The following is a 107,065-nucleotide window of genomic DNA, read 5'->3' as shown; positions in this document are numbered from 1 at the left end:
AAGAGAAAATAAGGCTACGCGTACAGAATGCCCGTGACAGAATTATGATGGTCGCTTGTGGTTTACACAACCTGCGAACCTCCTTTAGGAAAATCAATAACAATTAATCAGAATACACTTTAATGCGAACCTGAAATTTTTATCAAACCGTTTGCGGCTTTAATTTAATGCCATAGTAAAAAAGTAACAGTTGTGTATGTTAACAGTTTATATCTGAGATTGGGGCTTCTATAGCATTAGTCATAGACTCTGTCTCGGATTCATAGCCCTTCAGAGTTCGCCCATTCGGAAGTTTCCATTCGATTAGTCCGTTCGCGTTTCTCCCCATGACCACCGCTGCTGCGGTAGAGGGGCTTCCGAAGATGTAATCGTCATTGAGCATTAGGATTTCACCATTTTGGCTGATGATACCTTTTTCAAGCAGATCTTGCCGCAGCCTATTCAGCGACGGAGAGAATGAAGCAACGGTCGTGCTGGCTAGTGCCGATCCTCTGAAAACTACAAAACCCTCCGATGTTGGCTCACCGTAAGCTTTGGCCCCGCGCGGCGCGATGATGCTGAAGTACTCCTCCCTTTGCTTAGCCTTCGATTTAAATTCCCTTTTTTCTTCAAATACCTTATGGCCAAGCGTATTCACCAGCAGCTTGATGTTTTCGAGAAACTCTTCCATCTCGGCACGATCTGGTTCTGAAATAGAGGATAGTGTCGGAGTGACACTGTTTTCTATCTTATACCTATTCGAAGTTTTGGCCAATTCGTACAGTCGATTCTCCAGATACTTAATATGAGCTTTGTTCAGGTTCTCGTCCTTGCTAACGAAAACAACTGCCTCATTCCAGAAATCCTTCTGTGTTAAGTGCTGACCAAGCCGTTTTAAAATGGTCTCTGCCTCTCCAATGTATACCTGCTCTTGGCCTTCAGCATCTCTTCCCAAAAGAAGATATACGCCTGTGTTGAGCAGGTCGGCCCGATCTGAGCATTCTTTAACTTTGATGCGTGGGATCTTGTAAGCTTTTCCAGTCCAGTTCGACAACTCACATGTCATACGCCCATTTGGGTCACCATCGATCAGGAAGATCTTAATTGTTTTTCCAAATTTCATCTACGGTAGGGGAGTAGGTTAATATCGCAAGTAAATATATTTATTTATATCAGCAGCATTAATATATTTTTTCAGTGCTTTTAAAGCTTGAGCATTTATCTTCTTAAATATCAATCTAACCGATTGTTGATCCTGATTTTAAGGTATACCTATTATTGTGCATCATATCACCTTTGGAAAGTGTTCGATTTGATTTACAAAATTAACTATACCTTGTATTAGTGGGATAGGTATTCTACCACCCTAAAAATATGAAACGCTCCTGCAAGGAGGATCTGCTGGCAACAATAAAGCCATCAAAGGGGTAGAGAAAAAGCCAAATTTGATTCTTATGGAATTCTTATAACATTAGATAAAATAAAATATTTAAATTATCTTATATCATGTTTTAACTTTATTAGCTAGCCTGTGGCCTCTATTGCTCCTGAAGAATTCTTTAAACAGAAAAGAAATACCTCTGAAATAAAATCTGAGGTTATGAATAAGTATTTTAATGCTTGGTGCGGAATCCTGCTACACGGGCAAAAGTTCAAGAAGATCAACACCGTCTTGTACATAGATTTGTTCTCAGGCCCAGGATATTATAAAGATGGAGAGCCTTCGACTCCAATTAAAATTTTAAAAAGCATCCACGACAGCACGGGCAGAACCATTGACTTGAACAAATGTGTCAAAACGTTCTTCAATGATTCAACCAAATCAGTAGTTGAATCATTGAGAAATAATATAAATAACCTGCCTTATTACGATGATCTATATCACGTACCATTAGTTCTCAATGAAAAAGCTAACCAGCGACTATTGGAGAACCTGATGAATGACCATTGTCCCTCTTTAACATTTATAGATCCTTTCGGCTATAGCTTTTCCCAACAGATGCTCCTGCATTCAGTAAAAAATTGGGGTTCAGATTTGTTCATGCTTTTTAATGTCAATAGAATACGGTCGGCGGTACTAAATGACAACGTCAATAAATTGATGGAAGAGATATTTGGTCACCGTATTAATCTCATCAGGGAATATTATGCTCGGGAGAAAAGACCTAAAAAGAGGGAAGACTTTATAATAGAGACTTTTGAAAACGTTTTCAAGGAAAGAAAGTATCTAACGTTTAAGTTTAGGATTAATTTTCCGAACAAGAACCAGACCAGTCATTATCTATTCTTTGTATCTAAAGCTCGAATCGCATATACTAGAATCAAAGAGATCATGGCCAAGTATAGTGATTTTCAAGAAGACGGAGTCCCCTTGTTCGGTGCTAACCTAAGGCAGCTGCGCATTTTAGTACCAGAATATCACAGGTATCTTGATTACTCTATTATTAAATTAACGGAAATAATCTACAAGAACAAAAATTTGTTTGAAGGAAAATCCATACATCAAATTTTTGAAAGCCATCACATTGGCACAAACTACATCAGGGAAAATTATAAAGCAGCCATTGAAAACTTACGTGAGCAAGGCTTGGTCATTCTTGTCGATGCTAAAAGTGGTAAATCCATTAACAAAATCACATATACATCAATAGCAAAATTTTCTTGATGCTACAAATATTAGCATAAACTAATAGTATTAGCGTATAATAAAGTATCTTTATGGGAACTAGTCAGAATAAGTTCGGCGGGGTTTGGACGCAGAGAAAGATCGAGATCTTTATGGAATATGTGAACGCATATCTTACCATTATGAATAAGTATAGTTTTAAATTAATTTATTTTGATGGGTTTGCGGGATGTGGCACGATAGATATTTCACAGGCAGAGAAACCTAAGCTTGACCTAGGAAATTCCAATACCCTAATTGAAGGAGTGGCGACAAAAGTCATAGGAAGTGAACATCTAAAACAGTTCGATATATATTATTTGGTTGAACTCGATGAAGTTAAATGCCAGGTCCTAGCTTCTTCATTGAAGGCAAAATTCCCAACCAAAAGAATTCACTGTGTCTTCGATGACTGTAACGAAAAGTTAAAATCATTATCTTTTTTCTTGGGGCGTAGTGCAGACTATAGAGCATTGGCTTTCATTGATCCGTTCGGGATGAGTCTAGACTGGGAGTCTTTGAAGGCATGCGAAGGACAGGGAATAGACCTTTGGGTATTATTACCCTCTGGTGTCGCTGCCAATAGGTTACTCACAAAAGATGGTATTATTTCAGATGCTTGGATGGGTAGGTTGGAGCGGTTTTTAGGTTTAGATGAGGTTGAAATCAGGAGGCTATTCTATAAGACCTCTACCACNGTTACTCACAAAAGATGGTATTATTTCAGATGCTTGGATGGGTAGGTTGGAGCGGTTTTTAGGTTTAGATGAGGTTGAAATCAGGAGGCTATTCTATAAGACCTCTACCACCATGACTCTGTTCGGTGATGAGGTTTCGGAGTTAAAGAAGCAGAACGATAGCATAAACAGGTTAGCTGAGCTATATTCGCAGCAGCTTGGCAAGATATGGAGCCATGTAAGCAAACCTTACATAATGAGGGGCAGCAACAGGAACACACTATACCACTTCATCTGCGCGAGCAACAATAAAGCTGGCTTACGCATCTCCAATGACATAATACGGAAGTATTCAATTAGATAGCAGAAATAACTTATGGCAGGATCAAGCATTGAATGGACGGAGGTCACATGGAACCCGACTACGGGCTGCACCAAGATATCTCAGGGATGCAAATTCTGCTATGCCGAGGTCATGACCAAAAGGTTGCAGGCTATGGGGGTGGATAAATACAGCGGCGGCTTCAAGAAAGTAGCAGTACATCCAGAGGTGTTAGATCATCCTCGCAAATGGCGACCGTCAGTGATTTTTGTTAATAGCATGAGCGACCTGTTCCACGAGGACGTACCGTTAGATTTTATACAGCGTGTGTTTAAAGTAATGAACGAGTGTCCGCAGCACCAGTTTCAAGTACTCACTAAGAGAGCGGAGCGATTGGAAGAACTGGCCCCATTCCTCAACTGGTCATCTAACATCTGGATGGGTGTCTCAGTTGAGAACGAGGAGGTAGCCTTCCGTATAGGCCACCTGCGCAGAACGGCTGCCTTTATAAAATTCCTTTCCCTTGAACCTTTGATTGGCCCATTAGCTAACCTAAATCTCCAGAATATAGATTGGGTGATCGTAGGAGGGGAATCAGGTCGGTCACCGCGGCCAATGTTGATTAATTGGGTACTGGATATTCAAGTGCAGTGCGAAAACGCTAAGGTTGCTTTTTTCTTTAAGCAATGGGGAGGAAAAAATAAGAAGGTAGCAGGAAGGCTTCTCAACGGAAAGACGTATGATGCTATGCCTAATAAACTTATTAACTATAAATAGATCATTCTTGCTCAGCAAGACACTCCTTCACCTTGCTGATTGTAGACATACCACACCTGCAAAGTCTTTTAACCTCTGAATAGGACATTCACTGGGCTAGGTACTTCTGGATATCCTTATGCTTAGAAAGAAATCTCTCCCTGCTTTCCGTAGAGCCATCCAACCTGCCAGTGTGTAATCCTTTACGCTTTCTTTCTTGAATTCCACTTTTGATTCGTGCGGAAAGCTGCTCAGACTCAAGCCGTGCCAAATCCGATACGATTGTAACTATGAGGCGAGAAAAGATATCATCCTTCGGATTACCCGCATTCAGGGTGATGTTCAGGTTGTGAATGTAGAGCTGAGTGCCTTTCTCTTCCAGCCGCTTCAGCAAGGTCAGCGTCTCATGCGTATTTCTGCCAAGGCGGGAGATTTCATGCACCATAATTGCATCAATACCATTTTCCTCTACATACCTCAACATTGCCTGTAGCTGCTTCCGCTCTTCCATCTTCTTGGAGAAACCAGATATTTTTTCAGAAAAAGCCTTGATCACAGTAAATCCTTCCACCTTTTTTAGATCGTTCATCTGTCGATTAACGAATTGTGTTTCCGTGCTTACTCTAAGATAAATTACCGCTGTAGTCATTTTAAATTTGCTCCTGATATAGCATATGCTAAAACAGGAAAAAATATACCTATACATTATCACACTAAAAACTAATATATAGGAGTGATGTCTTTTCAGGAGTAGAAACATTGTTATCCTTGATCAACCGTGACGTATATCAAGGACTACGATGCTCCTAACCTATGCTTAAAGACAAATTATTTAAGTTGTCCCTCTTGCGAAAGCTGCTGGACAAAGGATCTAAAATCTTGTATCCGTTGCTGCTGCTCGTCTACTTTTTGTAAAAAGGGAACTGGTTGTTTATCAAAAATTATATCCACAGTTAAATCTACTGGCTTATAAGTGCTAGACTCTGAAGAATAGGTAATGTATAGAACACGGACCTGACGATCCTGCTGGTTTAGTATAGGAATATGATCTCGTAGCTTTTTTTCGAAATCCTCCACCGTCGCAAAGAAGGTGTACTCCAAATCAATTATTTTCGTAGGTTCTATCTTAACATTGTAGTTTCCGTTGGGTGCGAACGTGATGAGGGGCAATTCATTTCCGTCTGCTGTAATAGCTAAACTTTTAAATGTGATAATAACCTCTGCATCCTCATAATACTCAGCACCTTCCTGATCCGTAAATAGTATTTTAATAAAGTAATCATAATCAGTAGCATCTTCACGTTCGGCTATGTGCTGATTAATCTTATGCTCTAATTCGTGCTCTGGCGTAGTATATTCTATTATTCTATTATCTATTTTCGGTAATATATTTACCTTAACATTGTAATGGCGTTCTAAAGTATGGTTTAAATATTCGTTATGCATTTCCGATCCTCCCATCATTGAGCTTTTTATAAAGGTTAAGCAGAGCATAACTTAAAACCTCATTTTTCTTCATGTTCAATTTTCGTTGTAATAGCGCAAGCCTAATCTCTTCTAATTGCAGGTAACTGGCATAATCTATCTTAACGCTTTTGTATTGGTTCTTCATTTTAAGGAAATATATTTAACCTATATATATATAAAGTAGCCGTTTCCCTTTTGTCACCTACATTTTTATACCTAAAAATTCTACCTTATTAGCTATAACGCATGCTTCATACTACAACTGGTTTGGAAAACATACAACTCAATCCGTAAATATATAAGCTACCACACCCTAATTTCATCTTATGAAAATAATTGTTTTAGCTTAATGAACAGTTTTTGGCTCAATAAGTATGTTTCAAATCAGTAGACATTCCATTATAATAAATAAATTATATTGTCGTATGTCATGCGAGTTTGGGATAAGAACATTATTATGACCAATAGTAACACACATACAACATGCACTAATCCAGAAACAGAATCTGACATATCATCTCCAAGAATGAATTAAAATTAAATTATAAGCAGATATTCATTTCTATAAAAAACAACACATTGCAGCGGGATACTGTGCGATGTAGAATCATGGTTTTATTTGTAACCATGATTCTACATCGGCACAACCATTTATTTATGGAAGTTGAAATCGTTGTACTGGTCGTGTCGTGTGTCTGGAAAGAGACGTACTCCTGCTGTACTATGATAGTTGTGGTGGCAGAGCAATTCAAGATTAAATTATTGAAAACTGAATCAGAAAACCCAATGATGTCTCTTTTAGACCAAATAGTTTATAAATTCAACAGAGGGTAGACTAGATCATGACGAACATTAATAACCACTACAATGGCAGCGAAAGTTAAGTACGATAGAGAAGAAGTGCTACAGCATATCTTTAAACAAGAGTGGCAGCATCTTATTGAATTGCTTAAAAGCAATGAAGTAGTTGAAGGTATCTCAAATGATAATATAGCCTCCACAATTGTATCTGAAAACTTTATTAACGAGTTACTTAATGGAAGCTCGTTTGTAGAAGATAGTGACTATCCCTTTTTTTTAAGTCAATTTTACAATCTACATAGTGGTCAAAAGTTCAAGTTTTCTCTTGATGATAAGGACTATGTTAGGCTCGTTATTAAACTTGTGTCAGTATATTCAGTGCAGGGGGACTTAGACGCTGCTTATGGTTACGCTCAGTTGCTGCCTAATGAGGAAACCTGCAAAAAGATAATCTTAAAGTTTGAGAAGCACATTACACATGAAACCGAGCATGCGCAGTCAGATAACATTATCTTAAGGGAAAACAAAGAAATCTCAACAGTTGATCTCACAATCAGCTTATTTAAATCATCACAAGAACTCACATTCTTTCAAGCGGTAAGAACCGCTTATCAAACATATATGGTGTACCCCAATGTTGCACTAAGCGCAGTGATTAGTTGGGACGCGATTGCTGATTCTTTAACAAAAACAGAAAGGGATTACTTTTTTAAAGCACTGATAGATTGTGTTGTAATTGATCAGGCTCTAAATTATAAGCCAATAAAGTTCATTGAACTAGACAGCGTGTACCATGACTCAAAAGATCAGCAGCACAAGGATTTGATGAAAGATAGTATCATCGCCAAAGCGGGCCATAAACTGTTTCGAATCCGACCTCGCTACCAAGCCGCTTCTGAGTTAGAGTTTCTGCAGTTAATTCGGGAAAAAATAACGACAACTAATTAATGATATCTATATGATTCATTCAGAGAGCGATCTGGAGAAAATAGGTGTTTTCCCTTGGGAATGGGTCGCAGATAGCTTTGACGATGCCGATCTATTTCTTGGCAATGGCTTCTCTATTAATTTATGCCAAAGGCTTAATTACAATTCACTTTTCAAAAGATATATGGAGGGCTTGTCACCCGAGTCACAGACGATCTTTCAAGCATTTGGCACCACTAACTTTGAGCTAATCATACAGATTCTGAACAATGCGGAAACGGTAAATAAGCTAATAAATCATCCAACAAATAAAATAGATCCCCTGAAGGATGAGCTGAAAAGCGGGTTGGTAAGGGCTATAAAAGATAATCATCCTGAACACAACGAGCTATATGTTCCGCAATTGTCAAAATTAGCCAATGACCTTGAAGAGTTTAAGGACATTTATACAACAAACTATGATATTTTCCTTTACAAAATCATCCTTCAAACCATCTCAAAATATAGGGAGGAAAAGCTGCCAGATCCTTATGAAGATTATTTTTATGAGAAAATCTCACCGACAGAACTTGGCTTCAATAACATAAAGGTTAACGATGAAGCACGAGGGGTGTACTATCTTCATGGTGCTTTGTTTCTATATCCTACGTTTAACCGCGCAAATGTATGGAAGCTACGAAAGCTTGAAACATCGCCCATAGAATATATCGCTTTGATTAGAAGGCAAATTGATAATGACAGTTTCCCTGTCTTTGTTGCGGAGGGGGATTTTCAGGACAAAAAAGCTGCGATTGCCCGTAATCCGTATCTCACTTTTTGCCAGAATCGTTTGTTACAGGCACGTAGAAATCTTCTGGTATATGGCTTCTCATTTGGAGATTCAGATAGACATATTGCAGATGTAATCTCACGGAATAAATCAAAAAAGATTGCTGTGTCGATTTACAAAGGCAGTAATTCACTTGATCAGTTAGATAAGGAGGCATCAAGATTACGAGCGGTCTTTTCCAACAAAGAGGTTGTGGTCATAGATTCAGAAACTGTTCTTACAAACCTGCAACCTTAGCACCGACTGTTTCTGTACATCAATGCAAATTAAGATCAGGGTAACGCGAAAGCATTCACGTACAATGGCTTCTTCTTACCTGTTTCTTAACATAGTGCCTATGTAGTAGGTTATAATTAGTATCACACACAACCTACTACACAAAATCTATGATTACATCCTATAACCCCAATTTGTAGTAATGTAGTAAGTAGTAAGTATAGTTTTAACAGTTAAATAATGTATAGGTAAATAACAGGTAGATATATTGTATTCTGTTTGAAAACGTACCTACTACACTACTACCTACTACACTACTACCTTTTTATCACAAACCTTCTCTATAACGTGTAAATCAGCTTTCTGATGTAGCAGGCCGATCAGAAAGCTGCTACACCTGTGTTGATTCTCCTACAGAAAAAATAGTACCCTATATTTTAAAACTTTTCTGAAAACCAGCATAGAATATATGCAAGGGAGAAAATTCTCTCTGATATATACTATAAAAAACTACTGAAAATGGGGAAAGCGATGAAGAGCATAAAACATAGCGATAGCAAATATTTTACGCTGAAAATGAATAGGTCGAGCTTTTATGAATTCGAACGACTGCGCACGGAGCTGAGTGAGCAGAACAACAAAATAGTAACCAAGGTGGATATGTTAGACTACCTGCTGGAAATAGCCAAAAACAAAGCCGCAGCGTCATGATGCTATTCGTGAATGATGCTCTGAGGCATGCAACGAGCCAAGAAGAGCAGCAGGTGTTGGATCTGGATATAATGAAGCAACAGGTATCCATATGGAAGCCTACAGCGGTAGGTTCAGGCTTTTACTTTGCTAAGAACATCAGGTTCTCGGATATGGTAAAGCACATTGCGAAACCACACTTGTTGGATGTCAGGTTACAAGAAACAGTAGCGAAGGTGATTAGCGGCGAAGCAGCCAAGAAAGAACTTTTTGGCTACTGTGTAGCAACCTTTAAGCCAGACGAATGCAGCAAAGTGAGAAGGCTGAAACACAATTACAGCACCTACACCAAGCTGGTACAACTAGATCTGGATCTTAAAAACGAGCCAAACTGTACCACGGAATATGTAGAGACCATAATCAAAGACATATTTGAACTCACCGACCTGGGCAAGCATATCCTCTTGTGCGGCAAATCCATTAGCGGGAAAGGCATTTACCTTTACCTGCAATGTGACACGGATAATACGGAAGTGCTGGAAGTCGTCATCACTAGAGTTTATGAGCTACTACAGAAGGTATTCCAGTTTCAAAACCCAGCTAAGACGCTAGATACATCTGTCAGTGACGTTATTAACCGACTACGATATTATGCTCCAGATCCAGATCTGATAATTAACCCCTTTGTAGAACAGTTAAATACGGCAGGGATAAAGGCTAAAAAGAAGGCTTGCACCAGCAGCTATGTATCACAAGCAGGCAATACTTTCCGAGAACATGAAATCATTCGAGGCTTTGAAAACAGGCATCTGCTGGAGTACCACCAGGCAAATTACATTTCTGGTTTCCATAACGCTTTCCTGAAGTTCTCCAACGCCTGCATTGGAAAAGGTGTAAGTCGGGCTACATTGGAAAGGTACACGCAGCAGCGGTACGGCCAACTATACAACAGGGAAAAAAGAATGAGTTATTTGCCTGAGCTGATGCGAATTATAGACTGCGCAGAAAAAAATATACTCCGAAAATAAAACTTTTCTAAAATCAAATCTACAATGTAAAGAAAGAGAAGGTTCTCTTTCGCTCATGTAAAATATAAAAATAAATAATTACAAATGCTCACGAAGAATAACAACCACGCAAATGAATTGAGAAGCAACTTCAAGAACTATAATGGAGCAGGCTCCATTTTGAATCTAACTAAAGCAACTAGGAAAGCAGAGGAAAAAATTTACCAAGGTAACTTATCAACTCTATTGCATGAAGAAGAAAAAGAGGAAGACTTGAACCCTAACAAACCAGAATCTGAAATAGATGTGGTGAAAGAGTACATCCGCAGTAGCTACGACACTATCAGAAGAAATAAACTTACTAAAAGGATTGAGCTAAACCTGATGGGTGAAAAACAAGATCTTGACGATAGAACCGTAAACGGTTGGCTCGACCACCTTTGGAATTATAAAACGTATTCCCATACTGATGGGAGAAATGGAAAGGAGGTAATAAGGAAAGTCACTTTGGATAAGAACAAGCTATACACGCTGATCGACAACGAGAGCTTTTCCCCAAGTTACGATCCAATTGCCGAGTACTTTCAGAGAGTAGCTCCAATGGCAGCAGGTACTTCTGTAACACCAGAAATTGACAAGTTTATAGGGTGTTTTACCTGTGAAAACGATAACGAAGTAGTAGAACAATATTTCAAGGCTTGGCTGGCAGGGGTGTTTATCAACTATTACACCTCAGACAAGTTCGACGGTATCCTGATCCTGCAGTCTAACCAAGGTACAGGGAAGACTACAGCTATAGAGCATCACCTGCTGAAACCATTCGTGGACTATGTGACCAAGAACTTTGTATGGAGTACAAGCAGTAAAGACGAAATGATAAAGCTGGCTACATCTTTATTCATTTTCGATGATGAACTTTCAGCTACTAGGAAATCTGAGGTAGAGGAGCTGAAAAAGATTACCTCCCTCACCGTGATCAACAATGTCAGGCCGCCCTATGGCAGAACAGCAGAGAACTATATTAGGAGAACCTCTTTCATCGGCGCAACCAACAACACAAGTATAATTAATGATGTGACAGGCTCCCGTAGGTTTCTTGTATTGGGTGTTCAGGCGATTGATTTAGCTGCTGTGTCTAGAATAGATTACGACCTGCTATGGAGCGAGGCATACAACTACTTTCATGTACAAGGCAACAAAATCAGGATCGATTTTAAGGTAATAGAGGAGAACAACGAAAAGTACAAAAACATAGGTGCAGAGGACGAGTACCTTGATCGGCATTTTGACTTTACAAAGGAGGGTAACACCTGGTTGAGCGCGACAGAGGTTTTAGATTTTCTAAAGGAGCAGGAGCCAAACCTGTACACAGACCACTATAAAATCGGTAAAGCACTCAAGGCAAAGGGCAAGGAAGCACAAAGCAGACGGTTGAATGGAGGCGGCCCTACTAAACGTTACCACCTGCATCAACTAACGGGCACAACTAGCCAAAGGCCATTTACGTTATCCCACGGCGGGAACAGCGATGCCGCAACAGAATCTGATTATGATGCATTCTTTTTGTAAAAAATGTCTTCTCATTTTAAAACTTAATTTAAATACAGCATATAATAGGTAAGCGTTTGTAATTATTTAATTTATATGTTGATCGGTGAAAGACCTGCTGGTAATCTGGTAGGTCTTTTTATTTTTCAAAAGTGTAAGGCAACTACAAAAAACATTATGCTGTATTTTATTTGTCTATGTTATATTGCACTACAGTATATAATTATTAATTACAATTTCTGAATTAGAATCCCCCTTTGATGGAACAGGAAAACGATAAAATTTTATCGAGGCTTTCGGTACGTATCAAAAATCCAAATACGTCGCAGGTAATTGGGAGCGGGACAATCTATCATTCCAAGCATCTTCATAATAAAGTATATATCATTACTGCCGCCCATTGTCTGTATGCTGATGGCAATTCATTCCAGCAGCCGTTTGATAGCGTTGATTTAGATATCTATAACCCTTTAACCAATTCTTATCTCACAATAAACCAAGCCGTTGATCTTAACACTGTTAATCCAGAGGAGGAAAAAGATCTAGCGGTGCTGGTAACAGATCTTGAAAAGACAGAGGTAATCACTGGTTTGCTTCCCCAAATCATCTCAGTAAGGGAAAGGCGATCTGCCTCCCAGTTCGCTATCAAAGGCTTTCCCTCCGCCACGAATGGCGAAGAGTTGGACAGCATATATCCAGTATGGAAGCAGGAGATGACTGGATCTAAACGCTTTCAGTTGCAACTTCTAGAGGATTATAAAGGTTGGGCTACTAATGGTTTCTCAGGTAGCGGTATTTTCCTGCACACGAATAATATACTGTACCTGTTCGGTGTCTTTACGAGGTATAGGGAGGAAAGCAGGGGCAAAGTGATCTACTGCCAATTTATTGAAACAGTCAATGAGCTGTTGGAGAAGTGCTTCCTGCCAACTATACCATTCTCCTTTTTAGGTGAGCACGGACTTACACCAGAATTCTTCGATAACCATATCGCGGCAGCGGTTATGAACCTTGGCCCACGGTTCAACGAGAATCTGAACTTCCGCCTCTCCGTCGCCAAGCGTTTCAATGATATTGCGAAGGACGGCGTCTTCAAGGATAGCCTTATTAAATGTTTTGATAAATGGCTGGTAGCCGACCGCCCATATAACCAATCTACAGAGAAGGATCTCTTGTTTGATATTGAATCAGAAAACCATATCCTACGGCAATGGGCAATTGAGTCTATACCATTCCTCGGTTGGGCCGCAGATCAAAGAATAGAATTAGCACCACTTTTAGACCGTATTGAACAACTTGATGTTTCCATAAGGGAGAGGAGTGCTGAGCTTCAGGAAAAACAAAGGCAGGCACAACAACAACAAGAGGAGGAAAATAAGAGGGAGGAGGCAATGCGGTATAGTTACCACCCTCCGTTTGAGCGAGAGTTGGCTAGGCTGAGGGAGATCTATGACACGCACCGTCAGTTCCGCAATGGTTTGGATCAGTTCGACATCAATCTTGCCAACAACCCATATTTATTGATTGATGGTGAAGCAGGTAGTGGCAAATCCCATCTTTTGGGAGACATGGCGACTGAAAGAAATAGGCAAGGCCAACCTACCCTCCTTCTCCTTGGACAACTCTTTAGTAGCGGCCAGTCCGTGTGGCAGAATGTTCTGTCTCAGCTAAGACTCTCATGTTCGCCTGCTGATTTGCTTACATCCCTAAACAACATCGGAAAGCAGGTAGGCTCACGCGCACTGATCTTAATAGATGCAATGAACGAAGGCGCGGGCAAGGGGCTATGGCATGGTGAGCTTGCTGGTTTCATCTGTGAAGTTTCCAGATACCCGTATATAGGACTAGTTCTAACAGTACGGAGTACCTACTGGAATGCGATAGTGCCTAAGACACTTCAACGTGACCTGTATGTCACAAGGTTAACACATCAGGGATTTAAAGGGAACGAATATGCCGCCTTGCATTTATTTTGCGACTCCTATGACCTTCAGCAGCCAAATTTCCCAATTCTTACTCCTGAATTTACTAACCCGCTCTTTCTACTACTTATCTGCGAAGGTGTAAAGGCATCTGGTCGCCAAACCTTCCCACAAGGCTTCCAGGGGATCTTTGCCATCTTCCAATTTTATGTTGGGGCGATAAGCGAAAAGTTGGCTGACCAAAGAGATGAATACTTACGTCGACCAAAATTGGTGGAACAAGCCATCAGGGAGTTTGCTCAGGTTAGCTTCGCCCAAAGTAGAACGAGGATAGTTCCGCTGGAGAAAGCGGTTGACCTTTTTGACGAGAAATTCAACAGGCATCCATACCTGCTTGATGACCTGATCCGCGAAGGCGTTTTCATACAGAACAGCTTTACAGACTACAGTTCAGATAACGAATATGAAGGCATTTATTTTGCATATGAGCGGTTTGGGGATTATATAATTGCCCAACAGCTACTGCAGGATTTCACTAAACCAGATGAAGCGAAAACCGCGTTCAAAGAGGGAAACACTTTAGGAGCACTTATTGAGGAAGGCATTTGGAACAATGGCGGCATCTTGGAGGCGATGGCGGTGATCCTTCCAGAGAAGTGGGACCTTGAATTATTTGAAGCCTATAATTGGGTATATGCAATTGAAGATGAAACACTGCACGATAATATAAAACAGCAGTTATCACTTTACGTGCTGGGAAGTTTGAAGTGGCGCACTATCCAAAGCGTCAATGAACCCAAACTGAGCGAGTGGCTCAGAAGCGATGTGAGTGATATAGATGATGACTCTTACTTTCTTCTCCTTACGGAGCTAGCGACCATAAACGGGCACCCATTCAACGGAGATCGCCTCCACCAAATTCTTAAGAGTGCTCCCATGCCTGAACGAGATTCCTTTTGGCAGCAGCATTTGTTCTACTACAATGGAGAGAACGACAATGGTGATGGCTATCCCATTAGACGTCTCCTTGACTGGGCTTGGCAACCACTGGTCTCCCAAAGAATAGATTCTGAGACTGCCCGATTAACAGGTCAGACACTAGCGTGGGTATTGGCTTCTACCAACCGCACACTCCGTGACCAGGCCACAAAGGCAATGGTGAACCTATTGGAGGAACAGCTAGAAGCACTTGAATCTATACTCTCTACTTTCAGAGACATCGATGACATGTACATTGCTGAGCGTCTGTATGCTGTGGCGTATGGCTGTGCTTTACGTACATCCAACAATGCTTCTCTTGCAAAACTTGCTCAACATGTTTATGATTTAGTATTTAAGGAAGGCACCCCTCTAAATCATATCCTTTTGCGGGATTATGCCAGAAACACGGTGGAGTACGCTTTGTATAAGCAAGTGCCACTACAAGTAGATACTGCATTGATTTTACCGCCATATCATAGCAGAATGCCTGAAGAGATGCCGTCTGACGAGGAAGTGGAGAGACATAGGCCTGATCGAGATTCCCCTGATTACAGAGAAAAATACGCCAGTGCGGTAGATGATATTCATCACTCAGTATTGACATGGGATTTTAGCAGATATGTAATCGATCCAGCTCTGTCCCATTTCTCACCCATCAGCTTTACCGTTGAGCAGGAGTATAAGTCATTCCTAAAGTCATTGCCACCTACGAAGAGGGACATGGTAAAGTCATTCGCAGAGCTTTATGAATGGCAGGACTTTTCATCGAGTGAAATTACTAAATACACCTATGATTTAGAAGAGAATACATTTGTGTACACCCCCAAAAAAAATAGTGGGATCTTTATTGAAGCAGAAGATTTTTTCAGAAATAATTTAACAGAAAAACAGCAAGGTTTAATTTATAAAAAAATTGTACCTCACCTTGAAAGCATAAAATGCTCCAAGGATCGGAGCCAAAACTCTGTGGAAACTTATCCATTGAAGCGTTGGATCTTTAAGCGGGTGATGGAATTGGGTTATGACCCTGAGTTACACGGCTATTTTGACTCCAAACGTAGTAGCCATTATGATCGATTTAATAACAGGATCGAACGTATCGGTAAGAAGTATCAATGGATCGCCTTCTACGAAATCATGGCAATAGTATCAGATAATCACAAGATACGTGAAAGATGGTCCTCTAAAAACAAACTTAAATATTATAATGGCCCGTGGGAGCTTTTGCTTCGCGATATAGATCCTGTTTTTACCTCTAGATCGAAAAAAACGGAGGAAGATCCTGACAAGTTAGATACTTCAACCACTCCCCCAAATTGGTGGCTAGATAGCCAATACACTTACTGGAACGAACCTGCGTCTAAATGGGCAACTACTACAGAAGACCTTCCTGACCCCAAAAATATAATACTGAGGACAGACGAGACTAATCAAGAATGGTTATACCTAAAGGTAAATGTGAACTGGCAAGAACCCAAACCACTTGGTTTTGACAAATATAAGATCAATAGAAAAGAAATTTGGTACCTGTTACAAGGATATCTAGTAAGAAGAAAGAACAAGGCAAAGGTTGTCGAATGGCTTCAGGAACAGGAGTTTAGAGGCCACTGGTTGCCAGAGAGCAGTACTGAGACCGAGTTACTTAATCGTGAGAACTATTGGTCTCCGTTCTCAAAAGCACTACAAAAAGAACAAAACGTTTGGGTGCCGTTAGGAGAATCGAAACATAAAGTAATCATAACCACATCTGAGGCCGTAGGCGAAATGAGCCAGGATAAGTCAGGTGCGCATTTCTACTATAGTATGCCATGTCGACCTATCTTCGAAGGCATGGGGCTACAGTATGCCCCTATTGACGGAGAGTTCAAAAACGATTTAGGTGAAATAGTCGCTACCAACATCAACCCTAATGGTGTGCTTATCCGCAAAACTGATTTGATCAATTTCTTGAACGAGAATGACCTTGATATCGTCTGGTGTCTACTGGGAAAAAAGCGATCGTATGCAGGAGACGATCGTTCTAACAATTATTTCAGCACCTTAAGTGGTGTGTATTATCTTGAGGAAAGCAAGGTTACAGGAGGCTTTACTCTGACAGAAGATGAATAATACTTATAGATTAATACTGTAGTCTATGGACATATACTTCTATCAAGCTGAGTGCGGCGACGCTGCACGCATAAGGTATGTTGGCAATGACGGCAAACCCCATAATATCCTTATTGACTCGGGGTACGAAAGAACCTTTGATCATGTGTTGGCTGACGAGATCCAAAAAGTCAGACAGGCAGGTGAGCGTATTGACCTGTGGGTTGTGTCCCATATTCACGACGATCATATAGGTGGTGCTTTGGAATATAAAAATACGATCATCTACGGGGGGCAAGAAGACATAGTAGACAACTGGTATTACAACCCACCGCGCTCAACTGCCAAAGAGTTAGTTGAGGTGCAATCCGATCTCATCAGTTCGGCTAAGAGCATCAAGCAGGGGGATGGGTTGACAGAATTCCTTGTAGCTAGCGGTAAACTGCCTAAAGCGGATATCACCTCAGAACTTCCACCACTTGATCTTCACGGATTGAAGATGACTATTCTAACTCCTGCCTCAAACGAACTAAATAGGCTTAGGGAAAAATACCCTGTAACTGATTTAAGGATGCTGGAGCGAGAGGAACTAGATGTAGTGAGCGAGGCTAAGGCCGCAAAAGGGAACGATTACCATATTCAGATAGGTGACTTCGATCTGGATCATTGGTCAGAGGACAATTCCGTGGAAAACGGAAGCAGCATCTCCATACTTACCGAATTTAACGGAAAAAGAACCCTCTGGCTAGCGGACTCTCACCCCACCGATATCGCTATATCATTAAAAGCCCTAGGTTACACTAATTCCGCTCCCATTGTCTGCGACTATGTTAAGGTAAGTCACCACGGTAGCAAGGGGAATAACAGCGACAACTTATATAACCTGATACGATGCAACCACTACATTATGAGCGTAGACGGGGAAAACAAACATAACCTTCCCAATAAGGAGTGTATAGCCCGTATTCTTCGCAATCAGAATAGACCATCTGAATCACATTATCACTTCTATTTTACCTATGATAACCAAACCCTCAGGAATATTTTTGAAAAGGATGGTGAGGATGTGTATGAAAAATGGAATTTCACAAATCATTTCGTGAGTGATAAGAAATGGGTCGAGATCAATTATTGACTATTGTTACACTATAACCTAGTGTAACGAACATGAGAAAAATATTCACATAAAGTTTCACGTGTACAAAAAAAAGCCTCTCAGATTTCTCTGAGAGGCTTTTTATGTTGTCCGACCAGGTTTCGAACCTGGACTCTTCTGAACCAAAATCAGACGTGTTGCCAGTTACACCATCGGACAAGTTACCGCCCAACTTAGAGTGGAAGCCCCGTCGTTGTTTGGTGATGCAAAGATAGGCAGACGATTTTAAACTGCAAACATTTGCTCAAAAATATTTTAAAAAGTTTCTTCTAAAATCTGCTTCAGCGCCGTGTGGTAGTGCTTTTTGGTAATTACTATACCATGCGGAGAAGCTCTGGTGATGTCGTTTTTATGCGCAGATGCGGTGCATAAATTCATGAAAATCACGTCGTTATTTTGAAGCGTTTTCTCAGAAATGGCTCGCAGCTTTGGTGCCATCATTACCAATATGCGGCTCTGGGCGTCGGCCAATAAAAAAATAATATTGCCTGAATTATTTTTTCAGAAGCCCATTCAAGGTTGATTTAATTGCCTTCTCAGAGTAGAGCAGTGCCGCCACATCATCCATTTAATAGGCCACTTGGTGCGTCCGTCTTAAGAGGGCGTGAGCGGTTACTCCTAATATTTGCTTTGGCGCCACGCATTTGGGTTTATCTAAAAGTGAGGTGCAAGAGCAGATACTAACATTTTTATGACCCACTCCACCGCATGTACTTGTTAAAAGCGTGATAGCAAAGGCAGAAGAGCCATTGAGGTGGGAGCAAAGAGCGGCCTGAAGTGCGGGTGCAAATAAATATGTTGGCAAATGCTGAATTTATTAACGCAACCTGTCACCTCCCTGAATTTTTCCCGTAAAGATATCTGCTATATCTAATGATCTATATGTATCCAACTACAACTAACACCGACATTGTTACCACTACCTGTGGCCGCCAGCTCGATCTGAGCAAAACCGAACTTGTAATAGAAAAGGCCAACAGCCTGTTCAGCTACAACGTGCACAAGCTTAGTACTGGCGAATATGTGATCGCCGAAAAATTTTACGCTAACCCGTTTAACAACAGGTATATTCTGCTCAACGACGATCAGATAGAGCTCCTGAAGAACCTTTAGTTGGCTCGATAGGCACTTTTCTAATTAATAATTGGAGGTCGCTAATTCAGTAGGCCAAGGGCATAAACTTTGAGTTATACCTCCGAGAGGCCATTTTGATTAGCAGAATTTAGTTGCGCACATTAGGTTGCTGATTGAATGTCTTAAAAGTTGTTCATAATCTCCAGGATTTTCTTCCTGCACTTCCCTTATAACGCCCAACTTATGTAGTAGGTCGAGAGTCTATTGTATTACATTTATTTTTTACCTCCGAAAGGACTATTCTATTAGCAGGATTTACAGGCTTGTACCCGCTATCTGTTTGTGCTGGCTATAGACTGGCTTGTGCACTTTCGCATAAATTAAATGATTAAAAGCCCGTGTTTTGCTGAGAACACGCAAAAAGAAGCAAGGCGGCAGCATATTTCCCCGGTATTCGCCATCATGTTTAGTAATTAAGCATCAAAGAGTTAATTTTTTTGTGTTGTTGCGTGGATTTGATAGATTTATGGGTTAGTTTTGCACCCTGAATTAACTCCATTAACAATAGCTAATCATTTATAAAAAGTCAAATGGCGAATATTGGCAGAATTACCCAGGTTATCGGTCCGGTGGTGGACGTTAGCTTTGCGGGTGAAAGTATTAAACTACCAAATATTTTGGATGCCCTCGAAGTGACGAAAGACAATGGCCAGAGAATCGTTCTGGAATGTCAGCAGCACCTTGGTGAGGACCGTGTACGTACCATAGCAATGGACTCTACGGAAGGTCTTTCTCGTGGCACTGAAGTAGTTGACCTGGGTGGTCCTATCAAAATGCCTACAGGCGAAGGCATTAAAGGGCGTCTGTTTAACGTAATCGGCGAAGCCATCGACGGTATTCCGCAGCCAGTTAGCACAGGCGGTCTTCCTATTCACAGACCTTCTCCACGTTTCGAAGATCTTGCTACTTCTTCTGAAGTACTTTATACAGGTATCAAAGTAATCGACTTGATCGAGCCCTATTCTAAAGGTGGTAAAATTGGTTTGTTCGGTGGTGCTGGTGTGGGTAAAACCGTACTGATCCAGGAACTGATCAACAACATTGCCAAGGCACACGGTGGTCTTTCTGTATTTGCCGGTGTAGGTGAGCGTACCCGCGAAGGAAATGACTTGCTTCGTGAAATGATTGAGTCTGGCATTGTGAAGTATGGCGATGCCTTTATGGAATCGTTAGAGCACGGTGGCTGGGATCTTTCTAAAGTAGATATCGAAGAACTGAAAGAGTCTAAGGCTACTTTCGTGTTCGGTCAGATGAACGAGCCACCAGGGGCACGTGCCCGTGTGGCGCTTTCTGGTCTTACAATGGCGGAGTACTACCGCGATGGCGAGCCAGGTTCAAGCGATGCCGGTCGTGACATCCTGTTCTTCGTAGACAATATCTTCCGCTTTACTCAGGCAGGTTCTGAAGTATCGGCTCTTCTTGGTCGTATGCCATCTGCGGTAGGTTACCAGCCAACGCTGGCCACAGAAATGGGTGCCATGCAAGAGCGTATTACCTCTACTAAGCGTGGTTCTATTACATCGGTACAGGCTGTTTACGTACCTGCGGATGACTTAACTGACCCTGCTCCAGCCACAACCTTTGCCCACTTAGATGCTACAACGGTACTTTCCCGTAAAATATCGGAGCTTGGTATCTACCCGGCAGTAGACCCTCTTGACTCTACTTCCAGAATCCTGACTGCCGATGTAGTTGGTGCAGACCATTATAACACTGCCCAGCGCGTTAAAGAAATCCTGCAGCGTTACAAAGAACTTCAAGACATCATCGCCATTCTTGGTATGGACGAGCTTTCTGAAGAAGACAGATTGGTAGTACACAGAGCACGTCGTGTACAGCGTTTCCTGTCGCAGCCATTCCACGTAGCAGAGCAGTTTACCGGCCTGAAAGGTGTATTGGTTGATATCAAAGACACTATCAGAGGCTTCAACGAGATTATGGACGGTCTGCATGACAACCTTCCGGAAGCTGCCTTCAACCTTGTAGGTACTATCGAAGATGCAGTTGCCAAAGGTCAGAAAATGATGGCCGAAGCCCGTTAATATAAGTTAAAGGTTAAGAGTTAAGAGTCAGAATTGGTACAGCCAATTCTGACTCTTAACTCTTAACTGTAAACTCATAACTACAAAAGAATGTATTTAGAGATAATCACACCAGATAAAAAGGTATTTGCCGGTGAGGTAGATGCTGCGCAGTTCCCCGGAACCAATGGTTCTTTCGAGGTGCTGGATATGCACGCTCCTCTAATCAGCACCCTGGAAAGAGGCAGAGTACGTGTCACCACCAAGCAAGGACAAGAGTTCTTTACCGTGGAAGGCGGTGTGGTAGAAGTGCTGAACAATAAAATTATTGTACTTGCCGAATCTGTTATTGGGTAAGTCTTTTTAGCTTAAACAAAAACGCCTTCTGTTCTTCTGGAGCAGGAGGCGTTTTTGCTTATTACCGTTGCTAATTGCCTACTATGTAAAGACTGCGCTGGTAAGGCGGCAGCGATTAAGGTTAGCTTACTGAGGCGGTCCATTTTGTTTCTTTTTTGTTTCTCTTATTACGGCATCTAACTCATGGCTGCTCTTGCTGAGCATTTGGCAAATATTTCGGGTATTCTGGTCGATGTCCATTTTTTCCAGAATTCTAATTAGGCCAATGATATTAGCCAGAGGCTTTCGGATAACATGCGATTGGTACCAGCCTAATTCCTTTGGTAAGCCCTCTGTATGGTTCAGGAGTTCTCTGGTGTCTTCTAACAGCTCCTTCTGCTCCACAAATTCTGTGATGTTATAGCCAATGCAAAAAATGCCGGTTGGCTCTAACTGCTCGTTAAACATAGCCTTGTACTCCCACTGCGTTATAATGTAACTGCCATGGCCATCGTGTTTGCGAAGGGTGGCCGGAAATAACCGCTCGGGATGGGCAAAGCATTTAGCGGCTACCTCTTTACACACTTCAACATCGTCTGGGTGCATGGTTACTCTGTAGGGCTGCCCTATAATAACACCATGAATGTGGTTGAACGCTCCGGCATAGTTGGTATTAACATAGGTATAGAAGCCCTCCATGTTAATAGTGGTGACATAATAAAAGGAAGAGTTTTCCAGTAAGGCTTTTGTTTCTTCAAAAGTGGTCATAGATTGATTGGGTTGCAATTAGGTCTACGAATAAAGTAAATAATTGCCGCTTTTATTTATGTTGTAAAGGTGCCTATATAAAACTACGCAGGCGCGGCAACAACGGCTATCATGTTTTATTGTTTATATTGTTGATTATTAAGTATTTGAACTTGGTGTGAAGTGCGATGATGCTTTGTTAATTTAATGTGATATCAGAGGGAGTGGTAACAAATGCATGAAAATGATAATAGGTGTAAAGTGCAGATAGTTGTGAAGCAAATACTGCACAGGCACTTTAGTTACCCTATTGGAGCTCTCTCCGGTTAAATTTTTAATTTAATGAGAGCAAATTATTCTAATAAAAAAGGCCTTCCAGAGGTATTTTCAGCGAAAAAGCAAGAGGACTATCATAGAGCAGATATGAGTTGTTTCGCTGATTCTGCAAGAATTCGGCTTAACTTTTTAATTCATTCTAAAAGGTCCTTAACTTAAGGCCAAATTAGATTAGCCATGACACAGTTTCATCCGAAAATAACACCGATCTATCAAACCTCTGTTTTTACATTTGAGGACCTTAACGAGCTGGAAAATTACTTTGAGCAACCCGGCAACCAGTACATGTACTCCAGGTTTGGGAACCCGAACACCGATGAGCTGGCTGCTGAAGTAAATAAGCATGAAGGAGGGGCAGGGGCTGTGGTGACATCTTCGGGTATGTCGGCCATTTTGGTTGCGGTGCTCACTTACTGCCAGGCTGGTGACCATGTGCTTTGTGCCGAAGAGATATACGGTGGTTCTGCTACGCTGCTGTCGCAGGAGCTGACACGGATCGGCATAGCGGTTACGTTTGTGCCTGCCGAAGAACTCTATAGCTTGGCTAACCACGTGCAGCCAAACACCAAAATGCTGCTGGCCGAAACCATCAGCAACCCACTGCTGCAGGTGCTGGATATTAAACGGCTGGCGGAGCAGACAAAGCAATCGGGCATAAAACTGGTAATTGACAATACGTTTGCCTCGCCAGTTATTACAAGGCCTTTTGAGTTTGGTGCCGATATGGTGATGCACAGCGTTACCAAATACCTCTCAGGACACAGCGATGTAACAGCCGGTGTGGTGGTTTGCCAGGAGCAGGACCTGAAGCGGGCCAAGCAGGTGGTGATGACCTTTGGTGTTAACTTAAGTCCCTTTGAAAGCTGGCTCGCCGCTCGCGGCCTGAAAACCTTGAAACTGCGCATTCGGCAGCACTCTCACAATGCCCTGGCTATAGCACAATTTCTGCAGCAGCACCCCAAGGTGGAGCAGGTGTGGTACCCCGGCCTGGAGCAGCATCCGCAACACCAGCTAGCTACAGAGCAAGGAAAAGGAATGTATGGTGGTATGCTGTCTTTCAGAATCGCAGACGAACTGGGAACGGTAAACAGCTTTATGCAGGCCCTGCAGCACATGCCGTTTGCCCCTTCGCTGGCTGGCGTCAGCACATCTATTTCTCACCCGCTGCGCACCTCTCACCGCTCCTTTACCCCCAACAGGCTAACCAAATTAGGTATCACACTCGGCGTAATCAGGCTATCGGTTGGAATAGAAGATGCAGAAGAACTAATTGCTGACTTGGAGCAGGCGTTGGAGAAAATATAGTAAGTGGAGCAGTAAAGTTCTGTTTATTTAGATGATGGCTCATGCATAAAAATGAAAATTGTCACTTGGAATTGCAATGGAGCTTTAAGAAACAAGTTTCAATTTCTCTTAGAACTCGAAGCTGACATTTTTATAATTCAGGAGTGTGAAGACCCAGAGCAAACACCACATATACAATATAAAGAGTGGGCTAAAAACCATCTTTGGATCGGAAGCAACAAGAACAAAGGCCTTGGGATATTTGCTGCAGAAGGCTTTAAGATGGAAATGTTAACATGGAGCAATGTCTTTTCAGATCATGTTGTGAAGCATTTTCTTCCTTGTTTAATAAATAATGACTTTCAACTTGTGGGGGTGTGGGCGCACCAGAATAACTCTCCTAATTTTGGCTACATTGGGCAAGTTTGGAAATACCTTCAACTAAATAAGCAGAAGTTAGGAAAGGTAATAATTGCAGGAGATTTAAACAGTAATACTATCTGGGACCAGTGGGATAGATGGTGGAATCATTCTGATGTGGTAAGAGATCTGCAAGAGCTTGGAATCATAAGTATATATCACAAGTTTTATAATGAAAATCAAGGAGAAGAATCTAAACCTACATTCTTTTTAAACAGAAAGCTTTCAAAACCATATCACATAGACTATGTTTTTCGAAGCCAAGAGTTTGAAGCTGGCATATTAAACGTAGATATCGGTGACACAGAGCAGTGGTTGAGAGTTAGCCACCATTTACCACTAATTTGTAATTTCGAAGGAGGTAGAAAATAGTTGAATGACCAAGATTGTAATAAGCAGATTATACTCCCAGCTCCGCCTTCAGTACTTTCACCACTTTCTCCAGGTCTTCTTCTGTCAGGCTGCTGCTGGAGGGGAGGCAGAGTCCTTTTTCAAAGAGTGCCATACTCAAATTTTCTCCGTAATACGGAGCGTCTTTGAACAGGGGCTGCAGGTGCATAGGTTTCCAGAGCAGGCGTGTTTCTATATTATAAGCTTCCAGGGCAAGGCGAACTTCTTCGGGTGTTTTGTTTAGTTCTGGCTGTAATAAAATAGTGGTGAGCCAGCGATTAGAAAAACAGTTTTTCGGCTCCGGCAAAAAAGAAATCAGCTCGCTCTCCAATTGCTCCCGGTAAAAGCCGAAAATTTCGCGTCGCTGTTTCACTCGTTTCTCCAGCACCTCCAGTTGCCCCCGCCCAATACCGGCTGCAATATTGCTCATGCGGTAGTTGTAGCCCATCTGCGTGTGCTCGTAGTAGGAGTTACTTTCCTTAGCCTGCGTCGACAAAAATCTGGCCTGTTCGGCAAGTTGTTCATTGGCCGTTACAAGTGCTCCTCCACCCGAAGTGGTAATAATTTTATTTCCATTAAATGAGAAGATCCCGAGTTCGCCAAAAGTACCTGTTTGGTGGCCACCATACCGGGAGCCCAACGATTCTGCTGCGTCCTCTATAAGCGGAATTTCATAATGGTGGGCAATATCGAGCAGCTCTTTCATCATGGCGGGCATACCGTAAAGGTGTACCAGCAGGATGCAGGCAGGCTTTTTCCCAAGCTTTAACCGTGCTTCTATTGTTTGGGTGAGCGTAGTGGGGCACATGTTCCAGGTAGATGCCTCGCTTTCCACAAAAACGGGCGTGGCACCCATATAAAGAATTGGGTTGGCAGTAGCTACGAACGTAAAAGTAGAGCAAAGCACTTCGTCGCCAGGTTGTACCCCCAGTACGCGGAGGGCCAGGTGAATAGCGGCCGTTCCGGAATTAAGCGCTACCGCAAAGCGAGCATTGGTATGCTGGCAAATGTCGTGCTCTAAACCTGGTATATTGGGGCCGGCTGTGGTTACCCAATTGTCTTCGAGAGCCTTCTGAACATAGTTCTGCTCATGCCCCCCCAGGTGCGGTACCGACAGGAAAATACGTCCGGGCCTATAGTTCATTTGATTTGATAATTTTTGCAGGTACACCCACTGCTGTACACCGGGCAGGTAGGCTTTTAGTTACAACGGCACCGGCACCTATAGTGGTATTCTCTCCAACCATAATGCCTTGCAAAAGAGCGGCATTGGTGCCTACATATACGGCTTCTTGTAAAGTGACAGCACCCGATACCTTTACTCCAGGCATAAGCGATACAAAATCATTCAATACAACATCGTGGCCGATTGTGCAACATAGATTGATGAATACGTGCTTCCCCAGGTTGATGTTGGAGGTTAATATCACTCCCTGCGAAATAATGGTGCCAGGTCCAAACGAAATATATTGGTAAGGCTTAACAGAAACCGAAGGGTGCAGTAGCACCGGAAAATAAAGATTGGAAAACTTCTGCAGGCGCTGTACCACTTGCCTTTTTACCTGTGGAGAGCCGATGCCTAACACCACAGCAAGCTCTTGCTGTACCAGTTCCAGGTCGTTTAGAGTTCCCAGGTAAGGCACTTGGTCTATAAACAAGCCAGAGAGGGAGGTATTGTCGTCGTAAAAACCAAGTATATTCCAGGTAGCAGACACTTCGTTGATCTGGTGAAGCAAAACAAGCAGCTCACGACCAAGGCCGCCAGCACCTACAAGGGCAATGTCTTTCATGTGGTGGGTATTTCGCCTTTAAAGCGCGGCGCTGTGGCATAACCTGGGGCATGTATGTCGGCGCTTTTTACAACTTGTTTCACCGTTTTCAGCAGAATATAGAGGTCTGTTTTAAAACTTTGGTGCTCTACATACCACAGGTCAAGTTTAAATTTCTGTTCCCATAAAATGGCATTACGCCCATGAATCTGAGCCCAGCCTGTAATGCCTGGCATTACTTCGTGCCTCCTTGCCTGCTCCTGGTTGTAAAGTGGCAGGTAATCCATGAGCAAGGGGCGTGGACCTACCAGGCTCAGGTCGCCACGGAGCACATTAAAGAGTTGAGGCAGTTCATCAAGCGATGTTTTCCGGACCCAGGTACCAATAGCAGTGAGGCGCTTCTCGTCTGGCAATAACTCCCCGTGTTGGTCATAGGCATCGACCATGGTTTTAAACTTGTACAGAAAAAATGGCTTGGCCTTATAACCTGGCCTCTGCTGCCTGAAAAGCACCTGGCCGTTTTGCTTAGCCGCCAGGCATAACCCAACCAGTAGAAACAGCGGGAAGCTAAGAAACAGGGCCACAGTGGCTAGCACAAGATCTAATATGCGTTTAAAATACTTCTGGTACATGTTTAAACTTACGGCTAAGCGCTACGTCTCAGTTTTCTGCTAAAGCACTTTTTACGAAAATACAAATTATTTTATTTGCAATAGTAATTGGTTCAGCTTAATTCAAGGCCGGAACGGGAGCAAAGCTGTATGGGTGCTATTAATTTTTTACCTTGCGGCAAATAGTCGGCAGGAGCCAAAACAAAGCGGGTTCAGACTTGGCTTAGCCTACTTTACCCTAAGTGACTTTGAGCCTAAAATGCCTCCTGAAGGCTTTTTTTATTAGTAGAATTTAAAACTTAAGGCGTAACATGCTTGATTTTCCAAATGCAAAACTGAACCTGGGGCTGTTGGTTACCTCTAAACGGCCCGATGGTTTTCATAATTTGCAATCTTGTTTTTACCCGGTTAAGTGGTGCGATGCGTTAGAGGTGCTGCCAGCCTCCGAGGAGACGTTTACTATGAGCGGTCTGCCTGTGCCTGGTAACCCCAACTCTAATCTTATTCTTAAAGCCTATAAGCTGCTGCAGCAGGATTATAAGCTACCGCCCGTGCACTTGCACCTGCACAAGGTTATACCTATGGGGGCCGGTTTGGGAGGAGGCTCTGCCGATGCGGCCTTTACGCTTAAGTTGCTGAATGTACTCTTTGAGCTTAGTCTGAACGAGGATGCCTTAGAGGATTATGCGCGTAAATTAGGAAGCGACTGTGCCTTTTTTATCCGAAACAAACCAGTGCTGGCCGTAGAAAAAGGAGATGTTTTCAAGCCAATAGAGCTCGATCTCACGGGCTATAGCTGTGTGGTAGTTTACCCGGGAATTCACATCACCACGGCAGAGGCTTATGGTAATATCAACCCAAAAGAGCCCGAAATAGGCCTTGATGAGCTGATACAGCAGGATGTGTCTACCTGGCGCAACACCTTGAAAAACGATTTTGAGGATGCGCTCTTCCCTAAATACCCGGCTTTAGCAGTATTAAAAGAAAATTTATATGAAGCCGGGGCAGTGTATGCCTCCATGACAGGCTCTGGCTCGGCAGTGTATGGCTTGTTTAAGGGAGAAGTGCCGGTAAACTTAATCTTTCCCGATAATTATCTCGTCTGGAAGGGTTTGCTTTAGCTTTTTGCGGCGCACCACAAAGGCGTCCAGCACCGGGTAAATAAACACACTTAGCAGAATGATAGCGGCTCCGAGGTAGAAACCGGTAGAAACCTGTTTATGCTCGTTAAAAATAATCCAAGCCAACACAATGCCATAAACAGGCTCCAGATTTACGGTAAGGTTCATGGTGTAGGCGGTAATGCGCTGCATCAGCCGAACACCGGCCGTGTAAGCGTATACGGTGCAGGCTAGCGAGAGTATAAGCAGGTACACCCAGTCCATAGCAGTTAGGGCAAAATTTAGCGCGCCTCCCTCAGCAAAAAAGTAAGTGTAAACCGGGAAAAAGAGCACAGTGCCCAGGCAGGCTCCGGCCATTTCGTAGCAGGTGATGGTGGTAGCAGGTATTTTTTTTGCCAGGCCTGCATTGATGATGGTAAAAATAGAGGCCAGCAGGGCAGAGGTAACCGCCATTAAAATTCCCACTATGTTGTTAAACTCGGTCTCGTGCTGAAAAATAACATAGAGCCCCAGTATGATGACAAGTCCCAGCAGAATTTCGTGTGCCTTTATGCGGCTTTTGGTAAAGAGTGGTTCCAGAAAGGCCGTCCAGAGACTGCAGGTAGCCATACCCACCAGGCAAATCGAAACCGATGAAATTCGGGCGGAGGCAAAGAAAAGCATCCAATGTGCCGCTATCAGAAATCCAACACTGAATACTACAAGCCCCTGGCGGCTACCGAGCCAGAATTTGGTGCCTTTTTTATAGATGATAAGGCCAAGGGCTAAGGCTGTAAGCAGCGTCCGTAATGCTACCAGCTCTACCGCCGGAATGGTGATAAGCTTGCCCAGAATGGCTGTAAAGCCCCACAGGAAGATGATGAAGTGCAGCTCAAAAAAATCTCGCAGACGTGGCATTAGCGTGGTATGTAGCGGTATAGCACAAAGCCGATACCTGTAAAAATAATGGTCGGAATCCAGGCAGCAATAAAAGGATCCATGTTGCCCACCTGAGCGAGGCTACGGCTGGCAATTACAAAAATGATAAAGATGAAGGCCAGTACGAAGCCAAGTGCAATCTGGACTCCCACACCTCCTCTGGCTTTTCGGGCACTCATAATAACGCCGATAATGGTCAGGATTATGATCGCAAAGGGATAGGTAAACCGCTCATACTTTTCTACCAGGTAAAGTTCTATGTCGTCGGCACCACGTTCTTTTTTCTGCGCAATAAAAGCGTTTAGCTCCGGCAGGGTCATGGTTTGCTCCAACTTGTAAGTGCTCTCAAAGTCTTTCGGCCGCATATTTAGGGTGGTATCGAGCTGTCCGCCTTTGAAAATGGTTTCTTTCTCACCATCGAAGGTGCGCAGGGTGTAGCTGTCCATGTGCCACTTTTCTTTTTCGGCGTTCCAGGAAATGTAATTGGTGGTGAGCTTTTCTGACAGGTTAATGCCCGTAATGCGCTCAAGGGCGAAGTTATAGCCTATATGGGAATTGTTGTTGTAGTTCTCCATGTAGGCATAGGTGTCTGGCGCAATTTTCATGTGAATGTTACGGCCATCATATGTAAAAGGGCTCTTTACATACTTTACCTGAAAGGCCACCGTCTTTTTATTTGAGTTTGGAATAACCCAGCCAATTAGGCCAAAGGTCATGGCGGCAATAAGCGCAGCTCCCATGGTGTAAGGCAGCAGCAACCGTCTGAAGCTTACGCCACTGCTGAGGATGGCGATGATTTCGGTATGCGAGGCAAGCTTGGCCGTTACAAAAACAGTGGCAATAAACACCGTAATGGGGCTCAGCATGTTGGCATAGTACGGTATCAGGTTTACATAGTACACCAGAATTTCTGATACCGGCAGCTTGTGCTTAATAAAGTCGTCGTTTTTCTCTGTAAAATCAATTACACAGATAATGGCCACTAAAATGAGCACCACAAAGAAAAATGTGGTCAGAAATTTCTTCAGTATATAACTATCGAGGAGCTTCACCTTTTAAAAAGTTAAGAGTTAAAAGTTATGAGTTAAGAGTGTAAAAGAATTTTAACATATATGTACATGCCTTATTCTGTTTGGGAAAATATTTATAGGTTTTAACTCTTAACTTTTAACTGGCTCGCTAGAGCCTGGTCATTAGTTTCTTTACCATCAGGTCTTTCCAGTCGCGGAAAGTTCCCTTTAGAATTTGTTCACGAGCCTGCTTTACCAGCCACAAGTAAAAAGTGAGGTTATGCACGCTCGATATCTGGGCGCCCAGCATCTCGGTAGAGTGCACCAAGTGGCGCAAATATGCTTTGCTGTAAAACGTGCTCACATAGCCACCTAGTTCCGCATCTATCGGGCTAAAGTCGTCGGCCCATTTTTTATTGCGGATGTTCACGATGCCTTGTGTGGTAAACAACATGCCATTGCGGGCGTTTCGTGTGGGCAGTACACAATCGAACATGTCTACACCGAGGGCAATGTTTTCGAGAATGTTGGCTGGTGTGCCTACACCCATCAGGTAACGAGGCTTGTCGGTGGGCAGTATGTCGCACACCAGCTCCGTCATTTCATACATCATTTCGGCTGGCTCACCTACCGATAAACCACCTATAGCGTTGCCTTCGCGGCCAAAAGAAGCAATGGTCTCGGCCGACTTTACGCGAAGGTCTTTGTAGGTGCTGCCCTGCACAATAGGGAAAAGCGTCTGGTTATAACCGTACTTCGGTTCGGTGCTGTCGAAACGATCTACACAGCGCTGCAGCCAGCGGTGCGTGCGGTCCATCGAGTTTTTGGCATAGGTGTAGTCGCAGGGATAAGGCGTGCATTCATCAAAAGCCATGATAATGTCGGCCCCGATAGTACGCTGTGTATCCATTACGTTCTCCGGAGTAAAGTTAAGGGTAGATCCATCTATGTGCGACTTAAACTTTACACCTTCTTCCTTTATTTTGCGTGTGCCTGCCAGCGAAAATACTTGGTAGCCGCCACTATCGGTCAGGATTGGGCCGTTCCAGCCATTAAATTTATGAAGGCCACCCGCTTTCTCCAGTACCTCCAGGCCGGGGCGCAGGTAGAGGTGATAGGTATTGCCTAGAATGATCTCTGCTTTTATATCGTCGGTTAGTTCGCGCTGGTGCACAGCTTTTACGGTGCCAGCTGTACCAACGGGCATAAATATAGGCGTTTCTATGGTGCCGTGGTCGGTTTGAACCACGCCGGCCCGCGCTTTTGACTGGGTATCGTTTGCTACTAAAGTAAATTGCATAAAATGTAGAAGATAGGCCAATGGTTACAAAAACAAGGCCAGATAGCAGCAAAAGCAAAAAGCTTCTGCTTTGTTTTATCTAAAAATTTAGAACCCGCAAAGATACGAACTGGTAAAGGAGACACAAGGCATAAGATGCAAGTTATGAGACTTTTTTAAGTGCCTTTCTTTTCTGTTTCGGAGCATGTAGCCAAAGCAGGAGCAGGCTCGGAGCTAAATTCAACTAAAGTTTTCTGACGCTTCGGAAATGGCAGCAGATTAATTACTTTTGAGAAGGCAATATTGAACCGTTAAATGACTGTATGATTAAATGGCTAATTCATTTAGAATTTTAAGCATATATGCAGAGCCGACAATTCAGCCATGAAGCAATTTGCCTGTTTCACAATTCGACAAAGTAACCATTTAACACCTGATTGATTTGGTCCCACTTATACTGCTGGCTGTTCTTGCTTTCTGCGTGCTGGTTCAGCTATACTATGCTTATTTCTATTTCCTGCCACTCACCCGGTATCAAGACCCTGAATCGAACACCAAAATACCGGTTACTGTAATTGTAGCGGCGCATAATGAACTCGAGAACCTGATAGAACTGTTGCCGATGCTGCTCGACCAGGAATACCCTGAGTTTGAGGTGCTGGTGGTTAACGACCGCTCCGAAGACGATACCGAGTTTTACCTTTACGAACTGGAAAAGCAATTTCCGCATTTCAGGGTCGTTACTATCAAGAAGACACCCGAATACCTTAATTCCAAGAAATACGCGCTGGCCCTGGGCATCAGGGCTGCTAAGTACGAGCACATGCTTTTTACAGATGCCGACTGCCGGCCCTCCGGCCTGAACTGGATCGAAAAAATGCAAAGTGCCTATGCCTCAGGGGCTGATGTAGTAGTGGGATATTCCCCTTATTTAAAAATTAAAGGATTTTTAAATCATCTTATCCGATATGAAACCTTACTGACCGGAATTCAGTATCTGTCTCATGCAAACAAGGGATACGCATACATGGGCGTAGGGCGAAATTTGTCTTATACCAAGGCGTGTTTTTTTAGAAATAAAGGTTTTGCATCACATATCAGAACGGTGGGCGGTGATGACGATCTCTTTGTTCGGGATGCCGTCAGAAACAGTAATGTAAGCCTGGTAATAGACAAAGAGGCACATACAGAGAGTATTCCCAAAAAGACGTTTCGGGAGTGGCTAACGCAAAAAAGAAGGCACATGGCAGCAGGCAGGCAGTATACGGCCGGTGCTAAAAGAAGAATTGGATCTTTTTTAGCTGCTAACATCCTTTTTTACGTACTCACTATTATTGTACTTGTTTTCAACAGTCAATTGGCTATATTGGGTGCTGTTGTTGGCCTGCGGTACGCCCTTGTTTTTCCGGTTTACATGCTTTCTGCACGTAGGCTCCAAGAAAAAATTTCATTGCCACTGTTGCCTGTTTTGGACTTAGTCTATTTTTTCAACTATCTGCTCCTTGGGGTATCTGTATTAATGTATAAAAAAATCAGATGGAAGTAAATAAACAATTCTCTGCAAAAGCTAAACACGATTTCAAGCTGATTCAGGCAGCTGTAGAAGAAAACGATGAGAAAGCGTATGCCGAGTTGATGAGTATCTATAAAAAGCCTGTATACCACGTTGTGCTAAAGATGGTGCGCAATGCAGACGATGCCGAAGACCTGACCATAGAAGCCTTTGCCAAAGCGTTCAGAAACCTGCATAAGTTTAACCCGGAGTATGCCTTCAGTACCTGGCTTTTCCGGATCGCCACCAACAACTGCATCGACTTTATCCGGAAGAACAGGATAAAAACCATGAGCATCGACTCTGCAATAAAAATAGACAACGGCGACGAAATTACGATCGACTTCAAAGACAAGAACCTTAACCCGCAGGAAGAGGCTATTAAAAACCAAAAGATCGAGATTATGCAATATGTGGTAGCCAAATTGCCGGAGAAATACCAGCGACTGGTTACACTGCGATATTTTAATGAGCTGAGCTACGAAGAAATAGCCACCGAGCTAAATGCACCGCTTGGTACCGTAAAAGCCCAGTTGCACCGTGCCCGCGAATTGCTCTACGACATGGTGAAAAACAAAAAGCATTTGATATAAGGCTACGCCATAATTTATAAGTAGCCATTGAAGGAAAGTAAACTTTACAGTTTACAATAACCTAAAATGGCTCTGAACAGTAAACGAAAGAAACAGGAAAAGAGGCAGATGATCTCTCCTCTTGCTTTAAGATTTTGGATTAAGGTTGATTATTGGTTAGAAGCCCCTGCTGCACTTGTTGTAGTGGGGGCTTTGCCTTTTACCCCTTGTCTAAAAAAAAGCTCCTTTGCCTCCGGAAGGGCAATTTCATTAGGATAATTTACCTGAGCCTGCTGCTAGGGTAATGGCACATACACCACCTTTTTTGTCTCAAAGAAATCTTCGTTAAAATAATCCTTCAGGTCATACACCTCTGTAATCAGCCCGGACTCTGCTATCTCTTCTGCCAGATCGCCGCCTTTAAGATAATACAGGCCTTTGGTGGGCAGTTCGGTTCGTTTAAAGCTGTTGGCTACCCAGGGATAGAAATTGGCCAGGCGCGTTACGGCACGGCTTACTACAAAGTCGAATTTTTCGCGTACCTGCTCGGCCCTGGTGTGGGCAGCGGTTACGTTCTGCAGGTGTAGTTCGCGGGCAATCTCCTGCACTACATGTATTTTTTTGCCAATAGAATCTACCAGGTGGAACCGTACTTCCGGAAACATAATGGCCAAAGGAAGGCCAGGTAAGCCTCCACCGGTTCCTACATCTAAGACATGGGCATGCGCCGGAAACTGTACCACCTTGGCTATGCCCATCGAATGCAGAATATGGTGCACCCCCAGCTGTTCCATGTCTTTGCGCGAGATTACATTTATTTTTTCATTCCACTCGCGGTAGAGCTCTCCCATGTGCTCAAATTTTGCCAGCTGATCTTCTGTCAGCTCCGGGAAGTAACCTGAAAGCAATGTACGGATGGCGGTAGTGTGGGGCATCTTATCTGTATTTAGCGGTTTAACCTTGTGCTGCAAAAGTAATAATAGTTCCTGATTGATCGTACGCAGTCCGGATCATAAACTCTACATCAGCGCCAGCCTTGTGCTAATTATTCTAATGAAAACAGCCTTCCGGAGCCAGTTAAGATCATAACTAACAAGGCTTAATTCGCAGCGTTATCCAGTTCGTGCGGGTTGCCAATTTTGAAGTATGCACCTTTAGCCAGTTAAAAATGGCAGGACTTGTTAATCAAAGCCCTCCTCGAGCAAAAACTGAACAGCCCTTATTTCGGAATAGTATACATTTTGGCGAAAGTCTATAGCAAAACCGACGTGCCCGCCTTCTGCTGGTGCCTCCAGAAAAAAATTGGGGTTATGCTCTGCTTCCTTCACCGGAAAACAGCTGTTCGATAGAAATGGGTCGTTTTTGGCGTTAACGAGCAGCGTTGGAATCCGAATGTTTTTAATAAACTGTTTGGAGCTGGAGCGCGTGTAGTAATCGTCGGCACTTGCAAAACCATGCAGTGGTGCCGTAAATCGTTCATCAAACTCCGGAAAAGACCATAAAGGGTTGTAGCCGCTCAGGTCCACCTTGTCTGGGAACAGCTCCCGCTTTTGTGCCAGCTTAATTTCGAGCGACTTCAGAAACCTGCGGCTATAGATTTTAGAGATTCGTTGGGCAGAACTTTTCAGATCGACAGGGGCCGAAAACACAATGGCTCTTTTTACCTCCTGAGGAACCTGCTCCGGTGCCTCGCCCAGGTACTTCAGGCTAATGTTGCCCCCTGCGCTAAAACCGATCAGAAATACTGTTTGATAGTTGCCCACCTGCAGTGCATGCCGCAGCACGAAATCCAGGTCGTCGGAAGCACCCAGGTGGTAGGAGCGGAGCAGCTTGTTAGGCTCTCCGCTGCAGCTGCGGTAGTTCCAGGCCAGCGCATCTATGCCATGCGCATTAAAAGTTTTTACCATCCCCTTTATATACGACCGCTCCGAATCACCCTCCAGCCCATGCGAAAGTATAACAACGGTGTCGGAGCCTACCCGCGACCAGTCAATATCTATAAAATCTTGGTCGGGGGTAGGGAGTCGCTCCCGCTCATACTGCACACCTGGCACCTTCCGGAACAAACCTGGCACGATTGTTTGGAGATGACCATTAAGCAGATAGAAAGGAGGCTTATAAGCAGAGGCAACAACAGGCATAAGAAATAATCAAATAAATCTAAAATTGTAATTTTTTATGAATGTGATCTATTTTAACTCAATTCAGATAATAAGTATATCAATATTCTGTTCTAATCGTATTTAAAACCACACCTAAAATTACTTGAACTTATGAAAATAGAATCGATATTTAAAACTATATTTTTTGCATTTGCCCTGGGTGCCTTTATGTTTGCCTGTGAGCAAGAGACGAGTAGCCAAACCTCAACGGAGGCAGAAGTAGTGGAGGTGGAGACCGACACGCAAGCCTCACCTAGCGAGGTGGAAGCTAAGAGAGAGTATAACGATTTTTCTGCCTGGGTAAACGAACGATCGGCCAGAGTGGAGTCGGCCACTGAAGCAGAGTGGAAAGAAATGAAACAGGAATACAAAGACAAAGAAGCCGAGTTGGAAACAAAAAGCGCCTCCTGGGACGACAAAACCAAAGAGGAGTGGAAAGAGCTGAAAGCCAGCTGGAAAAGCACAGAAGACAAAGCAGAAGCCCGATTTAAGGGTAATCGCTAGTAAGCAAGTTTTTGATTTAAAAAACAGAGCTGCTGTGGCCTTGGAGCTGTAGCAGCTCTGTTTTGTTTAAGATGCTTGATTTTGCCAAAACAACTTGCTTACTTTGCGCCAGCAAAAGGCAAAGGTTATAATAATTTTATCTGGCAATTGCTTTGGATATTAATTATTATCATGATACCTTTGCAAACTCATTTACGGATAGGAACAAAGAATTTAATTTTATATTTGAAATAATATGGCTAACCATAAGTCGGCATTAAAAAGAATCAGAGCGAACAACGCTAAACGTCTTCGTAACAGATACCAAGCGAAAACTACTCGTACTTTTATCAAAAGGTTGAAAAATACAACTGACCAAGCCGAGGCGCAGGAACTTTACAAGACAGTTGTTTCTATGATTGACCGTCTTGCCAAGAAAAACATCATCCACAAAAATAAAGCTTCTAACAACAAGTCTAAGTTAGCGAAATTCGTTAGCAGCTTAGCCGCAGCTTAATTTTTGTAGGTTCCAGTCTGAAAGCCTTGCGCTACCCGTGCAAGGCTTTTTGTGTTTTTACTACTTTCCCTGCTGCAACAGATTGGCTATTGAAAGACTACCTTTCTAAATTTGTAGCTGGCTATACGATCTGCATCTTTATAACCAGATCTTACTGTACAAACTGAGGCATGAGAGTCTCTCTGCCTTGCCTATCAGCCTCCTCTGCATTACTCAAACTATAGAACCTTACAAAAGCAAAAGCCTGAGACCTATTTGAGATCTCAGGCTTTTGCTTTTGTAAAGCAGTTCAGAACTAGGCTACGCTCAACTTAATCATGTTGGTGCGTCGCTCCTGGTTCATAGGCATGCTGGCTGTGTTCACAAACACATCGCCAGCCTCCAGGAACCCCCCGTCTAAGAGCGTTTGCTTAATATCAGCAATGGTGGTGTCTGTAGATTCGAAGGTTTCGTAGTAGAAGCCTCTGATGCCCCAAACAAGATTCAGGGTATTTAATAACTTTTTGTTTTCAGTAAACACAAAAATGTCAGATTTCGGACGGTGCCTAGCCAGGCGTAAGGCGGTGTAGCCAGATCTGGTGATACCGATAATGGCACGGGCATTGGTGTCGCGGGCAAGGCCACAGGCGTTTGCCACGAGGCTATCGCTCAGGAAAGTAGGAGAGTCTGGGCGCAGGCCATAAGTTTTGTCAAACACCTTGGCGTTGCGCTCTACGTTCAGGATGGTAGATACCATGCTGCGGATAGTCTCGAGAGGGTAAGCTCCTACAGCTGTTTCAGCGCTCAGCATCAGCGTGTCGGCACCATCTATCACAGCGTTTGCTACGTCGTTGGTTTCTGCACGGGTAGGACGTGGGTTTACAATCATGCTCTCGAGCATTTGCGTGGCTACAATTACCGGCTTGGCGGCCTTATTGCACTTTTCGATCAGCATCTTCTGGATCATTGGCACTTCTTCCATGCCCACTTCCACACCAAGGTCGCCACGGGCTACCATAACGGCATCGGTCGCTTCAATAATTTCGTCGATGTTACGAATAGCTTCCGGTTTTTCTATTTTAGCAATTACACGGGTGTCTTTGCCGCGCTCCTGAATAATGCGCTTAATTTCATGAATGTCTTCTACACGGCGCACAAACGAAAGAGCCACCCACTCAACATCATGGTCAAGGCCGAAATGCAGGTCCTTTAAGTCTTTCTCAGTTAAGCAGGGAGCCGAAACAGAGGAATCGGGCAGGTTAATGCCTTTGCGAGGCTTCACGATGCCACCATATACTACCTCCGCCTCAACCTCCAGGTTGTTATCTGTAGATATTACCTTTAGTTCCAGCTTGCCATCGTCTAGCAGAATAGCATCGCCAGGTTTGACGTCTTTGGCCAGCTCTGTGTAAATTGTAGACAGTCTGCCTGGAATTGTAAGAGAGCCATCGCAAACAAGTTTAATAATCTGGCCTTCTTCTATTTCAATACCGCCGTTCTCTACATCGCCCAATCTGATTTTTGGCCCCTGTAAGTCCTGCACAAGGCTCACATTGGTGTTTAGCTCACGGTTAACTTCACGCACAAAGTTTATAACCTCAAGGTGCTCTTCGTGGGCGCCATGAGAAAAGTTAAGACGGAAGGCATCAACTCCTTCTTTTACCAATGCCTGAAGACGGTCGTAGCTATTGCTAGCTGGGCCAACGGTGGCCAATACTTTTGTTTTGTTAAAGAATTCCATATTAGAAGATCAGATTTTCTTAAATTTAATTTATGAGGGTCAATTTTTTTGAAAAAAGATTTTGGGGCTTGCAAAGCAGTTTTGAAGCAAACTCAGGTGAGTTCCAGTGCTTGGCGTTTTAGGGTGACTGTTGAGCATCATCATACGCATTAAGGTTAGGGAGCAGGCAGGTTTTAAAAATAATTTAGTTGCCCGCTGTTTTACTACCTGGTTTTAGTCTGGAGCCGTACGTTTTGTATTGCTCGTTCTTACTAGTCAGCTGTTTACCTTTGGCCCTGCCATATAAGATAAGGTCCATTTGCATCAGCAGTGGCCACTAGGCTATCTGCTGGAGTGCCAGGGCAAGATAATATTGCTTATTCGATAAAGCTACTCCTGAAGACGAAAATTTGCCACCATACTTATACGATAAGCGCCTTTTTTTCATGCAATTTCGAAACAACTCCAAAAATAAGATTCTTAGTTCGTAAATCTGCATATAAGGTGTAAAACTTTTCAAAAGACATGAATGGCGTAATTTTTTTTGATATTGTCTGCCGAAATATATTTCTTTGCACTGTGTTTTAATTAACTATAAGAAAAAATGTCGGAAATCGCAGAAAAAGTAAAGGCTATCATCATTGATAAGCTTGGTGTTGAAGAGTCAGAGGTAACCCCGGAAGCAAGCTTCACTAACGATCTTGGCGCTGATTCATTAGATACTGTTGAGCTTATCATGGAATTTGAGAAAGAGTTCAACGTATCTATTCCAGATGATCAGGCTGAAAATATTGCAACTGTAGGTCAAGCTGTAAGCTACCTGGAAGAACACGCAAAATAGTGCCCCAATCATCACTTTATTATTAGTTAAAAATTTCTACTATCTATCCTCTACTAACAGCTTATGGAGCTTAAGAGAGTTGTAGTTACTGGGCTAGGCGCACTCACGCCAATTGGTAACACCGTTGCAGAATACTGGAATGGGTTGTCCAATGGCGTGAGTGGAGCTGCGCTTACTACACGTTTCGATGCCAGTAAATTCAAAACGCAGTTCGCGTGCGAAGTGAAAGGATACGTGCCAGAAAACTACTTCGACCGTAAAGAGGCCCGCAAAATGGACCTTTTTTCGCAATTCGCAATGGTTGTGGCTGATGAAGCTGTGAAAGATGCCAACTTAGTTGAAGGCACTTACGACCCGGGAAGGGTAGGCGTAATCTGGGGCTCCGGTATTGGCGGTCTGCGCACTTTTCAGGAAGAATGCGTGAATTTTGCCAATGGCGATGGTACCCCTCGCTTTAACCCGTTCTTCATCCCTAAAATGATCATCGATATTAGCGCCGGCCATATTTCTATTAAATATGGGTTCCGCGGTCCTAACTTCTCTACAGTCTCTGCGTGTGCCTCTGCCACCAACGCCCTGATCGACTCCTTTAACTATATCCGACTGGGTATGGCCGATGTGATCGTGAGCGGAGGTTCTGAGGCAGCTGTTACAGAAGCTGGAATAGGTGGATTTAACGCTTTGAAAGCCCTTTCGGAGCGCAACGATTCTCCAGAAACTGCTTCGCGCCCCTTCGACAAAGACCGCGATGGTTTTGTGTTGGGTGAGGGTGCCGGAGCTTTGATTCTGGAAGAGTATGAGCATGCTAAAAAACGTGGCGCTAAAATCTATGCCGAAATCATCGGTGGCGGCATGTCGGCAGATGCCTATCACATTACAGCCCCACACCCTGATGGTTTAGGAGCTCTTAATGTGATGCAGAACGTGTTGCGTGATGCCAACATAAAGCCAGAAGATGTAGATTATATTAACGTGCACGGCACATCTACTCCTCTTGGCGATGTTAGCGAGGTAAAAGCGATCCAGACAGTATTTGGGGAACATGCCTATAAGCTCAACATAAGCTCAACCAAATCGATGACAGGTCACTTACTAGGTGCAGCCGGCGCTATTGAGGCTATTGCTTCTATTCTGGCCATTCAGCACCAGGAGGTACCACCTACCATCAACCACTTTACAGACGACGAAAGCTTCGATCCAGGACTGAACTTTACCTTTAATAAGGCTCAGAAACGCGAAGTGAAGGTTGCGCTAAGCAACACTTTTGGATTTGGTGGCCACAATACTTCTGTTTTATTCCGTCAACTGAACGATTAGTGTTTGGTCCTATTAAACCGGTAAAGCGCTTTTATCAACGTATTTTTACTAAGGATAAAGAATTAGTGCGCGCTGTTGCCGGCATAATAGGAGAAACGCCGGACAACATTCGCCTGTATAAGCTTGCCCTTACCCATACCTCGTTTGCCCGCCAGGCTTCTGGAAGTAAACACGATACAAACGAGCGACTGGAGTTTTTGGGCGATGCTATATTGGGCGCAGTGGTGGCAGAACTGCTGTTTAAAAAATTTCCTTACGAAGACGAAGGCTTCCTGACAGAGATCCGCTCACGTATCGTGAACCGCGAATCGCTGAATCATATAGCTCTGAAGATCGGGCTCAACCTACTGGTAAAAGTAGATGCTGCAGGTCAGGGGCCTCGTCATAAATCGGTGAACGGCAACGCGCTTGAAGCACTGGTGGGCGCCATTTACCTGGACAAAGGGTACGACCGAACCCGCAGGTTTATTTTAGGTAAACTCATCAAACCGCATGTAGATCTTCACCAGCTGGTGAACACAGTTTCTAACTTTAAGAGCAAGCTCATAGAGTGGGCTCAAAGTCAGAACATGGAAATCCGGTTCGAGATTGTGAACCGCAAGCAGCAAGGAAATACCACCGAGTTTACCTGCGAAGTGTACATCGACGGAAAACCTGTAGCCATAGGAGTGGGCCTTTCCAAGAAAAAAGCCGACCAGGCAGCAGCCGAGAAATCGCTCGGTCTGCTCAATATTAAGTAGGTTTTTACCTGTCTATTCTGGCTCCGTACCGTCTGCCGCAGGAGCAAGCTTGCTTATTCAATTCAGTTGTTTAGCAAAAATTCTTTTTTGCCACATCTGTTTTTCCCCTCTTCTGAAAAAACAAGGCTAAATCAACTTAATGCTCTTATCGCCTCCTGCCTTCAAAAAGTCTTTTTCCTGGATTATTCTAACGATTTTGCCCTTCCGGAGCCTTTTTCGGAAGTTTAGGGCTATGGGTAAAGGCTGACTTGAACCAGCATAAATTCTCGGCAAGGTGAGATTCCTAATTATTATACGCTGTTGATGTATATGGGCAGGAGAAGGTAAGGGTATTTTATTCTCACATTTTTCATCTGTATTTCTCCTTTCACTTTTGCCGCAGCAGTGCCTGCTTTAAGGTTATTTCCTGCTCGCAACAGCAGGGCTTTAAGTTTTTAAAATATAAGTACAGCCCATTAAATCGGTTGCGGACTGCTGTTTTTTTAAGCACATCGCTTAACTTGCTTAGGCGTAGTTGCGTTAGAAAACCCCATATGGAAGATACAAAACTTATACTGGCAGGTGCCGCACTGAACCAGACACCTTTAGATTGGGAGTCGAATCTCCTGAATATAAAAAATGCCATCGACGAGGCAAGGTCTCATAAAGTTGACATCCTGCTTTTACCGGAACTCTGCATTACCGGCTACGGCTGCGAAGACCTTTTTCTGAGCCCCTGGTTGGCCGATAAGACTTTTGAGAAACTGCTGGAAGTAAAGGAGTGGTGTGAGGGCCTTACGGTATGCCTGGGGGTGCACCTTATCCACCAGCGCGATGTGTATAATACAGCCTGCGTTATCAAGAATAAAGAAATAGTTGGCTTTACGGCAAAGCAGTTCCTGGCCCGCGACGGCGTGCATTATGAGCCACGCTGGTTCACACCCTGGCCAGCCAACAGAATAGAAGAGTTCGAGATGCTGGGCCAGCTTTACCCCATTGGCGATATTATTTACGAGGAACAGGGGGTGAAGTATGCTTTCGAGATCTGTGAAGATGCCTGGCGACCCGACCGTCCGGCGGAGCGGCATATGCCTAAGGGAGTACAGCTCATTCTGAACCCTAGCGCCAGTCACTTTGCCATGAGCAAGACAGACCTGCGGCACCGGTTGGTGGTAGAAGCCTCTAAAACATACCAGTGTGCTTATCTGTATGCGAACCTGCTGGGCAATGAAGCTGGCCGGATGATTTACGACGGAGAGGTACTCATAGCCCAAAATGGCAAGTTGATTCGGCGCAATGAGTTGCTTTGCTTTAAAGATGTAGACCTGGAGTTTGCCGAAGTCTGCTTTGGTAGCGACCCCGATATTACCGATACCATTGAGTATCTTCCTCCAATAGATGAGAATAAAGAAGTAATTGCTGCCTTGTCGCTAGGTTTGTTCGACTACATGCGCAAGAGTTACAGCCGTGGGTTTGTGCTTTCGCTGAGTGGTGGAGCCGATTCATCGCTGTGTGCCGTGGCCGTGGCTGAAATGGTGCGCCGGGGCATTGAGAGTTTAGGCGTGCTGGTGTTTGTAGCTAAAACCCGCATGTTCGGCATGCCAGAGCTGGCGCACTTCGAATCAATTCCGGTGGAGCAGGCGCGGAAAGAGCTGGTAGGCCATATGCTTACCTGCGCCTACCAGGGTACTGTAAACTCCTCCGACGATACCTACACTTCTGCTAAAGAACTGGCCGCCTCTATTGGTGCTAAATTTTATAAATGGACCATTGATGAAGAAGTTACCAGCTATGCCGGCAAAATAGAGCAAGCTATAGAACGGCCGCTAACCTGGGAGCAGGATGATATTACACTGCAGAATATACAGGCCCGTGTGCGTGCTCCTGCTATATGGATGCTGGCCAATATAAATAACGCCCTGCTGATGGCAACATCCAATAGGAGTGAAGCTGCTGTAGGCTACGCCACTATGGACGGTGACACGGCAGGTAGCATCTCGCCTATTGCAGGCATTGATAAGGCTTTTCTGCGCCAGGTGCTCATCTGGATGCAGACCGAATTGGGCTACGAAGGATTGCAATATGTAAACAAACTGCAGCCTACTGCCGAACTACGGCCTGCCAGCGAAGCGCAAACCGATGAGAAGGACCTGATGCCATATGAAATTCTGAATCAGATTGAGCGGCTTGCCTTCTACGACCGGGTATCGCCACAGCAGGTGCTGGATAGGCTAGTATCCGATGGCCTTGCAGCTGAAACCGCGCAAGAGTATATTCAGAAGTTTTTCAGGCTCTGGACCCGCAACCAGTGGAAACGTGAACGCTATGCACCAGCTTTCCACCTCGACGACTACAACCTGGACCCACGCAGCTGGCTCCGCTTCCCGATCTTAAGCGGTGGCTACCGCGATGAACTTCAAAATCTGAGAGTGTAGCCTGATGGAGTAGAGGGCACAAAGCCGTGTGTGGAGAAAGAGCATCAGCAAGAGATAAAACTCCTAAGCTATTTAGCATTGAAGCCCTGGTGCTTCAATTAGCTGAAAAGGCTCTGGAAGGCCGAAATCATTAGCAGAATTAGTCATTTTGTTTCGTGAGCTAAAAACGCGTCATTTTCTGTACTAAGGCAGCAAGTGGCGCGTTTGTTTTTAATCCGAGTGGCTTATGGTACTAGTATTTTTACAAATTTTTTCCCTTTCCGATTTATTGTAACTTTGGCAAGTCTATCTTCAGCCTTATGAGTATACTGAACTATATTACCTGGAACGTTGATCCAGAGATTTTTTCCATTGGTCCGCTTTCCATTCGTTGGTACGGCTTACTTTTCGCCCTCGGCTTTGTGATCGGGCAGCGCATCCTCACCAAAATTTATGTTGCCGAAGGTCGCACCGAAGGCGATGTGGATGTTATTACGCTTTACATGATTATAGGAACCGTAATTGGAGCGAGGTTAGGCCACACGCTCTTCTACGACCCTGCCTATTACCTGAGCAACCCGATCAAAATTCTAATGATCTGGGAAGGCGGATTGGCTAGCCACGGTGCCACCATTGGTATTTTGCTGGCGCTCTGGTTTTTCAGCCGCAAGCAAAAGCTTGACTATATGTGGGTGCTCGACCGAATTGTAATTGTAGTAGCCTTGGGTGGAGCCCTGATCCGGCTTGGTAACCTGATGAATTCAGAAATTATAGGTCGGCCAACTGATGTGCCTTGGGCGTTTTTGTTTGAGCGCAACAACGAGGTAATTAATGGCGTGCGTGCTTCGGCAGACCCTCGGCACCCAACGCAGCTCTACGAGTCGTTGTCGGTGTTCTTGCTGTTTGTGCTGTTGTACTGGCTCTGGAGCAAATACAAAGCCCGCCTCCCAAAAGGATTATTGTTCGGAATTTTTGTTACCGCCTTGTTTAGCTTCCGTTTCCTGGTGGAGTTCCTGAAAGAAAACCAAGTAGATTTTGAGGATACCCTGGCCCTGAACATGGGGCAGCTCCTGAGTATTCCGCTCATACTGGCTGGTATCATCATTCTCATACGCGTGTGGCAAAAGCCAACGCCTGTGCTCCCCGATGGCAGGAAGCTGGAACCTCAGACAGTAACGAAGTAAAAGGCTAGCATCCAAATAGAATAAAGTAGCTCTGAAAGGCCATTTTCATTAGAATAATTAGCCAGCAAGAGTTAGAGCCAGTCAAGATTTATGTTTTATAAGCAGCAAAGGCCGGCAAAATTTGCCGGCCTTTGCTGCTTATATAGATGCTGCCAAAAGATGTGCTGAGGCCTTAATTCAAAGAATACTTGTAAAGGTTGCCACCTTCGCTGGTAATTACCAGGTTATTGGCTGTCTCAAATGCCACTGCCTCTGTTTGTCCGGCACCCTGCAAGTCTACCTCTTGGTACTTACCTTCATAAAACTTTTCGGGGTTCGTTACCTGCCTGAAAATGTGCAACTTCTCTTTGCTAACCAGCACCACTTCTTTTCCGTTGGGGCTAATGGCTGCTCCTGTAATGGCGGCAGGTATTTTATGGCTGCCAATAAGCTTTGCCTCCTGCTGCCCTTTCTTGTCTGAAAGTCGGTATACATTGGCTGTGGCTTTCTGGCCCCTGTCTTTGGTAATAAGGTAAAGGTTGCCGCCATGCCAGAAAATGGCCTCACAATCGAAGTTCATGTCTTTTTTGGCCGGAGGAAAATCTTTTTGGTCTTCGTAGCTGAACCGGATAGCCTCCAGATTGTTAAAGTCCTTGGCGTTTACCTTATAAATAGCCAGTTCTTTACGTTTGTTATTGTTATTGCCAGTATCGGCTATGTAAATGTTTCCTTTGCTGTCTAAGGCAAGATCTTCCCAGTCTACATTAGGCAGTTTAAGTTTGATCGTTTTTACGAGCTTTCCTTTTTTATCGATCTGGTAGAGGTAAGGCTTATTGCCGGAGTCGTTGTGTGTAATATAGCCTGACCCGTCTGGCAATACCTCAATCCCGGAGCTCTCAGAGATTTCGGAAGGTAGCGCAGCCACTTTTTCAAAAGAGGCTGGGGAACTGTTTTTATCGAGCAATGGGTCGCGTAGAAAATAGAAGCTGATGGCGAGAATAGTAGCAAAAGCAAAAAATATCTTAATCATAAGTTTCATAGTATAGCTTATAACATGGCCGTTTTTGTAACGGCTACTGTAGTACGCACAGCACCATCAGAAAGGCTGTGTTTTTTTCAAAATGCGTCAATATTGTTCTTCCTATTTATAAAGTTGGCCTCTAATTGGTATTGCCATGGATATTCTGAAAATAAAGGAAACCTGCCTCTACGTGTCGGACCTGGAGCAATCAAAGGCTTTCTATAACCAGCAGCTGGGTTTTGAGGTGATAGGGGAGGTAAAAGGTCGACATGTGTTTTTTAGGGCGGGCGCCTCGGTGTTGTTGTGCTTTATTGCAGCAGCCTCGAAAGAAGGCGGCACGCTTCCTCCGCATTTCGGCGCAGGCCAACTACACCTGGCATTTGAGGTGGAGAAGGAGCAGTACGAAACCTGGAAGCAGAAGGTAAAAAGCCAGGGTATTGCAGTAGAGCAGGAGTATGACTGGGGCCGTGGCTACCTCTCCTTTTATTTCCGCGACCCAGACCAGCACCTGCTCGAAGTAGTAATGGCAGGTATGTGGGAGAAGTAATGAATGGAGAATTTTGAATGAGTGGAAGAGTGATTAGTTGGCTTGGAAATTTGGAGATCACAGACTGATAAGCACTTATTCACGCTTCCATCAACACCAGGTAGTGATACAGATCTAGGATGCCTTATTTCACTACAAATATCTATTCACTCAATCACTCACCCATTCATTCAAAGTTAGCTATTTAGCAGGCTTTCTTTCGTGAACTGCAGGGGCAAGAGGTCCTGCACTGATCTGCAGCGGTAAAACTTGCCATCGGGCCCGTGCAGGAGCACCGGAATAGCCTCCTGCTGCTTAAACTCGTACTCAGCCATAACCTGGCGGCAGGCACCGCAGGGGGTAACAGGCAGGTAACGGGCTTCGCTTTGCCGGCGGGCGGCAACTGCTATTAACTTTATCTTTTGTTTCGGGTAATGGGCACTCATGGCAAACAAGGCAGTTCGCTCGGCACAGAGGCCCGAAGGGTAAGCGGCATTTTCCTGGTTGCTTCCTTTAAACAAGGTGCCGTTTTCCAAAAGAAGCGCAGCTCCTACATAAAAATTGGAGTAGGGCGCATAGGCGTCGTTTGCAGCTTCTTCGGCCAATAGCATTGCCTGCTGTTCCTGTTCCGATAGTTCATTAATTGAATCCAGCACATCGATGTGGATTTTAATAGTAAGGGCACTTGCCATTTTTTTAATATAAATTAGAAAAGGGCTATAAATATAAGGCAATATCTGCTGATTAACTAACCATCAGGTTTGTATTTGCCGCTAACAGGATTATCGCCTTCTAATCGATCTGAGATATGACAAAAAAGATTTTGTTGCTGGGCGCAGGAAGATCTGCCGCTGTATTAATAAACTACCTGCTGGAGCAGGCCGCCAAAGAAGGTTGGGAAATAACCATTGGCGACACTTCTGTACACCATCTGCAAACAGTGCTGGCGGAGAAGCCCTTTGCCAGTGCGATTGTTTTTGATGTGCAGCAGGCAAATCAGTTAGCCACCGAGGTAGCCAAAGCAGATGTCGTGATCTCATTGCTGCCGGCCCTGTTTCATGAATTGGTAGCGCAGGTTTGTCTGCAGCAGAGGAAGCACCTCCTCACGGCTTCTTATGTTAGCCCGGCCATGCAGCGTTTGCATGAGGAGGCGCTGCAGAAGGGTGTACTGATTCTGATGGAATCAGGTCTGGACCCAGGCATCGACCATATGTCGGCTATGGCAGCCTTAGAAAAGATCAGGCAGCAGGGGGGGCGGCTGCTTTCTTTTAAATCTTTTACGGGAGGTTTAGTTGCTCCTGAAAGCGATACAAACCCCTGGCACTATATGTTTACCTGGAATCCGCGCAATGTGGTGCTGGCGGGACAGGGAACGGCGCGGTACATACAAGACGGTAACTATAAATACATTCCGTACCACCAACTGTTTCTTCGTACCGAAAAAGTAAAAGTGGCAGGCTACGGTACTTTTGAGAGCTATGCCAACCGCGACTCCCTGAGCTACCGGAAACACTATAACCTGCAGGATATCCCGACGATGCTCCGGGGCACATTGCGAAAGGAAGGATACAGCGCAGCCTGGCACGCTTTCGTGCAGCTCGGCCTAACCGACGATACCTATGTGCTGGATAATGCCGAGAAGCTAACGAAGCGCAGCTTTTTGGAATCATTTCTGCCTCCCCCGGCAGGCGAAGAAACCAGCCTGGAACAGCGCTTGTGTGCTTATCTGGCCATACCAGAGCAGGGCGAGGTAATACAAAAGCTGGCATGGCTGGGATTGTTATCTGATGAACCTATTGACATGCCACATGCCACTCCTGCCCAGGTGCTGGAAAAGATTCTGAAAGAGAAGTGGAGCCTCTCGCCCGGAGACAAAGATATGATCGTAATGCAGCATCAGTTTGTGTACGAACTGGCCGAAAAGCAGTACCAGCTTATCTCTTCTTTAGTAGTGCTAGGCGAAAACGAAGTACAGACAGCCATGGCCAAAACAGTGGGGTTACCGGTAGGTATACTGGCCAAGCTGCTTCTCCAAGGCAAAATATTATACCGGGGTGTGGTGATCCCAATTCACAAAGAGCTATACGAGCCGGTGCTGGAAGAACTGCAGCAATATGGAATTGACTTTGTTGAGCAGGAGCAGGCGCTCTAAGCAAGAAATCTTTTTTAAAAGATAAGGTAAAAGTCCTGCAAAAGCTTGGTAAAAGCTGCTGTATACGTTACTGCATCAGCTTCACGAATATGAATGTTGCTGGGAGTAGGGGCAACTTGCGCCGACCTGGAGTAGGTTAGGATATGACGAATGCATTTGCCGCCAACTCTGGTGAATACCTGCAGCGTGCGCTCCGGGAAAAAGCCAAACCGAGTCGCCAGTTGCTCAAAATGCTGTGCCTCTGCAGGGGGTAATAACAGGTGCAGTTTGCCTTTAGCGGTGAGATGCTCTGAGGCAAAATCCAAAATATCTTCAAATAGTAGTGCTCCTGTATGTTTGGCCGTGTCTTTTGCCTTATCCCCGGATTTGAGCGAGCCCAAAAAAAAGGGCGGGTTCGACAAAATAACATCATAGGTTTGCCTGGAAAGCTTCCCAAACTCCTGCAGGCTGAGCGGGTGCAGGTGCAGCCGGTTGGCCCAGGGGCTAGCAGCGAAATTCTCCGCTGCCTGCTGTTGTGCTTCCGGGCTAATTTCTACCGCATCAATTACTGCTTCAGAGCGTTGTGCCGCCATCAGGGCCAGCAATCCGGTGCCTGTGCCAATATCCAGCACCCGTTGAGCCTGTTCCAGTTCTACCACAGCACCAAACAAGCACGAGTCGGTACATACCTTCATAGCGCATTTTTCCTGCTCCACCCGAAACTGCTTGAACTGGAAATAACTGTTAGGCATTTTCTTAGAATTTTGAATGAAAGATTGTGTGAATTTTGAATGAGTGGATGGATAGATTTTATATAAAATTGCCCTTCTGCACCTGTTGCCCCATCTGCTGCTGATAATAGCACGCAATCAATTTCAATTATTTCCAAATCTTCAAATTCTCAAATCAAACATTTATCCACTCCTTCCTAGTTACTTTGAATTAAATTGGCCTGATTCAAAGCCTTCGTCTATGAGCAGGTTGGGGGAGAGCGCACTGGCAACTGCTAGTTCGTCGCAACGCTCGTTTTCGGGGTGGCCGGCATGGCCTCTTATCCATACAAATTTTACGTTGTGCTTGGCGTATACCCGCAGAAACCTCGCCCACAGATCGCCATTGGCTTTGCCTGCGAACCCTTTTTTCTGCCAGCCAAATACCCAGCGCTTTTCCACAGCATCTACCACGTATTTGGAGTCAGAATAGATCGTAACTGGTATGCCCGGTTTGGTAATCGCTTCGAGGCCCACAATAACGGCAAGCAGTTCCATGCGGTTGTTAGTGGTTTTGCGGTAACCGGCCGTCAGTTCTTTTTCGTGCTGTTTCCAGCGTAAAATCGTACCGTAGCCTCCTGGCCCCGGATTTCCGCGCGAAGCTCCATCGGTAAATAATTCAATCATAGGTTAGAATTTGAATTTTGAACGACTGAATGAGAAAGTTTTGAGTTTTGAATGATTGGATGTGTGAAAGAGAAGTTATGATAAAATAAGGCAAAACCTATTGCTTAAACCACGAGCCGACACTTTAAAAGTTATTCAAACTATCTCCAAATCTTCAAATTCTTAAATCTCCATATCAAAATTCATTCATTCAAAATTAAAGTGGTAGGTTACTTTTAAACAGTTTAATGGCGATGGCTAGCAGTATCACTCCGAACACCTTGCGTAGTACATCGGCTCCGTCTTTTCCCAGTTTGCGCTCAATATAACTTGAAGACTTTAGCACGATGTACACAAAAATCAGGTTCAGGATAACACCAATGAGTACGTTTGGCAGCGAATAGGCAGCCCGCAGCGACAACAAGGTAGTCATGGTGCCGGCTCCAACAATAATGGGGAACGCGAGTGGCACAATGGAGCCGCTTTTTACTTCAGGATCGGTGTGAAAAAAGTTTTTGCCCAGAATCATCTCCAGCCCGATCAGGAAAATGACAATGGCGCCTGCCATCGCAAACGACTGATAATCGATGCCGAACAGCTTCAGGATAGACTGGCCCAGGAACAGAAAGGCAATCATCAGCACACCCGATACAATCGTTGCCTTCTCTGATTCTATGCGCCCTTCGCGTTTGCGCAAGTCAATAATTATAGGAATCGAACCTAAAATATCGATAACTGCAAAAAGCGTGAGAGTAACGGAGGCAATTTCCTTCAGGCTTAACATATGCGATTGTGTTGGTGGAGCAGTACTACAAACTTATAGGCTGTTTTCCCGGATCTGAGTTACCTCAGATCCAAGTATAATTTTGCAGAAAAAACCGTTTCAACTCCTCATACTCCTCGTCTTGTATGGCCGGGAAGTTAGCAATGCGGAACGTATTTCGCTGCCAGGGACCATAGCCGTTGCCTAAACGGATGTCTTGCTGCATGGCTTTTTTCTTTATATCATCTACCAGCCGCTCGTTCGCCTGCAACGTGATAACGGTTTTAGAGCGTACTTCCTCGTTCTCTACCAGCGGCGTAATTTCTGTAAACTGGCTGAAGAAGGCATAGAGGTCGGCTGCGCGGGCAGTGAGGTGTTCGTCGAGAAGCTTTACCACCGGGCGTTCCTCCAGCAGGCGCTTCAGCAGGTAAATGTTGAGCACGTTTGGAGTGTGGGTGGTCTGGTAGTTGAGCATTTTCTCATACATGGCCAGCAGACTGTTGTAATGTGCCCGCTCGGCCTTCTGTTTCGCTCTGAAAATAACGCGTGGCGAACAGGCCATTACCGCCAGGCCCGATGGTAAACCAAAACATTTCTGCACTGAGGCAAACCAGATGTCGGCCTTTATCAGTTTCAGGTTGAGGCCAGCCATAGAAGAGGTGGCATCTACGGCTATAAGCTTATCGCGGTAACGGTTCTGCAGGTTCAGAATAGGAGTAGCTGTAACGTGCGTACCATTGGACGTCTCGCTTTGTGTAAAGCAGATCAGTTCTGTGTCTGAAGATATGTTTAGCTCCTCTACCGGCATCTGCTCATTTAAATCAAAGCGGAAGCTCTCGGCTTTAGGGCGCAGCTTTTTGGCGTAGTTGTACCAGTTCTCTCCAAAAGACCCATTAAAGATATGGGAGCTTTTGTGAACGGTCAGGCTCTGAATCAAAATTTCCCAGCACTCTGTGGCGGAGGAAGCAAAGTAAATATGGTAATCCTGTGGGATGTTTATTTTTTGCTTGAGCAGGCTCACTACCGTCCGGGAAAGCTGCACAAACTGGTCTCCGCGGTGAGGTGTTCCTAAAAAACCTTCGTCATAGGCATCAGTGAGGTATTGGCGCACTTCCGGATACACTTTGGATGGACCAGGATAAAAATTGAGCATAAAATTCTGTTCTGTAATATCGTGTTATGTCTATTTTTAGAGCTTTTCAGACGTAGTTCAGGAGGGTTTGTTACGAACTTTTGGCTCCGAAGCCGATTTGCTTCGGCTTTAAACGCTCAAAATATTGTAAGGCAAGCCGATAACTCTCGAGCCCGAAACCACTGATGCTGCCGATGCAATACGGTGCAATCATGCTCTTATGACGAAACGCTTCGCGGGCAAAAACATTGGATATGTGCACTTCCACCACTGGTGTTTCTATTGCTTTGATAGCGTCGGAAAGGGCCACAGAGGTGTGGGTATAGGCGGCGGCATTCAATACAATACCTTTGTAGCTGAACCCTACTTCGTGTAATTTATCGATCAGTACACCTTCGGTATTCGATTGGAAATACGATAGCTCCAGGCCCGGGAAAGCCTGCTGTAACTCTTCGAAATATAATTCGAAAGACTGGGAGCCGTAAATGCTTTTTTCCCGGACACCCAGCAGGTTCAGGTTGGGGCCGTTCAGGATCAGTATTTTCATATTCTCGTGTTTTTGTGCGTATCAGGCATGAAATACAAAATGCTCTAAGGTGCAAAGGTAAGATTAACTATCTTTGCTTTATCATAATCAAGTCAAAATAATGTGCTTATTGATTAATGCAGTAATTGCCTAATATGCTGATGTATTAACCTGATATTTACTTAAATGGCTGAATTGTTAAATTGTTGATTTGTAGATGAGAAGATTTAAAGATGAATAACCAGAGCAGCCTGATAAAAGTTGATCAGACTATACTCGAAACTTTTAACTACCTAGTGCCCTATTACAGAAAAGAAAGTCTAACATCCAGCGTCTATAATCTAGCATCTTTACATGAACTGGCCCATCTGCATAAAACAATTTGAACAGTACCTGCAGCTAGAGCGCTCGCTCTCCGGCAACTCCGTGGAAGCTTATATCCGCGATATCCGGAAGCTGACGGATTTCATGCAGCTAAAAGCATATCATGAGAGCCCGGAGCAGATGACGCCGGTGATTGTGCGGGAGTTTCTGGAGTGGATAGCAGAACTGGGCATGACCCCGCACTCGCAGGCACGAACTTTATCCGGTATCAGGGCTTTTTACAAGTTCCTGATTATGGAAGACATGCTGGCCCACGACCCCACCGAGACGGTGGAGGCGCCCAAGCTAAACCGAAAACTACCCGATACGCTCGATTTTCATGAAATAGAGCAACTGCTAGCTGCTATCGACTTATCTACGCCGGAAGGTACACGCAACCGGGCCATGCTTGAGACACTTTACAGCTCAGGCCTCCGCGTGTCGGAGCTCCTGGACCTGAAGATGAGCAACCTCTACGAAGACATGGGCTTTTTAAAAGTGGCTGGTAAAGGCGATAAAGAGCGGCTGGTGCCCATTGGCCGCGATGCCCTCAAGCACATTAAGCTCTACCGCGATGGCATCCGTTGCCACCTTACAGTTAAAAAAGGGCATGAAGACATTCTGTTCCTGAACCGACGAGGCGCCAAGCTAACGCGTGTAATGGTGTTTACCATTATTAAAGACCTCACGGCAAGGGCTGGTATACAGAAGCAGGTGAGCCCGCACACGTTCCGCCACTCCTTTGCCACGCACCTGATAGAAGGCGGAGCCGACCTGCGGGCGGTACAGGAGATGCTGGGCCATGAATCCATCACTACCACCGAAATTTACACGCACCTCGACCGCGATTACCTGAAGCAGGTGATCAAAGACTTCCATCCCAGAAGTTAATAAACAAGGTGCAAGGCCTAACGGTGTGGTGAGAATCATATGGATTATGCTAATGAAAATGGCCTTCTGGAGGCTTTTTTAACCTTTCCGGGCCAAGGGTAGCAGAGTGGAGTGCTTATCGCTAGTTCGGGGTTTGGTGCCTTTTGTGCCGCACTTCTTCTAAAATAAATTTATCTTTAGAGCGCTTTAGCCAGTAAAATGGCACAGGCTCAGATCCGATCTTTCCATATAAAAACATCTATACATGAGTAAGCTTACCATCCGTAATTTTGAAGAATTTGCGCAGCACGAAGGCGCAGAACTCGGCGTGTCGGACTTCCACACGATTACACAGGAGCAGATAAACCAGTTTGCCGATGCCACCCTCGACCACCAGTGGATTCACCTCGATGCAGAGCGTGCCAAAACGGAGTCGCCGTTTAAGAGCACCATCGCCCATGGCTACCTCACGGTATCGCTGCTGCCTTACCTGTGGGGTAAAATTATTGCGGTTGAGAACCTGAAGATGCAGGTGAACTACGAGATTGAGAGTCTGCGTTTTAAAGAGCCGGTGCTGGTGGATAACCAGGTTCGTTTAAAAGCCAAACTGCTCTCCCTTAAAAACCTGCGCGGCATCGCCAAAGCGCAGATCGAGGTAACGCTGGAGATAAAAGACAGCAAGAAGCCAGCTTATACTGGTGTAATTACCTTTCTGTATCACTTCAACGATTAGAACTTTACAGAATTATTCTAATGAAAATGGCCTTCAAGAGGCTATTTTCGCTGTTTTATTCTAAGGGGCAGAGGGGCTGTTTTTATTAGGCGTAGTTGAAAACTACGCCTAACTTGTTTTAAAGCGTTCCAGGAGCTACTTGTTCCAGAAAATGCAAGTTTGCAGGTGTTGCATCTGCTGACGCGTTCAGACAAACTGTAAGGATTAATCCTCTTTCAAATTACATTTTGTAAACCAACACACTAATTTATTAGCACATTATACTTCTGCCTTTCTATCTTTGCTGGCACAGAAACCAACCTGCTAGCTGCCGTGTACAAAACCCTGATTCGTCCGCTCCTTTTCAAGATGGACCCCGAAAAAGTCCATTACCTGATTGTAGATCTTTTAAAGTCAGGCTACAAACTGCCGCTTTCTAAATCCATCAGCAACAGCCTTTTTCAGGTGCAGGACCCGCGGCTGGAGCGGGAGCTGTTTGGTATAAAATTTCCGAACCCGGTGGGGCTGGCGGCAGGCTTCGACAAAGATGCCAGGCTGGTAGATGAGTTTGCGAACCTCGGCTTTGGCTTTGTAGAGATAGGTACGCTCACGCCAAAGCCTCAGCCCGGTAACCCCAAGCCACGGCTCTTTCGGCTGCCGCAGGACAGCGCCATCATTAACCGCATGGGTTTCAACAACGGTGGGGTAGACGAGGCTGTAGTTCGTTTGCGTAACCGAAAAAGTAACATTGTGGTGGGCGGCAACATCGGTAAAAACAAAATAACGCCCAACGAAGAGGCCACCTCCGACTACCTCTACTGCTTTAAGGCGCTTTACGATGTGGTCGATTATTTTGCTGTGAACGTAAGCTCGCCTAATACCCCGGACCTGCGGGCGCTGCAGGAAAAAGAGCCGCTTAAGCAACTGCTGCTGGCCCTGCAGGAGCAAAACAGCAAAATGCCCAAAGCAAAGCCAATTCTGCTTAAAATAGCCCCTGACCTGAACGAGGCACAGCTCCACGACATTGTAGAAATAGCCGTAGAAGCCAAGCTGAGTGGGATTATTGCCACCAATACCACCATCAGCCGCGCTGCCCTTACTACGCCAAATGGACAGGTAGAAGCAATGGGAGCAGGAGGTCTCAGCGGAAAGCCACTCACAAAACATTCCACCGAAATTATAAGGTACCTGCGTCAGCAGTTGCCTCCCCACATTAAACTAATTGGCGTTGGCGGCATTATGACTCCCGAAGATGCCCTCGAAAAGCTGGAGGCCGGTGCCGACCTGGTGCAGCTCTACACTGGTTTTATCTACGAAGGGCCTGCGCTTATCAGCCAAATCAACAAGAAACTGCTTGCCCGATAATTTTTGAAATGATGCCCTTTTTGCTGAACGGTTTCAACTGAAAAATTGTAAATTTGAAATCTTAACTTGTAGAGGGTATGGCAAAGAACACTTACAGAAACGATGCAGTTAACGCAGGGCGGGGAAGAAACGAAGTACGAGGACGCAACGAACCACGTAAAGCAAATACACCTATAGGTGCAAAACCGAAGAAGGAAAAGAAGAAGTTTTCGTTTAAGCTGCCTACGATTTCCCTTCCGCGTTTTGAGTTTGCCTTTCTGAAAGACAAGCGGCTGAAGCTCTTTGTGGGGTTCTTTTTTCTGCTTATTTCCGTCTTTTTTACCATTGCCTTTGTTTCTTACCTCTTTACGGGGCAAGCCGACCAGAGTGTGGTAGAGTCGGTAAACGGCACAACCATGAAGGAGTCGGGGCAGGAGGCGGAGAACTGGCTTGGCCTTTTTGGCGCCTACGTCTCGCATCTTTTCATTTATGAATGGCTGGGCATTGGTGCCTTCTTTATCATCCCGATTACATTTTTTACAGGTTGCCGCATTGTATTTAAACAGGTAACCATTTCTTTGTCGCATGTGCTCAATTTCTGCTGCTTCTGCATGTTGTGGCTTAGTCTGGCGCTAGGGTATGGCGTACTTGTAACCGAAAAAGTAGATGTGCTTGGCTTTCTGGCTGGCGGCATAGGCGTAGAAAGTGCCATCTGGCTCACCAGCCTCATTAAGTGGGGAACCGGCCCGCTACTTGCCTTTATGCTGGTGGCCTTCCTTATTTTCTTCTTTAACATCACCAGCATCAACTGGAGCAAGGTGCTGATGTCTGACAACGATAAAGTGGATGTGGACAGAGGTAATGCTTCTTCGCTCAGTTCTGTGCTAAACTCCAAAACACGAGGTGTAAACCAGTATGCCAACCCAACTGCTTCGCTGCATGAGGAGGAAGAAATTGAGGAAGAGGAACTTTTCGAAGAGGAGGAATACCAGGAGGAGGAGTTTGAGGAAGAGGAAGACTTGGATGTGGAGGAAGAAGAAGCCATTAACCGGGCACTGGAGATAGAGCTAAGTACGCTCAAACCAGAACCACGGCCCACTCCTGTTAAACCAAGCGGTCCGCCAACCCTGGAACTTGAAATAAACACGCCACTGCCGGAAGAGCCGCAAGAGCCGGTGGTGCCCTTTGTGAAGCCTGCTGCACCACAACCACAGCCCGTAGACCTGGAGGTAGACGAGGCACCTGAGGAGGTGTTTGGCTCAGAAATGGAGAATTACGACCCAACCCTGGACCTCGCCCGCTACCAATACCCCACCATCGACCTGCTCAACGATTATGGCGCGAATAAAATACAGGTAACTAACGAAGAACTAAAAGCCAACTCCGATAAGATTGTAGAAACGCTCGGCAATTACAATATTGGTATTGCCAGCATCAAGGCCACCATAGGTCCAACGGTTACGCTCTACGAAATTGTGCCGGATGCCGGGGTGCGTATTTCTAAAATCAAGAACCTGGAAGATGATATTGCGCTAAGCCTTGCGGCCCTGGGTATTCGTATTATTGCGCCGATTCCGGGTAAAGGTACTATTGGTATAGAAGTGCCGAACACCAAAAAAGAAATGGTGTCGATCAAGTCTATTCTCTCTACCGAGAAGTTCATGAAGAGCGACATGGACCTGCCGATTGCCTTCGGTAAAACCATCACCAACGAGGTGTTTATTACCGACCTTGCCAAAATGCCTCACTTGCTCATGGCAGGTGCTACAGGTCAGGGTAAATCGGTTGGATTAAATGCCATCCTCACCTCGTTACTTTACAAGCGTCACCCTTCGCAGCTTAAGTTTGTGCTTGTAGACCCTAAAAAGGTGGAGCTCTCGCTGTTTAACAAAATAGAGCGGCATTTCCTGGCTAAACTTCCCGACACCGACGAAGCTATTATTACCGATACTAAAAAGGTGGTAAACACGCTGAACTCACTCTGTATGGAGATGGACCAGCGTTACGACCTGCTCAAAGATGCCGGATGCCGTAACCTGAAAGAGTATAACCGTAAGTTTGTGGAGCGTAAGCTGAACCCGAAAAAAGGGCACAAGTTTATGCCTTTCATTGTGCTTGTAATTGACGAGTTAGCTGACTTAATGATGACGGCCGGTAAAGAGGTAGAAACACCGATAGCCCGCCTCGCACAGCTGGCCCGAGCCATTGGTATTCACCTGGTAGTGGCAACACAGCGACCTTCGGTTAACGTAATTACCGGTATCATTAAGGCCAACTTCCCGGCACGTATCTCTTTTAAAGTAACCTCCAAAATCGACTCCCGCACTATTCTGGATGCCGGTGGAGCCGACCAGTTGATTGGTCAGGGCGACATGCTCTTCTCTATTGGCTCTGATATGGTGCGTATTCAGTGTGCTTTTGTGGATACACCAGAAGTGGATCGTATTTGTGATTTCATAGGAAACCAGCAAGGGTACAACGATGCTTACCTGTTGCCAGAGTTTGTGGGCGATGAGAGTGGCACTGAGAAAACTGATTTCGACCCATCGCAGCGCGATCCGATGTTTGAGGAGGCTGCCCGCATTATTGTGCAGCACCAGCAGGGAAGTACCTCGCTGCTGCAGCGCCGCCTCAAGCTGGGCTACAACCGCGCAGGCCGCCTAATAGATCAATTAGAATCGGCTGGCATAGTGGGACCCTTTGAAGGAAGCAAGGCCCGCGAAGTTTTAATAACCGATGAATACAGTTTGGAACAGTTATTGAATACGATGGTTAAGTAACAAAACCGAAATTACTGACATGAAAAAATTATTATCTGTTCTGCTGATAGTTCTGACATTTGTGAATCTGGCAAGTGCGCAGCAGGACCCGCAGGCGGGCAAGATTCTGAATCAGATGAGCGCGAAGTACAAGAGCATGAAAGCCTTCAAGGCGACTTTTGCTCAGACCCTGGAGAACCCTTCTGCCAAAGTAAAAGAAACCATGCAGGGCGACATCTTAGTAAGTGGGCCAAAATATCACCTCAGTGTAAGCGGTCAGGAGATTATTAACGATGGTAAACTGATGTGGACGTTCCTTCAGGACGTAAATGAAGTAACTATAACAGAAAACGATGCAGAAGCAGAAGCCATGTCGCCGAGCAAGATTTTTGATATGTATAAAAAAGGCTACAAGTACGCTTATGCTGGCACCGAAACAGAGGGTAACATCAACTACGACGTAATTGAGCTGTCGCCGGAAGATCGCAACAACCCGATTTTTAAGGTAAGACTTTATATTAACCAGAAAGATAGCACGCTCAAAAAATGGCAAATGTTCCGTAACAACGGCAACCGCTATACTTATGCCATCACTAATTTTCAGGCTAACCCAGATTTAGCTGCCGATGCTTTTACGTTTAATAAAGCCAAGCACAAAGGCGTTACGGTAGTAGACCTGCGATAAGCTATTGCTAGTTTAAAAAGAGAAAGGCTGCCCCATTTAGGGCAGCCTTTCTCTTTTTGGGCCAATATGTTCTCAGCAGTTTTTCAAGATTTTACCTCCGGAAGGCTATTTTCATTAGAAAAATTTGGTGCTGATTAGTAAATCATTGACCTGAGAGTCTGATTTTTTGTTTCAGATCCAAAGCTTCTCTTCTTAGCTTGAGAGAAGTTTAACATCTTACAGCTCTTAAGGTCCTGAGATTATCCTGCTCAATTCTGCCGCCTTGCTGCCACCACTTCCAGAAATTCAGGTCCGCCCTCAAGTGGGTAACCCGCTACTGGTATTCCTGATATTTCTACTTCTTCGTCGAGGTAAGTATCGAGGTTTAAAGATTCACTCTTAAGTGCGTATAACACGATGCCTTGTTCGGTGGTCAGTATGTGCGTGCCATACTGAAAATAGGAGGCTTGCTGTATTTTTACAAGACCAATTGCATTTACAGTGTTAATAGGAGCCACTTCCTCTTTTGTGCAAGCTATAGCCAGAAGAAGTAATACTGGTATATAGTAAAGTAGCTTTCTCATTTTAAATGGTTTAGTTATTTTGTAATATACCGTTGTTGTAGGTGTCTTGTTTTTTCTATTTGCGCAGTAGATCGTAATTTTTTGTGTAACGTACCTGCACGGCTTTACTAATCAGGCATCAGGTCTTAAAGTGAACAAAAGATGCTTACTCAATAACAATATTTTGATTCTCGTTTGAAAGAATTTAAAGGTGTAGGTAGTTTTTATGGGTTGGATGCTCCATGGTTCATGCTTCGCCTGCATATACCGGATGTAAAGCCACTGTTTAGCACAGCCTCTGAATAAAATGGCTTCGCTTGCTAAAGCTTCTGGAATGAAAACTTTCCGGGCCGCTGCGAAAAATGTAAATTTGTGGCACCTTACCAATTTTGCAGCGCATGACAAGAGTACAGTTATTTGAACAGATCCTTCAGAAGAAGTCGTATTTATGTGTAGGTCTTGATACTGATCCGGAGAAACTGCCGGAGCACCTGCTCGATACCAAAGATCCGGTGTATGAGTTTAACCGACAGATAATAGATGCCACCGCCGATTTGTGCGTAGCCTACAAACCAAACATTGCTTTTTATGAGGCGCAGGGGCCTGCAGGTTGGGTGAGTCTGACCAAAACACTGCAGCATATTCCGCAGCAAATTTTCACGATTGCGGATGCCAAGCGAGGCGATATTGGCAATACCTCAGAATTATACGCCCGTGCTTTCTTCGATAAAATGAACTTCGACTCTATAACGGTAGCGCCGTATATGGGGGCCGACTCGGTAAAACCTTTTCTAGGTAAAGCGGGCAAGTGGGTTATTTTGCTTGCGCTTACCTCTAACCCAGGCAGTCAGGATTTTCAGATGCTGAAGCTGGAGAACGGGGAGTCGGAATATTTATTTGAACAGGTCCTTAAAACCAGTGCCACCTGGGGTACTCCGGACCAGCTGATGTACGTAGTGGGAGCCACACGCGCAGATTATGTAGAGCGTGTGCGTGCTATTGCACCCGATAGTTTCCTGTTGGTACCTGGTGTAGGAGCACAAGGCGGAAGCTTAGAAGAAATTTCGCGATTAGGTATGAACAAAACATGTGGCTTACTGGTAAATTCCACTCGTGCCATTATTTACGCCTCCTCCGGCCGCGACTTCGCCGAAAAAGCCCGCGAAGCTGCCCTGGAAGTGCAACAGGAAATGGCGCAGTACCTGGAAAGGTACCTGTAGCAGAGGCTGGTAAACATTATAATCTATTGGTGACCTGATGAAGTAACATCAGGCCATCAACTCTATTTCTACTTTACCCTCCTTTGCTGTATTTATGTTTACAGTTTCTGCACCCGTTACGGCATGAAAGAAGATTTTTTATCTTACATCTGGCAGTATCAATACTTCGATAAAGTGGCCTTACGCACGGTGGCAGGCGAGCCCCTGCAGGTGCTGCGGGTTGGTTTTATAAATACCGATGCCGGTCCTGATTTTTTGGAAGCAAGGCTTCGTGTAGGCGAGGTAGAATGGTCAGGTAGTGTGGAAATTCATAGTAAGGCTTCTGACTGGCACCGCCACCAGCACCAGCAGGACCCTCGCTACGACCAGGTGGTGCTGCACGTGGTGTGGGAGGCTGATAAACCGGTACATCGGCGCGATGGCTCGCTAGTGCCTGTGCTGGAGCTTCAGAGTAAGGTAAAGCCGGATATGCTACAGGTCTACCAACAGCTGCAGCAATCTGCCAGTAGCATTCCTTGTGCAGCATTTTGGCCTTCTGTGCCGGAAATAACCAAAGCAGCTATGCTGGAGCGCACGTTGGTGGAGCGTTTGGAGCTAAAGGGCGCAGACATTCTGCAAAACCTCACACAAAACGGTAACGACTGGGAGCAGACGGCATACGAGCTGTTATGCAAAGGCTTTGGATTTAAAATAAACCAGGATGCATTGGCCAGACTGGCCCGGGAACTTCCACTAGCCGTGGTCCGGAAGCAACAGACATCGCTCTTTCAGGTAGAGGCGCTGCTGTTTGGGCAGGCAGGGTTTTTGGAACAGCAGGAAGTGGAAGATGTTTATACAAAAGGTCTTGTAAAGGAATTTAATTTTCTGCGCCACAAGTACCAGTTGCAGCCAGGCTTGCAGCGCCAGCACTGGAATTTTCTTCGTTTACGCCCTGCCAACTTTCCTACAGTGCGCCTGGCTCAGCTAGCCGCAGTGCTGGCAGTGCACCAGCACCTGTTCTCGAGGATATTAGAGGCAATAGATGTGAAGGCTTTTGAGACCTTGTTTATGGTGCCGGTTTCAGGCTATTGGCAACAACATTATATGTTCGGACGTGCACTAACCTCCCCACAAACTGGCATTGGAAAGGGAAGCGTCCATAACCTTATCGTCAACGTGGCGGTGCCGCTATTAGCCGCTTATGCGCAGTATACGCAGGAGCGGGCTTATCTCGAAAGAGCGGTAGCGCTACTGGAAAAAGTGAAAGAAGCATCGAACAAAATTACGCGGCAGTATGAGGAGCTGGGCTGGAGGCCCTTATCCGCGGCAGATAATCAGGCGGCTATCGGACTGTTTCAGCGCTACTGTCAGCCAATACACTGTCTCCGCTGTGCTATCGGCCACAAAATTCTAAAACAAAGCCCTGCTACCACGTGAGCCAGCTGCTAATAATCTTAAACTTATTCTTTTTGGCTGGGCTTGTATTTTACCTGCGTAAGAGCTCGTGCTCTTCAGAATTAAAACCTTATTTTTATCCGGCCCTGTTTTTAAAGCTCCTATGTGGGTTATTACTTGGCGTCCTCTATTTTGAATATTACCAGGAAGGCGATACGCTGCAGTATTACCGAAGAGGCCTTTGGGCAACTGACATTATTTCTAAAGAAAGCCCAGCGGCGTATCTAAAGTATTTGATTTTAGATGTGGTACCGGCCTCCAATCCCTTGGCTCCTGTGCAGGTGTCGTACTATAGCAGTGCCTGGAACATGGTAAAGCTGGTAAGCATCCCGCTGGCCCTGACTGGTGGAAATTATTACCTTAGCTCATTATACCTTACTTTATTTAGTTTTGCAGGCTTGTGGTTTTTGGCTACCAAGCTAAGTCAACAATTTCCGGGTACAGCAAAAGCAGCTGTTCTGGCCTTTCTATTGATTCCTTCTATTATGTTTTGGTCTTCGGGGGTAATGAAAGAGAGTTTTATCATGGGTGGCATGGGCTACTGTATAGGTTGGTTGGTAGTCCATAAATCAAAGGGCATAGCTGCTAAAGTGTTTAGTGTATTGTTTGCTATTGCAGGGTTGTGCCTAATCTGGTATGTAAAGTATTTTGTGGCTATAGCCTTAGGTCTGTTTATGATACTTGCCTATATCCTAAAGTATTTAATGAAACCCGAAGAGAAAGAAAAGAGGCGGTTCAATTTTAAGGCGCTTTTTGCAATGTTATTTAGTTTGGGGGCTGTTGTGTTAGCTTCGCAATTGAATTATAACCTGAACTTCGACCAGATGCCGGTCACTATCTACGAAAATTATCTCAAGTACAACCAAATATCGGCAAACAGGCCAAGTATACAGTTGCCTGCGCTGGAGCCTACTTACCTTAGTTTTGCGGCCCATGCACCCGAGGCCCTGATAGGAGTCCTGTTTAGGCCCTTTCTTTGGGAAGTTTATAATCCCATAACACTGGTTGCCGCTATAGAGAATGCCTTTTTGCTGCTACTGGTATTTGTTTTCTTAAAAGATGTCATTCAAGGGAAAGTGCATATAAAAGCACACCGCCACCTGTTGCTGGCAGCTTTGTTGTACATACTGGTTATGGGTGTGTTACTAGCCTTTAGCATGCCCAACTTAGGAACCTTAAATAGGTACCGGATCGTAATTTTGCCTTTTCTGGTTTTTCTCCTTTTGCAAAGCCCGTCCAGCGCTCGCTTATTGTCTAATAGTAAACTAGGTAGATTATGACTAAGCGACTGGTATTACTGTTTGTGGCTTTTCTGATCTCAGTGGCCTCCTGGAAAGTTGGATCTTATTACTTTGAGAACAAGCTATATTTTCATTACCTGTTAGAGGCTTACCTGGAAACCCGCAAGAGTGTTGTAGAAGATGGTTATACCGATAAAACTTCTTACGAGGTAGGAGAGGAGCAACAGGTATACATTAACGCCAAAACTGCTGGCAAAGCTCAACTGAGGTTGTATGACATAAATGGGAAAGTTTTGGATAGTGTGCAGGCAGTGCTGCAACCACAGCAAAAAGGACCAAATCCTAGCGAAGCAGGCTATGGCTATCAGTCTACTTTTGTCTATAAACTGGCAAAGCTGCCAAGCGGCTTATACTTGTGGGAAAAAAAGATTCCTTTTGTACTAAGAGGAGAGCAGGCAGAGGTAGTAGTGGTGTATTCTTCTAATACTGTAAATGCCTATAACATATCGGGTGGCAAAAGTTTATATCGTATCTTCTCCGAAAAAACGCATGTTGTTTCTTTTCAGCGCCCCATGCTACCTGCCATTTCTTTTTTCACGATAGACGGACTCAAGTGGCTTAAAAATTCTCCGTACAAGATTACTTATATAAATGACCAGGATATGGAGCGGCCTGGTATATTAGCCGGAGCCAAAGTTGTACTGATAATAGGCCATAGTGAGTATTGGTCGAGAACCGCTCGCAGGCAGCTAGACGAGTTTATAGATGCAGGAGGAAACTGTATGATATTATCTGGCAACACGATGTGGTGGCACGTGCGGTATAGCGAAGATGGTAGCAAACTGATCTGTTATAAAGAAAAACCTGATCCTATAGCAGTTGATGGTCTGAAGACAACCTTCTGGAACAACCCTGTTTTGGAGTATCCACTCACTCCCAGTATTGGAGCCGATTTTAGTAGAGCTGGTTATGGACGAAAGAGCAATAAGAGTTTTGGAGGATACAAGATCGTGGAGCCAAATTCTCCTGTTTTCGCTGGTGTAAACTTAAAAGCGGGCGATGTACTGCAGGTTTCAACCAAAGAATACGATGGAGCACCGCTGCTCGGACAGGAGCCTGACCTTCAGTTAAACAAGGAAGAACTTGGTTTTTACAAAGCTGAATTACTAGGTTATGATTATGCGGTTGATGCCAAGCCAGGTTTTGCGACTTTTATTCTTTTTCAGAAGACACCAAGTTCAGGAGTTGTATTAAATACAGCCACAACAGACTGGTGCGGACCGCATGGCATGGGTGGTCCTGATTCGGTGTCCATCAGAAAAATTACGGATAATGTTTTAAAAGGCATGTTGCAGAACAAAAACCTGTTCTCTGAAGCACCATAAATCCATTCTTCGTACCTTTGCACATTATTTTAGAAGAGCTATGCAAAATCCTGTAATAATACTTGGTGCCCAGCAGTTAGGTACCGCCGCCCTCGATGTCTTTAACAGCAACAACGTTATCGTGTATTGCTTCCTGGACGATAGCGAAAATCTGCAACAGACCGAGATCAACAATGTATCGGTGATGAGCCGCACCGAAGACAGTGAGTTTCTGAAACTGATCGGCAAAAAATGCGATGTGTTTGTAGCCGTAGAAGATGCTGCTGCCCGGAAAGGCCTTATTAAGATGCTGAAGTCTGAGTATGAGGTGGTGCCGGTTAATGCCATACACAAATTCAGCGCCGTGTCGGAACATGCCTGGTTAGGCCATGGAGTAATGGTGGGCGCTGGTGCCATTATAAACAACAACAGCAAAATAGGAGATAATAGCCTCATTCAATCAAGAGCAGTGGTAGATACCAACGCCGAGATTGGTGCATTTGTGCACATTGGGGCTGGTGCCATTATCAACTCCGAGGTGGTAATAGAAGAGGGAGCCTTTATCGGTTCCGGAGCCGTTATTGTATCGGGCGTGAAAATTGGGAAGAATGCCCGTGTGGGAGCTGGATCGGTGGTAGTAGCCAATGTGCCAGCCAAAGCTACCGTGTTTGGCAACCCAGCTGCGCCAGTAAAATAAACTTTTTGCAGCTGTACTGCTGTTATGAGAGCAAAAATGATGTAAGTTATTTTAAAGTAAAGTAGCTGTTGCTACTTTTGCGCCTCGTTCTTTAAAATAGAATTTTTACCCTTGGCACCCAAACAGGTTTTCTGCTTTGGAAGGTCAAAATCATTAGAATTATTTAGTTGAAGAAGTGGAAGTAAAATTCTACTCACTCAATCACTCATATAAAATTTAACACTTAAAAAAAACACTTAGCTGCAACTAAGCCGTTATGAACAAAGACTATAGCATTCTCCTGTACTATTGCTACACGCGAATAGAAGATCCTGAAAAGTTTAGAGAAGAGCATCACCTGCTTTGCCTGGAGCTGAACCTGCTGGGCCGCATTATTGTATCGGCCGAAGGGCTTAACGGTACCGTATCGGGGCTGGTGGCCGACTGTGAGAAATACATGGCCGCCGTAAAAGCCGACCCTCGTTTTGCCGGAATCGATTTTAAGGTAGACTATTCCGATAAGCATGCATTTGCTAAACTGCACGTGCGTCATAAACGCGAGATTGTACACTCTAGCCTGCTACATATTAAGCCCTACGAAAAAACAGGGCAGCACCTGGAGCCATCCGAATTTAAGCTGATAAAAGACAGCGATGATGTGGTGCTGGTAGATGTACGCTCTGATTATGAGCATTCTGTAGGTCACTTCAAGGGTGCCCTAACCTTCAACATCGAGAACTTCCGTGACTTTCCAGAAAAGGTGGAGGAACTAAAGCAGTTTAAAGACAAAAAAATAGTGACTTACTGCACAGGTGGTGTGAAATGCGAAAAAGCGAGTGCCTTTTTGCTCGAACAAGGTTTTGAGAATGTATACCAGCTGCATGGGGGCATAATTAAATACGGCCTAGAAGAAGGCGGCGAAGACTTTGAAGGGAAGTGCTATGTGTTTGATAACCGCGTGGCCGTAGAGGTAAACAAGGTAAACCCAACCGTGGTTTCTGAGTGCCATGTGTGCGGTACCAAGAGCGACCGTATGGTAAACTGTGCTAACCCGGTATGTAACATACATGTGCCCATTTGTGAGAAATGCGGTTGGGAACTGGAAGGTGCTTGCTCCGATACCTGCAAATCCCACCCTGAGAAGCGCGTGTACAACGGCACCGGTTACTATCAGAAAGAAATGAACGGCTACAATCCTTTAAAAGGTTTCAACCGTCGGAAAGAAAAAGACGTATCCATATAGGCATAATCTTGAAGTAAAAGAAGAGCGTGTGTTTTAACAGACCACGCTTTTTTTTATTTTCTGCAGATTTAGTAGCTTCATATAAGAGGGCACTAACACTGCCTGTTACAGTACTGCCTGGTATGCTACCACAAATGAATAGCTCCGGAAGGCGATTTTTATTAGAATAATTGCTGCCCACGTTTATAAAATGATTGCATGCGCCTCACTAAACTTCCATAACCATAAACTACAACGCTACCACTATGAGTGCTATTCCAGATTCTGAACTCATTCTCAACCCAAACGGCTCCATTTATCACCTCAACCTCCTGCCTGAGCAAATTTCCGACACCATTATAACAGTTGGAGACCCAGACAGAGTAGGGGCAGTAAGTAAATATTTTGATGAAGTAGAGTGCCATATTGTAAAGCGGGAGTTTATAACACAAACCGGTTACTACAAAGGCAAGCGCATAACGGTTATATCTACAGGCATGGGTACCGATAACATCGATATTCTGATGAATGAGCTGGATGCGCTGGTTAATATTGATTTTGTGTCGCGGGAGCCTAATCCAGAGCCGATCTCTCTTAAAATTGTGCGCGTAGGCACCTCCGGATCGCTACAGGAAACAGTGCCGCTGGGGAGCCTAGTGGCTTCGCATTACGCCGTTGGGCTGGATACGCTCATGCAGTTTTACCCGCTGGAGCAAAGCCAGACGGAGCAGGAGCTAACCAAGGCCCTGCAGAAATCCCTTGGCATCGGTTTTCAGCCCTACTGCGTTAATGGGTCGCTGCACCTGATCAATGAGATCGGGTACGATATGATACCGGGGAATACCCTTACCTGCCCTGGATTTTATGCCCCACAGGGGCGTGCGCTGCGGGGTGGCCTGCTGAATCAGCAGCTGCTGGATGTTTATCAGGGTTTCAGCCTTGGGGATTTCCGCTTTACCAACTTCGAGATGGAAACTGCCGGCTATTATAGCCTGGCGCGGCTGCTGGGGCACCAGGTACTTTCTTTAAACGCCATTGTTGCTAATCGCATTACCAAAGAGTTTGCTAAAGATGCCAACGAAATTATAGATGACCTCATTTTGAAAGTGCTGGAAAGGATATAGATATTTAGCAAGGGGCTGGCTAAATTTGGAAGGAGGAGAAGAGTTTTTACTCATCTGAGGGTTTTAATAGCTGCAAACTAGAGTTAGAGTAAAGCTAGCGTCTTATAAGTGCCTGAAAGCCTCTGGAAGGGCAAAATCATTAGCATAATTTGAAAAACTGATCAGTATGATGATTGCCGTTTTTATCTGAAACTACGGCAGCTAAAGCAGAACAGCCAGCAGAAGATTTTATCTTTTGCTGGCTGTTTATGTTTTTACAAGTGTTGAGGTAGGGTAGAGGGTGGAGTTAACAGTTTTCAACTTTTAAAATTGAGTGTAGTGGTAAAAAGGTGCCGGCTTTCAGAAGCACAAACTTATCGTCGCTTGCCCAAACAGTGGTCTCTACCTTCTTTATTTCGCCTTGGTCGGTGCAAAAAGTAATGGCAGCTTTATTTCTAAAGGCATTGCCTAGAATGGTAGCCCTGTTAATATCGTAGTTACGACGGCTGCGAGCCATCGCATCTTTCAGAACATCTTCTTTACTGAAATGTAAGGTGGGTATTCTTTCTTTCTCGATGAGGTTTGCGGTCTTCATGTGATCTGATTTTATTGACTTACTATCGTTTGTTAGTATAACGACCGAATATATTATTTTAGTTCTGAAGTGGCAAATAATTTTTTACAAAATTGTTGAAAAAGTAAAATTGTAAAACTAGTCCTGCTGTTTGTAAGGAAACAAGGTTTGATCTCCTTTAAGCTGCAGCAGGAGCAGCTAGGAGGCAGTAAGAGCAGATTAGAAGTAAAAAAACCTGCTCCCGATCGGGGCAGGTTTTTTGTATTAGAAGTCTGTGGTATTTAAAAAGTACAATTTCAGTTGCAGGTGTTTTGTTGAATCATTAGCTTGATAACCAACACTATATCATTGTATTAGGGTCAAAATTTTCCAGGTAATCGGCTACTCTGCGTACAAACATACCGCCTAATGAGCCGTCCACCACGCGGTGGTCGTAAGAGTGTGATAAGAACATAAAATGGCGGATACCAATCAGGTCGCCTTCCGGAGTTTCTATAACGGCCGGTTTTTTCTTGATGGCTCCCACGGCCATAATGGCTACCTGCGGTTGCATGATAATAGGGGTACCCATTACGTTGCCAAAAGAACCTACGTTGGTGAGCGTGTAGGTGCCACCTGATAGATCGTCTGGCGAAAGTTTATTGGCACGTGCTCTGTTGGCCAGGTCGTTCACTTTTTTAGTCAGGCCGTTCAGGTTCATCTGGTCGGCTTGTTTGATGTTAGGTACAATCAGGTTTCCGCTTGGTAGTGCCACGGCCATACCAATGTTAATGTCTTTGTGGCGGATAATGTTGGTACCGTCAACAGACACATTGATAAGCGGAAAATCTTTGATAGCTTTTACTAGTGCTTCTATGAACAAAGGCGTAAAAGTAAGGTTTTCGCCTTCGCGTTTCTTGTAAGCGTCTTTCCACTTGTTGCGCCAGTTTACCAGGTTGGTTACATCTGCTTCTACAAAGGAGGTAACGTGCGGAGAGATGCGTTTGCTTTCTACCATGCGGTCGGCAATCATGCGGCGCATGCGGTCCATTTCTATTATTTCGGAAGATCCGGAGTAGGAGGCCGCTGGTTTTGCCGCCGCAACAGCGGTTGGCTGTGGTGCAATAGCTTCTGGTTGCGATTTGGCCGGGGCCGGAGCTTCAGCCTTTACTGCAGGCTGTGGTGCAGCTGGTTTGCTTGCTTCCTGGGCCGGGGCTGCGGCAGGTGCGCCTTCCCTGGTTTTCAGGTAGCTCATAATATCTTTTTTAGACACACGACCGTCCAGTCCTGTTCCTGGTATGTACTCCAGTTCCTCCATCGAAATGCCTTCTTCGCGGGCTATGTTTATAACCAGCGGAGAGTAAAAGCGGCCTGGGGCGGGCTTATCCAGCTTTGCGGTTGTAGCGGCAGCTTGCGGTGCTGCGGCAGGTGCATCCTCTTCCTGAGGTGCTGGCTCAGGTTCCGGGGCAGTTATTTCTGTTGCTGCAGATTCGCCTGTTGCCGAATTGGTGGGGGCGGTTTCTTCGCCATTGGTGCTGATAATGGCAATAGGTGCTCCAACAGCTACCACATCGCCTTCCTGCACCAGTATTTCTTTTAGTATACCTGCTTCAACGGCCGGAACTTCGGTGTCCACTTTATCTGTAGCAACTTCCAGCACCGACTCATCTTCTGCAATTGGGTCGCCTACTTTTTTGAGCCATTTCAGAACAGTGCCTTCCATAATGCTCTCACCCATTTTAGGCATTACCATTTCTACAAGTGCCATGCGTCTTCGTTAATTGATCGTTGTTCGTGGATCGTGATTTGAGAATAGATATAGTCTGAAAAGAGAGCCTACACAACTCAGGATTTTAGTAAAACAGGTTTATGCCTGCTCTCTTTCTATATTTACAAGTACATATTGCCTTGCCAGGTACCGCTTTTAGATTTTAATCAGCAGTTACTCATTAGCTAATGACTGGTAGCTTTTTAGAGCAGAGTAAGCCTGACATCAAAGCCAAAAATATAGACAAAGGTAAGTATTTTGAGCTATTCCTCAACGGTTCCTGTTAAACTTTGCCTGATTAGGTTCAGGGCTACCATAGCGGTATACTCAATATTTAGCAACCTGCCTTTGTTGTAACGAAGTTGCTTGGTAACTGTTTTTTCTTTGTCGGAATAGGCTATCCAGATGGTGCCCACTGGCTTATCGGGTGTGCCTCCGCCCGGGCCTGCAATGCCGCTTGTGGCCACCCCTACATTTGTGCCGAATTTCAGGCGCACGTTTTCAGCCATTTCCCGCACCACCTGCTCGCTCACGGCACCGTATTGCGCCAGTATTTCGGGGTTCACCTTGAGCTCCTTTACTTTCACATCGTTGTGGTAGGCTACCACGCTGCCCATAAAATACATAGAGCTGCCGGCAATACTGGTTATTTTGTGAGCCAGGTAACCTCCAGTGCAGCTTTCGGCGGTGGCAATGGTATAGTTGCGGGCATTCAGCAACATGCCTACCACTTCTTCCAGGCTAATTTCGCCATAGGCAAAAATGTAAGGCGAAATAAGGTCGGTGAGTTGGTTCAGCTGCTCCAGCAGGTCGTCTTCCAGCTTTTCAGGCTCCTGCCCGGTGCCGGTTAGCCGGAGCCGCACACCATTAATATGCGGCAGGTAAGCCAGCCGGATGTGTGGAGGCAAACTAGTTTCCCAAGGTTCCAGGGTTTCGGCCAGCGTAGATTCCGGTATACCTACTGTCTGCACCACCTTGTGTATAATCTGGGGGGGATCAAAAAACGCTTTCAACTGTGGCAGCACGATGTCTGTCATCATTCGCTTCATTTCGAAAGGCACGCCGGGCATCGATACAAATACTTTCCCGTCTTCCTCAAACCACATACCCGGTGCTGTTCCGATAGCATTGCGCACCGGGGTGCAGGCGGCTGGCAGAAAGGCCTGCTGCCGGTTCAGTTCACTGAGCTCTATATTGCGGTTTTTAAAAATTGCTTGCACGTCGGCCAGCGAAGGCTCGTGCAACTGCAACTCTGTATGAAAATATTCAGTCAGAACTGTTTTGGTAAGGTCATCTTTGGTGGGGCCCAGGCCACCGGTTATCAAAATAGCGTCGGCACGGGTGCGGGCATCATTCAGGGCGGCCACAATATGGGTGGCATCGTCAGATACGGAGGTTATCTGCTTTACCCTGATGCCTATTTTTGTAAGTTCGGTGCCCATCCAGGCGGAATTGGTATCTACTATCTGCCCGAATAGGATTTCGTCTCCTATGGTAATGATCTCTGCCGTGACCGCTTTCATTTTGTACTTTGGTCTGATTTATGATTAAGAATAAAAAACTCGTGCCACACCAATTTGTTTTAGATCAAGAGAAATTGAAACCCGGAAATTAAAGTCTGCTGGAGAATAATTTCTAATTTTGATTTTCTAATTTTTAATTTGCTGCTGCACTAGCTCAACATAAGTTCTTCTAAGATATGAGAAAAATTGTTTATTCTTGTTTTTTTGCCCTTGCACTTGGTGCTTCGGCCTGTACTGTAGCCGATATTCAGCGCACTATGGATGGTGTGATGGCCGGTACTGGCGGAGCCCTAACCCGTGAAGAAGTAGCCTCAGGCCTGCGGCAGGCGCTGGAGGTTGGTATCCGAAATGGCTCGGGCCAGGCCTCGCAGGAAGATGGCTACTATAAAAATCCCTTAATCCGAATTCCTTTTCCGGAGGATGTGCAGCGCGTGGAGAACACACTGCGGCAGGTGGGGCTGGGCAAGGAAGTAGATAAGTTTATTCTGACGCTGAACCGAGGAGCGGAGGATGCGGCTAAAAGCGCGGTGCCTATTTTTGTATCGGCTATCAAGCAAATGACCATACAGGATGCCTGGGCCATTTTAAAAGGCGAGAAAGACGCGGCCACGCAATACCTGATCCGTACCACTTCGCCGCAGGTGCGCGATGCTTTTTTGCCTATCGTGCAGAAATCGCTGGAAAAAACAAATGCCACCCGCTACTACACCGACATTGTAACACAATACAACAAAATCCCACTGGTACAGAAAGCTAACCCCGAGCTGGACCAATACGCAACTCAAAAAGCTATGGACGGACTTTTTATGCTGATTGCGCAGGAGGAGGCCAATATCCGTGAAAATCCGATGGCGCGAACCACCGATCTTTTGAAACGCGTGTTCACAAAAGAAAATCAATCCTGAAATAACATAGGTTTACCCATGCAGGCCCCCGCTTTACTACAAAAGTAGAGCGGGGGCTTTTGTTTTACAGAACCTTACGGCACAAAAAAAGTACAATACAGCAAAATTTTCGGAACCAGGCAAACTGCATGCTTAAGGTAAATAACTATGGCAAAGGCACCGTTTAAGTACACCACCATATCCAAAGAAAAAGATTTGGATGTATTGCTAGAGGAGGTAGGAGACGCACGTATCGTTATGCTGGGCGAGGCTTCGCATGGTACTTCGGAGTACTACACCTGGCGCACCGCCATTACCAGGCGATTGGTTGTGGAAAAAGGATTCCAGTTTATTGCTGTAGAAGGAGACTGGCCGGAATGCTACGCCTTGAATCGTTTTATTAAGGGCTACGAAAAATCGGGCTCCAAAATTGCCGATGTGCTGCAGGTATACCGGCGCTGGCCAACCTGGATGTGGGCCAACTGGGAGGTAGCTGCGCTGGTGGAGTGGGCGAAAGACTTTAACCACCTGCGCAACCTAAAGGAGAAGGTAGGCTTTTATGGGCTCGATGTATATAGTTTGTGGGAGTCGCTGGAGCAAGTGATGCATTTTTTGAACCAGCAAGACGGCCAGGCTGCAGAGGCAGCCCGACAAGCCATCCGCTGTTTTGAGCCTTATAACCGCGATCCGCAGCACTATGCCCAGGCTACTGCCTTTGTACCTACCGACTGCGAGCACGAGGTGGTGGAAATGCTGCAGCGGCTCACCCGAAAGCCAAATTTCCCGAATGATCAGGAGAATGCCTTCAACGCTGAGCAAAATGCATTGGTAGCTGTTAATGCCGAAAGATATTATCGTGCCATGATTCAGGGTGGGCCTACCTCCTGGAATGTGCGCGACAACCATATGATGGAAACCCTGGACCGGCTGCTGGAGCTGCATGGCCCCGACTCTAAAGCCATTGTTTGGGAGCATAACACGCATATCGGCGATGCCCGGGCCACTGATATGGCCAGCGAAGGCATGGTGAACATAGGCCAGCTGGCGCGAGAGAAATACGGGCATGACCAGGTTAAACTGGTTGGTTTTGGGAGCTACCAGGGTACCGTTATAGCAGGAAAAGCTTGGGGAGCGCCGATGCAGAAAATGGAAGTTCCGCCTGCCAAACCTGGCAGTTGGGAGGCCCTGCTGCACACGATAAGCGACGAAGACAAAATTATTTTATCGAAGGATCTGCACGAGGTGCCGGAGTTGCGCAAGCCGATGCCGCACCGGGCTATTGGGGTGGTGTACGATCCAAAGTTTGAGCAGTTCGGCAATTATGTTCCTTCTAAAATACAAGACCGTTACGATGCCTTTGTTTATTTTGATGAGAGCGAGGCCGTGCACCCGCTTCACTTAAAAATAAAAAATGCCCAGGAGCCGGAGCTCTACCCGTGGAATTACTAAACCTGCCGCCGGGTTTAAATTCTTTTAATGAAAAAGGCCTTTCGGAGGCTTTCTAAAGATTTTAGATACTAGGGATTAGATCTTATTATATGTTTTGGAAGTTGCAGAAGGTATACCTGCTCCTTCCAGAACAACTTTCCAGTAAACAACCACCAATCATTCAAATTCTTCTAATGAAACCGGCCTTCCAGAGGTATATGCGAGTTTGTTGCACCTAGGACGTTTCTATTTTTCATCGCCCCCATTTACATCAGCTCAAGGCTGCTCCCGACAAGTAATAAGGCAGATAGCTCTAAAATTATCTTCCTCAGCATCTCCCCAATCAGCTTTCCTGAATCCCTTCCTGTGGCATTACATTCCACACTAATCCATCATTAAGCTGATTATTTTTGAAGTTTTCAACTTCTTAAACTAACGAACATTTATTATATTTAAGGAGGCGTGACGCTTTGCCGTTGCCGCGAAAAAATAAACTTATTTGGATGATTTAATGGCATCCAATCATACTTTTAGATTTGTGAAGAAGCATTTACTTGTTCTTTTCTTTTTCTGCTTGCAGGTATCGCTATGGGCGCAGGTAAAAAACGAAGGCATTCCTACTATCCGGAATTATACGCAAAAAGATTACAGGGCCGCCTCGCAGAACTGGGCCATTGTGCAGGACCACAGGGGGGTAATGTATTTCGGGAACAATGCCGGAATATTAGAGTTTGATGGCAGCAACTGGAACATTATAGCGCTTACCAACAAAACCAATGTCCGCTCGCTGGCAATCGACAAAAAAGGCCGGATTTATGTAGGCGGCCAGGACGATTTTGGCTATTTGGTGCCCGATAAGCAGGGGCTCCTGACTTTTGTATCGCTGAAGTCGCAGATTGAGGAGAAATACCAGAACTTCGACGATGTCTGGAAAATATACCCAGCCAGCGATGGCGTATATTTCTGCACTGTTTCGGCCATTTATTTTCTTCAAAACGATAAAATAAAGGTATACCAAGTACCAGCAGATAAAAGTGAGGTCGCCTTTTTTGTGCAGGAAAAGCTGTATGTTCCGGTGCTCGGCAAAGGCATTTATGAGCTGAAGCAGGAGCAGATGGTGCTTATCCCGAACAGCGAAGCGTTTAGCCAGCACGTGATAACGGCTATGATACCTGCCGCAGAAAACAAAGTGCTACTGGTAACGGAGCAGGAAGGCATGTTTCTGTACGACGGCTATAGTCATTTTGAGAGCTGGGGAGCAGAAGTAAAGAACTTTTTGGCCAAGGCTAAAGTAGGCACAGCCATTGCCTTGTCAGAAGGTTACGCCATTGGCACCTCACACGACGGACTCTTGCTGATCGATAATAACGGGTTGCCGCGCCAACACCTCAACCGTGATAAGGGACTTCAAAACAACACCATCCGGAGCGTGTACCAAGATAATGCCGGCAACTTATGGCTCGGGCTCAACAACGGCATCGATTATGTAGAAATAAACTCTCCTTTCACGCTTTTTAATATCAAAAACGGATTGCCAGGCACAGCCTATGCCTCTCTTATGGACAAAGACAGGCTTTACCTGGGCACCAGCGATGGCCTTTACTACAAAACCTGGTCTAACTCCGAAAGTCCTTTGCAGCCCTCTACTTTCCGGCTGGTAGAAAATTCACAGGGGCAGGTATACAACTTGCAGAAATTAGCAGGCCACCTGCTGTTGTCGCACCACAACGGCGCTTATGAAATTATAAATGGGCAGGCAGTTAAGTTAGCTGAGCATCGTGGCGCCTGGCTGTTTCTGCCGCTCAAGGCCCATCCGGGCTACCTTATTTGCGGTACCTACTCAGGGCTCTACTTGTACAAACTGGTTGGCGGGCAGGTGCAGTACCAGGGTAAGATGACAGGGTTCAACGAATCGTCGCGGGTAATAGAAGAGGATGAGGAAGGCAACCTGTGGGTGGCACATGGCTATAAGGGCGTTTATAAAATCAGGCTGGATCCCGAGCTCAGAAAAGTGCAGCAGGTTAATTTTTACAACGAGGAGCATGGCTTCCCTTCCAACCTCTTTATTAATACTTTTAAAATTGGAGGGAAGCTGGTATTTGCCGGGGAGCGGGGCGTTTTTGTCTACAATAAAGCTACTGACCGGTTTGTGCCGCACGAAGAGTTTAGCCGACTTTTTAATGCCAATGTGCATGTGCGTAAACTGGTGGAAGATCAGAACAGCAATATCTGGTTTTCGGCTGGAAATGAAATGGGCATGCTGCGAAAACAGGCTAACGGGAGTTACGAAGTCGAGAAAAATGCTTTTAATAAAATGAACGGCAAGTTAGTTGGAGGCTTTGAGCACATTGCCTACTACGACCGTTCAAATGTGCTTTTCGGCACCGATGAGGGCTTTGTACATTACCACCCTTCATTTCTGCAGACCAGTAATGTAGACCATGTTTTTTACTCACTTATCCGCAGGGTGGAGGCATCGGCAGAGGCCGCCGACTCGTTGGTGTATGCTGGTGCCTTCTCAAACAACGGGTATGTAACGGTGGGGCAGTCGGAGGAGGACATACCGGAGCTTCCTTACAGTTTTAATTCGCTTAAGTTTACATTTGGCGCCATATCGTACAACGATGTAGAAGACATGCAGTACCAGTATTTTCTGGAGGGGCATGATAAAAACTGGTCGCCCTGGGGTAGAGCACTGCAAAAAGAATATACCAACCTAAAGGAAGGCAACTATATTTTTCATGTGCGGGCACGAGATATTTATAACCAGGAAAGTACAGCGGCCATGTATCAGTTTAAAGTGTCGCCGCCCTGGTACAGGTCTATTCTGGCGTATGCTTTCTACGGCCTGCTAGGGCTTGGCTTGCTGGGCCTGACTAAGCAACAGGTTGGCCGGCACATTAACAAAACAAAAATGAAGCTGGAGCTGGAACAGGCAAAGGCCCTGCGCCTGCAGGAGGCCCAGCACGCTGAAGAGGTGCTGAAGGCAGAAAAGGAAATTATAAAGCTGAGCAACGACAAACTGGAGAATGAACTGAACCTGAAAAACAAGGAATTAGCTTCTTCGGCCTTGCATGTTATGCATAGCCTCGAGACCATCGAAAAAGTAAGGTTTCAGCTGCAGGACGTGATAGACCACGTTAACGACCGCGATGCCCTGCACCAGTTGCGCAAAGTGCTGAAGTCGGTGGAGGAGGAGATTAAGTTTGAAAATAACTGGGAGCAGTTCGAGCTGCACTTCAACCAGATTCACGAAGATTTCCTGAAGCGCCTCCGCGATGACTACCCCGAACTCACTCACCGCGACATTAAACTCTGCGCCTACCTGCGCATGAACCTATCGAGCAAGGAAATGGCTTCGCTGCTCAACCTCTCATTGCGTGGGATCGAGACCAGCCGTTACCGCATCCGCAAAAAAATGAACCTTGAGCAGGAAGTAAACTTAACTGAGTTTATACTGAAGTATTGAGGTGGGATATGGTTTCAACCCTAAAATAAAAACAGCCTTCGAAGTTTCCTAAGGCTGTTTTTATTAGGATAATTTGTTCGTGTGGTAGAAGATAGGGCCAAAATTTCATACATAGCACCGCTTCTTGTCATCCTGAAAGGATCTTGTGGGCGAGAGGCAGCAGCACTAACTACTGGCTTTGTAGTCTAAGTTCGCATAGCTGCTGCTAAGGTGTTAGCTGTAGTCAATTGTTTTATTGCTGAATTTCTTGTTCTTTTTGTCTTGATACAAAAAGAACCAAAAAAATCAAGACCCGCCAAATCGAGGGCCCCTACCCCCACTCGCTGAACGCTCGAACAGTGCCGGCTCATTAAGTGCACCTGGCAAAGGTTTTTGCGCTGTAGCAATGGTGGTAATTTCCCACTTAGCTAAGGCCATAGTTGAAGCTTCTTTAGCAGTTTGATGTTTTATTAAGAATCCTCCTCCGGCAGTTTATAAACGCGGGCATAATCCACGAGCATTTGCTGTGGGAAGGTGGTGGTGCTGTCGGGGTTGCCGCCAAAGTCGCCGCCTACTGCCAGGTTCAGAATCAGGTAGAAACGGCTGTTGTACGGGTAATGCTCCGGGGCAATGGTGGCAGGTGTTACTTCATAAAACTGCTGCCCATCTACATACCACCTGATCAGATCTTTGCTCCAGGTAATGGAAAAGATGTGGAAGTCGTCGCTGAAGGTGCCGGTGGGCAGGTCAAATTCGCCGCTGATATTTTTATTGCCGGGCCAGGTGGTGCCGTAGTGGATGGTGCCGAGTACCTGGTTTGGAGTTTTACCGCGGAGTTCCATAATGTCCAGTTCGCCGCTTTTGGGCCAGCCACCATACACATCGTCGGTGGGCATCATCCAGATGGCGGGCCATATGCCTTGGCCTGATGGTAGCTTGGCTCTTACCTCTATTTTGCCAAACTGCCAGTCGCCTTTGCCTTTGGTGCGGAGGCGGGCAGAGGTGTAGCCTGCCTCCCGTAACTGCTCTTTTTTTGCTTCTATCACCAATAAGCCATCTTTTGTGAAGGCATTAGCGGCACTGTTGGTGTAGGCTTGTAGTTCGTTGTTGTGCCACTTGTCGCCTACTTCCATTTCCCATTTGGTGGTGTCGAGAGAGGGGCTATCGAACTCATCGCTCCAAACCAGTTTAGAAAATGCTTCGGGTGTAGGTGCCGTGGGTGGCTGGGCCGTTGCAGGGGTTGTAGCTGCTGAGCCAGCCGAACCGGTTGGAAGACCTGAGGTACAGCCAAGACATAGGTACCCTAGAAGGGCAAAAGCGTAAAATGGCTTCGGAAGGGCAATTCTATTAGAATAATTCATAAGGCTACCTGATTAAACTATTGAACTTGCTGTTGCTATTCTGTTAAAGTAAATTTCTTCACCAGTTCGCCAATCCGGATTTCAAACTCACCTGCCTCCACTACTTTTTTGCCGTGCCGGTTGGTATAAGCAAGGTCATCAGGGGTGAGGGTGAAGGTAAGGGTCTGGCTCTGACCGGGCTGCAGGTCTATCTTCTCGAAGCGGCGCAGCCTTTTCACATCAGGAGTGATGTCGGAGGCGTAGAGGTCGGAGGTGTAGAGGTGCACGGTTTCTTTGCCTGCTACTTTGCCTGTGTTGCTAACCTCCACGGTAACGGTTAGCTGCTCGTTTTTCCGGAGCTGCTGCTTGTTCATCTGTAGGTTGCTGTACCGGAAGGTAGTGTAGCTAAGGCCGTGGCCAAAAGGAAACTGTGGGTTAAAATCGGCTTCGTAGTTGTACACACCTTCGGCTTTGGTCTGCTCCTCGGAGCTTTTGTGGATGTAAGAGATGGTGGCGTTGGGATAGCGGGGGTAAGTGTAGGGTAGCTTTCCTGATGGGTTGACATCGCCAAAAAGTACGTCGGCTGCGGCATTGCCTCCGAAATTACCAGGCTGGTATAGCTGCACAATGGCCCGCATCTGCTGCTCAATTTTGCTGATAATGCGCGGCCGGCCTTCGCTTAGCACCAGCACCACCGGTTTGCCCGTGGCAGCCATTTTGCGCGCCAGCTCCGTCTGCAACTCCGACAGGTAAAGGTCGTTCAGGTCGCCGGGTTTTTCGGTGGAGGTGTTTTCGCCGAAGCAAAGAAGGATAACGTCTGCGTTACGGGCAGCCGCTACAGCTTCGTCGAGTTGGTCGGCTGCTTCTTCGTAGTATTTGCCGCCTTGTTTGTAGCTCACGCCGGGCACATAGGTTACGTTGCCGGCTCCGATTTTCTGCTGCACGGCCTCCAGAATGGTGTTGTATTTTTCGGCAAACTCATCTACTTTGTCGCCTTGCCAGGAGTAGGTCCAGGCGCCATTGAGGGTGCGCATGTTGTTGGCATTAGGGCCGGTAACGAATACTTTGCTGTTCTTCTGCAGCGGCAAGGTTTGCTGCTCGTTCTTGAGCAGGGTAACAGACTCGGCCGCCATCTGGTAAGCAGCCTCTTCAAACTCTTTGCTTCCAAACTTGGGGTAATCTTTTGGATTGGTAGTGGGTTTCTCGAAGAGGTTAAGCGCGAACTTTACCCGCAGAATCCGGCGTACGGCATCGTCCACACGTTCCTGCTTTACCTTGCCTTCTTTTACCAGCTCCACCAGCCCCTGGCAAAAAGGCTCGTACTGGTACGGAATCATAGACATGTCTACGCCGGCGTTAATGGCCAGCATAATGGCTTCTTTATCGGAGGTGGCAATTCTGTCGCGGCGGTGAAGGTTCTCTATGTCTGCCCAATCGGTTACAACCAGTCCTTTAAAGCCCAGCTCCTCCTTCAGTAGTTTGGTGAGCAGGTCGTGGTTAGCGTGCACGGGTACGCCGTTTATGATGCCTGAATTTACCATCAGGGTATGGGAACCAGCGGCTACAGCTGCTTTAAAAGATGGTAAATGGTACTCCCGCAGCGCCTCCTCCGACAGGTAAGTGGGCGTTCGGTCTTTGCCGGATGTCGGAACCTGGTAACCGAGGAAGTGCTTCATGTTAGAGGCCACATGCTCCGGCTGGCCAATGTCGTTTTTCTCTCCTTCGTAACCTTTTATCATCGCCACACCCAACTCTGCTGCCAGGTAAGGGTCTTCACCAAACGATTCAAACTGGCGCGGGAATCGCGGATCAGAGCCAAGGTCGAGCACCGGGGAGAAGGTCCAGGGGATGGAGCTGGCGCGGGTTTCGTAAGCTGTAATCTCGGCTCCGCGTCTTACTAAAGCCCGGTTGCGGCTGGCAGCCTGGCCGATCTGCTGCGGAAACATGGTAGCGCCGGCGGTGTAGGTAGCCCCATGAATTTCATCTACTCCGTAAATTACCGGTATTTTCAGTCGCGTTCCCTTCATCGCCACTTCCTGAATTTCAGAAATGACCTGGTACCACTTCTGCGGCGTGAGTGCGCGGTTATTGGCCGTGTTTAGTACAGAGCCGATTTTATAGTCTACGAGTGCCTTTTTTAGTTCTGCTTTGTCGAGAGAGAGTGGTTCGAAACTGGAATAGCGGTTTTCGCCTTTCCCGATAACATCTAAAGTAATCTGCGCCATCTGGCCCACTTTTTCTTCGAGAGTCATCTGGCGGAGTAGTGCATCTACTTTCTGCTCAATTTCTGAAGCTGTGGGAGCCACATAGGCTGCTGTTGCCCGCTTGGTAGCTACTGATTGTGTTTTTCGCTGGGCTTGACAAGCTGTTAGAGTTAGAGAGAAAAGTAGTGCAGTAAAGGCTACGTTCTTTAGTGTCATGATTTTTAAATTTTGGTGTTGGAGCTAACTGCTTTTTTGGCCATAAGAGTGCCGGGACACCAGCAAAGGTTGGTGCCGCAGGATGTCAAGTGCAGTTGTGATTTTGTTTAAAGCTGCGTCTGGATTTTCAGGGAATGATTATTTCTCTACCATTTTATACACCCGCACATAGTCTACTTCCATGGTTTGCGGGTAAATGTCGGGGTCTACGCCTTGTGCGCCACCCCAATCGCCACCCACGGCAATGTTGAGCAGCAAGTGAAAGCGCTTATCGAAGGGCCACACGCTGTAGCCTTTGCCCTCGTTTCGGAATTCGAACACCAGCAAATCATCCATGTAGCCACGCACGGCATAGGGTGTCCAATCGAGGCGGTAGATGTGAAAGTCGGTACTGGCCGTGGGAATAACCTTGGTAGCTGTTTTCTGGGTGCCGATGCTGTGGTGGTAGGCCTCGGTGTGCACGCTCATGTGTACTTTGTTCTGGTCGTAGCCCACGTGTTCCATAATATCAATTTCGCCGGACTTTGGCCAGTTCCCGTAGGCCCAGTCGGTGGGAAGCATCCAGATGGCGGGCCAGGTGCCTTTGCCGGTGGGGAGTTTGGCTTTTATTTCGAAACGGCCATACAAAAAGTCGCCTTTGTTGCGGGTAACCAGTCTGGCAGAGGTGTAGTCTTTGCCATCTTTGCTCTCTTTCCGGGCCGTAATGGTGAGCTTGCCATCGGCTATGCTGGCGTTGCTGGCGCTGTTGGTGTAGTACTGCAGTTCGTTGTTGCCCCAGCCACTGCCACCAATGTCGTAATCCCATTTATTTGGGTCGGGTAAGCCGTTGTAGGTGAACTCATCGGCCCAAACAGGCGTGGTCTCAAATTTCCAGTTCAGGTCTTGTGGCGGTTTGGGTGCTGTAATAACGGGTCTGGGCGTTTCGGAGCCGGAGCAGCCAGTGCACAACAGGAACACCCAGCACTTTATCAGGAGGGCTAGTGGCATTTTAGGGATCAGGTTAGTATCAGAAATCATGTGTCTTAGCTTTTGGGCTCTGTTCGTGTGGTGTAGGCCTCGGTTGTTTTTTGCTGAAATTCCGCTGGAAAGCCTTTTTCATTAGAATAATTTAATTGTGCGATAGCCGACGGTTATTTATCTCTTCTTCCACTGCTATCCTGCTTTTGTCATCCTGGAAGGATTTTGTGGGTGAGATCCTTTAGCAATAGCTACTTGCGGTTTGGTTCAAGTTCGCATAGTTGCTGCTTAACAATTCATCAGGCTGAAGCTATTGCATAGCTGGCTTTCTTGTTCTTTTTGTCTTGATACAAAAAGAACCAAAAAAATCAAGACGATTTTGAACTCGCTGAACGCTCAGACAAAAAATCGTCAGTAGGTGCACATGGCAAAGGTGTCCGCCCTGTTGCAGCCGTAAGGGCAATAAGCAATTATTTATTAATGTTAAGCACTAAGGATATTCAGTTTGAATTTATGCTTCATCTCAACAAACTAATTTGCTGTAGCTAAGGCTCGTAGTACAAATCCCAGTTCTTGGGTTGAGCGCCTTTGCAGGTTTCCGGTGCCGCGGGAGCGGCAGCCCGCTTGCGGGCAGGAAAGATGCAGCAGCGCGATGCCCGAGAACGAGGTCCCGCGGCCTTGAGCGCTAAGACTTCTACAATGTAACAGTAAAGCCCTATGGCACCGCAATCAGCAGTTGCTATAAATGTTGGAACCAATTTATTTGGACCTCTCTAACCTAAGGGCGTAGAGCTATGCTGCTCCATTAGAACAGCAGGAGGACTTAGTGAGAGAGGCTCTTGCTCCCTCACTAAGCATTTCCTGTTTTAAGGTTCCAACCTGAAATCGTCGATAAAGAAGATGCCTGGAATGTAGTTGCCTTCTCCGCCAATCTGAATCAACACCCGATCGAAGTCGGTGCGGGAGGCATGTTGGCTGAAGTCGAAGGTGAGTTCTACCCACTTATCGAGTACGGTTACGGTTTGCTTTACTTCGGCCTGGTTTTCCCAGGGCTGCGAAGAGGTGCCATCCTGCAGCTTCATCGATACTTGTTTCAGCAGGGTTTTTATAGCCCAGTCTTCACCTGCCGCCGATACAAAATCGTTGTAGCTTGGCATAAATACTTTTAATTTGAAGACGTTGCGCTGGCGCAGGTCCATTTTATAATCGAGGTCTATGAACAGGTTTGCGAAGGCAAATGGTTGCCCTTCCTGTTTTACATACATGGCAACTTTGGGCGAAGTGTTAATTGGTAGTGGCGCGGGGTTATCGTAGCTTTCCATTAAGGTGAGCGCGTCTTTTTTCCACTCCACATTGCCTGGCTCATCGAAGTTGTCATCCATATTTTCGATTTTATAAGGCTTCTCAATTACCTCAACAGGTGGCGTAAAGCCTTCCGGCACGAGTACGTAATTTCGAACGCCGCTACCGCCACAGCAGGTTTTCTGAATATGGAGTCGATTTTCGGTAAGCTCTATAACTTCATAAACGCCTTCTTTATCGTCCCAGGCAATGGTTTGGCTGTTGCTAAGTGAAAGCATGGTTTTGCCGTTTTCTTCGTAAAGGCTCCATACACTGGCAGGAGGAGTGGAAGGTTGTGGCACGCATTGGTTTTCGGCTCCATCCAGTATGCCCCACATGGCGCCTCCGCTCTGGTTCTCAAATCGGAAACCATCTAACCGAAACACATATTTATCGTCTTTCATGCAGTCGTTCTGGTCGGCCAGCGTCTGGTTCCACCACGAAGAAGGCGCATCTGCCGGGCCTCCAAAGTTCATTGGGCCTACCGGGTCGAACACCCAAGTTTTGCCTGCTGTATTACTGGCTCCTCCTGTCAGGGCATTATAATCGGGGCGGTCGAGCATGGCAAAATTGGTTTCGGCAATACGCACGGTTTGGGTGTTGGAGGCAAAGCCATCTTTTGTGAATACGGTGAGCTTAACGGTATATTCACCTTCTAGTGCATAGGAGCCGTTTACCTGGTTCCCTTCGGCGGTAGAGCCATTACCCAGATCCCAGATGGCTTTAAAAGCGCCTGGTGTCTCGTTGCGGAACTGGATGATGTTAGGATTGGTGCTGCTCGGGGTGGCTATTATTTTTACCATGTCGGAGCCTGGTGCAGGACCGAGTTCGTACTCAGACTCGTTGGGAGAGCAGGCTGCTACAAAACCGATAAGCCACGCAAAGGCCATGTAGGAGCAGATTCGGTGCACTGGTATTTTATAGTTCATAGGATTGATGCTGTTTAATAACCTTGGTTTTGTTTAAGCGTGCCTTTGGTAATGTCGATCTCCTGCTGCGGAATAGGCAGTACCTCGTGCTTGTTTGCCTGGAAGCCCAGTGGCCCTAATACAGCAGCGGCTCTGCCTGTTCGTATCAGGTCGAAGAAACGGTGGCCTTCGGTAGCAAGCTCTAGCTGGCGCTCCCGGTAAATGTTCTCGATGGAGGCAGGCACAGAGGGTAGTCCTACACGGCTCCTAACGGCATCGAGCAGGTCTTTGGCTCTGCCTGCATCGCCACCGCCACGTACCAGCGCTTCCGCCTCCAGCAAATAGGTGTCGGCGAGGCGTATCTCAATTTCGTTTATAGGCCAGTTCAGCTCCGGGTTACCGGCACCTGTATGGCGGTAATCTTTAAGCGGCGCATACTTCCGGATAAAGTAATTGGTGTTCTGGTAACGCTCGTTGTAGGTGGCACCAGCTGCCCGCATGGCATTGCCATCTATAATGGTGTGTTCAAATCGTGGGTCGCCTTGCATGGCGTTTACCAGGTCTAGTGAGATAGGTGCAAATCCCCAACCGGAGGCAAAAGTAGGTCCGTTGTAGCCATCAGGACCTACATACTGTGGCGCTACGTTACCTTCTCCACCGTTCACCCAAGTCCAATCGCCCCAGGAGGCCAGGTTAGAATGAGGTATTTCCAGAATAGACTCCAAATGGAATTTGTTTGCCGGATCGAAGATATCGCCGTAGTTCTGCAGCAGTTGGTAAGTCCCGGAGGTGTTGACCTCGTTGAACAAGCCTGCCGCTTCTGCCAGTCTCGCATTGTTGTTTTGGTACAAAATCACTTTGCCCAACATGGCGGTGGCAGCCCCTTTTGTTAGGCGGCCTTTCTCGGCGGTAGGCAGCGTAGAAGGTAAGGCAACCCGCGCTTCTGTCAGGTCCTTTTCGATCTGTGCATATACATCGGCAGGAGCAGATTGTGTCTGGCTATAGAGTTCGCTGGTCGGAATGGCTGTTGTAATGAGAGGTACATTGCCGAAAAAGCGCATCAGGTCAAAGTAAAAGTAGGCTCTCAGGGCTTTGGCTTCGGCTGCTACCCGCGTGCTGAAGGCAGGGTCAAGGCCAGTGGCTCCTTCGAGCTTCGATAGCAGCAGGTTGGCTCTGTAAACACCTGAAAAGTTTTTTTGCCACAGCCCAACCGAAGGAGTAATAAACGGATCGATGGTGAAGTTGTCCCAACGTACCCAGGTTGGCTGGTCGGAGGCATCGGAGCCACCGGCATGGGCTTCGTCTGAGGCTACGCTAAGTAGTGGCATTTTCATGGTGTAGCCACCGCTGGTGCCCCACTGCATTACATCGTATACGGCTATCAGGCCCTGGTACACCTGTTCTTCTGTTTTGTAAAAGTTATCTTCCAGTTCGGTGCCTCTTGGCTGCAGTTCCAGAAAGTCTTTGTCGCAGGCGCTGAAAAAAGCTAAACTGGTGGCAAGCAGCGAGGGGTAAAGAATATGTTTCAGTTTCATGTGTGTAGCAGTTTAGAGATTAAAAGCCAAGATTTACACCAACCATATAAGAGCGGGCCTGCGGATATATTCCCCGGTCTACGCCAAAACTGCCACCACCAATTTCTGGGTCGAAGCCGGTGTAGTTGGTGAAGGTGAAGAGGTTGTTGCCAGTTACATAGAAGCGTACTTTGTTCAGGCCGGCTTTGCTAATCAGGTCCTGTGGCAGCGAATAACCTAGTTGTAATATTTTGATCCTGAAGTAAGAGCCATCTTCTACATAAAAGTCGGAGCTGCGGCTAAAGTTCTGGTTCGGGTCGTTTATGGCCAGCCTGGGGAAGGTGTTAGAGGTGCCTTCTCCGGTCCAGCGGCCAAGGGCTTCGGTGGTCCAGTTAGCACCTTGCAGGTCGTAACGGCGAATGGCTTTAAACACATCGTTGCCTGCTATACCCTGTCCGAAAACCACCATGTCCAGTCCTTTCCATTTGGCAGAGAAGGTAAAGCCGTAGGTCCAGTCGGGGGTAGGGTTGCCGATCATGGTGCGGTCGTCGTTGTCGATTACACCATCGTTGTTGGTGTCTACTCTCCTGAAATCTCCGGGGCGGGCATTGGGCTGGAGCTGCTGTCCTTCACCGTTCACATAGGTGGCTACTTCTTCTGCATTCTGGAAAATACCATCGTTCTGGAAGCCATAAAAGAAGCCTACCGGACGGCCTACCTCGGTGCGGGTAAATACCTCACCCGATGGACCAAAAACCTGCCCGTTCAGAAATTCCTTGTCTTCGCCCAAAAAGGTCACTTCGTTTTTCAGGTAAGACGCATTCCCACTGATGTCGAACTTAAAGTCTCCAATTGTTTTGCCGTAGCTGAGCTCTACTTCGTAGCCTCTGTTCTCCATGTCGGCAATATTGCCTACCGGGCCATTGTTGCCTGCGTACCACGGAATGGCAATGTCGAGCAACATGCCTGTGGTTTTCTTGTTGTAAATGTCGAAGGTCAGGTAAAAATCGTGGAACAGAGTGGCCTCGAAACCAAAGTTGGCTTGTGAGGTTTCTTCCCAGCGCAGATCAGGGTTAGAAAGCGCGTTGGGGCTAACACCGTTTATGAGCCTGGCATCGGTGCCGTAGCCCAGGGTGTAGTAGCGGCCACCACTCACTGTAGGCAGGTATCGAAAGTCGCCAATCTGGTTGTTGCCGTTCACCCCCCACGATCCACGGATTTTCAGGAAGTTCACCGCGTTGTTCTCAGGGAAAAAGCTTTCGCGGGAGGCAACCCAACCTACCGAGACAGAAGGGAAAACACCGTATTTGTTGTTAGAGCCAAAGCGGGAAGAGCCGTCGCGGCGCACAATGCCGGTGAAGAGGTAACGTTCGTCGTAATTATAAATAACCCGGCCAAAAAGTGAGGCCAGCGTTTCCTGGTATTCGCTGCCGGAAAACAACTGGTTTTCGTTGGCTACCGGAAAGGCCAGGGAGGCCTCTTCTAAGTTTGTAGCCGGTATGCCCGATTTGGTACCGCCCTGTTGCTCGCCATAGTTGCGCTGTGCAGAGGTACCTGCCAGAACCGTTAAATTATGCAGCCCAAAGGAGCGGGTATAGGAGGCGGTGTTTTCGAGTAGCCAGAACATACCGCGGTTGGCATTGCGGGTATAGTCGTTGAGCGTATTATTAAAAGTGCCACTCAGGTAATACACTGGCGCAAAGCTCTGGTCGCCCCAAAAGGCCAGATCTACGCCCATGCTGGAGCGTAATTTTAGTCCTTCCAGAGGTTCAATCTCCGCAAACACGTTGCCTACTATTTTATCGGACCAGCCTTTGTTCTGTGCCACGGCCAGTGCTGCCACCGGGTTCAGAATTTCAGAAAATACATATTGCGAAATACCATAAGGACGGCCCATTGCATCGCGCACCACCGGCTGATCTGTAAAAGGAGGTGCATTCAGGCGGGAGGGATCTGTTTCGATAACCGGGGTAATAGGGTCCATGTTAATGGCGCGGTTAAGCGGAGATCCCCATTCGCTGTTTGGCTCTACCCCAATGGTGGAGGTGCGGGTGTAGCCCAGATTGTTGCCAAAGGTAATAGCCTTGGTTATTTTGTGTGAAGAATTCAGCCTCACCGTAAATCGCTCATATTTGGAGTTGTCGGGTGCTACAATACCCTCCTGATTCCAGTAGCCAAAGGAGGCATAGAAGGTCGATTTATCGCTGCCTCCCGATACGCTCAGTTCATGGTTTTGAATGGGAGAGTTGTTGCTGAAAACGGCATCCTGCCAATCGGTTCCCTGCCCTATAGCAGACGGGTTCTGAAAACGGATAGGGCCACCACCTGCTGCACTGGCTTCGTTGTAGAGCGTAGCATACTCACGGGCATTTAAAAGATCGAGTCTGCGCCAGGGAGCTTGGGTCCCCAAAAAGCCATTATAGTTCACCGCCATTTGCCCGCTCTTGCCTTTTTTAGTGGTTACTATAATTACTCCATTAGCAGCACGTGCACCGTAAATAGCAGCAGAGGCAGCATCTTTTAGAACTTCAATAGACTCTATGTCGGCCTGGCTCAGGTAATCGATGCCACCACCTATCTGCACACCATCTACTATATAAAGCGGATCGCTGTTGTTAATGGTAGTAGTACCACGCACCCTTACGGTAGAGGCTGCCCCCGGCTGACCTGAATTTTGAGTTATGGTAAGGCCAGACGTCCTGCCCTGCAGCGCCTGTTCCACCCTGGTGATGGGCATATTCTCAAGGTCGGATGAGCTTACACTGGAGATTGCTCCTGTTACAACGCTCTTCTTCTGCACACCATAGCCTACCACTACTACTTCTTCCAGCGAATTGGCATTCAGGCTTAAGACTATATTCACTGTGCCCTGGCCCGGTGCCACGCGCACTTCTTTGGTCTGGTAACCCAGGTAAGAAATGATAAGCGTACCTCCTTCATCGGGAATGGTGAGGGAGTAAGTTCCATCCAGGTCGGTCGTGGTACCGGTTGTGGTGCCTTTTAAACCTACACTGGCACCAATAAGAGGCTCGCCGGCCGGCCCTGTAATAGTTCCTGATACGGGTGCAGCAGGCAGGTTTGCGCTTATAGAGGGAGCCAAAGCCCAATTGGACCCTGCAAGGGCAATAGCTGGCAAACAGACGGCCGCCGAAATTGCACAATTGATTGCTAAGTAAAAGTATTTTTTCATATCATCTCTAAAAGTTAATAAGCTTGTTATGTAAGAGAAAGCTAAATGCTTGAGAAGGAGCTATAGTATCTGGATAAAAATTATAACTAATGTTAGTTAATATTCACCATATTAAAGAACATCTTTTGATTTATTTTAATTTGAGAAATAAGTTGTTTTTGGTTTTAAGACTAATGTGGAGGACAAGCTATAGAGAAATAATATAACTAACGATTATTAGTATACTGCTTTGCTACTTTACAACTACTTCAATACTACGTCAATTTACAAAAAAGCTGTTTTCAGTAAGATTAGGCGCTTTTGTTGCTGCTTGTTTTTTTGTCTTGAGAGACATTATTTGAAGCTGGACCAGAATTTATTTGCAAAATGACGTACCCTTTATTTTTTGATTAGACGGTACGTGCAGGGGCAACCTATAGCAGAGGAAGGAGGAGTGATTGTTCTTTATAGATTTAGTTGGTAGTCGAAATAGGTCTGGAGCGTTTTGAGAGAGAAGGATCAGAAGAGAGAGGTGTAAAAAGCAAACTACCCTTCCGGTAAGCCAAGTGTGGAGCTGCCGGAAGGGTAGTTATTAATTGTAAAAATTACAGGTAATAGGTTTAACCCCGTTGTACCAGAAATACAATGTAAGCGATGTAGACCAGCAGAAACAAAATACCATTCCAGCGGTCAATGGCATTTTTCTTTCCAATCGGAATGGCTACAATTAACAGAGTGCTGGCAAAGATCATCATCATTATATCTTCGTTGCTCACCACATCGAAGGGAAGAGGATTTATAACTGCGCTTATGCCTAATATCCAAAGCAGGTTAAAGATGTTGGAGCCAATAACGTTGCCTATGGCTATGTCTATGTTCCGGCGAAAGGCTGCCATGGCAGAGGTTACGAGCTCCGGTAGCGATGTACCAATAGCCACAACCGTAAGTCCTACTAAAGATTCGCTCATGCCAACTAGCCTGGCTATTTCTACGGCACCATCCACTACCCATTGCCCCCCAAAAAATAAACCTGCTACTCCCAATAAAATATACAAAATAGATTTTTGTATAGACATAACCGGTCCAGTGTCTTCATCTGGCTCGGGGTCGTTATTGGTTTTAGCTATATTGTAGATATAAGCCATAAACAGGACAAAGAAAAAGAGCAGCAGGGCACCATCTGAGCGGCTAATGTGCAAATACTTGTCACCCTGAAACAGCACAGCGTTAGCCAGGAAACCCACAAGCAGCGTGGCAATGAGCGAGAACGGGATTTCTGTAAGAACAGTATTCCTTTTAATCGGAAGCGGGCAAATTAGAGCTGTAATGCCTAAAATGAGCAGCAGGTTCGCAACATTGCTCCCGAAGATGTTCCCAATGGCCAGTTCCGATTTACCTTCCATACTGGCTATAATGTTAATAATCAGCTCAGGCAAGGATGTACCGAACGATACAATGGTGAGGCCCACCACCATATCAGAGATGTTGTAGCGCTTGGCTATGGAGGAGGAACCCGCAACAAGTATATCAGCTCCTTTTATTAAAAAGACAAAGCCTAAAATAAAAAGTATGTAAATAAGCATGCTGCAAGAGGATATGAGGTGGTTTTGAGAAGGAGGAGTAACGTAATCCTCCGGTCAAAATAAAGCTGTCCGGCGTAGGGTACACCAGACAGCTCGTTTTTAGCTGTATACAGCCGTAATTATTGCATGTTGTGGTAAACGGCCTGCACGTCGTCGTCTTCTTCTATTTTCTCAATCAGGTTTTCTATTTCTTCAGCCTGCTCGTCAGAAAGTTCGGTGCGGGTATTGGGGATGCGCTGCAGTTCAGCGGTTATCACGTTCAATCCTTTTTCTTCCAGGGCTTTCTGCATGGCACCAAAGTCGGTAAAGGCTGTTTCTATAATAATTTCGCCTTCGTGCTCGTAAATGTCGTCGGCACCAAAGTCGATGAGTTCCAGTTCCAGTTCTTCTATGTCTACGCCTTCTGTGGCAACTTTAAAAATACCTTTGCGGGTGAAAATAAAATCGAGCGAGCCTGTTTTGCCCAATGCGCCACCGGCACGTGAAAAGTACACGCGCATGTTCGCCACTGTTCTGTTTATGTTATCGGTAGCGGTTTCTACCAATATGGCAATGCCGTAGGGGCCATAGCCTTCGTATACTATTTCGTCGTAATCTTTTTCCTCTTTGGAGGAGGCACGCTTAATGGCAGCTTCTACCCGGTCTTTGGGCATGTTAACGCCTTTGGCGTTCTGAATAGCAGTGCGCAGGCGGGCATTCGATTCCGGGTTCGGACCACCTTCTTTTACTGCAATTACAATCTCTTTACCTAAGCGGGTAAAGGCTTTCGACATTTTATCCCAACGTTTAAACTTACGGGCTTTTCTAAATTCAAATGCGCGTCCCATCGTGTCTGGTTATAGTGTTGTTACAAAGTTAGGGAAATTGGCAATTAGTTCGTAGCGTTTGTGGCGTTTAGCTCAAAAGTTATGCGAGGTGTATTTGTAGATGGCAGTAAATTATTTGAATGAAAATGGTCTTCCGGAGGCTTTTTGAAAATAATTGACACTAGATGGTAGGTGCCAGATTTTCTCCAACTGCTACTCTGCCTTGGCCAGGCACTCGTAGGAGCTGTGCACGCTGCGAAGTCTTGCTGCTCTTTACTCAGACAACCATTTAACAATGAAATTCTGCTAATGAAAATGCCCTTCCGGAGGTGTTTTAGTAGTTTTGGAGCTAAGGGGAATCTTATTTGCGGCTAGTGATGTGAAAGTCTGTGATGCGGAGTTGCTGGTCACAGAAGCTGTATTCGTGGTCAATGTTGGAGCCTACAATAACTATGCGGCCTGCCTTATTCAGGGCAATGTGTTCCTGGTACCAGGCTATACCATCTGAGTCTAGGTTGGTGGTGGGCTCGTCGAGCAGCAGCAGGGGAGTATTGGCGTAGAGGGCAAGGCCCAGCTTAAGGCGTTGTTTCATGCCCGACGAAAAATCCTTCACAAACTTGTTGCGTGCCTTTTCCAGTCCCATGCGCTCCATAAGTTGCTTTTGGGAGATATCGTGCCGCAGGGACTTGAAGTTGGTGTGAAAGGAGAGCATTTCCTGGAGCGTGAACTCCTCTACAAGCTCCAAATAGGGGGCGGTAAGGGAGAGGTGCCGGAAGGCTTCTTCGGGCGCAACAGGTTTGTCAGACTGTGAGTAAGAAAGTTGACCTTCGCTGGGCAGGTTGTGCCCGGCAATAATGGTAAGAAGAGTGGACTTCCCGGAGCCATTGTGACCCAGTATGGCATAACTGGAGCCGGACTCAAACGTAAAAGTCAGGTTCCGGAAAATCCACTCGTAATTATAGCGTTTACCTAAGTTGCTTAGGTTAATTAGCATCTTTTGAAAAGTATCCTTTAATAATGCCACGCCCGGAGTTACGCACAAAATTTGTTATTTCGTCGCGCTCGTTGCTTGGCATCAGGTCGAGCTCTATTTTGTCGAGAGCCTGCGAGTTGTTGAGGCCACTTAGGAACAGGAAGCGATACACCTCCTGTATTTCGTTTATCTGTTCGCTTACAAAGCCTCTGCGGCGCAGGCCTACGGAGTTAATGCCGGCGTAAGATAAAGGTTCACGGGCAGCCTTCACATAAGGCGGCACATCCTTCAGCACCCGGCATCCTCCGGAAATAAAAGCATGCGCACCAATTTTTACGAACTGGTGTATAGCACTTATTGCGCTTACGATGGCATAGTCGTCAACTTCTACGTGACCGGCCATTTGCACTGCGTTGCCGATAATGCAGTTATTACCCACCATACAATCGTGGGCAATGTGGGCGTAGGCCATAATCAGGCAATTGCTGCCGATTACGGTCTTCATCTTGTCTATGGTGCCGCGGCTAACGGTTACGTATTCTCTGATAACGGTATTATCGCCGATAACGGCTGTTGTTACCTCACCGGCAAATTTCAGGTCCTGAGGTACTGAGGCTATAACAGCGCCAGGAAAAACCTTGCAGTTTTTGCCGATTCGTGCCCCTTCATTTATCGTCACGTTAGGCCCGATCCAGGTGCCTTCGCCAATCTCTACGTTTTTATGTATGGTTGAGAAAGGTTCTACGACAACATTCTGAGCTATTTTAGCCTCCGGGTGGATGTATGCTAGTGGCTGGTTCATGCGTCTTTTTTAACAATCATGGCCGACATCTCTGCTTCTATTACCAGTTGGCCATTCACAAAGGCCTGACCAGCCATTTTGGCAATACCGCGCTTAAGAGGAGCCAGCAGTTCACATTTAAAAATAATCGTATCTCCTGGCAATACTTTGCGCTTAAAGCGGCATTTGTCTATGGCCAGAAGGTAAGTCCAGTAATCATCTGGGTTATCCATGGCATTGAGCACCAGAATACCGCCTGTCTGTGCCATCGCCTCTATCTGGAGCACCCCTGGCATAACCGGGTTGTTCGGGAAGTGGCCCTGGAAAAAAGGCTCGTTCATGGTTACGTTCTTAATGCCCGCCACCATGGTATCGTCTAAATGGATGATTTTGTCGATTAGCAGGAATGGGTACCGGTGCGGCAGAGTGGCTGCAATCTGGTTAATATCCATTACCGGCGGCTTTTTTGGGTCGTAGGTCGGAATATTCTTGATGGCAGACTCCTGGATAAGGCGCTTTACTTTTTTTGCAAAAGCTACATTGGCCGCATGGCCGGGGCGTGCGGCCAGGATTTGACCTTTAATGGGGCGGCCGATCAGGGCCAGGTCGCCCATCAGGTCGAGCAGCTTGTGGCGGGCTGGTTCGTTTTTGAAGCGGAGTTCGGTATTGTTTAGTATTCCTTCTTCCTGCACCGATACTTTAGGCTTGTTGAGCAGTTCCGCTAGGTGCGCCAGTTCTTCGTCCTGCACCACACGGTCTACAATTACAATGGCATTGTTCAGGTTGCCGCCTTTGATCAGGTTCTGCTTAAAGAGTGCCTCTAGTTCATGCAAGAAACAAAAGGTTCTGCAGGAAGCTATTTCGTCATGAAACTGATTTATGTCGGTAATGGAGGCATGCTGACTACCTAGCACCGGAGAGTTATAATCAACCATTACGGTAAGACGATAATCATCGAGCGGAAGCGCGGCGATCTCCACGCCACGGTTATCATCTTTGTAACTGATGCCTTTGGATATTTCGAAGTAGTTGCGCAGGGCGTTCTGTTCCTGCATGCCCACCGAGTTCAGGGCATTTACAAATTCTATGGCAGAGCCATCCATGATCGGAGGCTCAGGGCCATCCAGCTCAATCAGCACATTGTCTATCTGCAGCCCCACAAGTGCTGCCAGGGTATGCTCCACAGTGTTTACGCGCGCGCCGTTCTGTTCTATGGTTGTGCCGCGAGAGAGGTCCACCACGTTGTCTACATCCACGTTTACAAGTGGCTGCCCAGGCAAATCGATGCGCTGAAACTTATAGCCATGATTGGCAGGGGCAGGCTTGAACGTCATGTTGGAGACGATGCCTGTATGCAATCCAATGCCCGTAACGGTTACAGGAGCCTTTATGGTGTGCTGTTTTTCGTTCATTAATGTAATACAGTGTTTTTTTATGGAGCTTGTATCACAAAGGGAGCAGAAAGACTGTCTTTTGCCATACAAGCTACCGGGCACCCTAAGGGGGCACGCAAACTTACTATATAATCGTGGCTCTTACTAGTTTTATTTTATATCCCTGATCTCGGTCTGGTTACGCACCAATTCTTTTAGTTGGTCGAGATCGCGCTGGAGCTCCGGCAGGTTCCGGAAGACCGCAATCGCTTTAAGGTTTTGCTTGTAGTCGAAGGCAGGGGAGCCCTGGATGATGGTGCCCGACTCTTTCACCGATTTAGAAACTCCTGATTGTGCCCCGATAGTTGTTTTATCGGCAATGTTAATGTGGCCAACCACACCTACCTGGCCAGCTATAACACAATGGTTCCCCACTTTAGAGGAGCCTGACACACCCGATTGAGCCGCAATAACGGTGTGGCGGCCAACTTCTACGTTGTGGGCAATTTGAACGAGGTTGTCTATTTTACTGCCTTCCCGGATAATGGTAGACCCCATGGTAGCGCAGTCGATGGTGGTGTTGGCGCCAACTGAGATGTTGTCTTCAAGCACTACATTGCCTATTTGTGGAACGGCAGTATAGCTTCCGTCGGGTTGTGGGGCAAAGCCAAAGCCATCGCTGCCAATAACCACACCGGCATGAAGGGTGCAGTTGGCACCAACCACCGTATTCGAATAAAGCTTGGCACCTGCAAAAAGAGTAGTGTTGTCGCCTATGGTTACGTTATCGCCAATGTACACCTGCGGAAAAATGCGCACATTATTGCCGATGGTGCAATTGTGGCCGATATAAGAAAAAGCACCGCGGTAGTGCCCTTCGCCAATGGTGCTGCCATTGCCTATAAAGCAAGGTTCTTCTATGCCCTTTTTAGAGGCCAGCAAGGCTGTCTGGTAATAGCTAAGAAGTTTCGAGAAGCTGGAGTAAGGGTCTGCCACCCGAATTAAGGCGGCGCTTACAGGTTTTTTAAGCTTTAGTTTCTCTGATACAATAACGGCGCTGGCACCTGTGGTATAGAGGTAGGGCTCATATTTTGCGTTCGACAGAAATGCGAGAGCACCTGTTTGGGCTTCCTCTATTTTTCCAAGAGAGCTAACTTTCGCCTGATCATCGCCTTCTATCTTTCCCTGCAGCAGGTCCGCTATCTGTTGAACAGTAAATTCCATGTTATAAAAGTATGGCAGAAATAATTCAGTTATTTTATCCGGGGCGTAAACTTAATAAAAATCTCGCGCGTGTGCCTAATAAGTGTCAGCATAAAATGAATTGCACTGAAATTGCAACGTAGGCAGGCCGCCGAATATTCTTTATTGCCCCTTCGGTAATGGTAGGTGCTAGATACTAATGTTTTCTTTGTACTCGTTTAAGACATCAATAAAGTTGCCAAATAGGAAAGAACCATATTGTAAAGTAAATACAGTATGATCTACCTGAAATGCTGCTAATGAAAAAGGCCTTCCAGAGCCCTTTTAAGCTTCTTTTGGGTTGTTCTGAATCAGGACTTCAGGCTGCATTCTTTCATTTTTAATCGAAAGTATGCTGGCTATTTTAACATTGCACAAGAGGTAACCACCGATAGCCCACCTCATTAATCAACCTCAAGCGAAAACATCACTTTTTTGCTCCGGAAGGCCTTTTTTATTAGAATAATTGCTGCCGCCTAATGCGCCACTTCCTTTGGGTAGCACACGTAGTATTTCTCCACTTTGTCACGGAGGGCTCTGATGTTGGGCAGGTCCGAAGCATCCGCTACATCTACCACATAGCCGGCTTTGGTAAGCACGTCTATCGATTGGCCTTCAGCCTGATAAGCGTTGTTGCTGATTTCGCCAGAGATCATCAGGTACTTTACATCTGCAGCGCTTATTTTATAATGCTCCTGCACCAGCTCACTAATGCCCAGCAAGAACTCTTCTTCAAAAGGCTTGTTGGCTATAATCACCTTAAAGAGCCTGCGGTTGAGAATGTTGGTAGACAAAAACGATAGAATAGGGTCGGGGTGTGAGGCCCAGAGCTTAATGCCGCTCCAAACATCGTGGTCGTCTAAGGAAATAAACCGTTCCAAAATAGTGTGGTCTGCCTCAAAGTTTTCAAGTGTGAGGTCTGTGGCCAGAAAATAGAGCAGGCAGGGGCTGCCAGGTAGCGCCACTCCCGACTGCACCAGTTCACGGGCACGCTGCACCGTTCGTAGTACCATGTTTTCGGCACTGATCACAGTTTTATGCAGGTACACCTGCCAGTACATCAGGCGGCGGCTCACCAGAAAGTTCTCGATGCTGTAAATGGCTTTTTCTTCTACCACCAGCTGGTCGTTGGCCACATCGAGCATTTTAATCAGCCGGTCGGCGCCTATTTTCCCTTCGTACACGCCGGTGTAAAAGCTGTCGCGGTTCAGGTAATCGAGCCTATCTACATCGAGCTGGCTCGATACCAGTTGGTGAAAGAACTTGCGGTGGTAGGTGCCTGTAAAAATCTGCATGGCCAGCTCCAGCCTTCCTCCAAAAGCTTTGTTGAGGAGCTGCATAATGTGCAGCGAGAGGTGCTCGTGGTGCACTTCCTTAAAAATAGCTGTTTCGAGGGCATGCGAAAACGGGCCGTGGCCAATGTCGTGCAGGAGAATGGCAATAAGAGAGGCCTCGTACTCGCGATCGTGGATTTCGTTATTCTTACTTCTGAGGGTGTCGAGCGCCATGCTCATCAGGTGCATGGCGCCCAGTGCATGATGGAACCGCGTATGCAAGGCCCCTGGATACACCATCTCCGTTAGGCCAAGCTGCTTAATGCGGCGCAGGCGCTGAAAGTAGGGGTGCTCCATGATATCGTACAGAAGGTCAGACGGTACGGAGATAAATCCGTAAACGGGGTCGTTGATGATTTTCTTTTTGTTCATCAAGAAGAAAAAATTATTTGCCTAAACCGTATCTGTGGCGTGGCAGTAAGAAGATTATTCAACTTTATGTTTTAAGTAAAGAGAGAAAATTTGCAACATCTGGCTGCACAACCTACAGCCCGAGGTATTCTCCGCATGAGCGCAATAAACAATTACTTAACAAGTACAGCGTTGTGAAGGTTTACGAGGCAGAAAATCATTGTCTAAACAATTTTATTTAATGCTTCTTACTTTTTCCTTCTATAACCACCACTTTAAGTTGCTGCATCTGGTGTAATATTGTAAATTTAATGTGCTAAAAAAGAAGGCTTTAGGTAGCTACTTGTTTTGTAGATGCCATTTTAAGACTGTTGCCTTTTTTGAAGCAGTACCTAAAAGGACGTTCTGCCAAAATTTAAGGGAACAGTATTTGATAAGATTAACCCAAAACCAACAATAAACTAACATAAAACTATGCAAAGATATAATATTTTGTGGGCAGATGATGAGATAGACCTGCTGAAGCCGCACATTCTTTTCCTGGAGGAGCGAGGCTATGACATAACGCCAGTCAACAGCGGAGCCGATGCCATCGAGAAATTTGAGGAAAGAAGCTTCGATGTGGTTTTTCTGGATGAGAACATGCCAGGCATCAGCGGCCTCGAAACACTTACTGAGTTAAAAGCCCTTCGCCCTGCCGTGCCTGTTATCATGATTACCAAAAGTGAGGAAGAGCACATTATGGAAGAGGCCATCGGCTCTAAAATATCTGATTACCTGATTAAGCCGCTTAACCCGAACCAGATACTGTTGTCGGTTAAAAAACTGCTCGACAACAAGCGGCTGGTTTCAGAACGTACCAACATGAGCTACCAGCGCGATTTCCGTACGCTGGGCATGGCCTTTGGTGAGCGGCTGAGTTCGCAGGAGTGGGCCGATATTTATAAAAAGCTGGTGTTCTGGGAGCTGGAGATAGACGAAACGGAAAACAAGAGCATGGCCGACGTTATAAACATGCAAAAAGACGAGGCTAACTCGAATTTCGCCAAGTTTATAATGGACAACTACGAAGATTGGATAAACAAGGAAGCCGACGATGCCCCGCTCATGTCGCACCAGGTCTTTAAAGAGCGTGTATTCCCGATGATGAAGGAATCGGATAAGCCGGTGTACTTCCTGCTGATAGACAACCTGCGCTATGACCAGTGGAAGGTGCTGGAGCCAATTATTTCGGAGATGTTTACCGTAGACACCGAAGAAATGTATTACTCTATTCTGCCTACTACCACAGCCTATGCCCGCAATGCCATTTTCTCGGGTATGCTGCCAAACGAGATTGCTAAAAAATACCCGAACCTGTGGGTAGGCGACGACGAGGAAGAAGGCAAGAATCTGAACGAACCGGAGTTTCTGGACATACAATGCCAGCAAAACCGCATTACCGACAAGCACAGCTACCACAAAATAACTAACCCAGCCGCCGGCAAAGACCTTATCGCCAAGTTCAACAACCTGGACAACAACAAGCTAAACGTGATCGTGTACAACTTTGTGGACATGCTCTCTCATGCCCGTACCGACAGCAACATGGTGCGCGAACTGGCCCCCGACGAATCAGCCTACCGCTCTATTACCCGCTCATGGTTCCTGCACTCGCCGCTATACGAAACACTACGGCTCATTTCGGAGCGCAAGGCCAGGCTGATCATTACCACCGACCATGGCACCATTCGGGTAAAGAGGCCTTTTAAGATAATCGGCGACCGTGCTACGAATACCAACCTGCGCTACAAGCATGGTAAAAACCTAGGTTATACCGATAAAGATGTGTTTACTGTGCCTAAGCCTGAACGATTTTTCTTGCCAAAAGCGAACGTTTCCACTACGTTTGTGTTTGCAATCGAAGACTACTTCTTTGCGTATCCTAATAATTATAACTATTACGTGAACTATTATAAAGATACTTTTCAGCATGGTGGTGTGTCGTTAGAAGAAGTTATAATTCCGTTGATAACGCTTACACCAAAAAATGCATAACACTGCACTTGAGAAAGCACGTATAAAGATGTCGTCGTTGGCTGATTTGCCAGCGGCGGCTTCTGTGCTTATAGAGCAAGCCAGACAGGAGCCTGTTGTGGTGTTTGAAGGGCCGATGGGAGCAGGCAAAACAACCCTGATAAAGGAATTTTGCCGCCAGATGGGCGTAACAGAAAACGTGAGCAGCCCAACCTTTGCTTTGGTTAACGAATACGAAACAGCAGAAGGCAGCCTGATTTACCATTTCGATTTTTATAGGATAAAAGAAGAGCGGGAGGCCCTGGAAATAGGGGCTCTTGAATATTTTGACTCTGGAAACATGTGCCTGATAGAATGGCCGTCGCTTATTCCTAATTTGTTGCCCGATACTTACCTGCATGTTTCGATGCAGCCCGCCGCCGAGGGTGAGGAGCGCATCATGGTTATTAATAAAGTATAAATATGACGGAGAGATTCGCCGTAAACATGGGCAGGTTAGCCTCTAGTGCTGCACTTTATCCAAAAGAGTCGATGCTGGCAGTGGAAGAGCGATACCGCAGCCTCTTTATTGGCCTCCCAAAAGAGTCGTCTTTTCAGGAGAACCGCATTGGTCTAACGCCAGATGCCGTAAAGCAGCTTACAGACCAGGGGCACCGCATATGGGTAGAGTCGGGGGCCGGAAGTCCTTCTAAATACTCAGACCACGAGTACTCAGAGGCAGGCGCAAAAGTGGTATATACCACCGAAGAAATCTACGAGGCAGAAATTATTTTGAAGATTGCACCGCCTACTTACGAAGAAATCGAATATCTGCGACCCAACCAGACACTTTTTTCAGCCCTGCAGTTTGGCAACCTTACCTCAGACTATGTGCAGGCCCTGCTCCGCAAAAAGATAAACGCCATCTCCTTCGAGCTCATCCGCGATAAGTCTGATGCCAAGCCTGTAGTGCGGGGCATGAGCGAAATTGCCGGTAGTACCGTTATGCTGATTGCCGCAGAGTACCTAAGCAGCAGCAACGAAGGCAAAGGCGTTATTTTGGGCGGTATTACAGGGGTGCCACCTTCTAAAGTAGTTATACTCGGAGCTGGCACCGTAGCGGAGCATGCTGCCAGAGCAGCCATAGGCCTGGGTGCCGAAGTTAAGGTATTCGACAACCACATCTACAAACTCCGCCGCCTAAAGCAAAATATCGGGGCACAGTTATTTACCTCAACGCTCGATAAGGCGGTGCTCTACAACGAGATTAAGCAGGCGGATGTGGTAATTGGCGCTTTGGTAGCTGATGAAGGCCGGATGCCTTGCATGGTAGAAGAAATGGTAATAGCACAAATGAGCCCCGGTTCCGTTATTATCGATGTGTGTATCGACCAGGGAGGCTGTTTCGAGACCTCGGAAGTAACATCGCATAGCCGCCCTATTTACCGCAAATACGATATTATTCATTATTGCGTGCCAAACATACCTTCGCGGGTGCCGCGCACTGCTACCAATGCCCTGAGCAACATATTTACGCCCATTTTTGCAGAAATTGCCAAGTACGGCGGCATAAACGAGGTGCTGTTTATGAATGAGCACTACCGTAGTGGTGTCTACATTTACAAAGGCAGCCTCACCAACGCCCACATTGCCAAAAAATTCGGCATGCGCTATAAAGAACTCGGCCTGATGATAGCTGTGCGCAACTAAACTTTAGAAAACAAACCGATGAACTTAAACCAAAGAACCCGCTCCGGCGGGTTCTTTGGTTTTGGGCAACAAATTATTCTAATGAAAACAACCTTCCGGAGCTAAAAAATCAGTTTTAGCCTAAGAGCTGTTCCGGGTTTTCCAGCAACAGGAGCACCTTCCAGGCTGATATTACCTGATTATCTTCCAACAGCTTTTTACCCAGGAGTTCCAACTGCTTCTGCAGTTCTTCTGGCTGGTCTTTGTATTTTTGAAGCGTGTAGGCTACAATTGGCTCTCGCTTGAAAGCTTCTGCCTCTGCTGCTGTGGGAGCAGAGGCTAAATTAGCCAGTCGGGCCAGGTTATTACCAGAAAGTAGGTGGCTGTTCCGAATAAATGTAGGAAGCTGATCGATTCCCATGCCTTTTTCGCGCGAAGGTTTGGGGAGTACAAAAATATTATCGCTGTTTGCCCTGCAATAATAGTCGCCACCCATTCGGGCCACTGCGTCTAGTTTATAAGGGTTTATGCGGCCATTCTCGTCCAGCACCTCTTCTTGCACATGTATCAGCAGCACTTCGCATAGCACCAGGTTGCCGGCGCCTCCTTCCGTACCTAATTTCAGAATATCATTTACGCGGCACTCTATGGCTACCGGTGCCTCTGCTACGCGTGGCGGTTTTACAAGTACCGAGGGCACTGGTGTTAATCCTGCTTTTATAAATTCGTTTACGCCGGTGTCGTATTCAGTACTTGCCAGCGACATTTGCTCTACCAGTTCAAAGTTTGCAATATGTATAACTACCTCTTTAGTGGCTGTAACATTGTCGAGGGTGTGTTTGCTGGAATTGTCGCGGATGCGGCTGAGCGGAGAAAAAATAAGAATAGGAGGGGTGGAGCTAAACAGGTTAAAGAAACTAAAAGGGCTCAGGTTAACGCTACCGGTAGCGTCGGTGGTACTGGCAAATGCTACCGGCCGAGGTGCCACTGCGCCCGAAAGCAGGGCATAAACCTCAGCTGAAGAAGTTTTCTGCAAGTTTATTGTTCTTATCATCAGTTTGCATTTTTAGCGCTCACTATATTGCTAACTGGCAACTGCCAATTATATAGCGGGCAGCACCTTTCCTCTTACTTCTCCAAAGCCGATCCGGATGCCACCTTTTTCGGCATATCCCCGCACTATAACTGAGTCGTTGTCGTGGAGGAAGCTGCGTTGCGACCCATCGGGTAGTGTTAGGGGAGTTTTGCCTTGCCTGGTGATCTCGAGTAGCGAACCAAAAGTGCCTGGCTCAGAACCGCTGATGGTGCCGGAGCCATAGAGGTCGCCGACCTGGAGGTTGCAGCCGTTGCTGGTCTGGTGTGCCAACTGCTGGCTCATGTTCCAGTACATGTTCCTAAAGTTTGTCTGGCAGATGGTAACTTCCGGACTCTCGGCAGGCTGTAGCAGCACTTCCAGCTGAATATCGTAATTGCGGTGGCCGGTAAATTCGAGGTAAGGCAAGGGCCTGGGAAGCTGTTCAGGGCCTTTCACTCTAAATGGCTCCAGCGCATCCAGCGTAACCACCCATGGCGAGATGGAGGTTGCAAAGCTTTTACTCAGAAAGGGGCCGAGCGGCACATACTCCCATTGCTGCACATCGCGCGCCGACCAGTCGTTCAGGAGCACCAACCCGAAAATATGCTCATCTGCTGCATCAGCAGGAACAGGATAGCCCAGTGGCGTGTCTTTTCCGGCAATAAAAGCCATTTCCAGTTCAAAGTCGAGCTGGTTCGTGGGTTGGAAAATAGGTGTTTGCTGCTCCGGCCCCATCGTTTGACCTGTTGGCCTGTAAACATCTGTGCCAGAAACTACAATAGAGGAGGCGCGGCCATGGTAACCGATGGGTATGTGCCGCCAGTTGGGGAGCAGGGGTTGCTCCGGATCACGGAACATTTGCCCCACGTTGGTAGCGTGCTCCAGGCTGGAGTAGAAATCGGTATAGTTGCCTACTTTTACGGGCAGCAGCATTTCCGCCTCCGTCATCCTGATCAGGCATTGGTGCATCAGGTCGCTGTTTCCGCTTATTTCATCGTTGTCGGTGCGGAGCAGTTCCGAAACCCGGTTCCTCACGGCGCGCCAGGTTGGCTGACCCAGAGCTATAAAATCATTGAGGTACGGACGGTGAAAAATAGTAGGATCGATGTCAATTAACTCAAACAAATTGTACTGGCCCAGCACACATAAGTCCAGTACATAGCTGCCAATGGCTACGCCCATGCGCGCATCTTTTTCGGCTGTCTGAAAAATACCAAAGGGCAGGTTCTGGATTGGGAAATCACTGTCAGGAGAAATCTGGATCCAGGAGTGCAGGGTTGGGTCGTTTGCTTTAATCATGGTGGGTGTATGGCTTTCTAAGGGTTCTGGTATGTATCGTGATTAGCGTTTCTGTTCTGTAGGACAACAGCCACAGTAGCCTGCCGCCAATGCATTACAAAAAGGAAGCTGGGTTTAATATCCGAAAAATCCGGCTAAATGAATAGCAGTAACAGGATATCCCGATAAATCAATGTTTACGTAGCTAACTGCTTTTTGGCAAGATATACTGGCAGTTCTTGCCCCAATGTCTGTTTACAGACCCAATTTTTTAGCCGGCTTGAAGCTCTGTTGTTTGTTGCTTACTGTGCTTTGCTTGGTAAGAAGGATGGGGGAGCTAAGGCGGCAAAATCAACAGCAACTCCCACTTAGGTTAGCTCTTCAATGGCAAAAGGCTGTGGCAGACTTAGAGGGTGGTCAGTCCCAGATCCAGTGCTGTAGCAGGAACAAAAAAAGCGGGTGCTGCTAGTTTTTCTAGCAGCACCCGCTTTGGTTTCAAAAGGGAAAAATTCTTATTACACTTGCGTCAGGTTAACAGCTTCTACGGCTCTGATCTCGGGAATGGCTTTTAGCACAGACTGCTCCACACCGGCCTTTAATGTCATCGTAGACATAGGACAGGAGCCACAGGCGCCCAGCAACTCTAACCTCAGTACCATATCGTCGGTTACTTCGACCACCTTCACATTGCCGCCGTCAGCCTCCAGATATGGCCTGATCTGATCAAGGGCACCTTCAATTCGAAGTAAAAAATCGTTGTCTACGTTTGTAACTGTCATTATATTAATTCTTAATTTCTACGATCTTCGTTTTGGCCAGTGTGGCGTTCCGTACAGATACCTGCTGGGCAACAGCCTGGGCTAGCTCTTTGAAAACACCGGAAGCCGGAGAATCGTTCTGTAAAACCACAGGAGTTCCTGCATCGCCGCTTTCGCGGATACTCTGAACTATCGGAACCTGCCCCAGTAATGGCACATTGTATTTTTCGGCCAGCATCTGCCCGCCACCTTCGCCAAATATGTAATATTTGTTCTCTGGTAGTTCGGCAGGTGTAAAATACGCCATATTCTCCACAATACCCAGAACCGGTACATTAATTTGTGGCTGCAGGAACATCTGCAGGCCTTTAGTGGCATCGGCTAAGGCTACCTTCTGAGGCGTGGTTACAATAACAGCACCTGTTACCGGCAGCACCTGTACCATAGTCAGGTGAATGTCGGAAGTGCCTGGAGGTAAGTCTAATAGTAGGTAATCCAGCTCTCCCCACTCCACATCCGAAATGAATTGTTTGAGGGCGGAGCTTGCCATTGGGCCTCTCCAGATCACGGCACTGTCGGGAGGGGTAAGAAAACCTATCGACATCATTTTTATGCCGAACTTCTCTACCGGCACAATGTAGTTTTTGCCGTGGTCGCCCTGCACCATGCCGGGGCGAACCTGCTCGGTGCCAAACATGGTGGGGATAGATGGTCCCGAAATATCGGCATCTATCAGACCTACTTTAGCACCCGACTGCGCCAGGGCAATGGCCAGATTAGTGGTAACCGTAGATTTACCTACACCACCTTTGCCCGAGGCAACTGCAATAATATTTTTTACTCCTTTCAGCACATCGCCGCTGCCGGTTCGCCCGGAGGTAACGCGCGAGGTCATGTTTACGGTTACGTTTGCCTCTTTATCAACCATGGTGTGAATGGCGGTAACGCAGGCATTGCGGATCAGGTCCTTCAGTGGGCAGGCAGGTGTGGTCAGAATAACAGTGAAACTTATGTTTTTGCCATCAACCTCTACCTGCTCGATCATGTTCAGGGTTACCAGATCTTTTCCCAGATCGGGTTCCTCTACATAACTGAGGGCTTTTAATATATCTTGTTTTGTAATAGCCATAATTTTTGAGCGACTTTCGAACTGTCAAGACAAAGATACAAACAAAATCTCTGAAAGCATGACCAGAGCGGCTTTAATGCCTTTTGGAGTAACAAGGGAGAGTAAATGAAAAAGTTTGCAATTTCTACTGGTGCTTGCAACCCTTTTTTCGGATTAAGAATCTAACTTATAAAGACTTCTACTTTATGCCATGAAAAATACTCCAGTACTCTTCCAGTTTAATATTTTCGCACTGCTGCTCTGCATCGCCATGGTTACTTCCTGCCTCGAGATGGAAGATCCGGAGTATAAAACATCTGAAGAAATTTTAGGTAAATGGGTGTTGGTAAGGGTAGAGGAGCCAATCAAAACCGTTTCGGCACCTACCGACAGCGTGCAGGTGTGGCTTGAGTTTGCCCGTTCAGGCGGTAGTCCGGTGCAGCAAACAGGGGGAGCCTTTAGTGTGAGGGGCGAGAACCTGGTAAACATCTATGCCGGCTCTGCCATATTTAACAGTACCGAAAAAGCCGGCAGCCTCACCATCGGCAGCCTGGGCACCACCAAGCGAGGTGGCCCTGCCCTGCATACTTCTTTCGACAGCTATTATCTTAAACTACTGGAAAAAGCTGCTTCTTTCTCTATTAAAGATAACACGCTGCTTATCTGGACCGAAAATGAGGAGATGCTACTTTTTGTAAGATAGAGCAGGAAATTTAAAACGTGCGTATAAGGAATTTCTGTACGTGTGAAATACCTTTTATGGCACTAGTTAATCCTGAGATAATCAAAGGCGACATTACCAAAATAGCCACAGACGCTATTGTGAATGCTGCTAACAGTAGCCTACTGGGCGGAGGTGGAGTTGATGGGGCTATTCATAGGGCAGGAGGGCCAGCCATTCTGGATGCTTGTAGAGAAATAAGAACTATTCAGGGAGAGTGCCCGCCAGGAGAGGCAGTGATTACAACCGGCGGTAAATTGCCGGCTCGCTATGTTATCCATGCTGTTGGGCCGGTGTGGCATGGTGGCCATAGGGGGGAGCCTGATCTGCTTGCCAGTTGCTACCAAAAGAGCCTGCGTGTTGCCGTTGCCAACCATCTCAAAAGTATTGCCTTCCCGAGCATCAGCACAGGTGTGTATAGTTACCCCAAAGATAAAGCAGCGAAAGTGGCAGTAGAAACGGTTAAGTTATTTCTGAAGCAAGAGGAACACGAACTGGAGCGGGTGCTGTTCATATGCTTCGACGACGAAAGCTACCGGATTTATAAAGAGCTCCTGGGTTAAGCGCCCTGAGGCTGCCTGGACTAAAATTGCCTCCGGAAGGGCTCTTTCATTAGCGGAATTCAGTTGCTGGTTGAATGATTGATCTGGAGAGAAGCAGGAATAGTCTTGCAGTGTCTCTCGGAGCTGCGAGTGTATGGCAAAGCGTGAGGCCGCAGCCTGAATCAAAAAATATCAATTAAAGTCCTGCATCAAAAATCTTTAAGAGCGTGTTTAAATTTTAATTAACTGATCTTCAGGTTAATCTGTTTAATATGACCTGACAATTATGCCATAGAACCCAACTTTGAGCGCTTTCAGGTGTTTTTTCATGGTCCTTGTCGAGCCTT

Annotated in this window: 89 protein-coding genes and 1 tRNA gene; 47 read left to right on the top strand and 43 right to left on the bottom strand. The window is 46.0% G+C overall.

What is annotated here, in order from left to right:
- Window positions 1–199: 199 nt before the first annotated feature.
- The gene (locus tag ACMA1I_RS18340) at window positions 200–1,102 is read right to left on the bottom strand and encodes a GIY-YIG nuclease family protein (RefSeq protein WP_337069890.1); all 903 of its coding nucleotides are present in this window, start codon (window positions 1,100–1,102) and stop codon (window positions 200–202) included.
- Between the two features lie 408 nt (window positions 1,103–1,510).
- On the opposite strand from ACMA1I_RS18340, the gene tcmP (ACMA1I_RS18335) reads away from it, so the two are divergent.
- The 3 genes from tcmP (ACMA1I_RS18335) to ACMA1I_RS18325 all read left to right on the top strand — a co-directional run bounded on the left by tcmP (ACMA1I_RS18335) (window position 1,511) and on the right by ACMA1I_RS18325 (window position 4,420).
- Window positions 1,511–2,644 (top strand): three-Cys-motif partner protein TcmP, encoded by a 1,134-nt coding sequence (gene tcmP / locus ACMA1I_RS18335; RefSeq protein ID WP_337069889.1) that lies wholly within the window; start codon window positions 1,511–1,513, stop codon window positions 2,642–2,644.
- A 53-nt stretch (window positions 2,645–2,697) separates the two neighbouring features.
- The gene (gene tcmP / locus ACMA1I_RS18330) at window positions 2,698–3,387 is read left to right on the top strand and encodes a three-Cys-motif partner protein TcmP (RefSeq protein ID WP_414703939.1); all 690 of its coding nucleotides are present in this window, start codon (window positions 2,698–2,700) and stop codon (window positions 3,385–3,387) included.
- Between the two features lie 310 nt (window positions 3,388–3,697).
- The gene (locus ACMA1I_RS18325) at window positions 3,698–4,420 is read left to right on the top strand and encodes a phage Gp37/Gp68 family protein (RefSeq protein WP_337069886.1); all 723 of its coding nucleotides are present in this window, start codon (window positions 3,698–3,700) and stop codon (window positions 4,418–4,420) included.
- Between the two features lie 88 nt (window positions 4,421–4,508).
- Here ACMA1I_RS18325 and ACMA1I_RS18320 read toward each other — a convergent pair whose 3' ends face one another.
- Together ACMA1I_RS18320 and ACMA1I_RS18315 are read right to left on the bottom strand one after the other, a co-directional pair.
- The gene (locus ACMA1I_RS18320; RefSeq protein ID WP_337069885.1) at window positions 4,509–5,048 is read right to left on the bottom strand and encodes a recombinase family protein; all 540 of its coding nucleotides are present in this window, start codon (window positions 5,046–5,048) and stop codon (window positions 4,509–4,511) included.
- A gap of 179 nt (window positions 5,049–5,227) precedes the next feature.
- A complete protein-coding gene (locus tag ACMA1I_RS18315) occupies window positions 5,228–5,863 on the bottom strand; it encodes a hypothetical protein (protein WP_337069884.1) in 636 nt (211 codons plus the stop codon).
- A gap of 870 nt (window positions 5,864–6,733) precedes the next feature.
- Here ACMA1I_RS18315 and ACMA1I_RS18310 point away from each other — a divergent pair.
- From ACMA1I_RS18310 to ACMA1I_RS18280, 7 genes are all read left to right on the top strand, one after another.
- Complete coding sequence (locus ACMA1I_RS18310) at window positions 6,734–7,615, top strand: DUF2726 domain-containing protein (protein WP_337069883.1); 882 nt, start codon at window positions 6,734–6,736, stop codon at window positions 7,613–7,615.
- A gap of 10 nt (window positions 7,616–7,625) precedes the next feature.
- The gene (locus ACMA1I_RS18305; protein WP_337069882.1) at window positions 7,626–8,660 is read left to right on the top strand and encodes a DUF4917 family protein; all 1,035 of its coding nucleotides are present in this window, start codon (window positions 7,626–7,628) and stop codon (window positions 8,658–8,660) included.
- Between the two features lie 510 nt (window positions 8,661–9,170).
- Window positions 9,171–9,350 (top strand): hypothetical protein, encoded by a 180-nt coding sequence (locus ACMA1I_RS18300; protein WP_337069881.1) that lies wholly within the window; start codon window positions 9,171–9,173, stop codon window positions 9,348–9,350.
- On the top strand, window positions 9,347–10,357 hold the full coding sequence (locus tag ACMA1I_RS18295; RefSeq protein ID WP_337069880.1) for a hypothetical protein: 1,011 nt from the start codon (window positions 9,347–9,349) through the stop codon (window positions 10,355–10,357). Before ACMA1I_RS18300 ends, ACMA1I_RS18295 begins: the two co-directional genes overlap by 4 nt.
- A gap of 84 nt (window positions 10,358–10,441) precedes the next feature.
- Entirely contained in the window at window positions 10,442–11,905 is a 1,464-nt protein-coding gene (locus ACMA1I_RS18290) for a VapE domain-containing protein (RefSeq protein WP_337069879.1), read from the top strand.
- A 239-nt stretch (window positions 11,906–12,144) separates the two neighbouring features.
- Window positions 12,145–16,896 (top strand): AVAST type 2 anti-phage system protein Avs2, encoded by a 4,752-nt coding sequence (avs2, locus tag ACMA1I_RS18285; RefSeq protein WP_337069878.1) that lies wholly within the window; start codon window positions 12,145–12,147, stop codon window positions 16,894–16,896.
- 25 nt (window positions 16,897–16,921) lie between these two features.
- Window positions 16,922–18,010, top strand: coding sequence for an MBL fold metallo-hydrolase (locus ACMA1I_RS18280; RefSeq protein WP_337069877.1), 1,089 nt, complete (start codon window positions 16,922–16,924; stop codon window positions 18,008–18,010).
- A 107-nt stretch (window positions 18,011–18,117) separates the two neighbouring features.
- Here the strand turns inward: ACMA1I_RS18280 and ACMA1I_RS18275 are convergent.
- Window positions 18,118–18,190, bottom strand: a tRNA-Gln gene (locus ACMA1I_RS18275).
- A gap of 96 nt (window positions 18,191–18,286) precedes the next feature.
- Window positions 18,287–18,472: a hypothetical protein gene (locus ACMA1I_RS18270; RefSeq protein WP_414703938.1), complete on the bottom strand. Its 186-nt coding sequence runs from the start codon at window positions 18,470–18,472 to the stop codon at window positions 18,287–18,289.
- 441 nt (window positions 18,473–18,913) lie between these two features.
- Here ACMA1I_RS18270 and ACMA1I_RS18265 point away from each other — a divergent pair, with 441 nt between their 5' ends.
- The 3 genes from ACMA1I_RS18265 (at window position 18,914) to atpC (ending at window position 21,543) form a co-directional block, all read left to right on the top strand.
- Window positions 18,914–19,144: a hypothetical protein gene (locus ACMA1I_RS18265; protein ID WP_337069875.1), complete on the top strand. Its 231-nt coding sequence runs from the start codon at window positions 18,914–18,916 to the stop codon at window positions 19,142–19,144.
- A 551-nt stretch (window positions 19,145–19,695) separates the two neighbouring features.
- Complete coding sequence (atpD, locus tag ACMA1I_RS18260; protein ID WP_337069874.1) at window positions 19,696–21,207, top strand: F0F1 ATP synthase subunit beta; 1,512 nt, start codon at window positions 19,696–19,698, stop codon at window positions 21,205–21,207.
- A gap of 90 nt (window positions 21,208–21,297) precedes the next feature.
- Window positions 21,298–21,543 (top strand): ATP synthase F1 subunit epsilon, encoded by a 246-nt coding sequence (atpC, locus tag ACMA1I_RS18255; RefSeq protein WP_337069873.1) that lies wholly within the window; start codon window positions 21,298–21,300, stop codon window positions 21,541–21,543.
- Between the two features lie 126 nt (window positions 21,544–21,669).
- Here the strand turns inward: atpC and ACMA1I_RS18250 are convergent, their stop codons facing one another.
- Entirely contained in the window at window positions 21,670–22,290 is a 621-nt protein-coding gene (locus ACMA1I_RS18250; protein ID WP_337069871.1) for a PAS domain-containing protein, read from the bottom strand.
- Between the two features lie 492 nt (window positions 22,291–22,782).
- Between ACMA1I_RS18250 and ACMA1I_RS18245 the strand changes: the two genes are divergently transcribed.
- Window positions 22,783–23,910 carry an aminotransferase class I/II-fold pyridoxal phosphate-dependent enzyme gene (locus ACMA1I_RS18245; protein WP_337069870.1) on the top strand — a complete coding sequence of 376 codons (1,128 nt, stop codon included), beginning with the start codon at window positions 22,783–22,785 and terminating at the stop codon, window positions 23,908–23,910.
- A gap of 51 nt (window positions 23,911–23,961) precedes the next feature.
- Window positions 23,962–24,681 (top strand): endonuclease/exonuclease/phosphatase family protein, encoded by a 720-nt coding sequence (locus ACMA1I_RS18240; RefSeq protein ID WP_337069869.1) that lies wholly within the window; start codon window positions 23,962–23,964, stop codon window positions 24,679–24,681.
- Window positions 24,682–24,709: 28 nt separating this feature from the next.
- Here the strand turns inward: ACMA1I_RS18240 and ACMA1I_RS18235 are convergent, their stop codons facing one another.
- From ACMA1I_RS18235 to ACMA1I_RS18225, 3 genes are read right to left on the bottom strand one after another with little or no spacing between them, the layout of a single operon-like run.
- Window positions 24,710–25,843: a DegT/DnrJ/EryC1/StrS family aminotransferase gene (locus ACMA1I_RS18235; RefSeq protein ID WP_337069868.1), complete on the bottom strand. Its 1,134-nt coding sequence runs from the start codon at window positions 25,841–25,843 to the stop codon at window positions 24,710–24,712.
- The gene (locus ACMA1I_RS18230) at window positions 25,833–26,489 is read right to left on the bottom strand and encodes an acetyltransferase (protein ID WP_337069867.1); all 657 of its coding nucleotides are present in this window, start codon (window positions 26,487–26,489) and stop codon (window positions 25,833–25,835) included. Before ACMA1I_RS18230 ends, ACMA1I_RS18235 begins: the two co-directional genes overlap by 11 nt.
- Window positions 26,486–27,100, bottom strand: a complete 615-nt coding sequence (locus ACMA1I_RS18225) for a sugar transferase (RefSeq protein WP_337069866.1) — start codon at window positions 27,098–27,100, stop codon at window positions 26,486–26,488. Before ACMA1I_RS18225 ends, ACMA1I_RS18230 begins: the two co-directional genes overlap by 4 nt.
- Before the next feature lie 290 nt (window positions 27,101–27,390).
- Between ACMA1I_RS18225 and ispE the strand changes: the two genes are divergently transcribed.
- Complete coding sequence (gene ispE, locus ACMA1I_RS18220; RefSeq protein ID WP_337069865.1) at window positions 27,391–28,200, top strand: 4-(cytidine 5'-diphospho)-2-C-methyl-D-erythritol kinase; 810 nt, start codon at window positions 27,391–27,393, stop codon at window positions 28,198–28,200.
- Here ispE and ACMA1I_RS18215 read toward each other — a convergent pair.
- From ACMA1I_RS18215 to tgt, 3 genes are all read right to left on the bottom strand, one after another.
- The gene (locus ACMA1I_RS18215) at window positions 28,156–29,097 is read right to left on the bottom strand and encodes a DMT family transporter (RefSeq protein ID WP_337069864.1); all 942 of its coding nucleotides are present in this window, start codon (window positions 29,095–29,097) and stop codon (window positions 28,156–28,158) included. The two genes, ispE and ACMA1I_RS18215, sit on opposite strands and share 45 nt — an antisense overlap.
- Window positions 29,097–30,170: an LptF/LptG family permease gene (locus tag ACMA1I_RS18210; protein ID WP_337069863.1), complete on the bottom strand. Its 1,074-nt coding sequence runs from the start codon at window positions 30,168–30,170 to the stop codon at window positions 29,097–29,099. Before ACMA1I_RS18210 ends, ACMA1I_RS18215 begins: the two co-directional genes overlap by 1 nt.
- 127 nt (window positions 30,171–30,297) lie before the next feature.
- Complete coding sequence (tgt, locus tag ACMA1I_RS18205) at window positions 30,298–31,428, bottom strand: tRNA guanosine(34) transglycosylase Tgt (RefSeq protein WP_337069862.1); 1,131 nt, start codon at window positions 31,426–31,428, stop codon at window positions 30,298–30,300.
- Between the two features lie 421 nt (window positions 31,429–31,849).
- On the opposite strand from tgt, the gene ACMA1I_RS18200 reads away from it, so the two are divergent.
- Window positions 31,850–32,953 carry a glycosyltransferase gene (locus ACMA1I_RS18200; RefSeq protein WP_337069861.1) on the top strand — a complete coding sequence of 368 codons (1,104 nt, stop codon included), beginning with the start codon at window positions 31,850–31,852 and terminating at the stop codon, window positions 32,951–32,953.
- Window positions 32,944–33,552: an RNA polymerase sigma factor gene (locus ACMA1I_RS18195; protein WP_007659731.1), complete on the top strand. Its 609-nt coding sequence runs from the start codon at window positions 32,944–32,946 to the stop codon at window positions 33,550–33,552. Before ACMA1I_RS18200 ends, ACMA1I_RS18195 begins: the two co-directional genes overlap by 10 nt.
- Before the next feature lie 275 nt (window positions 33,553–33,827).
- Here the strand turns inward: ACMA1I_RS18195 and rsmG are convergent, their stop codons facing one another.
- Both rsmG and ACMA1I_RS18185 read right to left on the bottom strand, forming a co-directional pair.
- The gene (gene rsmG, locus ACMA1I_RS18190) at window positions 33,828–34,466 is read right to left on the bottom strand and encodes a 16S rRNA (guanine(527)-N(7))-methyltransferase RsmG (RefSeq protein WP_337069860.1); all 639 of its coding nucleotides are present in this window, start codon (window positions 34,464–34,466) and stop codon (window positions 33,828–33,830) included.
- Between the two features lie 246 nt (window positions 34,467–34,712).
- Window positions 34,713–35,672, bottom strand: a complete 960-nt coding sequence (locus ACMA1I_RS18185) for a YheT family hydrolase (RefSeq protein WP_337069859.1) — start codon at window positions 35,670–35,672, stop codon at window positions 34,713–34,715.
- 132 nt (window positions 35,673–35,804) lie between these two features.
- Here ACMA1I_RS18185 and ACMA1I_RS18180 point away from each other — a divergent pair, with 132 nt between their 5' ends.
- Complete coding sequence (locus tag ACMA1I_RS18180) at window positions 35,805–36,197, top strand: hypothetical protein (RefSeq protein WP_337069858.1); 393 nt, start codon at window positions 35,805–35,807, stop codon at window positions 36,195–36,197.
- A 235-nt stretch (window positions 36,198–36,432) separates the two neighbouring features.
- Window positions 36,433–36,693, top strand: coding sequence for a 30S ribosomal protein S20 (gene rpsT, locus ACMA1I_RS18175; RefSeq protein WP_337069857.1), 261 nt, complete (start codon window positions 36,433–36,435; stop codon window positions 36,691–36,693).
- A 295-nt stretch (window positions 36,694–36,988) separates the two neighbouring features.
- On the opposite strand, the gene pyk is transcribed toward rpsT, so the two are convergent.
- Complete coding sequence (gene pyk, locus ACMA1I_RS18170) at window positions 36,989–38,413, bottom strand: pyruvate kinase (protein ID WP_337069856.1); 1,425 nt, start codon at window positions 38,411–38,413, stop codon at window positions 36,989–36,991.
- A gap of 583 nt (window positions 38,414–38,996) precedes the next feature.
- Here pyk and ACMA1I_RS18165 point away from each other — a divergent pair.
- The 5 genes from ACMA1I_RS18165 to lgt all read left to right on the top strand — a co-directional run bounded on the left by ACMA1I_RS18165 (window position 38,997) and on the right by lgt (window position 44,867).
- Window positions 38,997–39,233, top strand: a complete 237-nt coding sequence (locus tag ACMA1I_RS18165) for an acyl carrier protein (RefSeq protein ID WP_018477241.1) — start codon at window positions 38,997–38,999, stop codon at window positions 39,231–39,233.
- 63 nt (window positions 39,234–39,296) lie between these two features.
- Window positions 39,297–40,550 (top strand): beta-ketoacyl-ACP synthase II, encoded by a 1,254-nt coding sequence (gene fabF, locus ACMA1I_RS18160; protein ID WP_337069855.1) that lies wholly within the window; start codon window positions 39,297–39,299, stop codon window positions 40,548–40,550.
- Between the two features lie 65 nt (window positions 40,551–40,615).
- Entirely contained in the window at window positions 40,616–41,290 is a 675-nt protein-coding gene (gene rnc / locus ACMA1I_RS18155; RefSeq protein ID WP_337069854.1) for a ribonuclease III, read from the top strand.
- Between the two features lie 533 nt (window positions 41,291–41,823).
- Window positions 41,824–43,704 carry an NAD(+) synthase gene (nadE, locus tag ACMA1I_RS18150; protein WP_337069853.1) on the top strand — a complete coding sequence of 627 codons (1,881 nt, stop codon included), beginning with the start codon at window positions 41,824–41,826 and terminating at the stop codon, window positions 43,702–43,704.
- A gap of 299 nt (window positions 43,705–44,003) precedes the next feature.
- Complete coding sequence (lgt, locus tag ACMA1I_RS18145) at window positions 44,004–44,867, top strand: prolipoprotein diacylglyceryl transferase (RefSeq protein ID WP_337069852.1); 864 nt, start codon at window positions 44,004–44,006, stop codon at window positions 44,865–44,867.
- 172 nt (window positions 44,868–45,039) lie between these two features.
- On the opposite strand, the gene ACMA1I_RS18140 is transcribed toward lgt, so the two are convergent.
- Window positions 45,040–45,876 carry a hypothetical protein gene (locus ACMA1I_RS18140; RefSeq protein ID WP_337069851.1) on the bottom strand — a complete coding sequence of 279 codons (837 nt, stop codon included), beginning with the start codon at window positions 45,874–45,876 and terminating at the stop codon, window positions 45,040–45,042.
- Between the two features lie 145 nt (window positions 45,877–46,021).
- On the opposite strand from ACMA1I_RS18140, the gene ACMA1I_RS18135 reads away from it, so the two are divergent.
- Complete coding sequence (locus tag ACMA1I_RS18135; protein WP_337069850.1) at window positions 46,022–46,414, top strand: VOC family protein; 393 nt, start codon at window positions 46,022–46,024, stop codon at window positions 46,412–46,414.
- Window positions 46,415–46,590: 176 nt separating this feature from the next.
- On the opposite strand, the gene cdd is transcribed toward ACMA1I_RS18135, so the two are convergent.
- Window positions 46,591–47,127 carry a cytidine deaminase gene (cdd, locus tag ACMA1I_RS18130; protein ID WP_337069849.1) on the bottom strand — a complete coding sequence of 179 codons (537 nt, stop codon included), beginning with the start codon at window positions 47,125–47,127 and terminating at the stop codon, window positions 46,591–46,593.
- A gap of 74 nt (window positions 47,128–47,201) precedes the next feature.
- On the opposite strand from cdd, the gene ACMA1I_RS18125 reads away from it, so the two are divergent.
- The gene (locus ACMA1I_RS18125; protein ID WP_337069848.1) at window positions 47,202–48,545 is read left to right on the top strand and encodes a saccharopine dehydrogenase family protein; all 1,344 of its coding nucleotides are present in this window, start codon (window positions 47,202–47,204) and stop codon (window positions 48,543–48,545) included.
- Between the two features lie 14 nt (window positions 48,546–48,559).
- Here ACMA1I_RS18125 and ACMA1I_RS18120 read toward each other — a convergent pair whose 3' ends face one another.
- From ACMA1I_RS18120 to aroQ, 5 genes are all read right to left on the bottom strand, one after another.
- The gene (locus ACMA1I_RS18120; protein ID WP_337069847.1) at window positions 48,560–49,276 is read right to left on the bottom strand and encodes a tRNA1(Val) (adenine(37)-N6)-methyltransferase; all 717 of its coding nucleotides are present in this window, start codon (window positions 49,274–49,276) and stop codon (window positions 48,560–48,562) included.
- A 180-nt stretch (window positions 49,277–49,456) separates the two neighbouring features.
- Window positions 49,457–49,921, bottom strand: coding sequence for a ribonuclease HI (rnhA, locus tag ACMA1I_RS18115; protein ID WP_337069846.1), 465 nt, complete (start codon window positions 49,919–49,921; stop codon window positions 49,457–49,459).
- Window positions 49,922–50,117: 196 nt separating this feature from the next.
- The gene (locus tag ACMA1I_RS18110) at window positions 50,118–50,684 is read right to left on the bottom strand and encodes a MarC family protein (RefSeq protein WP_337069845.1); all 567 of its coding nucleotides are present in this window, start codon (window positions 50,682–50,684) and stop codon (window positions 50,118–50,120) included.
- Between the two features lie 64 nt (window positions 50,685–50,748).
- Entirely contained in the window at window positions 50,749–51,816 is a 1,068-nt protein-coding gene (locus ACMA1I_RS18105; RefSeq protein WP_337069844.1) for an aminotransferase class V-fold PLP-dependent enzyme, read from the bottom strand.
- Between the two features lie 70 nt (window positions 51,817–51,886).
- Entirely contained in the window at window positions 51,887–52,342 is a 456-nt protein-coding gene (aroQ, locus tag ACMA1I_RS18100; protein ID WP_337069843.1) for a type II 3-dehydroquinate dehydratase, read from the bottom strand.
- Window positions 52,343–52,675: 333 nt separating this feature from the next.
- On the opposite strand from aroQ, the gene xerD reads away from it, so the two are divergent.
- From xerD to ACMA1I_RS18075, 5 genes are all read left to right on the top strand, one after another.
- The gene (gene xerD, locus ACMA1I_RS18095) at window positions 52,676–53,575 is read left to right on the top strand and encodes a site-specific tyrosine recombinase XerD (RefSeq protein ID WP_337069841.1); all 900 of its coding nucleotides are present in this window, start codon (window positions 52,676–52,678) and stop codon (window positions 53,573–53,575) included.
- Window positions 53,576–53,819: 244 nt separating this feature from the next.
- Complete coding sequence (locus tag ACMA1I_RS18090; protein WP_337069840.1) at window positions 53,820–54,287, top strand: MaoC family dehydratase; 468 nt, start codon at window positions 53,820–53,822, stop codon at window positions 54,285–54,287.
- Window positions 54,288–54,599: 312 nt separating this feature from the next.
- Window positions 54,600–55,631, top strand: a complete 1,032-nt coding sequence (locus ACMA1I_RS18085; RefSeq protein WP_337069839.1) for a quinone-dependent dihydroorotate dehydrogenase — start codon at window positions 54,600–54,602, stop codon at window positions 55,629–55,631.
- 77 nt (window positions 55,632–55,708) lie between these two features.
- Window positions 55,709–58,390 (top strand): FtsK/SpoIIIE family DNA translocase, encoded by a 2,682-nt coding sequence (locus tag ACMA1I_RS18080; protein ID WP_337069838.1) that lies wholly within the window; start codon window positions 55,709–55,711, stop codon window positions 58,388–58,390.
- A gap of 19 nt (window positions 58,391–58,409) precedes the next feature.
- Entirely contained in the window at window positions 58,410–59,054 is a 645-nt protein-coding gene (locus ACMA1I_RS18075) for an outer membrane lipoprotein carrier protein LolA (protein ID WP_337069837.1), read from the top strand.
- Window positions 59,055–59,302: 248 nt separating this feature from the next.
- On the opposite strand, the gene ACMA1I_RS18070 is transcribed toward ACMA1I_RS18075, so the two are convergent.
- Window positions 59,303–59,617 (bottom strand): hypothetical protein, encoded by a 315-nt coding sequence (locus ACMA1I_RS18070; RefSeq protein ID WP_337069836.1) that lies wholly within the window; start codon window positions 59,615–59,617, stop codon window positions 59,303–59,305.
- A gap of 377 nt (window positions 59,618–59,994) precedes the next feature.
- Here ACMA1I_RS18070 and pyrF point away from each other — a divergent pair, with 377 nt between their 5' ends.
- From pyrF to ACMA1I_RS18035, 7 genes are all read left to right on the top strand, one after another.
- Window positions 59,995–60,816 (top strand): orotidine-5'-phosphate decarboxylase, encoded by an 822-nt coding sequence (pyrF, locus tag ACMA1I_RS18065; protein ID WP_337069835.1) that lies wholly within the window; start codon window positions 59,995–59,997, stop codon window positions 60,814–60,816.
- A 123-nt stretch (window positions 60,817–60,939) separates the two neighbouring features.
- A complete protein-coding gene (locus tag ACMA1I_RS18060; RefSeq protein ID WP_337069834.1) occupies window positions 60,940–62,232 on the top strand; it encodes a DUF2851 family protein in 1,293 nt (430 codons plus the stop codon).
- 32 nt (window positions 62,233–62,264) lie between these two features.
- Window positions 62,265–63,530, top strand: a complete 1,266-nt coding sequence (locus tag ACMA1I_RS18055) for a hypothetical protein (protein ID WP_337069833.1) — start codon at window positions 62,265–62,267, stop codon at window positions 63,528–63,530.
- Window positions 63,527–64,876 carry a N,N-dimethylformamidase beta subunit family domain-containing protein gene (locus ACMA1I_RS18050; protein WP_337069832.1) on the top strand — a complete coding sequence of 450 codons (1,350 nt, stop codon included), beginning with the start codon at window positions 63,527–63,529 and terminating at the stop codon, window positions 64,874–64,876. The genes ACMA1I_RS18055 and ACMA1I_RS18050 overlap by 4 nt, the downstream gene beginning before the upstream one ends.
- Window positions 64,877–64,916: 40 nt before the next feature.
- Window positions 64,917–65,552, top strand: coding sequence for a NeuD/PglB/VioB family sugar acetyltransferase (locus tag ACMA1I_RS18045; RefSeq protein WP_337069831.1), 636 nt, complete (start codon window positions 64,917–64,919; stop codon window positions 65,550–65,552).
- 256 nt (window positions 65,553–65,808) lie between these two features.
- Window positions 65,809–66,774, top strand: coding sequence for a rhodanese-related sulfurtransferase (locus ACMA1I_RS18040; protein ID WP_337069830.1), 966 nt, complete (start codon window positions 65,809–65,811; stop codon window positions 66,772–66,774).
- Between the two features lie 245 nt (window positions 66,775–67,019).
- Window positions 67,020–67,877 (top strand): nucleoside phosphorylase, encoded by an 858-nt coding sequence (locus tag ACMA1I_RS18035; protein WP_337069829.1) that lies wholly within the window; start codon window positions 67,020–67,022, stop codon window positions 67,875–67,877.
- A 286-nt stretch (window positions 67,878–68,163) separates the two neighbouring features.
- Here the strand turns inward: ACMA1I_RS18035 and ACMA1I_RS18030 are convergent, their stop codons facing one another.
- The 3 genes from ACMA1I_RS18030 to ACMA1I_RS18020 form a co-directional block, all read right to left on the bottom strand.
- Window positions 68,164–68,451, bottom strand: coding sequence for a hypothetical protein (locus tag ACMA1I_RS18030; RefSeq protein WP_337069828.1), 288 nt, complete (start codon window positions 68,449–68,451; stop codon window positions 68,164–68,166).
- Between the two features lie 319 nt (window positions 68,452–68,770).
- Window positions 68,771–70,177, bottom strand: coding sequence for a dihydrolipoamide acetyltransferase family protein (locus tag ACMA1I_RS18025; RefSeq protein WP_337069827.1), 1,407 nt, complete (start codon window positions 70,175–70,177; stop codon window positions 68,771–68,773).
- A gap of 263 nt (window positions 70,178–70,440) precedes the next feature.
- On the bottom strand, window positions 70,441–71,700 hold the full coding sequence (locus ACMA1I_RS18020) for a competence/damage-inducible protein A (protein ID WP_337069826.1): 1,260 nt from the start codon (window positions 71,698–71,700) through the stop codon (window positions 70,441–70,443).
- Window positions 71,701–71,876: 176 nt separating this feature from the next.
- Here ACMA1I_RS18020 and ACMA1I_RS18015 point away from each other — a divergent pair, with 176 nt between their 5' ends.
- The 3 genes from ACMA1I_RS18015 to ACMA1I_RS18005 all read left to right on the top strand — a co-directional run bounded on the left by ACMA1I_RS18015 (window position 71,877) and on the right by ACMA1I_RS18005 (window position 77,481).
- Window positions 71,877–72,605 carry a DUF4197 domain-containing protein gene (locus ACMA1I_RS18015; protein ID WP_337069825.1) on the top strand — a complete coding sequence of 243 codons (729 nt, stop codon included), beginning with the start codon at window positions 71,877–71,879 and terminating at the stop codon, window positions 72,603–72,605.
- A 147-nt stretch (window positions 72,606–72,752) separates the two neighbouring features.
- Window positions 72,753–74,033: an erythromycin esterase family protein gene (locus ACMA1I_RS18010; protein ID WP_337069824.1), complete on the top strand. Its 1,281-nt coding sequence runs from the start codon at window positions 72,753–72,755 to the stop codon at window positions 74,031–74,033.
- Window positions 74,034–74,550: 517 nt separating this feature from the next.
- Window positions 74,551–77,481: a two-component regulator propeller domain-containing protein gene (locus ACMA1I_RS18005; protein ID WP_337069823.1), complete on the top strand. Its 2,931-nt coding sequence runs from the start codon at window positions 74,551–74,553 to the stop codon at window positions 77,479–77,481.
- Between the two features lie 449 nt (window positions 77,482–77,930).
- Here ACMA1I_RS18005 and ACMA1I_RS18000 read toward each other — a convergent pair whose 3' ends face one another.
- From ACMA1I_RS18000 to ACMA1I_RS17940, 13 genes are all read right to left on the bottom strand, one after another.
- A complete protein-coding gene (locus tag ACMA1I_RS18000; protein WP_337069822.1) occupies window positions 77,931–78,821 on the bottom strand; it encodes a glycoside hydrolase family 16 protein in 891 nt (296 codons plus the stop codon).
- 35 nt (window positions 78,822–78,856) lie between these two features.
- On the bottom strand, window positions 78,857–81,220 hold the full coding sequence (locus ACMA1I_RS17995; protein ID WP_337069821.1) for a glycoside hydrolase family 3 N-terminal domain-containing protein: 2,364 nt from the start codon (window positions 81,218–81,220) through the stop codon (window positions 78,857–78,859).
- A 138-nt stretch (window positions 81,221–81,358) separates the two neighbouring features.
- Window positions 81,359–82,237: a glycoside hydrolase family 16 protein gene (locus ACMA1I_RS17990; RefSeq protein WP_337069820.1), complete on the bottom strand. Its 879-nt coding sequence runs from the start codon at window positions 82,235–82,237 to the stop codon at window positions 81,359–81,361.
- Between the two features lie 806 nt (window positions 82,238–83,043).
- A complete protein-coding gene (locus tag ACMA1I_RS17985; protein WP_337069819.1) occupies window positions 83,044–84,447 on the bottom strand; it encodes a PKD domain-containing protein in 1,404 nt (467 codons plus the stop codon).
- Window positions 84,448–84,461: 14 nt separating this feature from the next.
- Window positions 84,462–85,961, bottom strand: coding sequence for a RagB/SusD family nutrient uptake outer membrane protein (locus tag ACMA1I_RS17980; protein WP_337069818.1), 1,500 nt, complete (start codon window positions 85,959–85,961; stop codon window positions 84,462–84,464).
- A gap of 19 nt (window positions 85,962–85,980) precedes the next feature.
- Entirely contained in the window at window positions 85,981–89,130 is a 3,150-nt protein-coding gene (locus tag ACMA1I_RS17975) for a TonB-dependent receptor (RefSeq protein ID WP_337069817.1), read from the bottom strand.
- A gap of 599 nt (window positions 89,131–89,729) precedes the next feature.
- The gene (locus ACMA1I_RS17970; protein WP_337069816.1) at window positions 89,730–90,692 is read right to left on the bottom strand and encodes a calcium/sodium antiporter; all 963 of its coding nucleotides are present in this window, start codon (window positions 90,690–90,692) and stop codon (window positions 89,730–89,732) included.
- 119 nt (window positions 90,693–90,811) lie between these two features.
- Window positions 90,812–91,519 carry a YebC/PmpR family DNA-binding transcriptional regulator gene (locus tag ACMA1I_RS17965; RefSeq protein ID WP_337069815.1) on the bottom strand — a complete coding sequence of 236 codons (708 nt, stop codon included), beginning with the start codon at window positions 91,517–91,519 and terminating at the stop codon, window positions 90,812–90,814.
- A gap of 340 nt (window positions 91,520–91,859) precedes the next feature.
- Window positions 91,860–92,492 (bottom strand): ABC transporter ATP-binding protein, encoded by a 633-nt coding sequence (locus ACMA1I_RS17960; RefSeq protein ID WP_337069814.1) that lies wholly within the window; start codon window positions 92,490–92,492, stop codon window positions 91,860–91,862.
- Entirely contained in the window at window positions 92,482–93,273 is a 792-nt protein-coding gene (lpxA, locus tag ACMA1I_RS17955; RefSeq protein WP_337069813.1) for an acyl-ACP--UDP-N-acetylglucosamine O-acyltransferase, read from the bottom strand. The genes ACMA1I_RS17960 and lpxA overlap by 11 nt, the downstream gene beginning before the upstream one ends.
- Complete coding sequence (locus ACMA1I_RS17950; RefSeq protein WP_337069812.1) at window positions 93,270–94,664, bottom strand: bifunctional UDP-3-O-[3-hydroxymyristoyl] N-acetylglucosamine deacetylase/3-hydroxyacyl-ACP dehydratase; 1,395 nt, start codon at window positions 94,662–94,664, stop codon at window positions 93,270–93,272. The genes lpxA and ACMA1I_RS17950 overlap by 4 nt, the downstream gene beginning before the upstream one ends.
- Before the next feature lie 132 nt (window positions 94,665–94,796).
- Complete coding sequence (gene lpxD, locus ACMA1I_RS17945) at window positions 94,797–95,849, bottom strand: UDP-3-O-(3-hydroxymyristoyl)glucosamine N-acyltransferase (protein WP_337069811.1); 1,053 nt, start codon at window positions 95,847–95,849, stop codon at window positions 94,797–94,799.
- 494 nt (window positions 95,850–96,343) lie between these two features.
- The gene (locus ACMA1I_RS17940) at window positions 96,344–97,573 is read right to left on the bottom strand and encodes an HD domain-containing protein (protein ID WP_337069810.1); all 1,230 of its coding nucleotides are present in this window, start codon (window positions 97,571–97,573) and stop codon (window positions 96,344–96,346) included.
- A 453-nt stretch (window positions 97,574–98,026) separates the two neighbouring features.
- Between ACMA1I_RS17940 and ACMA1I_RS17935 the strand changes: the two genes are divergently transcribed.
- The 3 genes from ACMA1I_RS17935 to ACMA1I_RS17925 are packed head-to-tail and all read left to right on the top strand — an operon-like array spanning window position 98,027 to window position 101,257.
- Window positions 98,027–99,589: a response regulator gene (locus tag ACMA1I_RS17935; protein WP_337069809.1), complete on the top strand. Its 1,563-nt coding sequence runs from the start codon at window positions 98,027–98,029 to the stop codon at window positions 99,587–99,589.
- On the top strand, window positions 99,582–100,028 hold the full coding sequence (gene tsaE, locus ACMA1I_RS17930; RefSeq protein ID WP_337069808.1) for a tRNA (adenosine(37)-N6)-threonylcarbamoyltransferase complex ATPase subunit type 1 TsaE: 447 nt from the start codon (window positions 99,582–99,584) through the stop codon (window positions 100,026–100,028). Before ACMA1I_RS17935 ends, tsaE begins: the two co-directional genes overlap by 8 nt.
- A 2-nt stretch (window positions 100,029–100,030) precedes the next feature.
- A complete protein-coding gene (locus ACMA1I_RS17925; protein ID WP_337069807.1) occupies window positions 100,031–101,257 on the top strand; it encodes an alanine dehydrogenase in 1,227 nt (408 codons plus the stop codon).
- A gap of 115 nt (window positions 101,258–101,372) precedes the next feature.
- Here ACMA1I_RS17925 and ACMA1I_RS17920 read toward each other — a convergent pair whose 3' ends face one another.
- From ACMA1I_RS17920 to ACMA1I_RS17905, 4 genes are all read right to left on the bottom strand, one after another.
- Window positions 101,373–102,290, bottom strand: a complete 918-nt coding sequence (locus ACMA1I_RS17920) for a flavin reductase family protein (RefSeq protein ID WP_337069806.1) — start codon at window positions 102,288–102,290, stop codon at window positions 101,373–101,375.
- A gap of 48 nt (window positions 102,291–102,338) precedes the next feature.
- Window positions 102,339–103,610: a fumarylacetoacetase gene (fahA, locus tag ACMA1I_RS17915; RefSeq protein WP_337069805.1), complete on the bottom strand. Its 1,272-nt coding sequence runs from the start codon at window positions 103,608–103,610 to the stop codon at window positions 102,339–102,341.
- A gap of 494 nt (window positions 103,611–104,104) precedes the next feature.
- Window positions 104,105–104,368, bottom strand: a complete 264-nt coding sequence (locus tag ACMA1I_RS17910; protein WP_337069804.1) for a NifU family protein — start codon at window positions 104,366–104,368, stop codon at window positions 104,105–104,107.
- Window positions 104,369–104,372: 4 nt separating this feature from the next.
- Window positions 104,373–105,476 carry an Mrp/NBP35 family ATP-binding protein gene (locus ACMA1I_RS17905; protein ID WP_337069802.1) on the bottom strand — a complete coding sequence of 368 codons (1,104 nt, stop codon included), beginning with the start codon at window positions 105,474–105,476 and terminating at the stop codon, window positions 104,373–104,375.
- A 190-nt stretch (window positions 105,477–105,666) separates the two neighbouring features.
- On the opposite strand from ACMA1I_RS17905, the gene ACMA1I_RS17900 reads away from it, so the two are divergent.
- The gene (locus tag ACMA1I_RS17900; protein ID WP_337069800.1) at window positions 105,667–106,158 is read left to right on the top strand and encodes an META domain-containing protein; all 492 of its coding nucleotides are present in this window, start codon (window positions 105,667–105,669) and stop codon (window positions 106,156–106,158) included.
- A gap of 56 nt (window positions 106,159–106,214) precedes the next feature.
- Window positions 106,215–106,739 (top strand): O-acetyl-ADP-ribose deacetylase, encoded by a 525-nt coding sequence (locus ACMA1I_RS17895; protein ID WP_337069799.1) that lies wholly within the window; start codon window positions 106,215–106,217, stop codon window positions 106,737–106,739.
- The last annotated feature ends 326 nt before the right edge of the window (window positions 106,740–107,065 follow it).

It is taken from the genome of Pontibacter sp. 13R65, assembly GCF_047525655.1.
Taxonomy (GTDB): domain Bacteria; phylum Bacteroidota; class Bacteroidia; order Cytophagales; family Hymenobacteraceae; genus Pontibacter.
This window is presented reverse-complemented; position numbering and strand designations above follow the sequence as displayed.

What these genes read in the sequence shown, in the direction of transcription:
- ACMA1I_RS18340 (WP_337069890.1), bottom strand. Translation starts at nt 1,102, where the DNA reads ATGAAATTTGGAAAAACAATTAAGATCTTCCTGATCGATGGTGACCCA.
- ACMA1I_RS18325 (WP_337069886.1), top strand. Translation starts at nt 3,698, where the DNA reads ATGGCAGGATCAAGCATTGAATGGACGGAGGTCACATGGAACCCGACT.
- ACMA1I_RS18320 (WP_337069885.1), bottom strand. Translation starts at nt 5,048, where the DNA reads ATGACTACAGCGGTAATTTATCTTAGAGTAAGCACGGAAACACAATTC.
- ACMA1I_RS18315 (WP_337069884.1), bottom strand. Translation starts at nt 5,863, where the DNA reads ATGATGGGAGGATCGGAAATGCATAACGAATATTTAAACCATACTTTA.
- ACMA1I_RS18310 (WP_337069883.1), top strand. Translation starts at nt 6,734, where the DNA reads ATGGCAGCGAAAGTTAAGTACGATAGAGAAGAAGTGCTACAGCATATC.
- ACMA1I_RS18305 (WP_337069882.1), top strand. Translation starts at nt 7,626, where the DNA reads ATGATTCATTCAGAGAGCGATCTGGAGAAAATAGGTGTTTTCCCTTGG.
- ACMA1I_RS18300 (WP_337069881.1), top strand. Translation starts at nt 9,171, where the DNA reads ATGAAGAGCATAAAACATAGCGATAGCAAATATTTTACGCTGAAAATG.
- ACMA1I_RS18295 (WP_337069880.1), top strand. Translation starts at nt 9,347, where the DNA reads ATGATGCTATTCGTGAATGATGCTCTGAGGCATGCAACGAGCCAAGAA.
- ACMA1I_RS18290 (WP_337069879.1), top strand. Translation starts at nt 10,442, where the DNA reads ATGCTCACGAAGAATAACAACCACGCAAATGAATTGAGAAGCAACTTC.
- avs2 (WP_337069878.1), top strand. Translation starts at nt 12,145, where the DNA reads ATGGAACAGGAAAACGATAAAATTTTATCGAGGCTTTCGGTACGTATC.
- ACMA1I_RS18280 (WP_337069877.1), top strand. Translation starts at nt 16,922, where the DNA reads ATGGACATATACTTCTATCAAGCTGAGTGCGGCGACGCTGCACGCATA.
- ACMA1I_RS18270 (WP_414703938.1), bottom strand. Translation starts at nt 18,472, where the DNA reads ATGATGGCACCAAAGCTGCGAGCCATTTCTGAGAAAACGCTTCAAAAT.
- ACMA1I_RS18265 (WP_337069875.1), top strand. Translation starts at nt 18,914, where the DNA reads ATGTATCCAACTACAACTAACACCGACATTGTTACCACTACCTGTGGC.
- atpD (WP_337069874.1), top strand. Translation starts at nt 19,696, where the DNA reads ATGGCGAATATTGGCAGAATTACCCAGGTTATCGGTCCGGTGGTGGAC.
- atpC (WP_337069873.1), top strand. Translation starts at nt 21,298, where the DNA reads ATGTATTTAGAGATAATCACACCAGATAAAAAGGTATTTGCCGGTGAG.
- ACMA1I_RS18250 (WP_337069871.1), bottom strand. Translation starts at nt 22,290, where the DNA reads ATGACCACTTTTGAAGAAACAAAAGCCTTACTGGAAAACTCTTCCTTT.
- ACMA1I_RS18245 (WP_337069870.1), top strand. Translation starts at nt 22,783, where the DNA reads ATGACACAGTTTCATCCGAAAATAACACCGATCTATCAAACCTCTGTT.
- ACMA1I_RS18240 (WP_337069869.1), top strand. Translation starts at nt 23,962, where the DNA reads ATGAAAATTGTCACTTGGAATTGCAATGGAGCTTTAAGAAACAAGTTT.
- ACMA1I_RS18235 (WP_337069868.1), bottom strand. Translation starts at nt 25,843, where the DNA reads ATGAACTATAGGCCCGGACGTATTTTCCTGTCGGTACCGCACCTGGGG.
- ACMA1I_RS18230 (WP_337069867.1), bottom strand. Translation starts at nt 26,489, where the DNA reads ATGAAAGACATTGCCCTTGTAGGTGCTGGCGGCCTTGGTCGTGAGCTG.
- ACMA1I_RS18225 (WP_337069866.1), bottom strand. Translation starts at nt 27,100, where the DNA reads ATGTACCAGAAGTATTTTAAACGCATATTAGATCTTGTGCTAGCCACT.
- ispE (WP_337069865.1), top strand. Translation starts at nt 27,391, where the DNA reads ATGCTTGATTTTCCAAATGCAAAACTGAACCTGGGGCTGTTGGTTACC.
- ACMA1I_RS18215 (WP_337069864.1), bottom strand. Translation starts at nt 29,097, where the DNA reads ATGCCACGTCTGCGAGATTTTTTTGAGCTGCACTTCATCATCTTCCTG.
- tgt (WP_337069862.1), bottom strand. Translation starts at nt 31,428, where the DNA reads ATGCAATTTACTTTAGTAGCAAACGATACCCAGTCAAAAGCGCGGGCC.
- ACMA1I_RS18195 (WP_007659731.1), top strand. Translation starts at nt 32,944, where the DNA reads ATGGAAGTAAATAAACAATTCTCTGCAAAAGCTAAACACGATTTCAAG.
- rsmG (WP_337069860.1), bottom strand. Translation starts at nt 34,466, where the DNA reads ATGCCCCACACTACCGCCATCCGTACATTGCTTTCAGGTTACTTCCCG.
- ACMA1I_RS18185 (WP_337069859.1), bottom strand. Translation starts at nt 35,672, where the DNA reads ATGCCTGTTGTTGCCTCTGCTTATAAGCCTCCTTTCTATCTGCTTAAT.
- ACMA1I_RS18180 (WP_337069858.1), top strand. Translation starts at nt 35,805, where the DNA reads ATGAAAATAGAATCGATATTTAAAACTATATTTTTTGCATTTGCCCTG.
- rpsT (WP_337069857.1), top strand. Translation starts at nt 36,433, where the DNA reads ATGGCTAACCATAAGTCGGCATTAAAAAGAATCAGAGCGAACAACGCT.
- pyk (WP_337069856.1), bottom strand. Translation starts at nt 38,413, where the DNA reads ATGGAATTCTTTAACAAAACAAAAGTATTGGCCACCGTTGGCCCAGCT.
- ACMA1I_RS18165 (WP_018477241.1), top strand. Translation starts at nt 38,997, where the DNA reads ATGTCGGAAATCGCAGAAAAAGTAAAGGCTATCATCATTGATAAGCTT.
- fabF (WP_337069855.1), top strand. Translation starts at nt 39,297, where the DNA reads ATGGAGCTTAAGAGAGTTGTAGTTACTGGGCTAGGCGCACTCACGCCA.
- nadE (WP_337069853.1), top strand. Translation starts at nt 41,824, where the DNA reads ATGGAAGATACAAAACTTATACTGGCAGGTGCCGCACTGAACCAGACA.
- lgt (WP_337069852.1), top strand. Translation starts at nt 44,004, where the DNA reads ATGAGTATACTGAACTATATTACCTGGAACGTTGATCCAGAGATTTTT.
- ACMA1I_RS18140 (WP_337069851.1), bottom strand. Translation starts at nt 45,876, where the DNA reads ATGATTAAGATATTTTTTGCTTTTGCTACTATTCTCGCCATCAGCTTC.
- ACMA1I_RS18135 (WP_337069850.1), top strand. Translation starts at nt 46,022, where the DNA reads ATGGATATTCTGAAAATAAAGGAAACCTGCCTCTACGTGTCGGACCTG.
- ACMA1I_RS18125 (WP_337069848.1), top strand. Translation starts at nt 47,202, where the DNA reads ATGACAAAAAAGATTTTGTTGCTGGGCGCAGGAAGATCTGCCGCTGTA.
- ACMA1I_RS18120 (WP_337069847.1), bottom strand. Translation starts at nt 49,276, where the DNA reads ATGCCTAACAGTTATTTCCAGTTCAAGCAGTTTCGGGTGGAGCAGGAA.
- rnhA (WP_337069846.1), bottom strand. Translation starts at nt 49,921, where the DNA reads ATGATTGAATTATTTACCGATGGAGCTTCGCGCGGAAATCCGGGGCCA.
- ACMA1I_RS18110 (WP_337069845.1), bottom strand. Translation starts at nt 50,684, where the DNA reads ATGTTAAGCCTGAAGGAAATTGCCTCCGTTACTCTCACGCTTTTTGCA.
- ACMA1I_RS18105 (WP_337069844.1), bottom strand. Translation starts at nt 51,816, where the DNA reads ATGCTCAATTTTTATCCTGGTCCATCCAAAGTGTATCCGGAAGTGCGC.
- aroQ (WP_337069843.1), bottom strand. Translation starts at nt 52,342, where the DNA reads ATGAAAATACTGATCCTGAACGGCCCCAACCTGAACCTGCTGGGTGTC.
- xerD (WP_337069841.1), top strand. Translation starts at nt 52,676, where the DNA reads ATGAACTGGCCCATCTGCATAAAACAATTTGAACAGTACCTGCAGCTA.
- ACMA1I_RS18090 (WP_337069840.1), top strand. Translation starts at nt 53,820, where the DNA reads ATGAGTAAGCTTACCATCCGTAATTTTGAAGAATTTGCGCAGCACGAA.
- ACMA1I_RS18080 (WP_337069838.1), top strand. Translation starts at nt 55,709, where the DNA reads ATGGCAAAGAACACTTACAGAAACGATGCAGTTAACGCAGGGCGGGGA.
- ACMA1I_RS18075 (WP_337069837.1), top strand. Translation starts at nt 58,410, where the DNA reads ATGAAAAAATTATTATCTGTTCTGCTGATAGTTCTGACATTTGTGAAT.
- ACMA1I_RS18070 (WP_337069836.1), bottom strand. Translation starts at nt 59,617, where the DNA reads ATGAGAAAGCTACTTTACTATATACCAGTATTACTTCTTCTGGCTATA.
- pyrF (WP_337069835.1), top strand. Translation starts at nt 59,995, where the DNA reads ATGACAAGAGTACAGTTATTTGAACAGATCCTTCAGAAGAAGTCGTAT.
- ACMA1I_RS18060 (WP_337069834.1), top strand. Translation starts at nt 60,940, where the DNA reads ATGAAAGAAGATTTTTTATCTTACATCTGGCAGTATCAATACTTCGAT.
- ACMA1I_RS18050 (WP_337069832.1), top strand. Translation starts at nt 63,527, where the DNA reads ATGACTAAGCGACTGGTATTACTGTTTGTGGCTTTTCTGATCTCAGTG.
- ACMA1I_RS18045 (WP_337069831.1), top strand. Translation starts at nt 64,917, where the DNA reads ATGCAAAATCCTGTAATAATACTTGGTGCCCAGCAGTTAGGTACCGCC.
- ACMA1I_RS18040 (WP_337069830.1), top strand. Translation starts at nt 65,809, where the DNA reads ATGAACAAAGACTATAGCATTCTCCTGTACTATTGCTACACGCGAATA.
- ACMA1I_RS18035 (WP_337069829.1), top strand. Translation starts at nt 67,020, where the DNA reads ATGAGTGCTATTCCAGATTCTGAACTCATTCTCAACCCAAACGGCTCC.
- ACMA1I_RS18030 (WP_337069828.1), bottom strand. Translation starts at nt 68,451, where the DNA reads ATGAAGACCGCAAACCTCATCGAGAAAGAAAGAATACCCACCTTACAT.
- ACMA1I_RS18025 (WP_337069827.1), bottom strand. Translation starts at nt 70,177, where the DNA reads ATGGCACTTGTAGAAATGGTAATGCCTAAAATGGGTGAGAGCATTATG.
- ACMA1I_RS18020 (WP_337069826.1), bottom strand. Translation starts at nt 71,700, where the DNA reads ATGAAAGCGGTCACGGCAGAGATCATTACCATAGGAGACGAAATCCTA.
- ACMA1I_RS18015 (WP_337069825.1), top strand. Translation starts at nt 71,877, where the DNA reads ATGAGAAAAATTGTTTATTCTTGTTTTTTTGCCCTTGCACTTGGTGCT.
- ACMA1I_RS18010 (WP_337069824.1), top strand. Translation starts at nt 72,753, where the DNA reads ATGGCAAAGGCACCGTTTAAGTACACCACCATATCCAAAGAAAAAGAT.
- ACMA1I_RS18000 (WP_337069822.1), bottom strand. Translation starts at nt 78,821, where the DNA reads ATGAATTATTCTAATAGAATTGCCCTTCCGAAGCCATTTTACGCTTTT.
- ACMA1I_RS17995 (WP_337069821.1), bottom strand. Translation starts at nt 81,220, where the DNA reads ATGACACTAAAGAACGTAGCCTTTACTGCACTACTTTTCTCTCTAACT.
- ACMA1I_RS17990 (WP_337069820.1), bottom strand. Translation starts at nt 82,237, where the DNA reads ATGATTTCTGATACTAACCTGATCCCTAAAATGCCACTAGCCCTCCTG.
- ACMA1I_RS17985 (WP_337069819.1), bottom strand. Translation starts at nt 84,447, where the DNA reads ATGAACTATAAAATACCAGTGCACCGAATCTGCTCCTACATGGCCTTT.
- ACMA1I_RS17980 (WP_337069818.1), bottom strand. Translation starts at nt 85,961, where the DNA reads ATGAAACTGAAACATATTCTTTACCCCTCGCTGCTTGCCACCAGTTTA.
- ACMA1I_RS17975 (WP_337069817.1), bottom strand. Translation starts at nt 89,130, where the DNA reads ATGAAAAAATACTTTTACTTAGCAATCAATTGTGCAATTTCGGCGGCC.
- ACMA1I_RS17970 (WP_337069816.1), bottom strand. Translation starts at nt 90,692, where the DNA reads ATGCTTATTTACATACTTTTTATTTTAGGCTTTGTCTTTTTAATAAAA.
- ACMA1I_RS17965 (WP_337069815.1), bottom strand. Translation starts at nt 91,519, where the DNA reads ATGGGACGCGCATTTGAATTTAGAAAAGCCCGTAAGTTTAAACGTTGG.
- ACMA1I_RS17960 (WP_337069814.1), bottom strand. Translation starts at nt 92,492, where the DNA reads ATGCTAATTAACCTAAGCAACTTAGGTAAACGCTATAATTACGAGTGG.
- lpxA (WP_337069813.1), bottom strand. Translation starts at nt 93,273, where the DNA reads ATGAACCAGCCACTAGCATACATCCACCCGGAGGCTAAAATAGCTCAG.
- ACMA1I_RS17950 (WP_337069812.1), bottom strand. Translation starts at nt 94,664, where the DNA reads ATGAACGAAAAACAGCACACCATAAAGGCTCCTGTAACCGTTACGGGC.
- lpxD (WP_337069811.1), bottom strand. Translation starts at nt 95,849, where the DNA reads ATGGAATTTACTGTTCAACAGATAGCGGACCTGCTGCAGGGAAAGATA.
- ACMA1I_RS17940 (WP_337069810.1), bottom strand. Translation starts at nt 97,573, where the DNA reads ATGAACAAAAAGAAAATCATCAACGACCCCGTTTACGGATTTATCTCC.
- ACMA1I_RS17935 (WP_337069809.1), top strand. Translation starts at nt 98,027, where the DNA reads ATGCAAAGATATAATATTTTGTGGGCAGATGATGAGATAGACCTGCTG.
- tsaE (WP_337069808.1), top strand. Translation starts at nt 99,582, where the DNA reads ATGCATAACACTGCACTTGAGAAAGCACGTATAAAGATGTCGTCGTTG.
- ACMA1I_RS17925 (WP_337069807.1), top strand. Translation starts at nt 100,031, where the DNA reads ATGACGGAGAGATTCGCCGTAAACATGGGCAGGTTAGCCTCTAGTGCT.
- ACMA1I_RS17920 (WP_337069806.1), bottom strand. Translation starts at nt 102,290, where the DNA reads ATGATAAGAACAATAAACTTGCAGAAAACTTCTTCAGCTGAGGTTTAT.
- fahA (WP_337069805.1), bottom strand. Translation starts at nt 103,610, where the DNA reads ATGATTAAAGCAAACGACCCAACCCTGCACTCCTGGATCCAGATTTCT.
- ACMA1I_RS17910 (WP_337069804.1), bottom strand. Translation starts at nt 104,368, where the DNA reads ATGACAGTTACAAACGTAGACAACGATTTTTTACTTCGAATTGAAGGT.
- ACMA1I_RS17905 (WP_337069802.1), bottom strand. Translation starts at nt 105,476, where the DNA reads ATGGCTATTACAAAACAAGATATATTAAAAGCCCTCAGTTATGTAGAG.
- ACMA1I_RS17900 (WP_337069800.1), top strand. Translation starts at nt 105,667, where the DNA reads ATGAAAAATACTCCAGTACTCTTCCAGTTTAATATTTTCGCACTGCTG.
- ACMA1I_RS17895 (WP_337069799.1), top strand. Translation starts at nt 106,215, where the DNA reads ATGGCACTAGTTAATCCTGAGATAATCAAAGGCGACATTACCAAAATA.